General features: G+C 67.8%; 112 protein-coding genes and 2 pseudogenes (2 of these 114 only partly in view). 60 read left to right on the top strand and 54 right to left on the bottom strand.

Annotated elements, in window-relative coordinates:
• The 3 genes in view from MF270_RS13800 to MF270_RS13790 are tightly spaced (at most 28 nt apart) and all read left to right on the top strand, a layout consistent with a single transcriptional unit that may run on beyond the window.
• A protein-coding gene (locus tag MF270_RS13800; RefSeq protein WP_238366481.1) for an SDR family NAD(P)-dependent oxidoreductase crosses the window boundary here: on the top strand, positions 1–189 show its end. Its footprint begins 645 nt before the window's first position; the window shows 189 of its 834 coding nt (coding positions 646–834); its start codon lies off the left edge, out of view; it ends in the stop codon at positions 187–189.
• Between the two features lie 28 nt (positions 190–217).
• Positions 218–925, top strand: a complete 708-nt coding sequence (locus tag MF270_RS13795; RefSeq protein ID WP_238366480.1) for a dienelactone hydrolase family protein — start codon at positions 218–220, stop codon at positions 923–925.
• The gene (locus tag MF270_RS13790; protein WP_238366479.1) at positions 922–1416 is read left to right on the top strand and encodes a MarR family winged helix-turn-helix transcriptional regulator; all 495 of its coding nucleotides are present in this window, start codon (positions 922–924) and stop codon (positions 1414–1416) included. The genes MF270_RS13795 and MF270_RS13790 overlap by 4 nt, the downstream gene beginning before the upstream one ends.
• A gap of 34 nt (positions 1417–1450) precedes the next feature.
• Here MF270_RS13790 and MF270_RS13785 read toward each other — a convergent pair whose 3' ends face one another.
• From MF270_RS13785 to MF270_RS13775, 3 genes are all read right to left on the bottom strand, one after another.
• Entirely contained in the window at positions 1451–2755 is a 1305-nt protein-coding gene (locus tag MF270_RS13785; protein ID WP_238366478.1) for a TRAP transporter large permease, read from the bottom strand.
• Complete coding sequence (locus tag MF270_RS13780) at positions 2748–3311, bottom strand: TRAP transporter small permease (protein WP_238366477.1); 564 nt, start codon at positions 3309–3311, stop codon at positions 2748–2750. The genes MF270_RS13785 and MF270_RS13780 overlap by 8 nt, the downstream gene beginning before the upstream one ends.
• A gap of 78 nt (positions 3312–3389) precedes the next feature.
• Complete coding sequence (locus MF270_RS13775) at positions 3390–4424, bottom strand: TRAP transporter substrate-binding protein (RefSeq protein ID WP_238366476.1); 1035 nt, start codon at positions 4422–4424, stop codon at positions 3390–3392.
• Between the two features lie 654 nt (positions 4425–5078).
• Between MF270_RS13775 and MF270_RS13770 the strand changes: the two genes are divergently transcribed.
• The 8 genes from MF270_RS13770 (at position 5079) to MF270_RS13735 (ending at position 13610) form a co-directional block, all read left to right on the top strand.
• Complete coding sequence (locus MF270_RS13770; protein ID WP_238366475.1) at positions 5079–6224, top strand: MHYT domain-containing protein; 1146 nt, start codon at positions 5079–5081, stop codon at positions 6222–6224.
• A gap of 112 nt (positions 6225–6336) precedes the next feature.
• The gene (locus MF270_RS13765) at positions 6337–7191 is read left to right on the top strand and encodes an FAD binding domain-containing protein (RefSeq protein WP_238366474.1); all 855 of its coding nucleotides are present in this window, start codon (positions 6337–6339) and stop codon (positions 7189–7191) included.
• Positions 7192–7206: 15 nt separating this feature from the next.
• Positions 7207–7701: a (2Fe-2S)-binding protein gene (locus tag MF270_RS13760; protein WP_238366473.1), complete on the top strand. Its 495-nt coding sequence runs from the start codon at positions 7207–7209 to the stop codon at positions 7699–7701.
• A complete protein-coding gene (locus MF270_RS13755; RefSeq protein WP_238366472.1) occupies positions 7698–10127 on the top strand; it encodes an aerobic carbon-monoxide dehydrogenase large subunit in 2430 nt (809 codons plus the stop codon). Before MF270_RS13760 ends, MF270_RS13755 begins: the two co-directional genes overlap by 4 nt.
• 122 nt (positions 10128–10249) lie before the next feature.
• Positions 10250–11110 (top strand): AAA family ATPase, encoded by an 861-nt coding sequence (locus MF270_RS13750; protein ID WP_238366506.1) that lies wholly within the window; start codon positions 10250–10252, stop codon positions 11108–11110.
• Positions 11107–12285 carry a vWA domain-containing protein gene (locus MF270_RS13745; RefSeq protein WP_238366471.1) on the top strand — a complete coding sequence of 393 codons (1179 nt, stop codon included), beginning with the start codon at positions 11107–11109 and terminating at the stop codon, positions 12283–12285. Before MF270_RS13750 ends, MF270_RS13745 begins: the two co-directional genes overlap by 4 nt.
• A gap of 2 nt (positions 12286–12287) precedes the next feature.
• Positions 12288–13064, top strand: a complete 777-nt coding sequence (locus MF270_RS13740) for an XdhC family protein (protein WP_238366470.1) — start codon at positions 12288–12290, stop codon at positions 13062–13064.
• A gap of 90 nt (positions 13065–13154) precedes the next feature.
• The gene (locus tag MF270_RS13735; protein WP_238366469.1) at positions 13155–13610 is read left to right on the top strand and encodes a CoxG family protein; all 456 of its coding nucleotides are present in this window, start codon (positions 13155–13157) and stop codon (positions 13608–13610) included.
• A gap of 158 nt (positions 13611–13768) precedes the next feature.
• On the opposite strand, the gene MF270_RS13730 is transcribed toward MF270_RS13735, so the two are convergent.
• Together MF270_RS13730 and MF270_RS13725 are read right to left on the bottom strand one after the other, a co-directional pair.
• The gene (locus MF270_RS13730; protein ID WP_238366468.1) at positions 13769–14170 is read right to left on the bottom strand and encodes a globin domain-containing protein; all 402 of its coding nucleotides are present in this window, start codon (positions 14168–14170) and stop codon (positions 13769–13771) included.
• Positions 14171–14229: 59 nt separating this feature from the next.
• Positions 14230–15843, bottom strand: a complete 1614-nt coding sequence (locus tag MF270_RS13725; RefSeq protein ID WP_238366467.1) for a hypothetical protein — start codon at positions 15841–15843, stop codon at positions 14230–14232.
• A 256-nt stretch (positions 15844–16099) separates the two neighbouring features.
• On the opposite strand from MF270_RS13725, the gene MF270_RS13720 reads away from it, so the two are divergent.
• The 8 genes from MF270_RS13720 to MF270_RS13685 are packed head-to-tail and all read left to right on the top strand — an operon-like array spanning position 16100 to position 23281.
• Positions 16100–16372, top strand: coding sequence for a hypothetical protein (locus MF270_RS13720; protein ID WP_238366466.1), 273 nt, complete (start codon positions 16100–16102; stop codon positions 16370–16372).
• A complete protein-coding gene (locus MF270_RS13715) occupies positions 16369–16734 on the top strand; it encodes a response regulator (protein ID WP_238366465.1) in 366 nt (121 codons plus the stop codon). Before MF270_RS13720 ends, MF270_RS13715 begins: the two co-directional genes overlap by 4 nt.
• The gene (locus MF270_RS13710) at positions 16734–18620 is read left to right on the top strand and encodes a chemotaxis protein CheA (protein ID WP_238366464.1); all 1887 of its coding nucleotides are present in this window, start codon (positions 16734–16736) and stop codon (positions 18618–18620) included. Before MF270_RS13715 ends, MF270_RS13710 begins: the two co-directional genes overlap by 1 nt.
• Positions 18620–19129, top strand: coding sequence for a chemotaxis protein CheW (locus tag MF270_RS13705; protein ID WP_238366463.1), 510 nt, complete (start codon positions 18620–18622; stop codon positions 19127–19129). The genes MF270_RS13710 and MF270_RS13705 overlap by 1 nt, the downstream gene beginning before the upstream one ends.
• A 10-nt stretch (positions 19130–19139) precedes the next feature.
• The gene (locus MF270_RS13700) at positions 19140–20801 is read left to right on the top strand and encodes a methyl-accepting chemotaxis protein (protein ID WP_238366462.1); all 1662 of its coding nucleotides are present in this window, start codon (positions 19140–19142) and stop codon (positions 20799–20801) included.
• Complete coding sequence (locus MF270_RS13695) at positions 20791–21330, top strand: chemotaxis protein CheW (RefSeq protein ID WP_238366461.1); 540 nt, start codon at positions 20791–20793, stop codon at positions 21328–21330. Before MF270_RS13700 ends, MF270_RS13695 begins: the two co-directional genes overlap by 11 nt.
• Positions 21318–22166 carry a CheR family methyltransferase gene (locus MF270_RS13690; RefSeq protein ID WP_238366460.1) on the top strand — a complete coding sequence of 283 codons (849 nt, stop codon included), beginning with the start codon at positions 21318–21320 and terminating at the stop codon, positions 22164–22166. Before MF270_RS13695 ends, MF270_RS13690 begins: the two co-directional genes overlap by 13 nt.
• Positions 22166–23281 (top strand): protein-glutamate methylesterase/protein-glutamine glutaminase, encoded by a 1116-nt coding sequence (locus MF270_RS13685; protein ID WP_238366459.1) that lies wholly within the window; start codon positions 22166–22168, stop codon positions 23279–23281. Before MF270_RS13690 ends, MF270_RS13685 begins: the two co-directional genes overlap by 1 nt.
• Before the next feature lie 151 nt (positions 23282–23432).
• Here MF270_RS13685 and MF270_RS13680 read toward each other — a convergent pair.
• A pseudogene (locus MF270_RS13680) lies at positions 23433–23636 on the bottom strand (IS3 family transposase); the annotation flags it as partial.
• Here MF270_RS13680 and MF270_RS13675 point away from each other — a divergent pair.
• Positions 23635–23884, top strand: a pseudogene (locus tag MF270_RS13675) (IS66 family transposase); the annotation flags it as partial. The pseudogenes MF270_RS13680 and MF270_RS13675 overlap by 2 nt on opposite strands.
• A 126-nt stretch (positions 23885–24010) precedes the next feature.
• Positions 24011–25423 (top strand): FAD-dependent oxidoreductase, encoded by a 1413-nt coding sequence (locus MF270_RS13670; RefSeq protein WP_238366458.1) that lies wholly within the window; start codon positions 24011–24013, stop codon positions 25421–25423.
• Here the strand turns inward: MF270_RS13670 and MF270_RS13665 are convergent.
• Positions 25420–25917, bottom strand: a complete 498-nt coding sequence (locus MF270_RS13665) for a MarR family transcriptional regulator (protein ID WP_238366457.1) — start codon at positions 25915–25917, stop codon at positions 25420–25422. The two genes, MF270_RS13670 and MF270_RS13665, sit on opposite strands and share 4 nt — an antisense overlap.
• Before the next feature lie 251 nt (positions 25918–26168).
• On the opposite strand from MF270_RS13665, the gene MF270_RS13660 reads away from it, so the two are divergent.
• The 6 genes from MF270_RS13660 (at position 26169) to MF270_RS13635 (ending at position 33538) form a co-directional block, all read left to right on the top strand.
• Positions 26169–27443, top strand: a complete 1275-nt coding sequence (locus MF270_RS13660) for an aconitase X (RefSeq protein ID WP_238366456.1) — start codon at positions 26169–26171, stop codon at positions 27441–27443.
• Positions 27440–27874, top strand: coding sequence for an aconitase X swivel domain-containing protein (locus MF270_RS13655; protein ID WP_238366455.1), 435 nt, complete (start codon positions 27440–27442; stop codon positions 27872–27874). The genes MF270_RS13660 and MF270_RS13655 overlap by 4 nt, the downstream gene beginning before the upstream one ends.
• A 95-nt stretch (positions 27875–27969) precedes the next feature.
• The gene (locus tag MF270_RS13650) at positions 27970–29169 is read left to right on the top strand and encodes a TAXI family TRAP transporter solute-binding subunit (protein WP_238366454.1); all 1200 of its coding nucleotides are present in this window, start codon (positions 27970–27972) and stop codon (positions 29167–29169) included.
• 86 nt (positions 29170–29255) lie between these two features.
• Complete coding sequence (locus tag MF270_RS13645; protein ID WP_238366453.1) at positions 29256–31244, top strand: TRAP transporter permease; 1989 nt, start codon at positions 29256–29258, stop codon at positions 31242–31244.
• Positions 31245–31309: 65 nt separating this feature from the next.
• Complete coding sequence (locus MF270_RS13640; RefSeq protein ID WP_238366452.1) at positions 31310–32626, top strand: FAD-dependent oxidoreductase; 1317 nt, start codon at positions 31310–31312, stop codon at positions 32624–32626.
• 24 nt (positions 32627–32650) lie between these two features.
• Entirely contained in the window at positions 32651–33538 is an 888-nt protein-coding gene (locus MF270_RS13635) for a TauD/TfdA dioxygenase family protein (RefSeq protein ID WP_238366451.1), read from the top strand.
• Positions 33539–33553: 15 nt separating this feature from the next.
• On the opposite strand, the gene MF270_RS13630 is transcribed toward MF270_RS13635, so the two are convergent.
• From MF270_RS13630 to MF270_RS13600, 7 genes are all read right to left on the bottom strand, one after another.
• Positions 33554–34465, bottom strand: a complete 912-nt coding sequence (locus MF270_RS13630; protein WP_238366450.1) for a LysR family transcriptional regulator — start codon at positions 34463–34465, stop codon at positions 33554–33556.
• Positions 34466–34468: 3 nt separating this feature from the next.
• A complete protein-coding gene (locus MF270_RS13625; protein WP_238366449.1) occupies positions 34469–35470 on the bottom strand; it encodes a LacI family DNA-binding transcriptional regulator in 1002 nt (333 codons plus the stop codon).
• A gap of 53 nt (positions 35471–35523) precedes the next feature.
• Entirely contained in the window at positions 35524–36597 is a 1074-nt protein-coding gene (locus MF270_RS13620; protein ID WP_238366448.1) for an ABC transporter ATP-binding protein, read from the bottom strand.
• A gap of 4 nt (positions 36598–36601) precedes the next feature.
• The gene (locus tag MF270_RS13615; protein WP_238366447.1) at positions 36602–37480 is read right to left on the bottom strand and encodes a carbohydrate ABC transporter permease; all 879 of its coding nucleotides are present in this window, start codon (positions 37478–37480) and stop codon (positions 36602–36604) included.
• Complete coding sequence (locus tag MF270_RS13610; protein WP_238366446.1) at positions 37480–38511, bottom strand: carbohydrate ABC transporter permease; 1032 nt, start codon at positions 38509–38511, stop codon at positions 37480–37482. Before MF270_RS13610 ends, MF270_RS13615 begins: the two co-directional genes overlap by 1 nt.
• A 65-nt stretch (positions 38512–38576) precedes the next feature.
• On the bottom strand, positions 38577–39812 hold the full coding sequence (locus tag MF270_RS13605) for an ABC transporter substrate-binding protein (protein ID WP_238366445.1): 1236 nt from the start codon (positions 39810–39812) through the stop codon (positions 38577–38579).
• An 83-nt stretch (positions 39813–39895) separates the two neighbouring features.
• Positions 39896–41083 carry a nuclear transport factor 2 family protein gene (locus tag MF270_RS13600; protein ID WP_238366444.1) on the bottom strand — a complete coding sequence of 396 codons (1188 nt, stop codon included), beginning with the start codon at positions 41081–41083 and terminating at the stop codon, positions 39896–39898.
• A gap of 158 nt (positions 41084–41241) precedes the next feature.
• Between MF270_RS13600 and MF270_RS13595 the strand changes: the two genes are divergently transcribed.
• Together MF270_RS13595 and MF270_RS13590 are read left to right on the top strand one after the other, a co-directional pair.
• Positions 41242–41451 (top strand): hypothetical protein, encoded by a 210-nt coding sequence (locus MF270_RS13595; RefSeq protein ID WP_238366443.1) that lies wholly within the window; start codon positions 41242–41244, stop codon positions 41449–41451.
• Positions 41444–42811, top strand: coding sequence for an amidase (locus MF270_RS13590; protein ID WP_238366442.1), 1368 nt, complete (start codon positions 41444–41446; stop codon positions 42809–42811). The genes MF270_RS13595 and MF270_RS13590 overlap by 8 nt, the downstream gene beginning before the upstream one ends.
• On the opposite strand, the gene hisD (MF270_RS13585) is transcribed toward MF270_RS13590, so the two are convergent.
• The 5 genes from hisD (MF270_RS13585) to hisD (MF270_RS13565) are packed head-to-tail and all read right to left on the bottom strand — an operon-like array spanning position 42802 to position 47809.
• A complete protein-coding gene (gene hisD / locus MF270_RS13585; RefSeq protein WP_238366441.1) occupies positions 42802–44091 on the bottom strand; it encodes a histidinol dehydrogenase in 1290 nt (429 codons plus the stop codon). The genes MF270_RS13590 and hisD (MF270_RS13585) overlap by 10 nt on opposite strands.
• Positions 44092–44112: 21 nt before the next feature.
• Complete coding sequence (locus MF270_RS13580; RefSeq protein ID WP_238366440.1) at positions 44113–44805, bottom strand: RraA family protein; 693 nt, start codon at positions 44803–44805, stop codon at positions 44113–44115.
• The gene (locus MF270_RS13575; RefSeq protein WP_238366439.1) at positions 44802–45491 is read right to left on the bottom strand and encodes an alpha/beta fold hydrolase; all 690 of its coding nucleotides are present in this window, start codon (positions 45489–45491) and stop codon (positions 44802–44804) included. The genes MF270_RS13580 and MF270_RS13575 overlap by 4 nt, the downstream gene beginning before the upstream one ends.
• Positions 45492–45494: 3 nt before the next feature.
• The gene (locus MF270_RS13570; RefSeq protein ID WP_238366438.1) at positions 45495–46460 is read right to left on the bottom strand and encodes a cupin domain-containing protein; all 966 of its coding nucleotides are present in this window, start codon (positions 46458–46460) and stop codon (positions 45495–45497) included.
• A 23-nt stretch (positions 46461–46483) separates the two neighbouring features.
• On the bottom strand, positions 46484–47809 hold the full coding sequence (gene hisD, locus MF270_RS13565; protein WP_238366437.1) for a histidinol dehydrogenase: 1326 nt from the start codon (positions 47807–47809) through the stop codon (positions 46484–46486).
• Positions 47810–48047: 238 nt separating this feature from the next.
• On the opposite strand from hisD (MF270_RS13565), the gene MF270_RS13560 reads away from it, so the two are divergent.
• Positions 48048–48443, top strand: a complete 396-nt coding sequence (locus tag MF270_RS13560) for a (R)-mandelonitrile lyase (RefSeq protein ID WP_238366436.1) — start codon at positions 48048–48050, stop codon at positions 48441–48443.
• Between the two features lie 72 nt (positions 48444–48515).
• Here MF270_RS13560 and MF270_RS13555 read toward each other — a convergent pair whose 3' ends face one another.
• From MF270_RS13555 to MF270_RS13545, 3 genes are all read right to left on the bottom strand, one after another.
• Positions 48516–50051, bottom strand: coding sequence for a heme biosynthesis protein HemY (locus MF270_RS13555; protein ID WP_238366435.1), 1536 nt, complete (start codon positions 50049–50051; stop codon positions 48516–48518).
• Between the two features lie 15 nt (positions 50052–50066).
• On the bottom strand, positions 50067–51548 hold the full coding sequence (locus MF270_RS13550) for a COG4223 family protein (protein WP_238366434.1): 1482 nt from the start codon (positions 51546–51548) through the stop codon (positions 50067–50069).
• A gap of 72 nt (positions 51549–51620) precedes the next feature.
• A complete protein-coding gene (locus MF270_RS13545; protein ID WP_238366433.1) occupies positions 51621–52319 on the bottom strand; it encodes a uroporphyrinogen-III synthase in 699 nt (232 codons plus the stop codon).
• Between the two features lie 86 nt (positions 52320–52405).
• Here MF270_RS13545 and tsaD point away from each other — a divergent pair, with 86 nt between their 5' ends.
• From tsaD to MF270_RS13525, 4 genes are all read left to right on the top strand, one after another.
• Positions 52406–53503, top strand: a complete 1098-nt coding sequence (gene tsaD / locus MF270_RS13540; protein WP_238366432.1) for a tRNA (adenosine(37)-N6)-threonylcarbamoyltransferase complex transferase subunit TsaD — start codon at positions 52406–52408, stop codon at positions 53501–53503.
• Complete coding sequence (locus MF270_RS13535) at positions 53500–54471, top strand: NAD(P)H-dependent glycerol-3-phosphate dehydrogenase (RefSeq protein ID WP_238366431.1); 972 nt, start codon at positions 53500–53502, stop codon at positions 54469–54471. The genes tsaD and MF270_RS13535 overlap by 4 nt, the downstream gene beginning before the upstream one ends.
• A 2-nt stretch (positions 54472–54473) precedes the next feature.
• The gene (locus tag MF270_RS13530) at positions 54474–54893 is read left to right on the top strand and encodes an EVE domain-containing protein (RefSeq protein WP_238366430.1); all 420 of its coding nucleotides are present in this window, start codon (positions 54474–54476) and stop codon (positions 54891–54893) included.
• Positions 54894–54969: 76 nt separating this feature from the next.
• Positions 54970–55365: a DUF1761 domain-containing protein gene (locus MF270_RS13525; RefSeq protein ID WP_238366429.1), complete on the top strand. Its 396-nt coding sequence runs from the start codon at positions 54970–54972 to the stop codon at positions 55363–55365.
• Positions 55366–55665: 300 nt separating this feature from the next.
• Here the strand turns inward: MF270_RS13525 and MF270_RS13520 are convergent, their stop codons facing one another.
• Positions 55666–56007 carry a DUF2853 family protein gene (locus MF270_RS13520; protein WP_238366428.1) on the bottom strand — a complete coding sequence of 114 codons (342 nt, stop codon included), beginning with the start codon at positions 56005–56007 and terminating at the stop codon, positions 55666–55668.
• Between the two features lie 148 nt (positions 56008–56155).
• Positions 56156–57544 (bottom strand): adenosylhomocysteinase, encoded by a 1389-nt coding sequence (gene ahcY, locus MF270_RS13515; protein ID WP_238366427.1) that lies wholly within the window; start codon positions 57542–57544, stop codon positions 56156–56158.
• A 145-nt stretch (positions 57545–57689) separates the two neighbouring features.
• Between ahcY and MF270_RS13510 the strand changes: the two genes are divergently transcribed.
• Positions 57690–58463 (top strand): FkbM family methyltransferase, encoded by a 774-nt coding sequence (locus MF270_RS13510; protein WP_238366426.1) that lies wholly within the window; start codon positions 57690–57692, stop codon positions 58461–58463.
• On the opposite strand, the gene MF270_RS13505 is transcribed toward MF270_RS13510, so the two are convergent.
• Complete coding sequence (locus tag MF270_RS13505) at positions 58460–58765, bottom strand: hypothetical protein (RefSeq protein ID WP_238366425.1); 306 nt, start codon at positions 58763–58765, stop codon at positions 58460–58462. The genes MF270_RS13510 and MF270_RS13505 overlap by 4 nt on opposite strands.
• 202 nt (positions 58766–58967) lie before the next feature.
• Between MF270_RS13505 and MF270_RS13500 the strand changes: the two genes are divergently transcribed.
• The 3 genes from MF270_RS13500 (at position 58968) to MF270_RS13490 (ending at position 60635) form a co-directional block, all read left to right on the top strand.
• Positions 58968–59564, top strand: coding sequence for an HD family hydrolase (locus tag MF270_RS13500; protein WP_238366424.1), 597 nt, complete (start codon positions 58968–58970; stop codon positions 59562–59564).
• Positions 59561–60037, top strand: coding sequence for a GNAT family N-acetyltransferase (locus tag MF270_RS13495; RefSeq protein ID WP_238366423.1), 477 nt, complete (start codon positions 59561–59563; stop codon positions 60035–60037). Before MF270_RS13500 ends, MF270_RS13495 begins: the two co-directional genes overlap by 4 nt.
• Positions 60038–60107: 70 nt before the next feature.
• A complete protein-coding gene (locus MF270_RS13490; protein ID WP_238366422.1) occupies positions 60108–60635 on the top strand; it encodes a hypothetical protein in 528 nt (175 codons plus the stop codon).
• 131 nt (positions 60636–60766) lie between these two features.
• Here the strand turns inward: MF270_RS13490 and MF270_RS13485 are convergent, their stop codons facing one another.
• Positions 60767–61345, bottom strand: coding sequence for an ActR/PrrA/RegA family redox response regulator transcription factor (locus tag MF270_RS13485; protein ID WP_238366421.1), 579 nt, complete (start codon positions 61343–61345; stop codon positions 60767–60769).
• An 87-nt stretch (positions 61346–61432) separates the two neighbouring features.
• On the bottom strand, positions 61433–62089 hold the full coding sequence (locus tag MF270_RS13480) for an SCO family protein (protein ID WP_418887885.1): 657 nt from the start codon (positions 62087–62089) through the stop codon (positions 61433–61435).
• A 92-nt stretch (positions 62090–62181) separates the two neighbouring features.
• Between MF270_RS13480 and regB the strand changes: the two genes are divergently transcribed.
• From regB to hslU, 10 genes are all read left to right on the top strand, one after another.
• Complete coding sequence (gene regB, locus MF270_RS13475; protein WP_238366420.1) at positions 62182–63591, top strand: sensor histidine kinase RegB; 1410 nt, start codon at positions 62182–62184, stop codon at positions 63589–63591.
• Between the two features lie 84 nt (positions 63592–63675).
• Positions 63676–65244: a PAS-domain containing protein gene (locus MF270_RS13470; RefSeq protein ID WP_238366419.1), complete on the top strand. Its 1569-nt coding sequence runs from the start codon at positions 63676–63678 to the stop codon at positions 65242–65244.
• 40 nt (positions 65245–65284) lie between these two features.
• Positions 65285–65755 (top strand): tRNA (adenosine(37)-N6)-threonylcarbamoyltransferase complex ATPase subunit type 1 TsaE, encoded by a 471-nt coding sequence (gene tsaE / locus MF270_RS13465; RefSeq protein ID WP_238366418.1) that lies wholly within the window; start codon positions 65285–65287, stop codon positions 65753–65755.
• The gene (locus tag MF270_RS13460) at positions 65748–66731 is read left to right on the top strand and encodes an aminoglycoside phosphotransferase family protein (protein WP_238366417.1); all 984 of its coding nucleotides are present in this window, start codon (positions 65748–65750) and stop codon (positions 66729–66731) included. Before tsaE ends, MF270_RS13460 begins: the two co-directional genes overlap by 8 nt.
• Entirely contained in the window at positions 66731–67417 is a 687-nt protein-coding gene (locus tag MF270_RS13455; protein ID WP_238366416.1) for a nucleotidyltransferase family protein, read from the top strand. The genes MF270_RS13460 and MF270_RS13455 overlap by 1 nt, the downstream gene beginning before the upstream one ends.
• Positions 67404–70346: a double-strand break repair protein AddB gene (gene addB, locus MF270_RS13450; RefSeq protein ID WP_238366415.1), complete on the top strand. Its 2943-nt coding sequence runs from the start codon at positions 67404–67406 to the stop codon at positions 70344–70346. Before MF270_RS13455 ends, addB begins: the two co-directional genes overlap by 14 nt.
• A complete protein-coding gene (addA, locus tag MF270_RS13445) occupies positions 70343–73690 on the top strand; it encodes a double-strand break repair helicase AddA (protein WP_238366414.1) in 3348 nt (1115 codons plus the stop codon). Before addB ends, addA begins: the two co-directional genes overlap by 4 nt.
• A 65-nt stretch (positions 73691–73755) precedes the next feature.
• Positions 73756–74076 (top strand): thioredoxin, encoded by a 321-nt coding sequence (gene trxA, locus MF270_RS13440; protein WP_238366413.1) that lies wholly within the window; start codon positions 73756–73758, stop codon positions 74074–74076.
• Between the two features lie 123 nt (positions 74077–74199).
• Positions 74200–74757 (top strand): ATP-dependent protease subunit HslV, encoded by a 558-nt coding sequence (gene hslV, locus MF270_RS13435; protein WP_238366412.1) that lies wholly within the window; start codon positions 74200–74202, stop codon positions 74755–74757.
• Positions 74758–74819: 62 nt separating this feature from the next.
• Complete coding sequence (gene hslU, locus MF270_RS13430) at positions 74820–76127, top strand: ATP-dependent protease ATPase subunit HslU (protein WP_238366411.1); 1308 nt, start codon at positions 74820–74822, stop codon at positions 76125–76127.
• Positions 76128–76262: 135 nt separating this feature from the next.
• Here the strand turns inward: hslU and MF270_RS13425 are convergent, their stop codons facing one another.
• Positions 76263–77186 (bottom strand): ABC transporter substrate-binding protein, encoded by a 924-nt coding sequence (locus MF270_RS13425; protein ID WP_238366410.1) that lies wholly within the window; start codon positions 77184–77186, stop codon positions 76263–76265.
• 25 nt (positions 77187–77211) lie between these two features.
• Positions 77212–78195 (bottom strand): prolyl aminopeptidase, encoded by a 984-nt coding sequence (gene pip / locus MF270_RS13420; protein ID WP_238366409.1) that lies wholly within the window; start codon positions 78193–78195, stop codon positions 77212–77214.
• A gap of 49 nt (positions 78196–78244) precedes the next feature.
• Here pip and ubiG point away from each other — a divergent pair, with 49 nt between their 5' ends.
• Complete coding sequence (ubiG, locus tag MF270_RS13415; RefSeq protein ID WP_238366408.1) at positions 78245–78991, top strand: bifunctional 2-polyprenyl-6-hydroxyphenol methylase/3-demethylubiquinol 3-O-methyltransferase UbiG; 747 nt, start codon at positions 78245–78247, stop codon at positions 78989–78991.
• Positions 78992–79058: 67 nt separating this feature from the next.
• Here ubiG and MF270_RS13410 read toward each other — a convergent pair whose 3' ends face one another.
• The 4 genes from MF270_RS13410 to MF270_RS13395 are packed head-to-tail and all read right to left on the bottom strand — an operon-like array spanning position 79059 to position 81328.
• Positions 79059–79499, bottom strand: coding sequence for a MarR family winged helix-turn-helix transcriptional regulator (locus tag MF270_RS13410; protein WP_238366407.1), 441 nt, complete (start codon positions 79497–79499; stop codon positions 79059–79061).
• A complete protein-coding gene (locus MF270_RS13405; protein WP_238366406.1) occupies positions 79496–80332 on the bottom strand; it encodes a carbon-nitrogen hydrolase family protein in 837 nt (278 codons plus the stop codon). The genes MF270_RS13410 and MF270_RS13405 overlap by 4 nt, the downstream gene beginning before the upstream one ends.
• On the bottom strand, positions 80329–80589 hold the full coding sequence (gene grxC, locus MF270_RS13400) for a glutaredoxin 3 (RefSeq protein ID WP_238366405.1): 261 nt from the start codon (positions 80587–80589) through the stop codon (positions 80329–80331). The genes MF270_RS13405 and grxC overlap by 4 nt, the downstream gene beginning before the upstream one ends.
• A 28-nt stretch (positions 80590–80617) precedes the next feature.
• Entirely contained in the window at positions 80618–81328 is a 711-nt protein-coding gene (locus MF270_RS13395) for a ComF family protein (RefSeq protein ID WP_336246017.1), read from the bottom strand.
• A gap of 49 nt (positions 81329–81377) precedes the next feature.
• Between MF270_RS13395 and MF270_RS13390 the strand changes: the two genes are divergently transcribed.
• The 4 genes from MF270_RS13390 (at position 81378) to MF270_RS13375 (ending at position 85580) form a co-directional block, all read left to right on the top strand.
• Positions 81378–82190, top strand: a complete 813-nt coding sequence (locus MF270_RS13390) for a methyltransferase domain-containing protein (RefSeq protein ID WP_238366403.1) — start codon at positions 81378–81380, stop codon at positions 82188–82190.
• Between the two features lie 27 nt (positions 82191–82217).
• The gene (gene hemH / locus MF270_RS13385; protein WP_238366402.1) at positions 82218–83261 is read left to right on the top strand and encodes a ferrochelatase; all 1044 of its coding nucleotides are present in this window, start codon (positions 82218–82220) and stop codon (positions 83259–83261) included.
• 241 nt (positions 83262–83502) lie between these two features.
• Positions 83503–84513: an AMP-binding protein gene (locus MF270_RS13380; RefSeq protein ID WP_238366401.1), complete on the top strand. Its 1011-nt coding sequence runs from the start codon at positions 83503–83505 to the stop codon at positions 84511–84513.
• Entirely contained in the window at positions 84510–85580 is a 1071-nt protein-coding gene (locus tag MF270_RS13375; protein ID WP_238366400.1) for a thiolase family protein, read from the top strand. Before MF270_RS13380 ends, MF270_RS13375 begins: the two co-directional genes overlap by 4 nt.
• Positions 85581–85583: 3 nt before the next feature.
• Here MF270_RS13375 and MF270_RS13370 read toward each other — a convergent pair whose 3' ends face one another.
• From MF270_RS13370 to MF270_RS13350, 5 genes are all read right to left on the bottom strand, one after another.
• Positions 85584–86129: a biotin transporter BioY gene (locus MF270_RS13370; RefSeq protein ID WP_238366399.1), complete on the bottom strand. Its 546-nt coding sequence runs from the start codon at positions 86127–86129 to the stop codon at positions 85584–85586.
• 3 nt (positions 86130–86132) lie between these two features.
• Positions 86133–86741 (bottom strand): energy-coupling factor transporter transmembrane component T family protein, encoded by a 609-nt coding sequence (locus MF270_RS13365; protein WP_238366398.1) that lies wholly within the window; start codon positions 86739–86741, stop codon positions 86133–86135.
• Positions 86716–87441: an energy-coupling factor ABC transporter ATP-binding protein gene (locus tag MF270_RS13360; protein ID WP_238366397.1), complete on the bottom strand. Its 726-nt coding sequence runs from the start codon at positions 87439–87441 to the stop codon at positions 86716–86718. Before MF270_RS13360 ends, MF270_RS13365 begins: the two co-directional genes overlap by 26 nt.
• A 121-nt stretch (positions 87442–87562) precedes the next feature.
• Positions 87563–87751: a hypothetical protein gene (locus tag MF270_RS13355; RefSeq protein WP_238366396.1), complete on the bottom strand. Its 189-nt coding sequence runs from the start codon at positions 87749–87751 to the stop codon at positions 87563–87565.
• 150 nt (positions 87752–87901) lie between these two features.
• Positions 87902–88498: a L,D-transpeptidase gene (locus MF270_RS13350; protein ID WP_238366395.1), complete on the bottom strand. Its 597-nt coding sequence runs from the start codon at positions 88496–88498 to the stop codon at positions 87902–87904.
• 172 nt (positions 88499–88670) lie between these two features.
• On the opposite strand from MF270_RS13350, the gene dalA reads away from it, so the two are divergent.
• A complete protein-coding gene (gene dalA, locus MF270_RS13345; protein ID WP_238366394.1) occupies positions 88671–89216 on the top strand; it encodes a divisome-associated lipoprotein DalA in 546 nt (181 codons plus the stop codon).
• Between the two features lie 13 nt (positions 89217–89229).
• Here the strand turns inward: dalA and MF270_RS13340 are convergent, their stop codons facing one another.
• The 7 genes from MF270_RS13340 to hslO form a co-directional block, all read right to left on the bottom strand.
• On the bottom strand, positions 89230–89730 hold the full coding sequence (locus MF270_RS13340) for a L,D-transpeptidase family protein (protein ID WP_238366393.1): 501 nt from the start codon (positions 89728–89730) through the stop codon (positions 89230–89232).
• A 156-nt stretch (positions 89731–89886) separates the two neighbouring features.
• A complete protein-coding gene (locus MF270_RS13335) occupies positions 89887–91107 on the bottom strand; it encodes a class I SAM-dependent RNA methyltransferase (RefSeq protein ID WP_238366392.1) in 1221 nt (406 codons plus the stop codon).
• A complete protein-coding gene (locus MF270_RS13330) occupies positions 91085–91645 on the bottom strand; it encodes a P-loop NTPase family protein (protein ID WP_238366391.1) in 561 nt (186 codons plus the stop codon). The genes MF270_RS13335 and MF270_RS13330 overlap by 23 nt, the downstream gene beginning before the upstream one ends.
• 9 nt (positions 91646–91654) lie before the next feature.
• Positions 91655–93490 (bottom strand): ABC transporter ATP-binding protein, encoded by a 1836-nt coding sequence (locus tag MF270_RS13325; RefSeq protein ID WP_238366390.1) that lies wholly within the window; start codon positions 93488–93490, stop codon positions 91655–91657.
• A gap of 180 nt (positions 93491–93670) precedes the next feature.
• On the bottom strand, positions 93671–94822 hold the full coding sequence (locus MF270_RS13320; RefSeq protein ID WP_238366504.1) for a CCA tRNA nucleotidyltransferase: 1152 nt from the start codon (positions 94820–94822) through the stop codon (positions 93671–93673).
• Complete coding sequence (locus MF270_RS13315) at positions 94822–95421, bottom strand: CoA pyrophosphatase (RefSeq protein WP_238366389.1); 600 nt, start codon at positions 95419–95421, stop codon at positions 94822–94824. Before MF270_RS13315 ends, MF270_RS13320 begins: the two co-directional genes overlap by 1 nt.
• Complete coding sequence (gene hslO / locus MF270_RS13310) at positions 95411–96394, bottom strand: Hsp33 family molecular chaperone HslO (protein WP_238366388.1); 984 nt, start codon at positions 96392–96394, stop codon at positions 95411–95413. Before hslO ends, MF270_RS13315 begins: the two co-directional genes overlap by 11 nt.
• A 69-nt stretch (positions 96395–96463) precedes the next feature.
• Between hslO and MF270_RS13305 the strand changes: the two genes are divergently transcribed.
• Positions 96464–96928, top strand: a complete 465-nt coding sequence (locus tag MF270_RS13305) for an NUDIX hydrolase (RefSeq protein ID WP_238366387.1) — start codon at positions 96464–96466, stop codon at positions 96926–96928.
• On the opposite strand, the gene MF270_RS13300 is transcribed toward MF270_RS13305, so the two are convergent.
• The gene (locus MF270_RS13300) at positions 96915–98180 is read right to left on the bottom strand and encodes a PP2C family protein-serine/threonine phosphatase (protein WP_238366386.1); all 1266 of its coding nucleotides are present in this window, start codon (positions 98178–98180) and stop codon (positions 96915–96917) included. The genes MF270_RS13305 and MF270_RS13300 overlap by 14 nt on opposite strands.
• Positions 98181–98352: 172 nt before the next feature.
• On the opposite strand from MF270_RS13300, the gene MF270_RS13295 reads away from it, so the two are divergent.
• Positions 98353–98682: an Hpt domain-containing protein gene (locus MF270_RS13295; RefSeq protein WP_238366385.1), complete on the top strand. Its 330-nt coding sequence runs from the start codon at positions 98353–98355 to the stop codon at positions 98680–98682.
• Between the two features lie 26 nt (positions 98683–98708).
• Here the strand turns inward: MF270_RS13295 and MF270_RS13290 are convergent, their stop codons facing one another.
• Together MF270_RS13290 and MF270_RS13285 are read right to left on the bottom strand one after the other, a co-directional pair.
• A complete protein-coding gene (locus MF270_RS13290) occupies positions 98709–99524 on the bottom strand; it encodes an SDR family NAD(P)-dependent oxidoreductase (protein WP_238366384.1) in 816 nt (271 codons plus the stop codon).
• A 23-nt stretch (positions 99525–99547) separates the two neighbouring features.
• Positions 99548–100462 (bottom strand): hypothetical protein, encoded by a 915-nt coding sequence (locus MF270_RS13285; protein WP_238366383.1) that lies wholly within the window; start codon positions 100460–100462, stop codon positions 99548–99550.
• 16 nt (positions 100463–100478) lie between these two features.
• Here MF270_RS13285 and MF270_RS13280 point away from each other — a divergent pair, with 16 nt between their 5' ends.
• Together MF270_RS13280 and MF270_RS13275 are read left to right on the top strand one after the other, a co-directional pair.
• Positions 100479–101708, top strand: a complete 1230-nt coding sequence (locus tag MF270_RS13280; RefSeq protein ID WP_238366382.1) for an argininosuccinate synthase — start codon at positions 100479–100481, stop codon at positions 101706–101708.
• Between the two features lies 1 nt (position 101709).
• Positions 101710–102471: a sulfotransferase family 2 domain-containing protein gene (locus MF270_RS13275; protein ID WP_238366381.1), complete on the top strand. Its 762-nt coding sequence runs from the start codon at positions 101710–101712 to the stop codon at positions 102469–102471.
• Positions 102472–102474: 3 nt separating this feature from the next.
• On the opposite strand, the gene MF270_RS13270 is transcribed toward MF270_RS13275, so the two are convergent.
• From MF270_RS13270 to MF270_RS13255, 4 genes are all read right to left on the bottom strand, one after another.
• Positions 102475–102636, bottom strand: a complete 162-nt coding sequence (locus tag MF270_RS13270; RefSeq protein WP_238366380.1) for a hypothetical protein — start codon at positions 102634–102636, stop codon at positions 102475–102477.
• 68 nt (positions 102637–102704) lie between these two features.
• Positions 102705–103421: a sulfotransferase gene (locus MF270_RS13265; RefSeq protein ID WP_238366379.1), complete on the bottom strand. Its 717-nt coding sequence runs from the start codon at positions 103419–103421 to the stop codon at positions 102705–102707.
• Positions 103418–104317 carry a D-amino acid aminotransferase gene (locus tag MF270_RS13260; RefSeq protein ID WP_238366378.1) on the bottom strand — a complete coding sequence of 300 codons (900 nt, stop codon included), beginning with the start codon at positions 104315–104317 and terminating at the stop codon, positions 103418–103420. The genes MF270_RS13265 and MF270_RS13260 overlap by 4 nt, the downstream gene beginning before the upstream one ends.
• 9 nt (positions 104318–104326) lie before the next feature.
• Complete coding sequence (locus MF270_RS13255) at positions 104327–104887, bottom strand: DUF2585 family protein (protein ID WP_238366377.1); 561 nt, start codon at positions 104885–104887, stop codon at positions 104327–104329.
• Between the two features lie 153 nt (positions 104888–105040).
• Here MF270_RS13255 and msrA point away from each other — a divergent pair, with 153 nt between their 5' ends.
• On the top strand, positions 105041–105706 hold the full coding sequence (gene msrA, locus MF270_RS13250) for a peptide-methionine (S)-S-oxide reductase MsrA (protein ID WP_238366376.1): 666 nt from the start codon (positions 105041–105043) through the stop codon (positions 105704–105706).
• A gap of 3 nt (positions 105707–105709) precedes the next feature.
• On the opposite strand, the gene MF270_RS13245 is transcribed toward msrA, so the two are convergent.
• On the bottom strand, positions 105710–106576 hold the full coding sequence (locus MF270_RS13245; RefSeq protein WP_238366375.1) for a ribokinase: 867 nt from the start codon (positions 106574–106576) through the stop codon (positions 105710–105712).
• Between the two features lie 63 nt (positions 106577–106639).
• Entirely contained in the window at positions 106640–108895 is a 2256-nt protein-coding gene (locus MF270_RS13240) for an NADP-dependent malic enzyme (RefSeq protein ID WP_238366374.1), read from the bottom strand.
• Between the two features lie 166 nt (positions 108896–109061).
• On the opposite strand from MF270_RS13240, the gene mutS reads away from it, so the two are divergent.
• A protein-coding gene (mutS, locus tag MF270_RS13235) for a DNA mismatch repair protein MutS (protein ID WP_238366503.1) crosses the window boundary here: on the top strand, positions 109062–111307 show its 5' portion. The gene runs 358 nt beyond the window's last position; only the first 2246 of its 2604 coding nucleotides appear in the window; it begins with the start codon at positions 109062–109064; its stop codon lies beyond the right edge, outside the window.

Genomic DNA, 111307 nt, shown 5'->3' with positions numbered 1-111307 from the left:
GGCGGGCGCCTGCAGGACGACGCATCCCGCGCGCCGTTCGAACGCGCCGCCCCGCTGGGCCGGATCGCCCGGCCGCAGGATCTTTACGGGGCCGCCCTGTTCCTGGCCTCTCCCGCCTCGTCGCACGTGACCGGGGCCGAGATCATCATCGACGGCGGCGCCTGCCTGGGGCCGGATCGACCCGTTTGACACCCCTGGAGACCCTGGAAGGAACGCCATGACCCAGATTGATGTGACGGCCGCGGACGGCCATGTCTTTTCCATGTACCGCGCCGACCCGGACGGCCCGAGGCGGGGCGCGGTGGTCGTCCTGCAGGAGATCTTCGGCGTCAACGGCCATATCCGGTCGGTCTGCGACCGACTGGCGGCCCTGGGCTACGTCGCCGCGGCACCTGCTCTGTTTGACCGCGTGTCGCGGGGCTACGAGACCGGGTATGCGCCCGAGGATGTCCAGAGCGGGCTGGCGCTGATGAAGGACTTCGACCTCGATGCCGCGCTGCGGGACGTGGCCGCGGCCGTGAACGCGCTTCAGGATGAAGGCCCGGTCTCGGTGATGGGCTTCTGTCTCGGCGGCTCTCTGGCCTACCGCATCGCGACGCAGGACGCGCGCGTGGCCTCGGCCGCGTGTTACTATGGCGGTCTGATCGAAAGATTTTCCGACGCGGCCCCGCTTTGTCCGGTCCGGCTGTTCTACGGGGCCGAAGACCCCACGATCAGCGCCGAAAACGTCGCCACGGTCCGCCGCAAGCAGCCCGACCTGCCCGTCCATGTCTTTCCGGCGGGCCATGGGTTCAGCTGCGACAGCCGGCCCGCGTTCGACCCCGACGCCGCAATCATTGCGTGGACCATCAGTATGCGCATGATAGACGAGGTATCGATACAATCCGCGACGGACGTCGCTGCAGCCACGGAGACCGACACGTGACGAGAAAGTCCAGCGCAGCGACGGAAGAAGACGCCCTGGTCCTGCTTATCGACCAGGGCGTCACCTTCCGGATGATCGGCGTCGCCAACAGGCTGAACCGGTCGGCATCAGCGTTCTACCGGACCCGGTTCGGCCTTGGCGTCCAGGAATGGCGGATGATCCTGGCGCTCGCAAGGAACGGCGACCTGACCGTGGGCGACGCGGCGCTGTCTGCGGATCTCGACACGGCCTCCGCCAGCCGGGCGCTCAAGCTGCTCAAGGCAGAGGGTTACGCCACGCTCGAGGTGACGACAAGCCGGGGGCGCGCCACCATCGCGCGGCTGACCGAAAAGGGCTGGGCCATGCACGCACGCCTGGCCGAGGCCGGCGCGATGCGCGCGGCGCGTATCACCGCGGGCCTCTCGCCAAAGGAACTTGTCCAGCTCAACGCCATGCTGGGACGCATTCGTGGCAATGTCGACGCGCTCATCCAGGATCTGACGCAGGAGTGATCCACACCGGGGTCCGTCACCGCCCCCGGGCCCCTCAGGGCAGAAGCGCCAAGGCGATGACCGGGAAGGCGATGACAAGGGCAAGCCGGACAAGATCGGCAAGCAGGAACGGCACGATCCCGCGATAGATCCGGCGCAGCGAGATATCCGGCGCCACCCCGTTCAGGACGAACACGTTCATTCCGATCGGCGGCGTGATCATCCCGATCTCGATCACCATCACCAGCACGATCCCCCACCAGATCGGGTCGAAGCCAAGGCCGGTCACCAGCGGGAAGACAAAGGGCGTGGTCAGGATCATCGCGGCGATGGCGTCGAACACCGCGCCGAGGAAGAGATACATCAGCATCAACAGGAAGATCACCATGTAGGGGCTGAAATTCGCTGCCTCGACCTGGGTTACGATGGCCTGCGGCGCCTGTGTGAGCGTGAGGAAATAGCTGAAGAGCGACGCGCCCACGACCATCAGAAAGATCATCGCGGTGCTCTGCGCGGTTTCGACCGCCACAAGTTCCAGCGCCCGGCGCCAGTCTGACCGCGGGTAGCGCAGCAGGAAGAAGATCAGTGTCAGGCCGACGCCGACCGACGCAGCTTCCACCACGGTGAACAGGCCGACATAGAGGCCGCCGACCACAAGGGCGATGACCACGACGGCCCGCCATGCGTCACGCATGGCACGGACCCTCTGACCCCAGCTCTGGGCCGGGACGGACGGCGCGACGGAAGGCTTGATCCAGGTGGTGATGACGATGGCCAGACAGTACAGCACGATCGCGAGCAGCCCGGGCAGGATCCCGGCAAGGAAGAGGTCGAGCACGAACTGTTCCGTCAGCACGGCGTAGATCACCATCACGATGGACGGCGGGATCAGGATGCCAAGCGTGCCGCCGCTGGCAATGGCGCCCACGGCCAGCTCGGGCGAATAGTTCCGCGCCCGCATCTCGGGCAGCGCCACCCGCCCCATGGTCGCCGCCGTCGCGACGGACGACCCGCACAGCGCCCCGAACCCGCCGCAGCCGACGACGGTGCCCATGGCCAGCCCGCCGCGCAGGTGGCCGATCCACGCGCTTGCCAGGTTGTAGATATCCCCAGATATCCCGGCCCGCGCCGCCAGCGATCCCATTAGGAGAAACAGCGGAATTGTCACGAGATCCCGGCTGACGAAGGCCGCCAGCACCTCTGGCGCGACGGTGCCCAGGGCCGCCGGCAGGCTGACCTGCATCGAGAACATGACGATCCCGGTCAAGGCCATCGAAACGCCGACAGGCACATGCAGGATGATCATGCCGATCATCACCGCAACGCCGAGGAGAAGCATCAGAACCGGTGCATCAAGCATCGGGGTGTCCTTTTCTTGCCAGTCGCCAGCAAGCGACGCACTGCACGAAGGTCGAAACGGCCATGAGAAGGGCCACCATGGCCCATGTCGGCGCGACCGGCCATTTCAGCGTCAGGGTCGAATACCCGGCGGTCCAGTCGGACAGCGCCCGCGCCCCCACTTTCCAGGTGAAAAGCGCCAGCAGAAGCGCCAGAAGCGCTTGTCCGATCAGGTCGAGCACATGCGCCGGGCGCGGTCCGACCACGGTCGCCAGAAAACGGACGACGATCATCGACCCGGTCTGAAGCGCGATCGGGAAACAGCAGGCGATCGCCACGGGATAGGTCAATTCGGCAATGTCCGATACCCAGCTTTGCGGCTGTGACAGCAGCCAGCGCATCAGGACGTCGACAATCGTCAGGACCACGTTGCCCACGAGGATCAGCACGGCGGCCAGCGCCAGGGTTCGGCCCGACGCGGGGCCTTTGACGGGCCCAAGATCCGCAAGGGCGGTCTCACCGCGAGCCTCGCGCGTGATGCGTTCAGAAGTGTCCGACACCGTCGACCTGCCTTTCATCGCCGATCCTCTGCCGGCATCCCGGCCCGAAACGGCCCCGCCACGTCGGCGGGACCGCTCCTGTAGTGCTGTCCGGGATCACTCGGCGCTTTGAACGCCGGCCCGGTAGACCTCGAGAAGCGCCTCGCGGCCATCGGTCTCGGCGACCCAGTCGTCCACCACCTTGGCCAGGGCCGCATCGACCTGCTTGGTCTCGTCTTCCGACAGGCTGACCGCCTTGTGACCCTGCGCGACATACTCCGACCGGTAGGTGTCGACGGCGTCGTCGAACGCTTTGCCGCCGGCCTCGGCATAAACGCGACCGCCGTTCGAGGTCAAAGCGTCCTTCGCGGCCTGGGGAAGCTTGTCAAAGCTTGCCTGGTTGATCGCCAGCATCAGCACCAGACGGCCGAAGTCGATCTCCAGATGGTTTTCGGCAAGCCGGTCGACGCGGAACTCGCGGATCCCGATCCAGTCCATCAGAGTGCCGTCCAGCAGGTTCCGGCTCATGCCCTCGGCGATCTCGGGGCCGGCGATATTGCCAATGACCGACCCGCCGAGTGCTGCGACGGCGGCCGACTGGATGCTGCCCGCGGCCCGGATCTTGAGGCCCGCCATGTCCGACAGCTGCGCCACGGGCGGCTGCGTGTGCAGGACGTTGTTCGCGGTGGTCACGATGCCTAGGACCTTGACGCCTTCGGGCTGCGGCAGAAGGCCCTTGTCGAAGGCTTCCCATGCTCCGACCGATGCGGCGGCCGTGGTCGGCGCCGTGTTCGGCAACTGGGTGACGTTGTAATCCTCGAAGGCGCCGGGCGTGTAGGCGGGCATGACAACTGCCATGTCCGTCGTGCCCGACTGCACCAGGCTCAGTTGTTGCGCCGGGGCGCGGCCAAGCGTGCCGCCGGGGAAGAAATCGAACTTGAGCGTGCCGTTGGACGCGGCCTCGACCTTCTCGAGATACGGCTGCACGACAGCGACGTTCAGAAATCCCTGTGCGGGAATGAAGCTGGCGACGCGCAGCGTGACGGCGTCCTGTGCGGCCGCGGAACCGACCATCAAGGCGGTGCCGACAGTCGTGGCGGCCATCAGGCGGCAGACCGCGCCTGCTCCCAGGAATTCTCTCAAAGAAATCATAGTGTCCTCCCCTCGGGTCCTTGACCCCTGTCATCCTCCCTCATTTATTGACTGATCATTACTTGGTGTGTCAATAAAAAACTTTCACGCATCCTGCGCCGCCCTTCCCGAGCGGCGGACGAGACGTCCGGGAGCATTGGGTTTGTCGATGACCCGGATCGGCCCCCTGCCGGCGAGAGCTGGCGCGAGGTGGCCGAACGACTTTTTCCGGCTTGGCCCAGGCTGACCAATCTCGTGCAGGCCAATGCGCGTTGTCTTGTCCTGCCGGTCATGTTCTCGCCAGCGCCGGACGGGTCTTGTCAGGTCGCAGCCCGCACGATCGCCGGATCGTGACGCGTCATGCCGACGGGATCCGTCGCGCGCGCCCGGGGCCCGGCGGACATGTGACATCCCGGTCCGCGCCACCGTCCGACCGAGAGCAGGAAGCATTGGCCCCGGCGGGCGGTCGACGCCAATGGCGGCGTGCTGGTCGGGAACCAGTTCGGTTCCTGCGCCGCGGTCAAAGCCGAGAACGCTCATGGGAACGACGCAGCGCGCCTGCGATTTGACCGCCCCTGAAGCACGAAAAATCCCGCAAAGGCGGCCTGCCTCGCTCGCGTGATGCGGGTATTTTCGCCGCCTGGTCCGCCCAGACCATTTGCCTTGATCCAGGCCATGCGCCATTGTGCCGCCATGGAGATCCTGCCGATCGATCACAACGCGTTTCTTGTCGCCATGGCCTGCGTCGTGGCGCTGGTGTCCGGATTCACCGCGCTGTCGCTGACCCGCAAGATGGCGGCCAAGACACTGTTCGAAAAGAAACTGTCGATCGCTCTTGCCTCGGTCGCGGCGGGGGGCGGGATCTGGGCGATGCACTTCATCGCCATGCTGGGCATGCAGTTGCCGGTGCTGTTCTACTACGACGCGGCGATCACGCTGATTTCGGCACTTGTGGCGATTCTCATCGTGGGCGTGGCGCTGATCCTGCTGCATTTCGTCGACCGGACCCCGGCGGTGATCACCCTGGCCGGCACGGTCCTGGGCGGTGGCATCCTGGCGATGCATTACATCGGCATGGCCGGGCTCGAGCTGTGCCAGGCGCTGTATACGCCGATGGGGGTGATCGGCGCCTCGGTGACGGCGCTGGGGCTGTGCATCGTGGCGATCTGGGTGGCCTATGGCCAGCGCAATGACCGCACGATCCTGATCGGCACCCTGTGCTTTGCCGGCGCGGTGACGGCCGCGCATTTCCTGGCCATGGCGGGGACGCGCTTTCGCGAGGTGCCGGGGGCGTCCGAATTCGGCCCGGCGATGAGCAACGAGACCCTGGCGCTTGGCGTGATCGCCTTCAGCTTCGTGATCTTCGGCGGCTGTCTCTGGGTCGGCGTGACCTACCTGATGCCGCAGGAGGACCACGCAGACGCGCCGGTGCCCGCGGATTTCGAACCATCCAAGCCACGCGCCACGCCGCTGCAGATCCCCTGCGAACGCGATGGCGGCAAGGTCTTTGTCGCCCCAGGCGACGTGGTCTTTGTCCGGGCCGACGGGCATTACACGCAGGTCTACACCACCTCGCAGCGGCTGTTCTGCGCCTGGCCCGTGACCGAGGCGTCAAAGCGCCTGCTGCCGCTCGGGTTCCTACAGACGCACCGCAGTTACCTGGTCAATCCTGCCCACGTCAGCCGCTTCGAGCGGGAGAAGGACAAGGGCCGTTGCGTGTTCCGGGGCGAGGGTCTGCCGAACGCGCCTGTGAGTCGCTCCAAGCTGCGGCCCATACAGGAGGCGCTGGCAGAGCAGCCCGGCGCATTTCGTGCAACCTGACGCGCATTTCGTGCAAAATAACTGGTTTTCGTTGAATTTCTGAAGCGGCCCGCCGGGCGCTCGTGCCTCATCCCCCCCAGCCAGACATGTGCTTTCGGGGAGGAAACGGCAGATGATTCCAGCGTCATTCGAGTATTACAGGCCAAAGGACATCGCGGGTGTCCTGGCTCTGCTCAGGGACCACGGCGACGATGCGCGGGTCATGGCGGGGGGCCACAGCCTGATCCCCATGATGAAGCTGCGCATGGCCGAGGTGCCGCACCTGATCGACCTTCAGGACGTCGCGGGCCTGGGCGGGATCGAGGTTGGCGAGAGCAGCATTCGCCTCGGCGCCATGGTCACGCAAACCGAGATCATCGGCCATGACGGGCTGGCCCAGGCCGCGCCGATCCTGCGCGAGGCGGCGTTGCAGATCGCCGATCCGCAGGTGCGCAACATGGGCACAGTGGGCGGCAACGTGGCCAATGGCGATCCGGGCAACGACATGCCGGGGTTGATGCAATGCCTGGATGCGGTCTTTACCCTCGTGGGGCAGGACGGCGAGCGGCAGGTTGCGGCGCGGGAGTTCTACGACGCGGCTTACATGACCGCCCGTGAGGATGACGAGGTGCTGACCGCCGTCACGATCCCGCTGCCGAAGGGCGGCCATGCTTATGAAAAACAGAAACGCAAGATCGGCGATTACGCCACCGCCGCAGCGGCGGTGCAGATCACCCGCGAGGGCGGCAGCTGTACGGCGGCCAGCATCGCCATGACCAACCTCAGCGACACGCCGGTCTTTTGCGAAGAGGCGGGCGCGGCGCTGGTCGGCACCTCGGTCGATACGGCGGCGCTGGATGCGGCCGTGGCGGCGATGCAGGCGGCGATCGACCCGAGCGAGGACAATCGCGGGCCGGTCGAGTTCAAGCGCCACGTGGCGGGGGTGATCCTGCGCCGCGCGATAGAACGCGCCTGGTCGCGGGCCTGAGGGGGAGAGGACCACATGGGAAAGAAGATGCACATCCAGATGCAGGTGAACGGCAAGGCCGAGGAATTCCTCGCCGAGCCGCGCGAGCTGCTGATCTACACGCTGCGCGAGCGGCTGAACATCACCGGGCCGCATATCGGCTGCGAGACCTCGCATTGCGGCGCCTGCACGGTGACGCTGAACGGCAAGTCGGTGAAGGCTTGCACGGTTTTCGTGGCCCAGGCCGACGGGGCCGAGATCACCACGATCGAGGGGCTTGGCACTCCGGACGCGCTGCATCCGCTGCAGACGGCGTTCAAGGAGCATCACGGGCTGCAATGCGGCTACTGCACGCCGGGCATGATCACCCGCGCCACCAAGCTGCTGGAAGAGAACCCGAACCCGACCGAGGAAGAGATCCGGTTCGGCATGGCCGGCAACATCTGCCGCTGCACCGGCTACCAGAACATCGTGAAATCCATCAAGGCCGCCGCGGCCGAGATGAATGCAGCCAAGGAGGCCGCGGAATGAAGGACGACGTCGAAAGCCGCGAAGACCGCGTCGGCAAGCTGAAGGGCCTGGGATGCTCGCGCAAGCGGGTCGAGGATGCCCGGTTCACGCAAGGCAAGGGCAATTACGTCGATGACATCAAGCTCGACGGGATGCTGTTCGGCGATTTCGTCCGCTCGCCCTATGCCCATGCGAAGGTGGTGAGCATCAACACCGAAGAGGCGCTGAAGGTGCCGGGCGTGCTGGCCGTGCTGACGGCCAAGGACCTGGAACCGCTGGGCCTGCACTGGATGCCGACGCTGGCGGGTGACAAGCAGATGGTGCTGGCCGATGGCAAGGTGCTGTTCCAGGGCCAGGAGGTCGCCTTTGTCGTCGCCGAGGACCGCTATGCCGCCGCCGATGGCATCGAGGCGGTCGAGGTCGAATACGAGGAGCTTCCGGTCCTGGTGAACCCGTTCGAGGCGCTCAAGTCCGACGTGGTGCTGCGCGAAGACACGGTGGACGAAAACGGCGCGCCCAAGGACGGCGCCCACGGTCCGCGCAAGCATCACAACCACATCTTCACCTGGGAAGCCGGGGATCGGGAGACCACCGAGCAGGTGATCGGAGAGGCGGAGGTCGTCGCGACAAGCGACATGTATTATCACCGCACGCATCCCTGTCCGCTCGAGACCTGCGGCTGCGTCGCCTCGATGGACAAGGTGAACGGCAAGCTGACGCTGTGGGGCACCTTCCAGGCGCCGCATGCGATCCGCACCGTGGTTTCGCTGATCTCGGGGATCGAGGAGCACAACATCCGCGTCATCTCGCCCGATATCGGCGGGGGGTTCGGCAACAAGGTGGGGGCCTATCCGGGTTATGTATGCTCGGTCGTCGCCTCGATCGTCACCGGCAAGCCGGTGAAGTGGATCGAGGACCGGATGGACAACCTGATGACCACCGCCTTTGCCCGCGATTACCACATGACCGGGCGGATCAGCGCCACGAAAGAGGGCAAGATCACCGGGCTGCACTGCCACGTGACGGCGGATCACGGCGGGTTCGACGCCTGCGCCGACCCGACCAAGTTCCCGGCCGGGTTCATGAATATCTGCACCGGCTCCTACGACATCCCGACGGCCTACCTCGAGGTCGAGGGCGTCTATACCAACAAGGCGCCGGGCGGGGTCAGCTACCGCTGTTCCTTCCGCGTGACCGAGGCGGTCTATTTCATCGAGCGGATGATCGAGGTTCTCGCGATCAAGCTGAACATGGACGCGGCCGAGCTGCGGCGCATCAACTTCATCCGCAAGGAGCAGTTCCCCTACAAGGCCGCGCTGGGATGGGAATACGACAGCGGCGATTACCACACCGCCTGGGACAAGGCGCTGAAGACGGTCGACTACGAGGGGCTGAGGGCCGAGCAGGCGCAGCGGGTCGAAGACTTCAAGGCCGGCAAGACGCGCAAGCTGATGGGCATCGGGCTGTCGTTCTTTACCGAGATTGTCGGCGCCGGGCCGGTCAAGAACTGCGACATCCTTGGCCTTGGCATGTTCGACAGCTGCGAGATCCGCATCCACCCCACCGGGTCGGCCATCGCGCGGCTCGGCACGATCAGCCAGGGGCAGGGCCATGCGACCACCTTCGCGCAGATCCTCGCCTCCGAGATCGGGCTGCCGGCGGACAGCATCACCATCGAGGAAGGCGATACGGATACGGCGCCGTATGGACTTGGCACCTACGGGTCGCGTTCGACCCCGGTGGCCGGGGCGGCTACGGCGCTGGCCGGGCGCAAGATCCGCGCAAAGGCGCAGATGATCGCGGCCTACCTGCTCGAGGTGCATGACGACGACGTGGAATTCGACGTCGACCGCTTTGTCGTCAAGGGCGCGCCCGAGCGGTTCAAGACCATGAAGGAGATCGCCTTTGCCGCCTATAACCAGGCCATTCCCGGGATCGAGCCGGGGCTGGAGGCGGTCAGCTACTACGACCCGCCCAACATGACCTATCCCTTCGGCGCCTATGTCTGTGTCATGGATATCGACGTCGACACCGGCGTGCCCGAGATCCGGCGCTTTTACGCGCTTGACGATTGCGGCACCCGGATCAACCCGATGATCATCGAGGGCCAGGTGCATGGCGGGCTGACCGAGGCGCTGGCCGTCGCGCTGGGGCAGGAGATCGCCTATGACGACATGGGCAACGTCAAGACCGGCACGCTGATGGACTTCTTCCTGCCGACCGCCTGGGAGGTGCCGAATTACGAGACGGACCACACGGTCACGCCCTCGCCGCATCACCCGATCGGCGCCAAGGGGGTGGGCGAGAGCCCGCATGTGGGCGGGGTGCCCTGTTTCTCGAACGCGGTGCAGGATGCCTTCCGCGCCTTCGGGAACGTGCATACCAACATGCCGCATGACCATTGGCGGATCTGGAAGACCGCGCATGAGTTGGGGCTGCACGGGTGAAACGGTTTCGGCGCGCCTGGGCGCGCCGACCGGCTGGGGGAGGCTAGCCTCCCCCAGACCTCCACCAAGGTATTTTTGAAACAATGAAGAAAGGGGGGCGTCGCGTGAGTGACTTCCGCTTGATGCAGGCCGCCCTGGCCGGGCAGGGCTATGTCGCCTCGGACGACCTGTCGATGGCGCTGCACCTTTCGGTCGCGCTGGGGCGGCCCCTGCTGCTGGAAGGGGCGGCGGGCGTCGGCAAGACCGAGGTGGCGCGGGCGCTGGCGGCGGCGCGGGAGACGCGGCTGATCCGGCTGCAATGCTACGAGGGGCTGGATGCGGCGCAGGCGATCTACGAATGGAACTACCAGCGGCAATTGCTGTCCATCCGGGCGGCGGCCGAGGATGGCGAGACCGGCCGCAGCGTCGAGGCGCGGATCTTTTCGCGCGACTTCCTGCTTGAACGGCCCTTGCTGGCCGCGATCTCGCAGGAGGTGGCGCCTGTGCTGCTGATCGACGAGATCGACCGCGCGGACGAGGAGTTCGAGGCCTACCTGCTGGAAATCCTGTCCGATTACCAGGTCACCGTGCCCGAGCTTGGTACGCTCGAAGCGGTGACGCGGCCCATCGTGGTGCTGACCTCGAACGGGACACGGGACCTGTCGGACGCGCTGCGGCGGCGCTGCCTTTACAGTTTCGTCGACTATCCCGACCGGGCGACCGAGCTGGCGATCCTGCAGGCGCGCCTGCCGGGGGTCGAGGCGCGGCTGGGCGCGCAGGTCGTCGGCTTCGTCCAGGCGCTGCGGCGCGAAGAGCTCGAGAAGGTGCCGGGCGTGGCCGAGATGCTGGACTTCGCCGCCGCGCTGATGGGGCTGGGGCTGGCGGACCTGACCCAGGACCCCGAGGTGTTGCAGGCGACGCTGGTGACGCTGTTGAAGACGCAGGAAGATCGGGCGCGTGTGACCACCGAGGTGGCGCAGCGGCTGGCGGGGAAGGCTGCATGAGCCGGGTGACCCGCTTTGCCGGGCGCGATCCGGGGCCGGCGGCGCGGATGGCCGGGTTCCTGGCCCATCTGCGCGAGAATGGCCTGCGATTGGGCGTGGCCGAGACGGGGCTCTGCCTTGAAGCGCTCGAGGCCGCCGGGGCCGTGACGCCCGAGGCCTGCCGCGGCGCGCTCAAGGCGGTCTGCACGGGCTGCAAGGACGAAGCGGAGCGGTTTGACGATCTGTTCGACGGGTTCTGGATGGACGCCGGGCGGGTGCGCCAGAAGGTCCTGCCCAAGGCACAGGTGACCGGGTCGGACGCGGTCCATTCCTCGCGCGAGGGGGGCGGAGAGGCCGCCGGGACCGGGACCATGACCGCGCCCGACGAGGGCGAGGGCGAGGCCGCCGGGGATGGCACCGGCAAGCTGATGGCCACGCAGCAGCGGACCCTGTCGCGCAAGGACCTGCGCGAGCTGGTCCAGCCGGGCGATATCGCCGAGGCCGAGGCGGTGGCGCGCAGGCTTGGCGCGGCGCTGCGCGACCGGCGCTCGCGGCGCCGGATCGCGGCGCGGCGGGGCGACCGGCTGGATTTCCGCAAGACCATCCGGCGCAGCCTGTCCTCGGGCGGGGAACCGGTCGTGCTGCTCAAACGCCGCCGCCCCGAGCGGGCGCGCAGGATCGTCGCGCTGTGCGACGTGTCGGGGTCGATGTCTGTCTATTCCCGCGTCTTCCTGGCCTTCCTCGCCGGGCTGATGCGGACCGATGCGGAGGCGGATGCCTACCTGTTCCACACCCGGCTGGTGCGGATCACCGAGGCCCTGCGCGACACCGACACGATGCGGGCGATCGGGCGCATGTCGCTGATGGCCGATGGCTTTGGCGGCGGCTCGCGGATCGGGCCCTGCCTCGACCTCTTTGTGCGCAGCTATGCCAAGCGGCTGGTCGACGGGCGCTCCGTCGTGCTGATCCTGTCGGACGGCTACGACAGCGCCCCGCCCGAGGAGCTGGCCGAAGCGCTGGCGCGGCTGAAGAAACGCGGGTGCCGGATCGTCTGGCTCAACCCGCTCAAGGGGTGGCGCGACTACGCGCCGGTGGCGGGCGGCATGGCGGCGGCGCTGCCGCACCTGGACCTGTTCGCGGCGGCGGGCACGCTGGGCGACCTGGCCGCGCTGGAAGGGGAGCTTGTGGGATTGTGAAGATGACACCAGGCATGACGGCAGACGTGGACAGCGTGGCGCGCGCGCTGCGCGACCGGGGCGAGGCCTTTGCTTTTGCCACGATCCTGCGCACGGTGGGCGCGACGGCGGCGAAACCCGGGGCCAAGGCCGTGCTGGGCGCGGATGGGGCGATCCTGCATGGCTGGCTCGGCGGCGGTTGCACGCGGGGCGCGGTCAAGGCGGCGGTGCTGCGGGCGCTGGAGGAGGGGCGGCCGCAGCTGGTCTCGGTCGCGCCCGAAGAGCTGCTGGCCGACATGGGCGTTGCGCCGGGGCAGGAGGTCGACGGGCGGCGCTATGCCCGCAACGGTTGCCCCTCCAAGGGCAGCATCGAGATCTTTGTCGAGCCCTGCCTGCCGGTGCCCGAGCTGGTGGTGCTGGGCGCCTCGCCCGTGGCGCAGGCGCTGGCCGGGCTGGCGCCGCAGTTTCACTGGCAGGTCAGCGGCGCGGTGCCCGAGGCGGCCAGTGCCCATGGCCAGCGGATTATCGTGATCGCCACTCAGGGGCAGGGCGACATGGACGCGCTGACGGCGGCGCTCGCCGAGCCCTTCGATCACGTCGCCTTTGTCGGCAGCCGCAAGAAGTTCGCGGCGCTGGCCACCCGGCTGAAAGAGGCGGGCGTCGACCCGGCCCGCATCGACGCTGTGCGTGCGCCGGCCGGGCTGGATATCGGGGCCGTGACGCCGGAAGAAATCGCGCTGTCGATCCTGGCCGAGCTGGTGCAGGTGCGCCGCGGACGCGGGCCGTCATGCGCTGGCTGACCCGCCTCTGGCGCCGCGCCGCCCCGACAAAGGACCAGGCCGAACTGCTGGCCTCCATCAAGTTTCCCTGTTGCTGAGAAGGACAAGACCATGGAACTGACCGAAGAAATCACCATCAACGCGCCGAAGGCCAAGGTCTATGCCGCGCTCAACGATCCCGAGGTGCTGCGGCGCTGCATTCCCGGCTGCGAAGAGCTGATCAAGCATTCGGACGAAGACCTCGAGGCCCGGGTCGTACTGAAGGTCGGGCCGGTGAAGGCGAAGTTCGGCGGCACCGTCACGCTTGACACCTCGGGCGCACCGGATGCCTTTTCGCTGACCGGACAAGGCAATGGCGGTGCTGCGGGCCATGCCAGGGGCGGCGCGGATGTGACCCTGACCGAAGTCGATCCCGAGACCACCGTGCTGCGCTACGAGGCCAAGGCCGAGGTTGCAGGCAAGCTGGCCCAGCTGGGCAGCCGACTGATTCAGGGCACGGCCAGGAAACTGTCCACAAAGTTCTTCGACAGCTTCGCGGAGGTGGTGGAAGAACGGATCGACAGTTGAGGCCGGCCCGGGCGGGCAACGCGCGGGCGGCCCGCCACGCCGGCCCCGCGCGCTGCGTTACACGAGGTCAGGATCGGGATGTCCGATGCCCATGCGGAACCAGACTGCGGGCCCCCGCTTCCGGTCAACCGGGCCATGCGACGGGGCCGCAGGTGACCTCAGGCGGATAGCATGATCCGGGCGACGATGGCATAGGCGCGCTGCCAGCCAAGCCGGGCGGTCGGGGTCATGTTCGGCCCGGCGACCCTGGCAATCGTTTCAATCAGGACCTCGCCCACCAGGTGATAATGCTCTGCCGTCGCGCCCAGGTTCGCATGAAACCGACCGAGGTCCCGGATGGTCGGCACGAGTCCGTCCAGGTTGTCCAGCCCGTCGACCACGATGGCCAGCGTCTCCATCAGCTTGCGGCCCTGGATCTTGGGCGAACTGGAGAACATGGGCCGCACCTGTGGCGCGCGCTTGAACAGCTCTTCGTAGAACAGCTCTCCGGTGCGGTCACGTTCGCCCGCGACGGCAAGCCAGGTGGACCGAATTGCAAAGATCTCGTCTTTCGTGAGCATGGGCTGCGCGTCCTTTCCATGTGTCGTTTGTACGGCGTCGGGCCGCGTTCGGTGACGGATCATGACATGTGACCCGCATGGCCGCCGGTGCAGATGCGATCATGAATGTCCCGCTCCTCGGGCACCGAGTAGAGCGTGCGCATCACGGCGGCGGCGGCCATGGCGTCGGGATCCGCCACGGCCTGCGGGCGTCGCGCCCGACGCTGCGGGTCCGACAGGTCGGACCCGGCGGCGATGATGGCATCGACCGTGGCGCGCTGGTTGGACAGACGCTGGCCGATCTGACGCAGCTCGGCGACCGTGGCCGCCCCGGCCACCATCAACCCGGCAAGGCTGGCGTCGAAGTCGCGCCACAGGGCAAGCGGCCGGGCCAGCCCGCCCAGCTGGTCGCTGATGTCGTCGAGGTCATGGGTCATTTGACGGGCGTCGCGCATGCCGGCCGTCTCGATCATGTCGCGGATGCCTTCGATCCCGCGCACGATTTCGACCCGCGAAGCCAGGCAGGCATCGACCAGCTCGCCGGTCTGGCGGGCCACCGTCGACAGCACGGCCGAGTTGCCGGCAAAGTTGCGCCCTCGGAGCGAGACATTGTAGCTGCCCATCTTCATGTCCTGGTCGATCCCGGCCTGGTCGGCGAGGATGGAATCCATCTTGATGACCGTTGTCCGCATCTCGGCCAGCCGCCGCTCGAGCGCGCGGCGCTCGGTCCGCAAGGCGTAGAGCTTGGCCAGCACGCCGCCGGCCTGCCCTTCGAGAGTGGCGAGCAGGCGCGACAGTTCCGAGCCCTCGCGCAGGCTGCTCACCCGGCCGAGAAGGTGGCCCATGTCGGCGGAAATCGTGTCGATGTCGCCGCCCAGCTGCGACAGGTCCCTGTCAAGCGCCCGCGCGGCCCCGACCAGCTGCGCCGCGCCGATGTCGCGGATCAAGTCCGCCGTCAGCGGCGCGGGCGCGGAGCCGAGCCGGCGCAGCGCCTCGGCCACGTGCTCGAGTCGCTGGCGAAAACTGTCGCCGACCTGAAGTGACGAGATGCAGGAACTCGTCCCCGAATGCAGGCGCTGGGTCACCTGGTTCAGCCCGCGCGAATCCTCGAGGGCCGCCTGCAGGGCGGGCGCGATCCGGGACGCCATCGTTTCCAGCATGCTGCAAGATTTCGCCAAGGGTTTCAGCCCCTTGCTCCGCAGGTTCTTCTGCTGGTCCAGGATGGCCCTGATGGTTTTCAAGAGCGACATCGCGCACCCGTCGAGCACCTCGTAGCCCTGCAGGCTTTGCTTGGTCAGCATGCCCAGCTCGTGCGAAAAGGCCTGCTTGTCGGCAAGGCCCAGCTCGGCTTCGACCACGCGGGCCGTGCTTGAATAGGATTCCAGCATGCGCACCTGGCTCGAGAGGCTGCCCAGCGGGCCGTCAAGTTCGACAACGCCCATCATGATGCGGGTCGAGTCGGAGAACTCGCGGTCGACCGAAGCGGTCGTTTCTTCCAGCCCGCCTGCCAGGCCGTCAAGACCGCGCTGAATCGTCTGCGCAGAGAGCCCCTCCAGCCCCGCCTCGTAGGCACGCAGGCACTCCGTCAGCTCCATCAGCTTGTCGCGCCCGGCCAGCAGGGCATCGGCGGCCAGGATGAAGGCACCGTCGATCGCGCCGGCCTCGGCATCGAGCAGCGCAACGACGCGTGGCAAATCGGCCCGGTCCGCGTCCGGGCTGGCGTGCTGATTCCTGTCGTGCCGCGACGCAAACATCCGCGCCCAATCCCCCTGCTGCCGGTGACCCGGCCCTGCCGGACCCGGGCAGCCATGCGCCGTTTCGGGGCGACCCTAGCCCGCCAATCTTCACACCGGGTAAATGTCGGCGACGTCATGGTCTTAGGGATCTGGAAATATCTGTTCCGTAAGAAAACCCGTGCAGCAGACCGCTTGGAACACGGGAGTACACGCCATGGACCTCAGGATCGGCGGGATCGAGGAAGGGAAAACCGCCCTTCTGGCGATCCTCGAAAAGGATCAACCAGCGGTCGCGCTGTCCGATACGGACGGGCTGGACGTCGCCGGAGCCCAGGTTCTGGCCGCCGCGGTGCTGACCGCACGGGCCGCCGGCCGTCCCCTGTCGGTGTCCATGCCGGAAGGCGGCGAGGCGCGGGCGCTGTGGCACGCGCTGGCGCTAGACGCGATCTGCAACCCCGACGCCTCTGCGCCGGAGGCAGCCGCATGAGCCGGCGGGTGCTTGTCGTGGACGATTCGGCCTCGGTCCGCCGGTTGATCGTCGGCACACTGCGCATGGCCGGCTTCGATCCCGTCGAGGCCGGGGATGGCGAAGAGGCGCTGGCCAAGGCGCGCGAAACCATGCCCTCTGCGGTGATCACCGACCAGAACATGCCGCGCCTCACGGGGATCGAGTTCATCCGCGCCTTCCGCCAGATGCCCGGAAGCGCCGGTGTGCCGGTCATCTTCCTGTCGACCGAGAACGCGGATGCGGTCAAGCAGCAGGCGCGGGCCGCCGGGGCCATCGGCTGGATGACCAAGCCCTTCGACGATCAGAAGCTGCTGGGCGTGGTCAAGAAGGTGCTGGGCTGATGACAAACGACGCCGACGCATTGTTCCTGGTCGAGGCCCGGCAACTGGTCGAAAGCCTCGAACAGGGGCTGCTTGACCTGAAATCCCGCCCGGACGACCGCGCCTTGATCGACGGCGTGTTCCGCGATCTGCACACGCTCAAGGGCACCGGCGCGATGTTCGGCCAGGTCGAGCTTGCGCAGTTCCTGCACGATTTCGAATCCGCTTTCGAGGCCGTGCGCGAGGGGCGGATTCCCGCGACACCGGCCTTGATCAACCTCGGCCTCAAGGCGCGCGACCACGTGACGACCCTGCTGGACGGGGGGCCTTCCGGTCCGGGGGCGGACCTGCTGGCGGACCTGCAGGATCTCGTCACCGGCGCGGGCGACGCCGCCGGCGTCGAGGCGCCAGACTGGTCGCTGACCTTCCACCTCGCGCCCGATTGCCTGGTGCTGGGCGCGCGCCCGCAGGGCCTGCTCGACGACCTGCGCTCGGTCGGCGCCAGCGGGATCGAACCGGTCCTCGGCCGCCTGCCCGACCTGCGGGCGATGCAGGCGGACCGGCTCTATATCGGCTGGCGCATGACCTTGCCGAGCACCCTGGACGAAGCCGCGATCCGCGACGTGTTCCTGTTCAACGAAGAGGGGCTCGAGTTCGACCTGCACCGGGACGGCAGCGCAGAGCCGCAGCCGGAAGAAGACCCACCCGCCGCGATGGCGGCACAGCCCAAGGGCCGCGAGAGGGCGATGATGCGCGTCCCGGCCGAACGGCTGGACGAGATGATGGACCGCGTGGGCGAGCTGGTGATAGCCGAGGCCCGGCTGGCCGAGATCGCCGCCCGGCTGGGCGATCCGAACCTGGTCGCCGTCGCCGAAGAGATCAAGCGCCTCGCCACCGGCATGCGCGAGACGACGATGAGCATCCGCATGACTCCGATCGGGTCGATCACCGGGCGCTTCCGGCGCCTGGTCCACGACCTGAACGACACGCTCGGCAAGGAGATCGCGCTCGAGATCGCGGGCGAGGAGACCGAGCTAGACAAGACCGTGATCGAGATGCTGGCCGATCCGCTGATGCATCTGATCCGCAACGCCGCCGACCACGGGCTCGAGCCGGCCGCCGACCGCCGTGCGCTTGGCAAGCCCGAGGCCGGGACGATCCGGCTTTCGGCGCGCTATTCCGGTGCCGAGGTGGTGATCACCCTGGCCGACGACGGTCGCGGGCTCGACACCGCGCGCATCCGTGCCCGGGCCGAAGCGCGCGGGCTGGTCGCGGCGGATGCCGAGCTGGACGAGGCGGCGATCCGCGCGCTGATCCTGGCGCCCGGCTTCTCGACCGCCGAGGCGGTGACCGAGCTGTCGGGGCGCGGCGTCGGCATGGACGTGGTCAAGCGCACGGTCGAGCAGTTGCGCGGCAGCATCGACATCGACAGCGAGCCGGGGCATGGCACGCAGATCCACATGCGGCTGCCGCTGACCCTGGCGATCATCGACGGGTTGCTGGTCGAGATCGCGGGCGAACGCTACACCATCCCGCTCGCGGCCGTGGAGCATATCATCGAGTTGCCCGACGAACATGCCACCGCCGGGAACCGGACCCGGTTCCTCGACATTCGCGACCAACTGGTGCCCTTCCTGCGGATGCGCGACCTGCTGGACAGTCCCGGCGATCCCGGTCCCTACCAGAAGGTCGTGGTCGTCACCGCCGGTGAGCTGCGGGTCGGCCTGACCGTCGACCGGATCATCGGCTCCAGCCAGACCGTCATCAAGCAGCTCTCGCCGCTGCATGCGTCGCTCAAGACCTTCTCAGGCGCGACGGTGCTGGGCGACGGATCGGTCGCGTTGATCCTCGACGTGCCGCAGCTGGTCGCCTTCGGACAAGGTCGCGACAGCATGGAGGCCGCGTGATGAGCCCCGTTACCGACCTGGCCGCGCGCCCAGGCGCCCGCGCAGACCGCACCATGGTCACCTTCAGCCTTGGCGGAGAGTTGGTCGCGATCCCGACCGCGGTGCTGCGCGAGGTGATCGAGCCGGGCACCATAACCCGCGTGCCCAACGCGCCCGGCTTTGCCGCCGCGCTGATCAACGTGCGCGGCATGGTGGTGCCGCTGACCGACCTGCGCATCCCGCTGCGGATGCCGGTCCGCCCGCCGGATGTGGACACGCGCATCCTGGTGCTCGACCTCGTGCTCGACGACATGCCCTGTGTCGTCGGCATGCTGGCCGAACTGGTCCACGAGGTGACCGAGGTGACCGGGACAAGCCTGGACGACGTGCCCGACGTGGGCGCGCGCTGGCCACGTCACTTCGTCCAGGCCATCGGCCGCAAGAACGGCCGCTTTTTCATCATTCCCGATCTCGATGCGATCTTTGCCTACCAGCTGGATGGCGCTGATCGCAAGACCACCTCCAGCTGAGGGCCCGCCGATGCGCTTTACCTTGAAACTGAAACTCTCGCTCACCCTGGCGGTGCTGGTGCTGGCCTCATTCGGGGCCTCGATGCTGGCGCTGAACAAGCTGGCAGGCATGCAGGACCGGATGATCGAAGTGGTCGATGTCACCGCCGAGCGGGTCCGTCTCGGCGAAGAACTCGGGTGCGAGCAATTGCGCGTGCAACGCGACGTGCGCGAGTACATCCTGGCTGAAACGGCGGCGAACAAACGGGACGTGATCGCGTCGATGGATGCGGCCCGCAGCCGGCACGACGACTACCTGCGCGCGATGCGGACCATCGCGTCGGAAGAAGGCCAGGCACGCCTCGACACCTACGAGGAAATCCTCGGGCGCATCCGGGACATCAACGGCCGCGCGATGGAACGGTCCGAGAGCGGCGACAACCTGGGCGCCTTCCGGCTGGTCAACGGCGAAGGGAAAGCCGCCTGGCGCGAGATGGAGGCCGAGATCGACAGCATCCTGACCACCAACCGCCAGGGAATGGTGGATGCGGGCACGGCGGCGGCGGCGAATTACGCGGGCGCGCGTAACCTCACGATCGGCATCATGGTGGCGATCGGTGTGCTTTCGGTCGCGGCGGGCCTGTGGATCGTGATGACCATCTCGGCCGGTCTGACCCGGGCGATCAACCTCAGCCGCAAGGTCGCCTCGGGGGATCTGACCCAAACGGTGCAGGTCCGGTCGAACGACGAGATCGCGGACCTGCTGTCTTCGATGAACGAGATGACCGAGAACCTGCGCCGCGTCGTCGGCGAGGTCACCAGCGGCGCGGGCCAGGTCGCCTCCGGTTCAGCCGAAATGGCCTCGACCGCCGAGCAGCTGAGCCAGGGCGCGACCGAACAGGCTTCGTCGACCGAGGAGGCGTCGAGCTCGGTCGAGCAGATGACCGCCAGCATCAAGCAGACCGCCGACAATGCCGGCCAGACCGAGGCGATGGCCCGCAAGTCTGCCTCCGACGCGCGCGATTCGGGCCGCGCCGTGGCCGAGGCGGTCGAGGCGATGAAGACCATCGCCGAGCGGATCATGGTGGTGCAGGAGATCGCCCGCCAGACCGACCTGCTGGCACTGAATGCCGCGGTCGAGGCCGCTCGCGCGGGCGAGCATGGCCGCGGCTTTGCCGTCGTCGCCTCCGAGGTGCGCAAGCTGGCCGAACGCAGCCAGACTGCCGCGGGCGAGATCTCGTCGCTGTCCGGCAACACGGTGCGTGCCGCGGAAGAGGCCGGCAAGATGCTCGAGGGGCTGGTGCCCGACATCGAGCGGACCTCGGAACTGGTGAGCCAGATCAGCTCTGCCAGCCAGGAACTCGCCGCGGGCGCGACGCAGGTCAACCTGGCCATCCAGCAGCTCGACAAGGTCACGCAGGAAAACACCTCCGCCTCCGAGGAAATGTCGGCCACGGCCGAAGAGCTGTCGGCGCAATCCGAGACGCTGCGGGCCTCGATCGCCTATTTCCGCACCGACGATCGCGGCACCGTGGCAGCCCCGGCGCCGGCAAGAACGGGGCGCATGTCCAAGCCCAGGCGCAAGTCGCGGGCCATGTCGGGCGGCGGGTTCGATTTCGACATGTCCGGCGGAGAGGACGATCTGGATGCCGAATTCACCCGTTTAGCGCCCGGAAAGTCCGATGCAGCCTGACGTGGCGACGGCAGATGCGCGCGGCCGGACACGGGCCGACACGGTGGTCACCTTCTCGGTCTCGGGCTCGCTCTTTGCCGTCGAGGTGGGCATCGTGCAGGAGATCCTGTCGCCGCAGGAACCGACCCGCCTGCCCAATGCCCCGGCCTACCTGCTGGGCCTGATCGACGTGCGTGGCGCCTCGGTCCCGCTGGTCGACCTGCGCTGCCTGCTGGGCGAGCCGATGCGCGACGAGGACGAGAACACGCGCATCCTGCTGCTGGCGCTCACCGTGGGCGGGCGTCAGCACCGTGTGGCCATGCGTGTCGACCAGGTGATCGAGGTCGCCGCCCTGGACGACGACGGTCGGATCGACCCGGTGCACGAGGCCGAGATGCTGTCGTGGGATCCGCGTGCCATCTGGGGGATCGGCCGCCGCGACGGAGTCATCACCACATTGCTCAATGCCGACACGATCTTCGATCCCGCGGTCATCGTGGCCGCCCGTTCGCGCAGCGCCGACAAGCCCGCCGGATCATGTCCGAGCTGATGCAAGCCGACCTCAGGGCCCGGTTTCGCGAAACGATCTATCGCGAGACAGGGATCCGGATGCCGGACAGCAAGGATCACCTGATCGTCTCGCGGCTGCGCAAGCGACTGCTCGAAACCGGCTACGGGACGCTCGACGATTACCTGCGCTACCTCTTCGAACAGGGCGGGATGGCGGACGAATGGGAAAACATCGTCGACCTCGTCACCACGAACAAGACGGATTTCTTTCGTGAGTCCAGGCATTTTGACATCCTGGTGTCGCGAGTCATCCCCGAGGCGCTGGAACGGGTCCGGCCCGGTGCGGTGGCCCGATTCCGGCTCTGGAGCGCGGCCGCCTCGACCGGGGCCGAGGCCTATACCGCCGCGATGCTGCTGGCGGATGCGGCCTTCGCCGACCGGCGCCTCGACTGGGCGGTGCTGGGGACCGACATCTCGACCGGGGTGCTCGAGCAGGCGGCGCGGGCGATCTACCCGGCGTCCCAGCTGGCCGACGTGCCGGCGGAGATGCGGGCGCGCTACCTGATGCGTGGCAAGGGTCCAAAGGGCGCAACGCGGATGCGGTTCGCGCCCGAGATCCGGTCGCGGGTGCGCTTTGCCTGGCTGAACCTGATCGATCCGCCCTTTGACGTGGCCCGGCAGCTTGACGCGATCTTCCTGCGCAACGTGCTGATCTACTTCGACGCCGCGGAACAGGCGCGGGTCGTACACAATGTCGCGGGCCATCTCAGGCCGGGCGGCTGGTTCTTCGTCGGCCACGCCGAATCGATGATCGTGCAGGAAGTGGGCCTCGAGCAGGTCGCACCGGGGGCGTTTCGCAGAAGGGTGACAGGCTGATGTGTCCGAACTCCGTTCCGATCGAGGTCATGATCGTCGACGACAGCGCCGCGGCGCGCGCGGGGCTGGCCAAGCTGCTGTCCGCCGACAGCGGGATCCGCGTGGTCTCCATGGCCCGCGATGCCTTTGAGGCGGCCGACATGATGCGCCGGGACCTGCCCGATGTCATGCTGCTCGACCTGGCGTTGCCACGCATGGACGGGCTCAGTTTCCTGCGACGGATCATGGCGCAGCATCCCTTGCCGGTCGTGGTCTGTTCCAGCTTTACCGCCGAAGGGTCCGAGAACGCGATGCGCGCGCTCGAATGCGGCGCGGCCGAGGTGGTGGCCAAGCCGCGCCTGCGCAGCGCGGCCGACTGGGCCGAGGCCGAGGTGGTGCTGTGCGACGCGGTCCACGCGGCGGCCTCCACCCATCCCCGCCGCAAGGCCAGGCCCGGCCCCAAAGTGCTGAGCCCGGGGCCCAAGCTGACCGCCGATGTCATCCTGCCGCCGCTGCCGGCGCGTCCCAACGCGGGGCCGCCGAACGGCCATGTCATCGCGATCGGGGCCTCGACCGGCGGCACCGAGGCGCTGGTCACCGTGCTTGCCGCGCTGCCCGCCGACCTGCCGCCGATCGTCATCGTTCAGCACATGCCCGAGCATTTCACAGAGACCTTCGCGCGGCGCCTCGACGGGCTGTGCCGCCTGTCCGTCGCCGAGGCGCGCGGCGGAGAGCGCCCCGAGCCGGGCCAGGCGCTGATCGCGCAGGGCAACCGCCACATGATGCTGCGGCGCAGCGGAGCCGGATACCTGATCGAGCTGGCCGATGGTCCGGCCGTTTCGCGCCATCGTCCGTCCGTCGATGTCCTGTTTCGTTCGGTCGCGCAGTCGGCCGGCGACAAGGCCCTGGGGGTCGTGTTGACCGGCATGGGTGACGACGGGGCACGCGGTCTGCTCGAGATGCGGCAATCCGGTGCCGAGACCTTTGTCCAGGACGAGGCGAGCTGCGTGGTCTTCGGAATGCCCAAGGAGGCGCTGGCCATGGGCGGCGCGACCGTTCAGAAGCCGCTGACCAAGATCGCCTCGGAGATCGCCGGCTGGGTGCACAAGACCAAGCCCGCCCACAGGTCGGGCTAGGGCGGTCCCCTTGCCGCAACGCCACGCAGGACACCGCCCCAAGCCCCGGTGGTCGCGCAGTCTTCGTGGCCGCGCGTCATCACCGCCATCGACGTGAGCTCGGTCCCGCAGCACGTCGGGAACAGGCGTTGCCGTTATGGAGTGGCCGCGCGCGCAGGTCCGAGGGCGAGGTGTCCGCCACCAAGGCCGGGCATTCCCGACTGTCGTCGTCAACCCCGGCCAGAACTCGGAACCTCCTGCCATCCGTGAGCGCGCCGCTCACGAAGTCGGGGCTCCGGCGCTGGTTGGGGGCACCTGACGCCAGCATCGGCCTGCACGACCCTAGCGCCCGTTTCTGGCCGCCCCGGCGGAGCACTCCGCACCGAGCCGGTGTCGCAAGAAAGCCGTCCCCGGGCGAAGTGCTTGCCAACAGGGCAAAATACCGGGACGGCCTCGGCCTGTTCCTGACCGATGGCCGGATCGCGCTTGGCAACAGCACCGTCGAACAGACCATCCGCCCCATCGCGTTGAACCGAAAAACCCCTCTTTGCCGGTCACAAGCCGGGGGCCGATAACCGGGCCGTCGTCGCCGCGTTGATCGAGATCTGCAGACCGGACGCCGTCAGAAGCGTCGCACGCGATCATGGCCGCATGGACCCGGCGATCGCGGCACAGCCCGTTGCCCCGGATTGACAGGATGTAGTTGCCAAAATAATTGTCTTGATAAGTTTATTGGGGAGGAGGCCCGACATGATCGCTCTCGAGCAAGGCACGATCCACCAGCCCGCGCGGGACCTGCCGCTTGCCTACACGGCCGACGTGGTGGTGGTCGGCGCCGGACCCTCGGGCTTTGCCGCCGCGCTCAAGGCCGCGCGGATGGGGGCCAGCGTCGTCGTGGTGGACAAGCTGGACATGCCGGGCGGAGTGCATACCTCGGGCCTGCAGGGCCATGCCGGCGAGGGGATCGGCGGCATCCATTCCGAGCTGATGGAGCGCTTTGCCGCCCATGGCTACATCTACCGCGCCGATGCGCGCAGCCATGCGAACTGGGCCGGCAACCCGTTGTCGCATTACGAGCGGCGCAAGCGGCCCGGTGACGATTTCATCCGCCTGTCCTTCAACCCCGAGGGGTCGGGCAGCGTGATGGCGCAGATGCTGCACGAGGCCGGGGCCCATGCGCTATATGATACGCGCTTCGTCGATTGCATCACCGCGGAAGGCCGGATCGAGGCCATCGTGGTCGAGAACAACAGCGGGCGCTTTGCGATCTCGGGCAAGATCTTTGTCGACGGGTCGGGCACCGGACTGCTGGCGGCCGCGGCGGGCGTGCCCTATGTCTCGGGCGGCGGCGGCCAGCCAGACGGGTCGGACTGGGACGGCATCCACCGGCCGGTCCCCGGCGGCTTGCTCTGGACGCTGCATGGCGTCGACCTGCCCGCCCTCACCCGCCACCAGGACCAGGCCCGCGACCCCTTGCTGCAAAAGGTCATCGCCGAGGCGCGGGCCGCGGGCGACATCCCCGAAGGCCTCTACCGCCCCGAGATGGCGGGCGAGAACGTCTATGCCAGCATGTATATCGGCCACCCGACGCTGGACATGAGCCCGATGGCGGCGCCCGGCACCTACTGCCTGTGGCAGAACGTGCCCTACGAGCTGGGCCTGCACATGGACGAAAGCGGCGAGGACAATTCGCTGGCCATGCGCTTCTTGCGCGGCTTCATCGATGCCGAGGCGCGGTTCCTGAAAAAGTACGTGCCTGGGTTCGACAAATCGACCATCGGCAGCGTCGGGCGCTACGTGGGCGTGCGCGACGGGCGCCACCCGGTCGGCGAACATGTTTTCACGCTGGACGACGCGCGCGAGGGCCGGGTCTTTGCCGATGCGGTGACCGAGCCGATGACCAAGCCGTTCTACTGGGACCGCTACACGCCCTATACCTTCACCGTGCCCTACCGCTGTTTCCTGCCGAAAAAGGTCGACAACCTGCTGCTGGCCGGGGCCTCGCTGTCCTTCACCTACGAGACGCTGTTCATGGTGATGCGCAACTTTCCCTGGACCACGCTGACGGGCGAGATCGCCGGTTTTGCCGCCGCGCGCTGCATCGAGAGGAAGATCGGCCCGAAAGAGCTGGACTGGACCGCGCCCTACGGACCCGGCGGCTAGGGCGCCGGGCGGGTCAGGTGGGGATGGCGCTGCGGCACGGCGGCCAAGGTTTCCAGCAGGTCGCCGACCTGGGCGAGGGCCGCCGCCTCGGGCGTGGCCTGGAACTCGGCCGTGCGCGCCTCGATCAACTGGCCGACGCGGATCACGATGTCCCGCCCCGGCGGCGTCAACGACACCTGCGCCCGGCGCTGATCGGTGCCCGAGGCCGTGCGTTCGACGAACCCCAGCTTGACTAGCTCGTTCAGCACCCGGCTGACATTGGGCGGCTGCATGAAGGCCCGCGCGGCCAGTTCGGACGGCTCGAGGAACGGCGCGTCGTAAAGGTTCCGCAGCACCCGCCATTGCCGTTCGGTGATCCCCGATTCCTTGAACAGCGGGCGGTAAAGCTGCATGATCGCCTCCCGCGCGCGAAGCAGTCGCACAGGCAGGGACTCGGCCAGGCTGCGGGCCGGGGCCCAGGTGTCCCCGTCCGGGGTCTTTGCGATATCGGTCATGCTTTGGTGCGGAGCTGGGCCTTGGGATGTCGGGTCATACTGGGGTCTTATGTTGGGTACATGAAGCGCCGGACCATGGCAACTTGCGCTCGTATTCCCCGCGGCAATCAAACCGAAAGGTGTATCCGCCCTGCCTGCCCGGACGGCTTAACCTTTCTCAAAACAAGAAAACTGATAGTCAATATTAGCTGTTATCAAGAAAGATAAGCGGGGTTAACCTGATTTCATGCCGGCATTCTTTGGGAGGGGACATGCAGCTTACCGATACCGAGAAAGCCATGCGTGACGGGGCCAGCGGCCCCGCGGTCGCGCGCGCCATGGACCTGCTGATCCGCTACGGCAAGGCGCTGGGGGCCGAGCGGCTGGTCGAGACGCGCAATGTCGCGGGCGCCTTCAACGCCTCGACCCCCTCGGTTCGCGATCTGGCCAGGCAGGGCATGGACAAGGTCTTCTCGGAACTGAACCTCGACAGCGACGAGGAGGTCGAGGTGCCGCGCATGGCGGTCCCGACCTGCCAGCTGATCACCGGCATCGACATGGACAACCACGCGCTTCAGGGCGCCGACCCAGAACTGGTCGAGATGCAGCGCCAGAACGAAAAATACCTGGGCAAGCGCGGCGTCAACATGATGTGCACCTGCACCCCCTACCAGGTCGGCAACGTGCCGGTGAAAGGCGAACATTGCGCCTGGATGGAAAGCTCGGCGGTGATCTACTGCAACTCGGTCCTCGGGGCGCGCACCAATGTCGAGGGCAAGGAAAGCACCGGCGCGGCCGGGCTGACCGGGCGCATCCCCTATTGGGGCCTGCACGATCCCGCCAACCGTCGCGCCAACCGCCTGATCCGCGTCGAGACCGAGGTGGACGACATGGCCGACTGGGGCGTGCTGGGCTATTTCACCGGCTTCGAAGTCGAAGAGAACAGGCCCGCATTCGACGGGTTGACCCACCTGCCCGACCTGGTGAAGCTCAAGCATTTCGGCGCCGCCGCGGCGTCTTCGGGCGGGGTCGAGATGTACCACATGCCGGGCATTACGCCCGAGGCGCCCAGCATGGACGCGGCCTTTGGCGGCACCGAGCGCCCCGAGGCCATTGTCTTTGACGAGGCCGCCAAGCGCCGCACCTGGGCGCGGCTGCAGAACGCGACCGACCGCAAGCTCGACTTTGTCATGCTGGGCTGCCCGCACAATTCCATCGAACAGATGTCGCTGGTGGCCGAACTGCTCGAGGGCCGCAAGATCCACCCCGACACGGCGCTGTGGGTCCATACGCCCCGCGCCATCCGCCAGATCGCGGACCGGTCGGGCTATACCGACGTGATCCGCGCCGCGGGCGGAGAGGTCATGTCGGACACCTGCCCGTCGATCTCGCGCCGCCTGCCCAAGGGCGTCCGCGTCATCGCCACCGACAGCGCCAAGCAGGCGCATTACCTGCCCGCCATTGCCAAGGTGCAGGGCTGGTTCGGATCGGTCCGGCAATGTGTCGACAGCGCCGTGGCAGGCGAATGGCTGGGGGTGGTGCAATGACCGAGACCAAGGCCCGCACCATCACGCTCCATGGCCGCACGGTCGTCGGCGGCAAGGCCAGTGCCACGGCGCTGGTGACCACGCAGACGATCTCGGGCTGGGGCGGCATCAACGAACGCGACGGGTCGGTGATCGAACTGCACCACGAGCTGAACGGGCAAAGCTTTGCCGGCAAGGTGCTGGTCTTTCCCGGCGCCAAGGGCAGCTCGGGCTGGTCGGCCTATTTCCACATGTGCCGCCTGAACGGCACGGCGCCGGCGGCGATGATCTTTACCCGCATGACCACCAAGATCGCCCTTGGCGCGGTGGTGACGCGGGTGCCGACGGTCACCGACCTCGACGGCGATCCGTTCGAATTGATCGAAACGGGCGATCTGGTGGAGGTCGATGCCGACACCGGAAAGGTGACGATCACCAAGTCCCGAGACTGACAGGATTCCCGGCCCGGCGTGCGGAGGAGGACCCGCGCCGGAGCACCGGACCGAAAGGGGCAGAGGCCCCGCACAACAAGGAGGAGGAAATTCCAATGCTGAAACGCGCAACCCACCTGCTGGCAGGCGCCGCCCTGGCCCTTGGCCTCGGGGCGACGACCGCCGCGGCGCAGGATTACGACTGGCCCGACTATTTCTCGGTCGTCACGCCCATCGTCGGCACTGCGAACCACTCGCTGGCCGTGGCCTGGACGGCGGAATTCTCGGCCCAGACCGCCAGCCGCGCCCGCGTGCTGCCCGCGCCCAACGGCTATGCCCGGGCCGAGTGGCTGAACACCGGCGAGGGCCTGATCGCGATGATCCAAGCCAGCGACTATTTCGACATCATGGACGCGAACGAAGGCTACGCCACCCCGCAAAGCGGCCCCTCGGACAGCCGCGTGGCCGTGATGAACATGATCACCCCCTGGGGCTACATGGTGCGCGGCGACAGCGACATCCAAAGCTTTGACGACATCGGCCCGGGCACGCGGATCGCGTTCTCGCCCTCGTCGTCCTTCCTTGTTGCGGGGGTCGATGCGCTGCTGGCCTATCGCGGCCTCACCCGCGACGACGTGGAGCTGGTCGAGGTTGGCAATTACGGCGCCAACACCCGGATCACGGTCGAAGGCCGCGCCGACGTGACCTTTACCTCGCCGCTCTCCGGCACCAGCTACGAGGCCGAGGCGAACCCGCAGGGCATCCGCTGGCTGCCCCTGCCCGCGCGCGATGCCGACCCCGAGGCCTATGACCGCTACCGCGCGATCCATCCCGGCTACGTGCCGGCGTCGATCACCTCGGGCGTGACCAGTTCGCAGGGGTTGAACATGGACCACGCCTACCAGGCCAACCACGTTCTGGCCGGCGATCATGACGACTTCGTCTACAACCTCGCCAAGTGGCTCGACGAGCATCACGGCGATTTCGCGGATGACTTCACCCATGCCAAGATGATGTCGATGGGCAGCCTGCAAAGCTTCCTCGACGTGGGCGCGCTGCAACCGATCCACGACGGCGCGATCCGCTATCTCAAGGAAAAGGGCGTCTGGACCGAGGCGCACCAGGCCCGGCAGGACAAGCTGGTCGAGCTGGCCGAGGCGCGCGTTGCCCTGTGGCAGGAAACCCTGGCCGAGGCCAAGGACAAGGGCATCGACGTCGCCCCCGACAGCGAAGCCTTCGCCGAACTCTGGCACGCCAAGCGTGACGCGGCCAGCGGCGGCAAGACCTATGGAGAGCTGGTCCTCTCGATCGAGTGACCCCGCCTTCGGGCCGCCCCTTTCCCGGGCGGCCCTCCCCTTCCCCCTGATCCAGTGACCGGCCCCCCGTGGCCGAAGGATACGACATGAGCACCGATCCCAGATCCGAAACCCGCGCCCTCACCGACGAGGAGACGGCCGCCGCAGCTGCCGCCGCCGTGCCCGAAAGCTTCCGCGACCAGGCCGAAGAGCGTTGGCAATCCATGCCCGAATGGGTGCGCGCACTGGTGCTGCTCATGTCCGCCGCCGGGGTCGCCCTGTCGGTCGTCTACATCTTTGCCATCGTGCCGATGCTGGACCTGACCTATTACTTCCTGCTGATGGCGGCCTTCCTGCCCGTGGTCTTCCTGCTGCTGCCCGCCTGGAAGGGCGAGGGCCGGGTCACCTGGGCCAGCTACGCCCCCGCCATCGCGATCTGCGGGTTGACGCTGTTCATGGCCTGGCAGGCGCGGGGCCTTGTCTTCGGCACCTGGGTGCCGGTCAAGGAGACCTGGCAGCTTGTCGTCGCCGCCTCGATCTTCGTGCTGGTGCTGGATGCCGCGCGCCGGTCGGGCGGGTACATCTTCCTGGTGATCGTGGTCGCGCTGGCGCTTTACCCGGTCTACGCCTTCTACATGCCCGGCATCCTTTGGGGGCCGCCGACGACGCTGGCACGCACCATCGCCTTCAACGTCTTTTCCGGCGATGCCATGCTGGGGGTCGTGACGCGGGTGGTGGGCGAGCTGATCATCGGCTTCCTGATCCTCGCCGCCCTCATGGTCGCGACCGGTGCCGCCGATTTCTTCCTGCAACTGGCCATGGCGCTCATGGGCACCTCGCGCGGCGGGGCGGCCAAGGTGTCGGTGCTGGCCTCGGGCTTCTTCGGCTCGCTCTCGGGGTCGATCTTCGGCAACGTGGTCTCGACCGGGTCGGTCACCATCCCGTCGATGAAAAAGGCGGGCTTTCCCGGCCATTACGCCGGCGCTTTGGAAGCCTGCGCCTCGACCGGCGGGATGCTCATGCCGCCGGTGATGGGGGCCGTCGCCTTCATCATGGCCGATTTCACCAACACCGAATACCGCGTGATCGTGCTGGCCGCGCTGATCCCCTCGCTGCTCTATTACTTCGGCCTTTACTGCCACGTCGACGGGTTCGCCGCGCGCCACGGGCTCAAGGGCCTCAAGCGCGCCGACCTGCCCCGCGCCCGCGAAGTGCTGAAAGACGGCTGGCCCTTCCTCGTCGTGCTCGCCTTCCTCGTCTGGGGCCTCGTCTTCATGCGGTGGGAGCGTCTGACGCCCTTCTACGCCTCGGCCCTGCTGCTGGTGCTGACCACGCTGCATCCGCGCCTGCGCATCCGCCTGTCGCGCATCCCGGAACTCTTCTACCAGGTCACCAAGCTGCTCAGCCAGACCATGGGCCTGCTGCTTCCCACCAGTTTCATCCTGGGCGGGCTGATGGCCACGGGCGTCGCCCCGGTGATCGCCGCCAGCCTGGTGCGCATGGGCGGCGACGGGCTGATCCCTGTCCTCGCCATCGGCATCGGCGTCTGCCTGATCTTCGGGATGCTGGGCATGATCGTGGCCGCCTACCTGATGTTGGCGCTGACGCTGGCCCCCGCGCTGGAACAGATCGCCGGGCTCAACACGCTCGCCATCCACATGTTCATCGCCTATTACGCCTCGCTCGCGGCGATCACGCCGCCGGTCGCGTTGGCCGCCTTCCTCGCCTCGCGCATCTCGGACAGCGACCCGATCAAGACCTCGGTGCACGCGGCGCGGCTGGGGATCGTGCTGTACTTCGTACCGATCTTCTTCCTGTTCGAGCCGGCGCTGATCCTGCAGGGCCCGTTCCACCTGACCGTGATCTGGACGGTGATGAACATCCTGGCCGTCATGACCATCGCCGCCGCCTCCGAGGGCTACGTGCCCTGGCGCGGCAAGCTGTCGGGCTGGGCGCGCATCCCGCTGTTCGCCTGCGGGTTGATCATCGGCTTTCCCGAATGGACCAGCACCGCCATCGGCCTTGTGATCGCCGCCGCGCTGGTCCTGATGGCCAGCCAGCCCGCGGCGCGCGAGGCCCCGGCCAACGCCGCCTGACATCCTGCGGGGCGCCCGCGCCCCCACCGCCACATCCTGACCTGACCCGAAACGGAGAGACACCCATGTCCTACGGCCGCCCGATCAATCCCGCGACCCGCGTTGTCCGCCACGACGGATCGGTCCTGCACCGAGAGCTCGAGGTCGACCTCTGCGTCATCGGCGCCGGCATCTCGGGCACGACCACCGCGCTCGAGGCCGCCAAGCTGGGCAAGACCGTCGCCATCGTCGATGGCCTGCCGGCGCTGGGCGGGCAGGCGGTGAACTCGATCATCGGCACCTTCTGCGGGCTCTATCGCAACGGCACACACGGGCACCGGTTCACCTTCGGTATCGCGGACGAGATGCTGGCCTACCTCGAGGCGAACGATGCCTGCTACTACCGCCACGGCCCCATGACCACGGTGGTGCATTACAACGAGGTCGCCCTGTCGCGCTGGGTCGAGACCTCGCTGGACGCGGCCGGCGTGATCCCGATCACCGGCGCCATCCTGCGCGAGGTGGACCGCGACGGCCGCCGCATCACCGCTGCCAAGCTGGTGACGCGCTACGGCGACGTGACCATCCGGGCCGAGGGCTTTGCCGATTGTTCGGGCGATGCCGCGCTGGCCTACCTTGCCGGCCTCGAATGCCGCGAGCCCGAGGAGAAGGTCTTTGGCACCCAGCAATGCGTGGTAGAGGGGCTGAACATCGAGGTCGACCCGCCCGAGCGCGACGAGCTGTCGGAGCGTATCGCACAAAAGGCCAAGGAGTACGGGCTGGTGCGCCACGGCGGCATCGCCTTCTACTTTCCGGGCAAGGACGTGGCGGTTCTGAACATGACCCACCTCGAAACCCCGCTCGACCCGATCGCGGCGTCGAAGATGGGCCAGATCGGCAAGGACCAGGTGGATCGCGGCATCCAGTTGCTGAAGGACGAATACCCCGATTTCTTCGGCAACATCCGCGTGCGCAGCTACGGCTTTCCCGGCATCCGCCAGACCCGCTGGATCAAGGGCGCGCATCACCTCGTCGTGGACGAGGTGGTCGGCCAGAAGAAGTTCGACGACGCCATCGGCCGCACCGCCTGGCCGATCGAGCTGCACAATGCGCCCGAAGGCTTCGTGTGGGAGACCTTTGACGAGAACCACACCCACTACATCCCCTTCGGGTCGATGATCTGCCCCGAGGCGGACAATCTTGTCGCCGTGGGCCGCTGCATCGACGGCGACCCGGCGGCGCTGAGTTCGGTCCGCGTCATGGGCCCCTGCATGGCGCAGGGGATGGCGGCGGCGCAGGCGCTCGACATGGCGGGCTCGGGCTCGGTCCACCAGCTCGACATGCCGGCGTTGCAGGCGCGGCTTTCGGACAACCTGACCCGCACCGACGGTGTGGCCCCGTAACCCCAGAGAGAGGAGGAGAAGACGATGGAGACGAGACAGATAGAGAACGGCTTCGGCGTGGAGATCATCGGCGGGCTTGACGTGCTGAAGCCCCTGACCCCCGCCGAGGTGGCCGAGATCGACGCGCTGATGGACGAACATTCCATCGTCGTGATCCGCAACCAGCCGATGACGACCGACCAGCAGCTGGACTTCACCCGCCAGTTCGGCCCGCTGGACCAGGGCTTCAAGAAGGTCACGGCCAAGTGGAACACCAACACGCAGGTGACCCATGCCGAGGTCGGCGACATCTCGAACATCGGCCGCGACGGCAAGCCGGTGCCGCGCACCGACAAGCGGGTGCTGAACAACATCGCCAACCAGATGTGGCATTCCGACAGCTCGTTCCAGAAGCCGGCGGCCAAGTATTCCATGCTGCATTCGGTGCGGAACCCCAGCTGGGGCGGCGATACCGAGTTCACCGACCTCAAGGCCGCCTACGACGCGCTGGACGACCGGATGAAGGATTTCCTCGACGGTAAGGAGGCCGAGCATTACGCGCTGCATTCGCGCTTCCTGCTGGGCGACGACAGCTACACCGAGGAACAGAAGGCGGCGATCGAGCCCGCCTGGTGGCCCATCGTGCGGGTGAACCCGGCGACCGGGCGCAAGCACCTGTTCATCGGCGTCCATGCCCGGCAGATCGACGGCATGACCGTGCCAGAGGGGCGGATGATGCTGGCCGACCTGCTGGAACACGCCACGCAGCAGCAGTTCATCTATCGCCACAAGTGGCAGGTCGGCGACACGGTGATCTGGGACAACCGCGCGACGCTGCACCGGGGCCGCCACTTTGACCTCGACGAGCCGCGCGAGCTGCGCCGCACCACCACGCTGGACGACCAGGCACCCGAGCTGTCGCTGGCCTCGTGACCCCAAGCCGCCCCGTCACAGGGGCGGCACGGGCTCGTTCTCCCAGGGCGCTTCGGCGAAGTCCTTTTTCAGGAAATCCAGCAGCGCCGCCACCTCGGGGCGGTGCAGCTTGTTGTTCGGGATCATCGCCTTGAACCACAGCTGCGCGACCGGGAAATCGGGCAGCACCTCGACCAGCCGGCCCTCGGCCAGGTCCTCCTGCACCAGGAAGCCCGGTGCGATGCAGATGCCAAGGTGGTGCCGGGCGGCAAAGTGCAGAAGACGCGAGTCGTTGACCGTGAAGACCGGGTTCACCGTGACCGAGATCGGCCCGCCCTCGGATTCGAAGAACCAGGTCATGCCGGCGGCCACGTAGATGATGCAGCGATACGCGACCAGGTCGCCCGGGGACCTGGGCGTGCCATGCTTGGCCAGGAATTCGGGCGTTGAGACCAGCACGCGCGGGTAATAGCACAGCGGCACCTCGTGCACGCTGGCAAAGCTTTGCGGCAGACCACCAAGAGCAAGGTCGAACCCTTCCTCGAGCGGGTTGACCGCGCGGTCGATCAGCATCAGCTCGGTCGTGATCGACGGGTTCTGCGCCATGAACCGTGCGATGGACCGGCCCGCGAACAGCGTGCCCAGCGTCGTCGGCGCCTTGATCCGCAGGTGGCCGGCGAGGCCGGTGTCGGGCGGGGCGGCGCCGTCCAGCGCCTCTTCCAGCTGGCTGACCAGCAGTTGCAGGCGCGGGCGCAGGCGGTCCGCCTCTGCCGTCATGACCAGCGCGCGGGTGGACCGGACGAAGAGGCGGCTACCGATGTGATCCTCAAGCCGCCCGACCCGTTTCGTCACGACCGAGGGCGCGACCCCGATCTCGCGTGCGGCGGCGGAAAAGCTGCCCGTCCGCGCCGTGGCGAGAAAGGCCTTGATATCCACCAGCAGCGTCATGGCCTAACGCGTCGTGCCGCGTACGACCGGAACCGGGGGAAGGCGGATCTTGCGCACCTCGGTGTTGCCGTCCTCGATCGCGCCCAGCAATTCGCCCACCGCGGCCGAGACCATCTGGTTGATCGGCTGCCGGATGGTCGTGAGGTTGAAGGACGGCCAGCTGGCCTGCGGGATGTCGTCGAACCCGACCACGGCCACGTCCTCGGGGATGCGCAGGTTCAGCTCGTGCCGGATCACGTCCATCGCGGCCAGCGCCATGTGGTCGTCGCTGACGAACAGCGCATCGGGCGGCTCGGGCACGTCGAACAGGAGGCGCGTCGCATCAGCCGCGTCGGAATAGTGGAAGTTGCCGTCCTCGCGCGCATGCAGGTCGCGCCCCGCCTCGCGCAGCGCGTCGGTGAACCCAGCTTCGCGGTCGATCTGGGTCGAGGCGCCGCCGAAGCCCGCAAGATGCGCGATCCGCTTGGGGTTGCTGCGCAGCAACAGCTCGGCCGCCATCCGCCCCCCGGCGTAATTGTCCGACGTCACCGCCCGCAGCACGTCGTCGCGCTGGTCGCGGTTGAACAACAGCACCGGGATGCCCAGGCCATTGCACCGCTCGGCCAGGGTCGAGGAGATCGAGACCGAGACCATCACGATCCCGTCCACCCGGTAGCCCATGATCTCCTGGATCACGGGTTCCACGTCGCCGATGGTGTTCGACGCCATGAACAGCAGCACGTGGTAGCCGTTTTCCTGCAGCGCGATCGACAGCTTTTCGACCGCCTCGGGGTAGAACTGGTTCTCGAGGTAATAGACCACCAGCCCGATGATCCGGCTTTTCCCGGTGATCATCGCGCGGGCCAGCACGTTGGGGCGATACCCCAGCTCATCCGCGGCGACGCGGATCTTGTCGGCCATCTTTTTCGAGACCGAGGCGCCGGGCGTGAAGAACCGCGAGACAGCGGACTGGCTGACGCCGGCCTTTCGGGCCACGTCCACGGATGTTACCGGTTTACCGCTCACGTCTTTCTCCTGCACCCCGACGGTTAACCATGTACCCGGCAGGGGCGAACCTGTCACCCCTGCCCCGTCGCCGCGCGGACGGTGAGGTTCTGGCCGGTGGTCACGTCGAACAGGTGGCAGGTCTCGGGCGGGATCTGCGCGCGGATCGTGCTGCCGATCTCGGCCCGGAAATCCTTGGCCGCCTTGAGGTTGACCAGCACGCCGCCGACGCGGACGGCCACCATCGACGCCTCGCCCAGCAGTTCCAGCGCAAAGGCGGGGGCCACGAGGTCTCCGCCATCCGGCACCAGCGTCACGTCCTCGGCCCGGAAGCCCAGCGTCACCGGGCCGGACTGGCCCGTGGGCAGCCCTTCGAGCCGCAGGTTCTCTGCCTCGAACACGCCGTTCGCGATCGTCCCGTCGACCAGGTTCATGGCCGGAGAGCCGATGAAGCTGGCGACGAAGGTGTTGGCGGGGTTGTCGTAAATCTCGGTCGGGGTGGCGACCTGCTGCACGACGCCCTTGTTCATGACGACCACGCGGTCGGCCAGCGTCATCGCCTCGATCTGGTCGTGGGTCACGTAGATCGTCGTGGTCTTGAGCCGGTGCTGCAGGTTCTTGATCTCGGCCCGCGTCGACACCCGCAACTTGGCGTCGAGGTTCGACAAGGGCTCGTCCATCAGGAACACGGTGGGTTCGCGCACGATGGCGCGGCCCAGCGCGACCCGCTGGCGCTGCCCGCCCGACAGCTCGGCCGGGCGCCGGTCCAGGAGTTCAGTCAGGTCCACCATCTCGGCCGCCTTCATCACGCGGTCATGATGTTCCGACTTCGGGACCTTGCGGACCTTCAGCGGAAAGCGGATGTTCTCGTAGACCGTGAGGTTCGGATAAAGCCCGTAGCTTTGGAACACCATCGAGATGTCGCGGTCCTTGGGTTCGAGATCGTTGACGACGCGGCCGCCGATGATGATCTCGCCGTCGGTGATGTCCTCGAGCCCCGCGATCATGCGCATGGTCGTGGACTTGCCGCAGCCCGAGGGGCCCAGCAGCACCAGGAACTCGCGATCCGCGATATGCAGGTCGAACTTGTCGACGCCGACCACGTTGCCCCAGCGCTTGGAGATATTCTTGAGGTGGATGTCGGCCATGGTCTTATCCCTTGACGGCGCCGGCGGTCAGGCCGCTGACGATCTGGCGTTGGAAGAACATCACGAGGATGAACAAAGGCACGGTGGCCGAGACCACGGCCGCCACGGCGTACATGATCGTGCCCTCGGTCTGCACCGTGCCGAGGAACGAATTGATCTTGGGCACCATGGTCTGGTTGTCCTGGTTCAGCAGCATCGCGGTCACGGCAAAGTCGTTATAGGCGAGGAGGAAGCTGAACAGCCCCGTGGTGATGACGCCCGGCCACATCACCGGCATGATCGCCAGCCGGAAGGCCTGGAACCGCGTGCAGCCGTCGACCATGGCGGACTCATCAAGGTCCTTGGGGATCGACTGGAAAAAGCTGTGCAGCATCCAGATCGTGAAGGGCTGGTTGATCGCCACCAGCACGATGATCGCCGTGGGCAAGTAGCCCCAGATGTTCATCTCGAAGAACGGCAGCAGGTAGCCCGAGACCAGCGTGATATGCGGCATGGCGCGGAAGACGAGCGCGGCGATCAGAATCCAGAAGGTGTATTGCCGGCTCGACCGCGACAGGGCGTAGCCGCCCAGCGTGCCGAAGACGAGGCTGATCGAGGTGACGCAGACCGTCACGATCGCGGTGTTGATGACCGAGTGGTAGAACTCGCGTTCCACCCAGGCACCGCGGTAGCCGTCGAGCGTGAAGGTGCCGCCGGTCTGCCGCTCGGTCGCGGGGCCGGTGATGGCGTTCCAGAAGGACTCGCGGCTGAAGAAGTCGGCCTGCACCTTGAACGATCCCCAGACCGTCCAGAAGAACGGGAAGGCGGCGAGGATCAGCCAGACCAGCAGCACGAGTCCGGTGGTGATCGCCAGCGGGCGGGAGTATCCGATCTTGCGGTCCATCAGCGGGCCTTCCGGTTGAAGTCGCGCCATGTGCGGATCAGCACCGGCGTCAGCAGGACGATCACGCCGATCATGGTCAGCACCGAGGTCGCGGCGGCCGAACCGAAGAGCTGGTCCACCTGGCCGTTCAGGTCATTGTAGATCGACCAACTCAGGGACGTCGCGTTGGCTTCGGACGAGAAGCCGATGATCGGCTCGAACACCCGGAAATTGTCCATCAGCAGCACGAGGCCCACGAAAGTGGCGAGCGGCACGAGGTGGGGGATGACGACATAGCGGATGCGTTCCCACCGGTTCGCGCCGTCGATCATCGCGGATTCCAGCGTGTCCTGCGGCAGGGTCTGAAGCCCGGCGTAGAAGACGACGAAGGCAAAGGGCGTCATGTGCCAGGTGCCGTAGACGATCAGCGTGACCCAGGTGAGGAAGGGCGAGGCCTTGAGGCTCAGCGTCGGGTCCGCAAAGACCCATTGCAGCGTCGCGCCGATCACCCCGTCGGAATTGATCATCCAGAACAGGATCAGCGAGCCCAGCAGTGGCGTCACGATATAGGGCAGCAGCGACAGGAAGATCACCGGGCCTTTCACCGCCTTGGGGATCGTGTTGACCCCCAGCGCCACCATGAAGCCGAAGATCATCGACAGCGGCGTGACAAGGAAGGTGTAGACCAGCGTGAAGGCGAGCGCCTTGTAGAACGGCAGGTTGTAGATGCGGCGGGCCACATCCCCGAACCCGTCATTGTCCGAGAGGATCTCGCCCACCTCCTGCGTCGCGAGATGCGCGCGGTTGAGATAGGTGCCGAGCCCGTTGAACTGGCCCAGCGGCTCTTCGGCCTTGAGCGCGGCGGTGGCGTCGGGGTCGACGCGGGTTTCCTGCTGGCAGCCGAAGGGGCCGCAGTTCTCGACCGTCACCAGCACCTTGTCGTGTTCGACATAGAGCGACTGGACAAAGACCGACACGATGGGCACGGCGATGAACAGCAGCATCGCCAACGCCGAGGGAAAGATGAACTTGACGAAATCGCGATGCCGCATGGGGCCGTGTCCTTGGCTTGGCTCCCGGCCACTGAGGCCGGGAGCGCCGTTCTAGAGGCGGTGCCTCAGTTCAGGAAGCCCGCTTCCTGCGCGGCGGTGCGATAGGCGGCCTCGACATCGGCCAGCGCCTGTTCGGCGCTTTCCGTGCCCTGCATGAAATCGGCCAGCTCCGCGCCTAGCGCGGTGTGCAGCAGGCCCATGTAGGGCGACATCGGGTAGGCGCGCGCGCCGCCCGAGGCGTTGCCCAGCACGCCCTTGGCCGTTTCAGGGGCGGCAAAGTCCTTCATCAGCCAGGTCGCGGCCGAGGGGTTGGCCGTCGCGACCTCGGGGCGGATGCCATGGACCATGGCGGCAAAGGACGCCTCGGCATCCTCGTCGCTGATGTTCTTGGCGATGGTGAAGCCGTCCCACCACAGCGCGGCGGCCGGGATGGAATTGCCGCCAACGGTCGGCGCGGGCGCCAGCATCGTGGCCTCGCCGATCTCGGGCGCCGGGCCATTCGGGTCGATATGGCCGTTCACCATGGACCCCCACTGGTTCATGATCGCCACTTCGCCGGCAAGGTACATCGCCTTCATCTCGTCCGAGGTGAAGGTCATGTACTCGGGCTCCATGTACGCGGTCATGGCCTTCATCATTTCCAGCGTCTTGATGCCGGTCTCACCGCTGATCGCGGGCTCGGCGCTGCCGGGCTCGAAGAACTCGCCGCCGTAACCGAGGTAGGTGTTCACGAACTCGTTGCCGAGGTACCAGCCCGCCTGGTCGGCTGCGGCCAGCGGGTATTCCATGATCCCCTTCTCGCGGATCACCTTGGCCGCCTCGAGGATCCCTTCCATCGTGGTTGGCTGCTCAAGGCCGGCTTCTTCCAGGATGTCCTCGCGGATGAACAGGTGCTGGCCGTTGCCCATGAAGGCGATCGCCATGACCTGCCCGTCGATGCGGATCAGCTGGCTCGGCGACAGGCTGTCGCCGTACTTGGCGACCAGGTCGTCCAGCGGGCGGATCAGGTCCTCGTTCAGCAGCGGCACGATCGAGTTGTTGGCGACCACGGCAACCGTGTACTGCGCCGGGCTGACCGTCAGCGCGGGCACCTGCAGCGCCTTGTGCTCGGTCGTCATGTTCACCTCGACGCTGACGCCGTCACCGGCGCAGGTCGCGGCCTCATTGATGACGATGCCCAGCGCATCGAAATCGTTGGCCAGGATGCGGACGCTGCCGCTGTCGACACCGCAGCCGGCATGGGCTGCACCGGCCGCCCAGACGAGGGCAAGGGCCGTGGTGGTGCGCGTGATATGGGTCATGTTGCTCTCCGTTGGTTGGACGCCCGCTGTTTTTGTTGTCATGCGGGCTTTGTGGGTCGGGCCGGGCTGCGCCGGCCCGGATGTCAGGCGCCGGTCGCCTCGGTGGCCGAGGGCGCGTCGGCCAGTTGCGCCAGCTTGATCTGCACCAGCAGCGCCAGCTCGTCATAGACCGTCCATTCGTCGACGATCTTGCCGTCCTTGTAATGGTAATGCGACATGCCCATCACCTGCACCCGCTTGCCGGTCGGATCGCCGAGGCTTTCCAGCCCGCCATAGCCCAGGTGATGGCCTTCCATCACCCAGCGCACGGCGACCTTGGTGCCACCCTCGATACAGGGGGTCGAGCAGATGTGCTGCGGCTGGTAGACCGCATCCGGGAAGGCGCCGATCAGACCCAGCGCCTGGTGGGTGACCGAGGCGGTGCCGTAAAGCTCCTTCATCAGCGGCCCGTGGTACATGATTGTGGGGGCGTAGACATCGCGGATCCGGCCGAACATCTTGCGATTGAAGGTGTCGTGCAGCCAGGTCAGCGTCTCGCGTTCGAGGTCGGTGCCCGCGATCGACAGGTCGGCCTCTTCGGCGGGCGGGTACTGGCCCATCATCAGGCCGGTTTCGCCGATGTCGAGCACGCTGAGCCCCTTGTCGAACTTGGCCTGCGCCAGCTTCAGCGCATAGGCCTGCGGATCCAGACCCAGCTGCTGCACGATGGCCATCTGGTCCGACACGACCCATTCGCGGTAGATCTTGTTGCGGTGGATCATGCAATCCGCGACCGTGCGCGAGGTGAATGTGCGCCCCGTCGCCGGACCATACGGACCCGGCTGGCTATGCCGCCCCGAGCCGGTCACGAGGTGAGAGGTATAGAACCCGTCCTTGTCATTGCCGTTCCAGACAACATGGGTCGCCATCCCGCGCCGTTCGGGCAGGGCAACGAGCCGCTGGATGGTGTCGCGCACCACGTCCTCGCGGTTGTAGATCGTGCCCGTCGGCAGGTAGAGAACGATGTTGTGCGTGTAATGGGTGTAGATCAGGCCGACGTCGCGTTCGTCCCAGATCTTGTGGGTGCAGCGCACGATGTAGTCGACGATGTCGGAATAGCAGGGATCGAAGCCCTCCATCCCCTGCACCGGCGCGCGGCCCTCGGGCACCAGGTCGGTGAAATCGGCGCGCTCGACCTGCATCACCTGGCCATTGTGGGGGGCGTCATCGGCCGTCTTCGGTGCGGCCTTGGCGCCCTTGGTGAGTTGTGCGGTGTCGTCCTGCGTGCCCATGGTGGCCCTTCCGGTGGTGTTCGTTCGGCGGGCCGGGCCCGCGCTTTGCATACCTATTCAAATGCGACCGTGCCGCATTTCCTTTCACCGGTCAACTGGAAATGCATACTTATGCAAAATCCTGGTTCGGCGGCCTTGCGCGTGAGGGTCGACGCATCATGACGCTTGATCGCACGCGCGTGAATACCTATGCAAAAAGAAGCACTCACCGCCAGCACGGGGCCGCCCAGATGACCGCCGAAGATTTCGCCACTCTGCTCGCCCGGCAGGGTCTCACCCTTCCCGATAGCGACCTCAAAGCCGCCCTGCCCGCCGCCCAGCGTCTGCGCGAGGCGGCGAATCGGCTGAAGGAGGCGCAGGATGACTGACCCCATCGACCTGCCGCTGGCCGCACAGGCCGCGCTGCTGGCGCGGCGCGAGGTCTCCGCGCGCGAGCTGATGCAGGCCACGCTCGACCGCATCGCCCGGCGCGATCCGCAGTTGGGCGCGGTGGTGCACCTGTCCGATACCGCGCTGGCAGAAGCCGCCCGCTGGGACGACACCCCGCCCGAGGATCGCCTCCCGCTCGCCGGGCTGCCGCTGGGGGTCAAGGACATCCTCGACGTGGCCGGGCAGCCGACCCGCTGCGGCTCTCACGCCCACCCGGTCGAAACCGCGGGCGATGCCGCCGCCGTCGCTTTGCTGCGGCGGGCCGGGATGATCCCGTTCGCCAAGCTCGCCACCTATGAATACGCTCTGACCGGCCCCGCCTGGGACCAGCCCAACCCGCCCGCGCGCAACCCGTGGAACGGGGCGCATATCACCGGCGGCTCGTCGTCAGGCTCGGCCGCCGCCGTTGCGGGCGGGCTGATGCGCGTGGCGCTGGGCACCGACACCGGCGGCAGCATCCGCGCGCCCGCCGCCTATTGCGGGATCACCGGGCTGAAGCCCACGCACCATGCGGTGCCGGAGGGTGGATGTTTTCCCCTGTCGCCCAGCCTCGACGTGATCGGCCCGCTGGCCGCCTGCGTTGCCGATGCCGCGCTGGTGATGGAGCATCTCTCCCCCGCAACCCGCGCCACCGCCGGGCTGGGGCAGGACATCGCCGGGCTGCGCATCGGCTATGCCCGCGACTGGTTCGCGAACGACCCGCAGGCCGACCCTGCGCTGATCCGCGCCATGGACGACATGGCCGCCACCCTGTCGATGCTCGGCGCGCGGATCGAGCTGATCGACCTGCCCGATTATCAGCCCTTGGAAGAGGCCGGCACGATCCTGCTGCAGGCCGAAGCTTGGGCCGTCCACAAGGACGCGCTCGCCACCCGTTGGGACCTCTACGGAGTCGATGCCCGGCGCAATCTTATCACCGGCGCCGTCCTGACCGACGACGACGTGACCCGCGCACGTCGTGTCGCCGCCCGGTTCGGGGCAACGCTGGACGAACGCCTCGCGCAGGTCTCGGCCCTGCTGGCGCCGACCACGCTGGGCCCCGCGCCGAAGTTTTCCGATTTCGAGGATGGCCCGGTCTGGACCGCCATGCGCACGCTACCGGTCAACATGTCCGGGCATCCGGCCCTGTCTGTGCCCTGCGGATTTGCCGCCAATGGCCTGCCCTTGGGCGCGCAATTCATCGGGCCGAAGGGGAACGAGGCGCTGATCTGCCGTCTCGGGGATGCCTACGAGCATGCCAGCGCCCACATGGCCCGGCCCGCGATCGGGGCCGAGCCGGTGTCGTTGGATCAGGCCTGAACCTGCATCCGGTCCAGCCGCAGCTGGGCCGCGCGGCGGTGCCCTTCCAGCGTCTCGGACGCCGCCTGCCGCGCCGCGGGCGGGGCGACCTGGCGGACGCCTTCCTCAGTCAGCCACTGGTGGGTCACGGTCTTGATGTAGGTCCCGACCCAAAGCCCGCCGGTGTAACGCCCCGCGCCCATCGTCGGCAGCGTATGGTTTGTGCCCGAGCACTTGTCGGAATAGACCACGCTGGAATTGGTCCCGATGAAGAGCGACCCGTAATGGCGCAACTTCTTCGCCAGCCCGTGCGCGTCCTCTGTATGGACCTGCAGGTGCTCGGCCGCGACGATGTCGGAATAGGCGATCATGGTTGCCTCGTCCGGGCAGACGACGATCTCGCCATAATCCTGCCAGGCCCGGCCGGCCGTTTCCGCGGTGCTGAGCGTTTCCAGCTGGCGGTCGACCTCGGCCAGCACCGCCTCGGCCAGGGCAGCGTCGGTGGTGATCAGGCCGACACGGGTGCGCACGTCATGTTCGGCCTGGGCCAGCAGGTCGGTCGCCAGCATCTCGGCATCGCCGGTGTGATCGGCCAGCACGAAGATCTCGGACGGGCCGGCCAGCTGGTCGATGCCCACGGGACCAAAGACCTGACGCTTGGCCTCGTTGACGAAGGCATTGCCGGGCCCCACGATCTTGTCGACCGGCGGCACGCTTTCGGTGCCCAGCGCCATGGCCGCGATGGCCTGCGCCCCACCAATGCGGAAGACGCGGTCGGCGCCCGACAGGTGGCAGCCGGCGATCATCGCCTCGTGCGCGTTCGGCGGCAGGCAGGCGATGACCTCCTCGACGCCCGCGACCTTGGCCGGAACGATGGTCATGATCGGCGCCGACAGCAGCGGATAGCGCCCGCCGGGCACGTAGCAGCCGACCCGCTCCAGCGGGATGTTGCGGTGGCCAAGATGCACGCCCGGCCGGATCTCGACCTCGAGCTCGCTGAGGGTGCCCAGCTGCGCCTCGGCAAAGGCGCGGACGTTGGCGATGGCAAACTCCGTATCCGCGCGGGTCTGCGGGTCCAGCCGCGCGACAGCGGCCTCGCGGTCGGCCATGCTCACCTCGAAGACCTCGAGCTCGGCCTTGTCGAACCTGGCGGAGTACTCGCGCACGGCGGCATCGCCCTCGGCGCGGACGCGGGCCAGCACCTCGGCCACCAGCGCCTCGACCGGGGCATTGTCGGCCACGGCGTCGCGGCCGGGGGATTTGACGAAACGGAGCGTGTCGGGAATGGGCAGTCGGGTCATGAGCCTCGTCCTTTGAGGGTGTCAGGTGCGCGCCGCTTCGAAGGCCGTCCAGGCGGCCTCGAACCGGGCAAAGTCGAAATCGGGGGCGCGGGCGGCATCGAGCACGATGGCCTCGGTCGCCTGCATCTTCGCGATGGCGGCGGGCAGCTCGGCCAGGTAGGCGGGCGGGATGACCAGCGCGCCGTGGCGGTCGGCATGGACCCAGTCGTCCGGGGCGATGGTGAGGCCAAAGACGGTCACAGGCCCGGCCACTTCGGTCACGTGGACGAAGCCGTGGCTGGGGCCGACCTGCCCCGCGATCACGGCAAAGCCGGGGGCGAGGTCGCCAAGGTCGCGCATGAGGCCATTGGTCAACGCGCCCGTGAGGCCAAAGCCCTTGTGGACCGTCGTGTTCAGCTCGCCCCAGTAGGCGCCGACGGCATCCGGTCCATCCATGTCCTCGACCACCGCGATGCGGGGGCCGGTGCCTTCGGCCATGTGGCGGTAGTAATCCATGCGCCGGGCGCGGATCTCCTCGGGCGGCTCGATCGGCGCGAAGCGGGCGCGGATGCGCGCGGTGCGGGCCTGGCCGACGATCACGGCCGACGGATCGCTGGCCAGCGGCGTGCCGCGGGTGAAGGCGTCAAAGCCGCGCCGCCCCTCGATCACCTCGATCGCGTTGCAGACAGTGGGCGTGTCGACCGAGCGCAGCAGCGCCAGTGTTTCCGGGGTCATGTCAACCATGTGCTGAGGGCCTTCGTGGTTGCCTCGGGCGCTTCCAGCGTGGGCAGGTGCCCCGCGCCCTCGAGGATGGTGTAGGTGGCATGGGGCATCAGCCCGTGCAGGAGGTCATGGCGCGCGACCGGGCAAAGCCGGTCCTCGCGACCGCAAAGGATCAGCGTCGGGCGCTTGGGCGCGTCGCGCAGGATGTCGCATTGGTCCGGACGGTCTCGCAGGGCGCGGGACTGGCGGGCAAAGACATCCGCGCCCAGCGCATCGGCCATGTCGCGGCAGGTCGCCTCGATCCCGGCGTCGGGGGCGGCGAGGTAGCGCGGGATGAAGGAGTCCTGCATCATCGCGCCCAGCTCGCCAGCCATGGCGCGGTCGATCTGGGCCGCACGGCCGGCCTGCACCTCGGGCAATTCCGCAAGGGGGTTGGTGTCAAGAAGGGCCAACCGCGCCACCCGGTCCCCGGCCTGGCGCAGCACCTCCATCGCGACGATCCCGCCCATCGACAGCCCGGCCAGTGCAAAGCGCGGCGGCGCGTCACGCAGGACCCCGGCCGCCAGCTCGTGGACCGTTTCTGCGCCCGAGAGGTCGGCGCAGATGACCGTCCGCCCGGCCGAGAGCGCCGCGATCTGCGGGGCAAACAGCCGGGCGTCGCACATCATCCCGGGCAGGAAGACCAGCGGCAGCCCCATGGCTCAGCCCCGCCAGGTCGCGCCGGCGGACTCGTCCGTGTCGCGCACGCGGTAAAGGCTCGCCTCGCCCGACATCGACGGCACCAGCCGGTAGGCCAGCCCCGGCGGCACGGCGCAGGTGTCACCGGGGGCAAGGATCTCTTCGCCCCCCTCCCACGACAGACGCCAATGCCCGCGCATCGCCATCAGCACGTCGTTGCGGGTCGAGTGCACCTCGACGTCCGTCGCAGAATTGTGGTTGAGGAAATCGACCTCGAACCCGGGCTTGTCCTTCAGGACACCGTTGGGCCCGATCACCTGCACCGGGGCACGATCGGCCAGCGCCATCAGGTCCCAGTAGCGGGCGACGTGGCCGGGGATGACCTCGGCCGTGGTCGGTTCGGGGAAGGCTTTCAGTTCGTCCTCGGTCAGCAGGGGCATGGGGGCGATCCCTTCGGGCAACGACTGGCCCTTCTTGCTGTCGTAGAGCTTGCCGTTCTCACCCAGCACAAGCCCGTGCTCTCGCGCGTCCTCGATCACCTGCGGCGCCCAGATCACGCCGCCACCGGCATCGTCACCGCCGAGGATCGCCATGATCATCCCGTAGTCGGTGCCGATGTTCTCGAAGCCGCGGAAGATGCCCGTGGGGATGTTGATGATATCGCCTTCCTCGAGCACCACCTCGCCCGCGGTGCCCCAACGGCCCCAGAAAAAGCGCCAGCGGCCCGAGAGGACATAGAACACCTCGGCCGTGCGGTGTGAATGCAGCGAGTTGCGGCAATGCGGCGGCTGCCCGGCCGCGCCAATGTTGAAGCCGGGCGTGTCCTTGATGTGGACGTACTGGTCGGGGCTTTCCGACACGCCATCGCCGATGATGGTGAAGTTTTCCTTGCGGTCGCTGCCCGGCGTATGGGCGTCGATGAAGGCGGTCTTGCAGGGCACCAGCTCTCCGTATCGGACGATCCGGGCGCGCATGTCTTGCGGTGTCATGGGGGTTTCCTTGGTCTGAAGCGTCACGCGTCGGAGAACGGTTCGGCCGCCGCGCCATAGGGCACGTTGACCCCGCCGTAGCGCCGGACGCGGATGTTGCATTGTTCGGCATGACCGACGAAGCCTTCCAACATGCACAGGCGCGAGCCATAGGCGCCGATGCTGGCCGCGGCCTCGTCCGTCAGGATGCGCTGGTAGCTGTGGGTCTTCAGGAACTTGCCGACCCAGAGCCCGCCGGTGTAGCGCCCGGCCTTCTTGGTCGGCAGCGTATGGTTGGTGCCGATCACCTTGTCACCATTCGCCACGTTGGTCCGCGCGCCGAGGAACAGCGCGCCGTAGCAGGTCATGTGCTCGAGGAACCAGTCGTCCCGGTCGGTCATGACCTGCACATGCTCGCTGGCGATGTCGTCGGCAAGGGCCAGCATCTCGTCGTAGGTGTCGCACAGGATCACCTCGCCGTAATCCTGCCAGCTGGTGCGGGCGGTGTCGGCGGTGGGCAGGATCTCGAGCAGGCGGTCGATCTCGCGCAGCGTGCCTTCGGCCAGCTTGCGGGAATTGGTGACCAGAACGGCGGGCGAGTTGTAACCGTGCTCGGCCTGGCCCAGCAGGTCGGTGGCACAGAGTTCCGCGTCGACCGTGTCGTCCGCGATCACCATCGTCTCGGTCGGCCCGGCGAAGAGGTCGATGCCGACGCGGCCGAAGAGCTGCCGCTTGGCCTCGGCGACAAAGGCATTGCCCGGCCCGACCAGCAGGTGGACGGGGGCGATGGTTTCCGTGCCCAGTGCCATGGCGCCGACGGCCTGGATGCCGCCCAGCACGTAGATCTCGTCGGCGCCGCCCAGGTGCATGGCGGCGATGACCGCGGGGTTCGGTTCGCCCTTGAACGGCGGGGTGCAGGCGATGATGCGCGGCACGCCGGCGACCTTGGCCGTGGCGACGGACATATGCGCGCTGGCGACCATGGGGAACTTGCCGCCGGGCACGTAGCAGCCGACCGATTGCACGGGGATGTTCTTGTGGCCCAGGATCACGCCCGGCAGCGTCTCGACCTCGATATCCGTCATGGACGCGCGCTGCGCCCTGGCAAAGTTCACCACCTGCGCCTGGGCGAACTTCAGATCTTCGAGGTCGCGCGGCGGCACCTTGGCGATCAGCGCGTCGATCTCGTCCTGGCTCAGCCGGTAGGTTTCCCGGTCGTAGCCGTCGAACTTGTTGGCCAGCTCGCGCACGGCCGCATCGCCGCGCGCCTCGATGTCCTTGAGCGTGGCCGCGACTGCCTCGGCCGTCTTCGCGTCATCCTCGGCCCGGTCGGCCGCGGGTTTTCCGTGCTTGAGATGCGTGACGGCCATGGCGCGCTCCTTCCCTGTCGATCGCGTTTGCATACGATTGCAATACGCCGCCGCCGCGTATCGCGCAAGGGTTTTTGCATACCTATGCGGCGAGGCCCGACCCAGGCGACCGGATTCGTGATGCCCCCCATGGGCAGATGCGGACCCGAGGGGTAATGTGTCGGTGACGGCAAGGCCGACGCGGACCTGCCACGTCGCGACATCGACCAAGCCACCGCTTTGCGAAAGGACCCGCCTTATGAAGATCATCCGTTCCGGCACGGCCCCCTCGATGGCCGGCCCCGGCGACTGGTTCACCGGCACCGTGCGCATGGACCCGCTGTTCCAGGCCGAAGCGCCCGGACGGGCCGTCGGCACGCATGTCACCTTTGAACCCGGCGCCCGCACCGCCTGGCACACACACCCGGCCGGCCAGACGCTGATCGTGACCTTCGGTCGTGGCCGCGTGCAGCGCGAAGGCGGTCCGGTCGAGGAGATCCGCCAGGGCGACGTTGTCTGGTTCCCGGCCGGTGAAAAGCACTGGCACGGCGCCTCGGCCGAAACCGCGATGAGCCATATCGCGATCCAGGAAGCGGTCGACGGATCGACCGTCACCTGGATGGAAAAGGTCGAGGACGCCGATTACAACGGCTGAACCGACCTGCGGGAATGCGAAAGGGCCGGGGATCTCTCCCCGGCCCTTTTCGTGTGCCCTGTGGCCTTGCGGTCAGGTCTTGGCCGACTCGCCGGCCGGCTCATCCGATGTCGCCACCGTGACCGGCGCATCGTCGGTCTCGACGATCTCGGCATCCATAACCTCGGGCTCGGACGGCGGCGTCGTCGGCCGCGGCGCGACCGGCGCCGGGGCGGCGGCGCCCTTGTCCTCGAGCGCGCCGACGATCAGCGGCAGCATGGCGACACCCGTGGCATTGGCCATGTCCGCATGGGGCGGGGTCTTCCAGCTGAGCGTGTCGAAGCTTTGGCAGTTCGTGCAGACCGGCGTCCATTCGCCCTGGATGTTGTGGCAATTGTCGCAGACCCAGGCAGGCCCGCGCGGCGCGGTCAGCGCGCGTGCCAGCCAGCCCTTGACCACGGTGTCCGAGGCGCCCTCGCCCCGCTCGATGGCCGCCATCAGGGTCAACGCCCGGGCATCGGGCGCCTTGTCCGGCAGGTCGCCCAGCGCACGGCGGGCGCCCGGGAAATCCTCGGCCGCGATGTGCAGCTCGGCCTTGACCAGCCGCGTCTCGGCGCTTTCGGGATAATGCTTGGTCAGCGCGACAAAGCGCTTCAGCCGGGCCTCGGGGGTCTCGTCCGGTTCGATCTCGGCGAAGGCGGCAGCGAGGTCGGGATGCGGGTGCACCTGCCAGGCCTTGGTCAGGATGCGCGTCGCGTGGCGCTTGTTGCCCTTGGCGATATAGCTGCGCGCGGCCATGCAGGCGGCGGGAATCAGGTCGGGCGAGGCCTTGTTAGCCGCGATTGCCGCCTCCTGCGCCTCGATGCTCTTGCCCTCGTCCAGCACGCCCTTGGCCTCGCTCAGCGCCAGAACGGCGTCGCGGCGCTTGTGCACGTCGCGCGGCAGGGTGCCGGTCTTGAGCTTGGTCGCCAGCGTCTTGCGTGCGCCGGCCCAGTCATTGGCCTGGGCCTGCAGCCGCAGCAGCGTGTCCTGCGTTTCCTCGTGCCGGGGGCGCAGCGCGATGGCCTTTTCGGCCAACTGGCGCGCGGTCTCGGTGTCGCCCTCGGAAAGCCGCTGCTTCATGATCCCGCGCACGCCGACGAACCGCGTCTTGTCGTCCTGCACCAGCCGCTTGTAGACCTCTTCGGCCTTCTTGCGGTCGCCCACCATCTCGGCCGCCTGCGCGGTCATCAGGTCGGTGAGGTCGGACCGGTTCAGGAACCGTTCCGCCTTGGCCGCCTTGGTCATGGCCAGCTGCCCCTCGCCCGAGGCAAGCGCCATCATCCCCTCGCTCAGGGCTTTGTAGCCCTTGCGCTCGCGGTTGCGGTCGAAGTAGCGCGAAATCGCGGTCTCGTCGCCGTTGATGAAGCGGATCGTCGCGACCAGGAACCCGGCCAGCTTGAGCAGGAGCCAGACGCCGACCACGATCACCACGGCCGCGATCACCGACTGAAGCGGCCCCAGCGTGTATTCCGTCCCGGCGACGGTGACCTGGATGCCGCCTTCGGTCTGCATCAGCCAGCCCGCGCCATAGGTAAGCGCGGCAACCAGCGCGATGAAGATCATGACCTTGATGAGTGACCACAGCATATCGGCGTCTACCTCTTATTCGTTCAGGCCCTGGGCGAGGCCTTCGGCCGCGTCCAGTGCATCGCGCCGCAGCGTCGCGGCAGCCACCCAGTCGCCCAGGGCGGCCTGGGCCGGTTCGGGCAGCGTCTCGATCTCGGCCAGGGCATCGGCCAGGCGGCCCTGCTGCACGGCGGCCTCGACCCGGCTCAGAACGGCATCGGGGTCATCCCCGTCACGCGGCGCGACTGACCGGGCGCCCAGCTGGCGTTTCAAGAAATTGCCGATACTGCCGCCATCGCCGGTCTCTTCCCGCGCGGCCGACAACGCGTCGCGCGCGGCGTCGGGAAAGGTATCCTCGAGCACGGATTGCGGCGGCACGCCCTCGGTGGCGGCGCGGTCCAGCACCTCCGGCACTTGCGTTCCGGTCTCGGCCAGGTCGGCCAGCGCGGGACCGAAGGGCGTCCCGCTGTCCAGCGCCGACTGGATGCGCGTCACGGCCGAGCGGGCCATGGTCTCGCGCGCGGTCTCGGTGGCATTCGCCTCCATCTGCGCGGCCTCGCTGGCCATCGTCTCCATCTCGGCGCGCTGGGCGGCGACCGACTCCTGCAGGCGGCGCAGCTCTTCCTCGTAGGCAGCGATGGCCGCGTCCGAGACGTTGTTCTCGATCGGCGCGCGCTCGAGCTCGGTGATGCGCGCGGCCAACGCGTCGATCTCGCCCGTCAGCCCGTCCAGCGCATCCAGACGCCCCGTCAGCTCGTCGCGCAGCGCGGAAACGGCGCTGTCCAGCTGGTCTCCGGTCAGCCCGGCTTCGCTGGCGGCGGCCAGTTCGTCGATGCGGGTCGACTGGGCCGAAAGGCTCGCGTCCAGGGCATCCCGCGTCACGTATTCTGGCGGATCGTAATCGGGCGTGGAAAAGGGCCAGCCGCCGTTGCTGTACTGCGCCGCACCAAAGCCCAGCGCCGCGGCGATCACGCCGCCCAGCACCATGGCCCCGGCGCCGCCCTTGCGCTCGACCACGCGGACGGTCTCGGGCGCGGGTGCGGGCTGCGCTGCGGCGCCTGCGGCCCCGGCTGCGGCCATCGTGCCGATCCCTGCGCTGTCCGGCGTGGCGTCCACCTGGCTCGGGCCGGTGTCTTCCAACGCGTCCGGTTCGTCCGTCGGCTCCTCAAGAAGGGTCTCTTCCTCGGCGGGCGCGTCAACGTGTTCATTCTCGGAATAGGTTTCGGCCGGTTCTTCCCCGGGCCCGGCCGCGAAGCCCTCGGGGCCCTCGACCTCCGGGTCGATGATCGTGCCCTCGAACTCGGCGGGCTCTTCCTCGACCGCGGCATCCGTCCCCTCGGCAGGCTCGTCGGCCGGCAGGTCATCCCAATCGGCCTCATCGGCGGCTACCGTGTCGGCGCCCTCATCCGTCGCGGCAGAGGTCTCCTCCGCCTCCGTGCCCTCTTCGGCGGCTGCCTCGAGGCTGTCCTCGGTCTGGTCCTTCGCCGCTTCGGCGTCTTTCCTGTCAGACTCGGCCACTTGCACGTCCTTCCGATTCCCTGCGTTCGCTGCAACGCAACACCACGACACTAGCGGCCCCCCACGGGACCCTCAAGGCGGCGTGACTGCGTCCAACCGTCCCGACAGCGCCGCCTTGAGCGCAGCCAGGTCGGGCCGCTCGGCCACCGTCACCGCGTCCGGCCGCACCACCTGCGCAGCATCGGCCACGGCCGGGCTGAGTGCAACCACGTCGAGAAACGCGCGAAACGGCGCCTCGTTCCCAAGTAACGCGGCCGAGCGCGGGGAAAAGAGCGGAAGGATCACACGGCCCGTCCCGGACAGCATCTCGCGGGCCTCCGTGCCGAGTTTCCGGGCATGTTGATGATAGACGACGCGGTCGGCGGTCTCGATGCCGGCCGCGCTCAGCCGCGCCGCAAGATCGCCGCGCACCACCGCGCCGCGCAGGTGCAGCAAGGGGCCATCGGGCGGCTGGGCCACAAGCGCCGCCAGCAGCGTCTCGGCATCCGGTGCGACCCGGGCGACATCCCACCCGGCCTCCCGCGCGACCTGCGCGGTCCGCTCCCCCACGACAAAGGCCTGGCGGCCCCGGCCGGGACCGATGAGCGGGACCGCATGGCGCGAAGTCAGGATCACGCCCCGGGCCCCGCCAAGATCCGGCACCCTGCCCACCGGCGCGATTTCCATGAGCGGAGAGATCACGACCCGCGCCCGCCCGCCGATCCAGGTTGCCAGCGCCCGGGAATCGGGTTCGGGCCGGGTCAGCAAGACGTTGGGCAGGGGCTGGATCATCGGGGGCCGGGATTGTTTGCACCGCGTCAAGGTGGTACCTGCGCCAAGGGCCCGATGCAACGGGCCGGCAAGGGGCATGCGCGGCCATGGGCGACACGCTGACACTTCTGGGGTTGGAAAGCAGCTGCGACGACACTGCTGCCGCCGTTGTGCGCCATGTGCCGGGACACGCGCCGCAGATCCTGTCGTCCATCGTGCACGGCCAGGCCGAGCTGCACGCCGATTTCGGCGGCGTCGTCCCCGAGATCGCCGCCCGCGCCCATGCCGAGAAAATCGACCTCTGCGTCGAGCAGGCGCTTGCGGACGCCGGGCTGACCCTGGCTCAGATCGACGCCATCGCCGTCACCGCCGGGCCGGGGCTGATCGGCGGTGTGCTGTCTGGCGTGATGTGCGCCAAGGGGCTGTCGGCCGGGTCGGGCAAGCCGCTGGTGGGGGTCAACCACCTGGCCGGCCACGCGCTGACCCCGCGGCTGACGGACATGGCCGCCTTTCCCTACCTCATGCTGCTGGTTTCGGGCGGGCATTGCCAGCTGCTGCAAGTCAACGGCCCCGAGGACTTCACCCGCCTCGGCGGCACCATCGACGACGCCCCGGGCGAGGCCTTCGACAAGACCGCGCGCCTGCTCGGCCTGCCGCAACCCGGCGGCCCGTCGGTCGAGGCCGAGGCGCGCGCGGGCGATCCCAAACGGTTCCGTTTCCCCCGCCCGCTGCTCGACCGGCCGGGCTGTGACATGAGCTTTTCCGGCCTCAAGACCGCGCTCTTGCGCACCCGCGACCAGGTGGCGGCCGACAAGGGCGGGCTGACGCGGCAGGACCGCGCCGACCTTTGCGCCGGCTTCCAGGCCGCGGTGCGCGACGTTCTGGTGGAAAAGACCCGCCGGGCCCTCGCGACCTACATGGAGGCATCGCCCGAAGCGCCCATGATCGCGGTCGCCGGCGGCGTGGCCGCGAACCAGTCGATCCGCGCGGGGCTGGAAGAGGTCGCGGCCGCGGCCGGTGCCACCTTCACCGCGCCGCCCCTGCGCCTGTGCACCGACAACGCGGCGATGATCGCCTGGGCCGGGCTGGAACGCTTCCGCGCCGGCCAGACGGACGACATGACCCTTGTCGCCCGCCCCCGCTGGCCGCTGGACACGGCCCGCGCCGGGATGCTGGGCGGCGGCAAGAAGGGGGCCAAGGCATGAGCGTCGGCGTCCTTGGCGCCGGCGCCTTCGGCACGGCGCTCGCCATCTCTCTGGCGCGCGGCGGAGCCGAGACCGTGCTTTGGGCGCGCGACGCAGACCTCGTGCAGACCATGGCCGAGACGCGCGCAAATCCGCGCCTGCCCGGCGCGCCCCTGCCCGAGACGCTGCGCGTCACAGCCGACATCCGCACGGCCACCGCCTGCGACATCCTGCTGGTCGTCGTGCCGACCCAGAAGGTCCGCGACCTTGCCGTGCAATACCGCGACATGCTCGACGGCAAGACCCTTGTCGCCTGCTGCAAGGGGATCGAGCTGACCTCGCACCTCGGCCCCGTCGCGCTGCTGGACAGCCTGCTGCCGCATGCCCGCACGGCCATCCTGACCGGGCCGAGCTTTGCCCATGACATCGCGATCGGCCTGCCCACCGCGCTGACCCTGGCCTGCGCGGACGAGGTGCTGGGTGAGGCGTTGCAGACCGCGCTGACCACGCCGAACCTGCGGCTCTACCGCACCACGGACACGGTGGGCGCGGAACTGGGCGGCGCGCTCAAGAACGTCATGGCCATCGCCGCCGGTGCCTGCATGGGCGCGGGGCTGGGCGACAGCGCCCGGGCCGCGCTGATGACCCGCGGGTACGCGGAAATGACCCGCATGGCGGCCGCCCTCGGTGCGCAGCCGGAAACGCTGGCGGGGCTGTCGGGCTTTGGCGACCTCGTGCTGACCTGCACCTCCGAAGGCTCGCGCAACTACCGCTTCGGCCTGTCGCTGGGGCGCGGCGAAGACTTTGACCCGAGCGTCACGGTCGAAGGCGCGGCGACCGCCCGCGCGGCGCTCGCCTGGGCGCAGGACCACGACATCGACATGCCCATCACCCGCGCGATCACCGCGCTGCTTGACGGCGAACTGGACGTGACCGAAGCGGTGCAGGCGCTGCTCTCGCGCCCGCTGCGCCCGGAACAGGAGGACTGAGAATGCGTTATTGGCTCTTCAAATCCGAACCCGCCACCTGGAGCTGGGACGACCAGGTCGCCAAGGGCGACGCGGGCGAGGAATGGAACGGCGTGCGCAACTACCAGGCCCGCAACTTCATGCGCGAAATGGCGCTGGGGGACCGCGGCTTTTTCTACCACAGCCAGACGGAAAAAGCGGTCGTCGGCGTGGTCGAAGTCTGCGCTACCTCGCATCCCGACAGCACGACCGACCAGGCGCGCTGGGACTGCGTGGACGTCAAGGCGGTGATGCCGGTGAAAACTCCTGTCACGCTGGACCAGATCAAGGCCCATCCGCGGCTTGCGGACATGGTGCTGGTCAAGAACTCGCGCTTGTCGGTCCAGCCGGTGACCGAGGACGAATGGCGCATCGTCTGCAGCCTCGCCGGCATTCCGGCCTGAGATCCGGAAAATTCTAGGCGTTCCACGGAATTCGCGGCACAGTCATGCCGGGAAACGATGTGGAGAGGGCCCACACATGGAACTCATCAACGTATTGGTCGCCGCGCTGGCGGCCTGGCTGTTTGGCGCCGCCTGGTACATGACACTGGCCAAGCCATGGATGGAAGCAGCCGGGGTCGAGGTCGGCCCGGACGGCAAGCCCCAGGGCGGACAGGGCGCACTCCCGTTCATCCTGTCGGCGCTGGCCATGGTGCTGGTCGCGGGCATGATGCGGCACATGCTGTCGATGGCCGGAATCACCGGCATCGGAAAATCGGCGCTGACCGGGCTGGGCATCGGGCTGTTCTTCATCAGCCCCTGGATCATGATCAACAACGCCTACCCCGGCCGGCCGTTCAAGCTGACGCTGATCGACGGCGGTTACGCGGTGTTCGGCTGCATGATCATCGGGATCGTGCTGGCGCTGTTCTGACGGCGCCGGGGCGGCGGCCGACCGGTCCTTGAGAGGACGAACCGGAAGGCGGGACAGAGACCGGACAGCGACAAAAAAGGAGGGTCCGGCACAGGCCGAACCCTCCTCTCACCCCGCGTGCTCCCCTACGCACCACACGCGAAACCATGATCAAAAGGGCCGGCCTTACTGGCTCGAAACTTCCCTTTTCTTACCGGCATTCGGGTCCGCCCGCAAAGGCCGAGTGCGTAAAACACGCCTAAAACGCGAACGACCCGCCGGCCGTGCCGACGGGTCGCCTTGGACAGTTCTGCGCCCGGCTCAGCCGTAGACGGCTTCCTTCCGGAAATGCTTGGTCAGCATATAATAGACCACGGCGCGGTACTTGTTGCGCTCGGACTTGCCGTAGGTCTCGACGACCGAGTTGATCGCATCCATCAGCTCGGGCCCGTCGGCAAGGCCCAGCTTTTTCATCAGGAAGTTCGTCTTGACGGTCTCAAGCTCGGCCGGCTGGCTTGACGCGACGGTCGAGGCGTCGTCGTTGTAGATCGCCGGGCCGCAGCCGATGGTGACCTTGGTCAGCAGGTCCATGTCCGGCTCCATGCCGCACTTGGTCTTGAGATCGTCCGCGTACTTGGCGATCAGCTCGTCACGTTTGCCCATTTCTGTCTCCCGGTCCCTGACATTGGGGTCTTTGCAGGCGGTTTGCCCACTGTTCAGGAGGTTAACCACTTTTCCGTGAAACGACCAAGGGTGAATGCGCCACACGCATTCACCCCCGGCAATGTGTGTCGATCCTGACTCGTCGGGATCAGTAGCGGTAATGCTCGGACTTGAACGGCCCCTCGGGCGTCACGCCGATATAGGCGGCCTGGTCGGCGCTGAGCTTGCTCAGCTTGACGCCGATCCGGTCCAGATGCAGGCGCGCGACCTTTTCGTCGAGATGCTTGGGCAGGATGTAAACGCCGGGCTGGTACTCTTCGCCCTTGGTCCACAGCTCGATCTGCGCCAGCACCTGGTTGGTGAAGCTGGCCGACATGACAAAGGACGGGTGCCCGGTCGCGTTGCCGAGGTTCAGCAGGCGCCCTTCGGACAGCAGGATGATGCGCGAGCCCGAAGGCATCTCGATCATATCCACCTGGTCCTTGATGTTGGTCCACTTGTGGTTCTTGAGGTTGGCGACCTGGATCTCGTTGTCGAAATGGCCGATGTTGCCGACGATGGCCATGTCCTTCATCTCGCGCATGTGCTCGATGCGGATCACGTCCTTGTTGCCGGTGGTGGTGATGAAGATGTCGGCGCTGTCCACGACATCTTCCAGCAGCACCACCTCGAACCCGTCCATGGCGGCCTGCAGGGCGCAGATCGGGTCCACCTCGGTCACCTTGACGCGCGCGCCGGCGCCGGCCAGCGACGCGGCCGAGCCCTTGCCCACATCGCCGTAGCCGCAGACCACGGCGACCTTGCCGGCCATCATCACGTCGGTGGCGCGGCGGATGCCGTCGACCAGCGATTCCTTGCAGCCGTACTTGTTGTCGAACTTCGACTTGGTGACGCTGTCGTTCACGTTGATCGCGGGGAAGGGCAGCAAGCCCTTCTTGTGCAGGTCATAAAGACGGTGCACGCCGGTCGTCGTCTCTTCGGAGACGCCCTTGATCGCGTCGCGGGTCTTGGTGAACCAGCCCGGGCTCTCCTTTATCCGCTTCTGGATCTGCGCCTTGATGACCGCTTCCTCGTCCGATTGCGGCACGGGGATGATGTCTTCGCCCGCCTCGGCCCGTGCCCCCAACAGGACATACAGCGTCGCGTCACCGCCATCGTCGAGGATCATGTTCGCGCCCTCGGGGAACTGGAAGGACTTGTCGAGGTAATCCCAATGCTCTTCCAGCGTCTGGCCCTTGACGGCAAAGACCGGCGTCCCGCCAGCGGCGATGGCGGCGGCGGCATGGTCCTGGGTCGAGAAGATGTTGCACGAGGCCCAGCGCACGTCGGCGCCCAGCGCCACAAGCGTCTCGATCAGCACGGCGGTCTGGATGGTCATGTGCAGCGACCCGACGATCCGCGCGCCGCTCAGCGGTTTCGACGCCCCGAACTCATCGCGGCAGGCCATCAGGCCCGGCATTTCGGTTTCGGCGATATCAAGCTCCTTCCGGCCGTACTCGGCGAGGGCGATATCCTTGACGATGTAATCCGCGGTCATGCTGGTCTCCGTTCTGGCTGATGCATGGGCTGCATCCGCCTAACATTCCTTGATTCGGCTGGCAATGTCGGGGATAAGCGTAATTGGATACCGCGACGTGAACGGCTCAGATCGACGGCGCGAAAACGGCTGGAGCAGGCCCCGGATGAGCGTGAAGACGGACCTTTCGACCCCCGTGGCCAGCCGAAGCATGCCGCGCCGCACGATTCCCGGGCTCGATTTCGACCACATGATGGTGGCCAACCGCCACGGCATCTACTGCCTGCCGACCGAATTCGCCGAGCGCGAGATCGGCATGATCCTGACCCGCGGCAAGGTCTACGAACCCGACATGCTGCATTTCCTCTGCACCCGGCTGGGGGATGGCGACATCGTCACCGGCGGCGCCTTCATCGGGGATTTCCTGCCTGCGCTCTCGGCCGCCATGGCCCCCGGTGCGCTGATCCACACGTTCGAGCCGCACCCGGTGTCCTTTGTCGCGGCCGAGACAACGCTGCGGCTGAACCGGATCGGCAACGTGCACATCTCGCCCGTCGCGGTGGGCGAAGCGCCGACGAAACTGCCGCTCAAGATCACCCGCGCGGGGTCCGGCGCCGCCATCGCCGCCGGCTCGCGCATCGTCGAGACCGCCGATGCCGGCACGATCGAGGTCGAGGTGGTGCGTCTGGACGACTTGGTCGATGCCTCGCGCCGCGTCGGGGTGCTGCATCTCGACATCGAAGGCCACGAGGCGCCGGCGCTCGTCGGGGCCGCGCGGATCCTGTCCGACAACCACCCGCTGGTGGTGCTCGAGGCGGGCAAGCCCGCCCAGCGCGCCGCCTTCCTGGACCAGCTCGAGACGCTGGTGCCCGCCGCCGCCTACCGCATCGGCGGCGTGATCGAGAACAACACGATCTTCGTGCCCACCGCCAAGCTTTAAAGCCGTGCGCCGCTGGCCCTGGTCGCCAGAGCCCCGGGCGCGCCGCCCAGGAAATCCGTGCCGGTCGCCACGACGCAGGACCGCCCGTCCGCGCCGGTGACGAGCACGGTGAACGACCCCGTCGCCTGGGACGTCCAGATCTCCATTACCTGGGTTTCATCCTGAAGGCCCGTCGCGGTCAGGCGCTCGCCGAATTCCGCCTCGAGCCGGTCCGCGATCACCGCCCTTGGCCCGCAGCTGTCGCTGGCCGCCAAAACGGACGGTGCCAGCACGACACAGGTCGTGCACAGGTATTTGAACATGGGGATACCCCCTGCTGATCTGCCTCGTTTTCGGGCGCCTTGTGGCGCCTCGTAGGCCGGCGGCATTGCCCACCGTCCGGCCCGTCATTAACCGACCAGGCAAGTTTGCGACCCATTTGTGTCAAAAGCAAGGCAATCCGCTCCGCCCTTGATGCGCGCGCGCGGCTCGGGCCATATGGCGGAAAAAACCGACAGGTGACCCATGCCCGCCCAACCCCGCGCCTGGCAACGCATGCTTTCGGGCCGCCGGCTCGACCTTCTCGACCCCACGCCGGTGGATATCGAGGTCGAGGATATTGCCCATGGCCTGGCCTTCGTCGCCCGCTGGAACGGCCAGACCCGTGGAGAGTTCGCCTATTCCGTCGCCGAACATTCCCTGCTGGTCGAAGAGATCTTTGCGCGCATCGACCCCGCCGCGCCGCCGAAATGGCGCCTGGCGGCGCTGCTGCACGACGCGCCGGAATACGTGATCGGCGACATGATCTCCCCGGTCAAGGCCGCGGTCGGGGCGGGCTACGGGCAGCTCGACGACCGGCTGACGGCGGCGATCCATATCCGCTTCGGCCTGCCCGCGCAGGTCCCCGTCAAGATCAAGAAACTCATCAAGAAGGCCGACCGCGTCTCGGCTTGGATGGAGGCGACACAGATCGCCGGCTTTTCCGAGGCCGAAAGCACCCGGTTCTTCGGCCGCCCCGATCCCGCGCTGATGGCGGGCCTCGCGATCACCCTGCGCCCCCCGGTCGAGGTGCGCGCCGATTTCACCGCCCGCCACGCGGCGCTGCTGGAGCAGATGCGATGATCATCCGCCGTGCCGGGGCCATGGACGCCCGCCCCATGACCGAGCTTCTGAACGAGATCATCGCAATCGGCGGCACCACGGCCTATATCAACCCGCGCAGGCCCGCCGAGCTGCAAGCGCAGATGGCCGAGCCCGGCGCGATCTGGCACCTGGCCGAGGCCGAGGACGGCACCCTGCTCGGCTTCCAATGGATCGCCCCGCATCCCGCCTACGGGCCGGACGTCGCCAATATCGCCACCTTCGCCCGGGCCGGCCGCACCGGCCTCGGCATCGGCTCGGCCCTGTTCGAGGCGACGAAAGAGGCCGCCCGCACCGCCGGCTTCGCCTGGATCAACGCGGAAATCCGCGCCGACAACGCAGGCGGGCTGATCTACTACCAGTCCCGCGGCTTCGAGGACCACGGCCGCATCACCGGTTACGTGATGGAAGACGGCACGTCGGTCGACAAGATCCTCAAGCGATACGACCTGTGACCCCGGCGGCTTGACCCGGCCGGGCCTGCCACCCAGACTGTGACAGGTCCGACCCTCAAAGAGGCCGCCCATGAGACATGCCCGCCTTCCGGCCTGCGCGCTGGCGCTCATCGCCTCCGCGCCTCTTGCCGACACGGCGACCTGCCGGGGCATGCGCGACGCCCTGCCGGACCGGCTCGGCCCCCTGTCCCTCGTCACCCATGCCGATGACGAAGCCACCCATCCCGGCCTAGGCTATGCCGCCCAGTTCCGCGATGCCAACAGCGGGCAGACCGCCAGCTTCTTTTTGTTCGACATGGGGCACGACGCACCGGACGCTTCCGCCACCCTCGACGCCTTCAAGTCAAGCGCCGTGGACATGAAGACCGGCAGCCTGTTCGCCCCGGTCTCGGACCTGCGGGCCTTCGAGATGGCAGAGCCTTTCCACGGATTCACCCGCGTGGCCGACGGTCGCAACGCGCGCGGCGGAGGAGAGATCCTGCTGATGGGCCTGCGTCCCGGCTGCATGATCAAGCTGCGCCTGAGCGACCCGCGTGGCCTCGACACTGCGCAAACCTCGCTCGCCCCCATCCTCGAGCCCTTTGCGACGGCCAGGTAATCCGCCCAGCCCTTCATCGTTTTGAAAATACCTCGGGGGACGGTGCCAACGGCACCGGGGGGCAGCGCCCCCCACCGGCGCGCCCATGGCGCGCTGACCCTGCGGGCCTCCGGCACACAATCGGATCAAGACTACTTCGGAGACCGCTTTGCCAGGATCCGTTGCAGCGTGCGCCGGTGCATGTTCAGCCGCCGCGCCGTCTCGCTCACGTTGCGGTCGCACAGCTCGTAGACCCGCTGGATATGCTCCCAGCGCACGCGATCGGCGCTCATCGGGTTCTCGGGCGGTGGCGGCAGCTCGTCGCCGCGCGCCAGCAGGGCATTGGTGATGTCGGTGGCATCGGCCGGTTTCGACAGGTAATCCGTCGCCCCGATCTTGACGGCCGCCACCGCCGTGGCAATCGCACCATAGCCGGTCAACACGACCACCCGGCTGTCGGGCCGCTTCTTGCGCAGCACCTCGACCACGTCGAGCCCGTTGCCATCCTCGAGCCGCAGGTCGACCACTGCAAAGGCCGGCGGCCGCGCGGTGGCGATGGCCTGGCCGGCCGCGACAGAGCCGGCGGTCTCGACCTCGAACCCGCGCTTTTCCATCGCCTTGGCGAGACGTTTCAGAAAGGGCTCGTCATCGTCGACAAGCAACAAGGACTTCTCCGGCCCGATGTCCAGATCCTGCTCAGCCACGCGTTTCCTCCGCCCCGACGCCTGCATATTCAGAAACTATTATCCAACGGGGGCTTGAGGGTCAAACCCCCCGCGATCACAAGCTGTGATCACGCGCCCCGATGCCCACCCCGGTCACGACGCCGCGTCGATGAAACACGCCGTCCGCTCGGCCATCTGCTCGGGCGTGATCTCGCGCTTGAAGAAATCGACGAACCCCGTCCCCGGCAACACCAGGTAGGTAAAGGTCGAATGGTCGACGAGGTAGAACTCCTCCTCGCCGTTCTCGCCCTTGTGGCTCTTGTAATAGGTCCGGTAGGCCTTGCTGGCCGCCGCGACCTGGCTTGCCGAGCCGGTGAGGCCGATCATCCGGTCCATCTCGAACGCCGCATTGAGGTTCTCGGCGAACTCGCCCACTTCGCGCGGGCCGTCCCGGTCGGGATCGACCGAGATGAAGACCGGCTGCACGTCATAGCCCTGCTCGGCCAGCAGCGCGGTGGCCTCGGCGTTGCGGGTCGTGTCCATCGGGCAGACATCCGGGCAGAAGGTATAGCCGAAATAAAGCAGCGTCGGCTTTGTGATCACGTCGGCATCGCTCACCGTCTCGCCGGCGGCATTCACCAGTTCGAACGGCCCGCCGATATCGGCGCCGGTCTGCCCGCCGCCGCATTGCGCGACGCCGTCGCCGCCGAACCCCAGCGCCGTGCGCACGGCGGGCGAGGTCGCGGCAAACAGCAAGACCAGCAGCGTGACCAGCAACGCGCCGGCGATGATGACGAGTGTACGTGCCACGTAAGCCTCCTTGACCGTGCCCGGCCCTTGCAAAAGTCTTCCCTGACCTAGCAACTGTACCCCGAACCTCAAGCGAGACAAAGGCGCGCACCATGGCGGATGTCCGGACGGATCCCGAGTTTGACCTGATGATGGGCCGCAACCGCGGCAACTGGATCCGCCTGCGCACCATGATCCTGCTGCGCTGGGCCGCCATCGTCGGCCAGCTGGCCGCGATCTTCGTGGCCTCCCGCTTCTACAACCTGCAGATCGAGGTCGGCCCCTGCCTGCTGGTGGTCGGCATCGCCGTGGTCGGCAACCTCGTGGCGATGTTCATCTTTCCCGAGACCAAGCGCCTGTCCGAGATCGAGAACTTCGCCACCGTCCTCTTCGACCTGCTGCAATTGTCGCTGCTGCTGTTCCTGACCGGCGGGTTGCACAACCCCTTTGCCATCCTGCTGGTCGGTCCGGTCACGGTGGCGGCGACGGCGATGTCCACCAGGTCGATCCTGCTGATGAACGCCGTCGCCATCACCATCGTGACGCTGCTGGTGATCTACCACCTGCCGCTGCGCACCGAACTGGGCTACGAGATCCGCATGCCGTCGATCTTCGTCTTCGGCAACTGGGCGGCGATCATCATCGCGCTGGTCTTCCTGTCGGTCTATTCCAACCGCGTGACCTCGGAAATGCATGCCATGGCCGACGCCCTGACCGCGACGCAGATGGCGCTGGCGCGCGAGCAGAAGCTGACCGACCTCGGCGGTGTCGTCGCGGCCTATGCCCATGAACTCGGCACGCCGCTGGCGACGATCAAGCTGACCTCGGCCGAGCTGATGGAAGAGCTCGACGACCGCCCCGAGCTGGCCGAGGACGCGGCGCTGATCCGCGCCCAGGCCGACCGCTGCCGCGACATCCTGCGGTCGATGGGCCGCGCCGGAAAGGACGACCTGCACATCCGCCAGGCCCCGCTGATGGAGGTGATCCGCCTCGCCGCCGAGCCGCATATCGACCGCGGCAAGCTGATCCGGTTCGAGGAAAATCCCGACCCCGCGCTGGCCGACGCCCAGCCCTCGGTGCTGCGCCGGCCCGAGATCATCCATGGCATCCGCAACCTGGTCCAGAACGCGGTCGATTTCTCGAAATCCCAGGTCTGGGTCGAGGCCGCCTGGACCGCCGACCGCATCACCCTGCGCATCATCGACGACGGGCCGGGCTACCCGCAACACGTCATGGGGCGCATCGGCGATCCGTTCATGGCGCGGCGCCGCTCGGGCACGCGCGGCAAGGCCCGGCCGGGCTACGAGGGGATGGGCCTTGGCCTCTTCATCGCCAAGACGCTGCTGGAACGCACCGGGGCCGAGCTGAGCTTTGCCAACGGCTCGGACCCCTTTCTCGACCCCGCCGAACGGGCCGAACGCTCGGGCGCCATCGTCGAGGTGACCTGGCCCCGCGACCGCATCGACGCCCGCCAGGGCCCGAATGCGGTGCCCCTGGGCGAGAACCAGCTGATCCTTCCCTGACCGGCACGGTTTTCCACCGGTCTTTAAATTTTGTTAACCAGCGCGGGTCTAGGCTCGGCGGAAGCCCACCTAATTGCGGATTCCATGTCTGGCCTCTCAACGCTGCTTCTTGTCCTTGGCTCCAGCGCCGTCACGGCGGCCCTCGCCCTGACCCTCATGCGTCGCTTTGTCGGGGCAGAGGCCGGACCGGCCGGGGCGGAGGCAAGCCGCGGCCTGCTCACATTCGTGCTGTCCGGGCGCAAGGTGCTGGATTGTTCGCCGGCGGCCTACGACCTGATCGCCACGTCAGACCTGCTGCCCGACATCCCTGCGCGCGCCGACATTGCGACCTGGGACTCCGTGCGCGCCGTCCTGCTGCCTCGCTTTGCCGGCATCGCCGACATCGACCCGGACATGCCGCCGCTGGACCGGGTCGTGCTGCGCGCCGCCGATCCGCTGGACAGCGGGCTGCTGATCGTGGACCCCGGCCGCAAGTGGATGCGCCTCACCGTCGAGGAGCCCGATGCCATGGTTGCCGACCGGCACCGGCTGGTGCTCACGGAGACCCAGCTGAAATCGCGCGACAAGATGCTGCAGATGGCCCCCTACCCGATCTGGCAAAGCGATGCCGAAGGGCGGATCCTGCAGGCCAACCCGGCCTATATCACCCTGACCCAGATCGCCGGCACCGGGATGGAAGGCGGGCGCCCCGCGCGCATCTTCGACCTGGCGCTGGGCACCGCGCCCGACAAGCAGCAGAACCGCGTCCGCATGGCCGATGCGGAGGGCGGGCTGCACTGGTTCGACATCTGCTCGACCCCGATGGGCGACACCTGGATGCACCATGCGGTCGACATCAACGCCGTGGTCAAGGCCGAGCTGCAGCAGCGCAACTTCGTGCAGACCCTGACCAAGACCTTCGCGCATCTGTCGACAGGCCTCGCCATCTTCGACCGCAACCGGCAGCTGGTGCTGTTCAACCCCGCGCTGGTCGACCTGACCGCGCTGCCCATCGACTTTCTCTCGGCCCGGCCCGACCTCAGCAGCTTTTTCGACCGCATGCGCGACAAGCAGATGATGCCCGAGCCCAAGAATTACGCCGAATGGCGCACCAAGCTGACCCGGATGATCGCGGATGCCGCCGCCGGCCAGCACCTCGAGACATGGACGCTGCCCTCGGGCCAGACCTACCGCGTCACCGGCCGGCCGCATCCCGACGGTGCCATCGCCTTTTTGTTCGAGGATATCTCGGCCGACATGTCGCTGACCCGCCGTTTCCGGTCCGAGATCGACCTGGGCCATGCCGTGCTCGACACGCTGGAAGAGGCGATCTGCGTCTTTTCCCGCCACGGCGTGCTGGTCTACTGGAACAAGGCCTACACGATGCTGTGGCAGACCGACACGCATGACACCCTGGCCGAGGTCGACATCCTCAGCAGCTCGCGACACTGGCAGAAGCTGAGCGCGCCGTCGCCGGTCTGGGGCGAGCTGCGCGATTTCGCCCGGAACACGGGCGTCCGCGCCGGCTGGACGGCCGAGGTCACGCTGGCGACCGGCGAGCGTCTTGACTGCCGCGTCGTGCCCCTGGCGGGCGGCAAGACGCTGATCGGCTTCCGTCCCGAAAGCGCCGCCCTGGCCGCGCAGCTGACCGAACGGCCGACCCTGCGCGCCTGACCCCACTTGCAGCGCGGGGCTGGGCGGGTAATGTCCCCCCATGTCGCAGACCAGCCGCACGATCCACCTCGCCTCGCCCGATGCGACCTGCCGCCTGGCCGAACGGCTGGGCGCGACCCTGGCTGCGGGCGACGTGCTGCTGCTCTCCGGCCCCGTCGGCGCCGGAAAAAGCCATTTCGCCCGTTGCCTGATCCGGTCCCTGCTGCGGACGCCCGAGGATATCCCCTCGCCCACCTTCACTCTCGTGCAGACCTACGAAACTTCGGCTGGGGAACTTTGGCATGCCGATCTCTACCGTTTGTCGGACGGAGGCGAGATCGAGGAGCTGGGCCTGGCCGAAGCATTCGACACCGCCATCGCGCTGGTCGAATGGCCCGACCGCCTGCCCGAACCGCCCGCGCAGGCGCTGTCGATTGCCTTCGCGCCGCTGGACGACCCCGAGGCGCGGAACGCGACGCTGACCTGGACCGACCCGCGGTGGGACCCGCGGCTGGAGGGCCTCGATGCCTGATCGCAGCGCGCTAATGGACGGGTTTCTCGCGGCCGCCGGCTGGGCCGAGGCTCGTCGCGAAGCGCTGGCCGGCGACGCCTCGGCCCGGCGCTACATCCGTCTCTATCACGGAGAAATGCGCGCGATCCTGATGGATGCCGACCCCGCGACGGGCGAAGATACCCGTCCCTTCCTCCGCATCGCGCGGCACCTCGCGGGCCTCGGCCTGTCGTCGCCCGCGATCCTCGCCGAGGAGCCCGAGACCGGCTTCCTGCTGCTCGAAGACCTGGGCGACGGCCTTTTTGCGCGCCTCTGCGAAGGCGATCCCTCGTCCGAGCCCATGCTCTACGAAGCGGCCGCCGAGATGCTGCACCAGCTGCACCAGGCACAGCCGCCCGATCTCGTGCAGGCCACCCCCGCCCTGCTGGCGCAGATGCTGGACCCGTTCTTCGACGCCTACCTGCCCGCCATCGGCGCCAGCGTCGACCGAATGGCCGTGCACCAGGCCATGCTGACCGCGCTCATGGCCCATGCGGACGACACCTCTGTCCTGGTCCTGCGCGATTTTCACGCCGAGAACCTGATCTGGCTGCCGACCCGTGACGGGACCCGCCGCTGCGGCCTGCTGGATTTCCAGGACGCGCTGGCCGGCCACCCGGGTTATGACCTGATCTCCCTGCTGCAAGATGCCCGCCGCGACGTATCGCCTGCCGCGAACGAGGCCGCGCTGACCCGTTACATCACCCTTTCGGGCCGGGACAGAGACACATTCCTCGCCAGCCTCGCCACGCTCGGCGCCCAGCGCAACCTGCGCATCCTCGGCATCTTCGCCCGCCTCGCACAGGCGCGCGGCAAGCCCGGCTACATCGACTTGGTCCCCCGCGTCTGGTCCCACCTGCAAGCCGACCTCTCGCACCCGGCGCTCGCCGCCCTGCGCGGCGCGCTCGCCGGACTGCCCGCGCCGACCTCGGACATCCTTGCCCGGATGAGGCCCTGATGCCCGATACCGTCATGCTTTTCGCCGCCGGGTTCGGCACCCGCATGGGCGCGCTGACCGCGGACCGGCCGAAACCGCTGATCCCGGTCGCGGGCCAGCCGCTGCTTGACCACGCGCTGCGGCTGACCGACCAACCCTTCATCACCCGCCGCGTGGTCAATGCGCATTACCACGCGGACCAGATCGAACGGCACCTCGCCGGGCGCGACGTGGCGGTCAGCACCGAGCGGCCCGAGATCCTCGACACCGGCGGGGGCCTGCGCGCCGCGCTGCCGCTGACCGGGCCGGGGCCGCTCTTTACCATGAACACGGACACGGTGTTTGACGGGCCTAACCCGCTGGGCTGGCTGCGTGACGCCTGGCAGCCGGACCGCATGGACGCCCTGCTGATCCTCATCGACCCGGCCAGGGCACTGGGTCGCAAGGGCGCGGGGGATTTCGACCTGGACGGCCAGCGCCTGAAACGCGGCACGCAGTGGATCTACGGTGGCATCCAGATCCTCAAGACGGACGGGCTGGCCGCGATCCCCGACCGCGCCTTTTCGCTGAACCGCCTCTGGGACCAGATGGCGTCGCGCGGCCGCCTCTGCGGGCTGCCCTATCCCGGCCGCTGGTGCGACGTCGGCCACCCCGAGGGCATCGCCCTGGCCGAGAGCCTGCTGCGAGGCGCCGATGTTCAAGACTGACGGCCCCCGCGTCTTTGGCCTGCCGCCCGGCGTCGATTTCCCCGCCGCGCTGGTAGCCGGCCTGCGCGCCCGGCTTGCCGGGCAGCCGCCGCTGGCCATGGCGCGCGTCCGGCTGGTGGTCAACACGACCCGCATGGCCCGGCGCCTGCGCGAACTTTTCGACGACGGCCCCGCCGCGCTGCTGCCGCGCATCCACCTGGTCACCGACCTGTCGACCCTCGCGCAGTTTCCCGATCTGCCCGCGCCGGTCTCGCCCCTCCACCGGCGGCTTGAGCTGGTGGACCTGCTGTCCAAGCTGCTCGACCAGGCGCCCGACCTCGCCCCCCGCGCCGCGCTGTACGACCTGGCCGACAGCCTCGCGCGGTTGATGGACGAGATGCAGGGCGAAGGCGTCCCGCCCGAGGCGATCGCCGCCCTCGACGTGACCGACGAGTCGGGCCATTGGCGGCGGGCGCAGCAGTTCCTGTCCATCGTCCAGCACTACTTCGAAGACACGCATCCCGCCCCCGATGCCCAGGCCCGCAGCCGTGCGCTGGTTTCCCGGCTGGCCGCGCTCTGGCAGGACGCGCCGCCGCCGGACCCGGTGATCGTCGCCGGCTCCACCGGGTCGCGCGGCACGACGCTGGCGCTGATGAAGGCGGTGGCCGCCCTGCCCCAGGGCGCGCTGGTTTTGCCGGGGTACGATTTCGACATGCCGCTGGCCGGGTGGGACGACCTGCAAGGCGCGCTGACCGGCGAGGACCACCCGCAATACCGCTTTCGCCGCATCGTGGACGAGCTTGGCATCGGCCCCGCCGACGTCCAGCCCTGGAGCGATGCGACGCCCCCTGCCCCCGCCCGCAACAAGGCCCTGTCGCTGGCCCTGCGCCCCGCGCCCGTCACCTCGTGCTGGCTGGCCGAGGGGCCGCATTTGCCCGCGTTGGAGCCTGCCTTCGCCGACGTCACCCTCGTCGAGGCCCCGAACCGCCGGGCCGAGGCGTTGGCCATCGCGCTCCGCCTGCGCGCCGCGACCGAGGCGGGCGTGACCGCCGCGCTCATCACCCCCGACCGGCTGCTGGGGCGTGAGGTGACGGCCGCGCTCGACCGCTGGGCGATCCTGCCCGACGATTCCGGCGGCACGCCGCTGCACCTGACCGCGCCCGGCCGCTTCCTGCGCCATGTTGCGGCGCTGATGACCGGCGAGACGCAGGCCTCGGCCCTGCTGGAGCTGCTCAAGCACCCGCTGACCCACACCGGGCAGGATCGCGGCCCGCACCTGCTGCTGACCCGCGACCTCGAACTGCATATTCGCCGCAAGGGCATGCCCTACCCGACCCGCGAGACGCTGCACGGCTGGGCGCTGAAGCACCGCGAGAAACACGAGGATGACCGCGTGGTCGGCTGGGCCGCCTGGGTGGCCGAGACAATGACGGCGCTGGTTTCTGCCCCCGCCCCGATGGAGGCGCTGATCGACCGCCACATCGCCCTGGCCGAGCGCATCGCGGCCGGGCCGGACACCCTGGACACGGGCGAGCTTTGGCTGAAAAAGGCCGGAACAGAGACGCATCGGCTGATCCAGCACCTGCGGGACAGCGCCGGGCTGGTGGCCGGGATGACCCCGCGCGACTACGCCGATTTCCTTGGCAAGCTGCTGCAATCCGAACAGCTGCGCGACCGCGACGCGCCCCGGCCGGACGTGCTGATCTGGGGCACCCTCGAGGCACGGGTCATGGGCGCGGACCTCTTGATCCTCGCCGGGCTGAACGAAGGCACCTGGCCCGAGATGCCCAGCCCCGATCCCTGGCTGAACCGGCGCCTACGGCACCAGGCGGGGCTGCTGCTGCCCGAACGGCAGATTGGCCTCTCGGCGCATGACTTCCAGATCGCCGCCTGTGCGCGCGAGGTCTGGCTGACCCGGTCGCTGAAATCCGACGACGCGGAAACCGTGCCCTCGCGCTGGCTGAACCGGCTGTCGAACCTGCTGAATGGGCTGCCCGACCTCGGTGGCCCCGAGGTCATGACCGCGATGAAGACGCGCGGCGAACACTGGCTGGCCCAGGCCCGCGCGCTCGAGACGCCTCTCAGGACCGCTCCGGCCCGGCGCCCCTCGCCCCGACCGCCTGTCGAAGCGCGGCCGAAGGACCTGTACGTCACGCAGATCCGCGACCTCGTGCGCGACCCTTACAAGATCTACGCCCGCAAGGTGCTGCAGCTCTATCCGCTCGACCCGCTGGACCAGGCGCCCGACGCGCTCTTGCGCGGGATCGTCATGCATGACGTGCTCGAGGCCTTCATCCGCCAGGCGATGGCGGATCGCGACCACCTCTCGGTCGCGCGGCTGCTGGACCTCCTGGCGACCAAGCTGGACGACGACATTCCCTGGCACACGACCCGCGCGCTGTGGCAGGCGCGGCTGGCGCGGGTGGCCGAGCGTTTCGTGACCGAGGAACAGGGCCGGCTGATGCGCGGCACGCCCGCGCTGTTCGAGGCGACGGGCGGGGCAGAGCTGGCGGGGATGGAGTTCACCCTCAAGGGCCGCGCCGACCGGGTGGACGTGACGCCGGGCGGGCAGCTCAGGATCTACGATTACAAGACCGGCACGCCGCCCACGGTCAAGCAGCAGAAGACGCTGGACAAGCAGCTGCTGCTGCTCAGCGCCATCGCCGAACGCAGCGGCTTCAGGGACCAGCCGCCCGCCCCCGTGGCCGAGGCGCTCTTCGTCACGCTCAGCGCGTCCGCCAGCAACGTCGAGGCGCCGCTGGACGAGATGCCGACCGGTGTGGTGTGGGAGGAGCTGACGCGCCTCATTCGTCACTATTCCAGCCCGGAACAGGGCTATACCGCCCGCCGCGCCATGGTGAACGACAGCGACACGGGCGATTACGACCACCTCGCGCGCTTTGGCGAATGGGACGTGACCGACCCCGCCGATCCGGAGGATTTCGCATGAGGGATGCCGCCAGCGAACGCCAGGTCCGGGCGGCCCGGCCGGACGTGTCCACCTGGCTGTCCGCCAACGCGGGGTCCGGCAAGACGCGGGTGCTGACGGACCGCGTGGCGCGGCTGCTGCTGAACGGCGTCTCGCCCGACAACATCCTGTGCCTGACCTACACCAAGGCCGCCGCCTCCGAGATGCAGAACCGGCTGTTCAAGCGGCTGGGCGAATGGGCGATGAAGCCCGATGCCGCCCTGCGCGAGGAGCTGGCCAAGCTCGACGCCGCGCCGAAAGATGCCGATGGGCTGGCCGAGGCGCGCACGCTGTTCGCCCGCGCGATCGAGACGCCGGGCGGGTTGAAGATCCAGACGATCCACTCGTTCTGCGCGGCGCTGCTGCGGCGCTTCCCGCTCGAGGCGCAGGTCTCGCCGCAGTTCACCGAGGTGGAAGACCGCGCCGCCGCCCTGCTGCGTGCAGAGATCGCCGAGGACATGGCCGCCGGCCCCGAGGCCGCGCTGATCCGCGACATGGCGCGGTACCTGACGGACGAGGATTTCGACCGCATCACCGCCGGGATCGCCGGCCGGTCGGATGCCTTTCGCAAGCCCGTCGACCCCGAGGCGCTGAACGACCTGTTCGGGCTCAGCTCGAACATGACCGAGGAAGGGCTGGCCGAAGACGTCTTTCGCGGCGATGAACGCGAGCTGATCGACCGGTTGATCCTGGCGATGCGCGGAAGCGGTCCCCAAGACCAGAAGGCGGCCGCGAAACTGGCAACGCTGGGCGCGCTCGACCTCTCGGCCCTGCCCGTTCTCGAAGGTACCTTCCTCACGGGGGCCAGCGCGAAATCGCCGTTTTCCGCCAAGATAGGGTCTTTTCCGACCAAGGCGCTGCAAAACGGCCCACTGTCGGACGTCATGCCCGACGTGGACGATTTCATGCAGCGGGTCGAGGAGGCGCGCGTGCAGCGCATGGCCCTGCAAGCCAAGCGCCAGACCCTTGCGCTGCACCGCTTTGGCCATGCCTTCGTCACCCGCTACGAATCCGCCAAGCAGGCGCGCGGATGGCTCGATTTCGACGACCTGATCCAGAAGGCGCGCGACCTCTTGCGTGACCCGGCCGTGGCGCAATGGGTGCTCTGGCGGATCGACGGCGGCATCGACCACATCCTCGTGGACGAGGCGCAGGATACCTCTCCGATCCAGTGGGAAGTGATCCAGCTGCTGGCGCAGGAATTCACCTCGGGTCAGGGCGCGCGGGACGACGTGGAGCGCACGATCTTTGTCGTCGGCGACAAGAAGCAGTCGATCTATTCCTTCCAGGGCGCCGATCCGCGCGAGTTCGACCGCATGCGGGCCCATTTCCAGGAGCGGATCACCGCCCTTGGCCAGCCGTTCGAGGCGACGGAGCTGGAATATTCCTTCCGCTCGGCCGAGGCGATCCTGCAGGTGGTGGACGAGACCTTCCGCGGCAAGGCCGAAGCCGGGTTCGGCGGGTCGCTCCACCGCGCCTTCAAGTCCGAGATGCCGGGCCGCGTGGACCTTTGGCCGCCGGTCGAAAAGGCGGGCACCGAGGAAGACGGCGACTGGACCGACCCGGTCGACCGGCTGGGCGTGCAGAACGAAAAGGTGGTGCTGGCCGACAGCATCGCCGCGCGGATCGAGGCGATGATCGGGCGCGAGGCGATCCCGGTCGAGATCGGCCATTCCGGCCAGTACGAGATGCGGCCGGTGCGCGCCGGCGACATCCTGATCCTGGTCCAGCGGCGCAGCGACATCTTCAAGGAGCTGATCCGCGCCTGCAAGGCCCGCCAGCTGCCCATCGCCGGGGCCGACCGGCTCAAGGTCGGGGCGGAACTGGCGGTGCGCGACCTGGGTGCGCTGCTGTCGTTCCTGGCCACACCCGAGGACGATTATTCGCTGGCCGTGGTGCTGCGCTCGCCGCTCTTCGGCTGGACCGACCGGCAGCTGTTCGAGCTGGCCCATGGCCGCAAGGGCTATCTCTGGGAAGCGCTGCGGGCGCGCGATTGCCCCGAGTCAGAGACGATTCGCGACCTGTTGGGCCAGACCGACTTCCTGCGCCCCTTCGACCTGATCGAACGGATCCTGACCCGGCACGAGGGTCGGCAGAAACTGCTGGGCCGGCTGGGGCCCGAGGCAGAGGACGGCATCGACGCGCTGCTGACGCAGGCGCTGGCCTTCGAGCGGGGGAATATCCCCAGCCTCACCGGGTTCCTTGGCTGGATGCAGACCGACGATTTCGAGATCAAGCGCCAGATGGAAAGCGCCGGCGACCGCATCCGCGTGATGACGGTGCACGGGTCCAAAGGGCTCGAGGCGCCGATCGTGATCCTGCCCGACACCGGCCAGCGCAAGCGCGATTACAAGGGCTCGATCCTGCCCGGCGATCCGGCCCTGTGGAAGGTGCGCGCCGCCGACCAGCCCGCCGCGATGCAGGCGCAGATCGCGGCCTTGCTCGAGGCGCAGGATGCCGAAAGCGAGCGGCTGCTTTACGTCGCCATGACGCGGGCCGAGAAATGGCTGATCGTGGCGGCGGCGGGCGAACTGGGCAAGGACGGCCGCGCCTGGCACGACCGCATCCGCGAGGGGATGGAGGCGCGCAATGCCCTGCCCTTCGAGACCCCGACCGGCCCCGGCATCCGCTACGAGACCGGCGATTGGTCGCTGCCGAAATCCGCCGAAAAGCCTGTAACAGAGACTGTTTCGGCCCCGCTCGACCCAGTCTTTACCCGCCCAGCGCCTGCGGCAATTGAAAAGCCCAAAACCCTCAGCCCCTCAGACCTGGGCGGCGCCAAGGCGCTGCCCTCGGAACAGGGGCTGGACGAGGACGCCGCGAAGCGCCGCGGCGCGCTCCTCCACCGTCTGCTCGAACATCTGCCGGGCCAGCCGCGCGACACCTGGGAGGCCTTTGGCGAGACCATCCTGCAGACAGGCGAAGACCCCGCGACCGAAGCCGAGATCCCCGCCCTTCTGGCCGAGGCGATCCGCAACCTCGACGCGCCCGAACTGGCGCCGATCTTCGGCCCGGACACGCTGGCCGAGGTGCCGATCACCGCCAGCCTCGGCGGCCGACGTATCCACGGCATCATCGACCGACTCATCGTCACCGACGACCATGTGCTGGTGGTCGATTTCAAGACCAACGCCGCCGTCCCCGAGACGCCCGAGGCGACCCCCGACGGGCTCCTGCGACAAATGGGGGCATATCGCGAAGCGCTGGCGCAGATCTGGCCAAGTACCGAGATTCGCACGGCGATCCTCTGGACGGCCAGTGCCACGCTCATGCCGCTGCCACACGATCTGGTGACGCAGGCCCTGGCCGACACCAAGATACCTTGACCCTGTCTAGGCCAGTGCCTACCTTCCGGCTCCAAGCTGACCCATATCCTTCCAGGAGAACCGCCATGTCCACCGTCGCCGTGACCGACGCCACCTTCGACGAAGAAGTGAAAAACTCCGACGTGCCCGTCGTCGTCGATTTCTGGGCCGAATGGTGCGGTCCCTGCCGCCAGATCGGCCCGGCCCTGGAAGAGCTGGCCAAGGAATACGGCGGCAAGATCAAGGTCGCCAAGGTCGATGTCGAAGAGAACCCGATGACCGCCGCCGCCCTGGGCGTGCGCGGCATCCCCGCGCTCTTCATCTTCAAGGACGGCCAGGTCGTGTCGAACAAGACCGGCGCCGCGCCGAAAGCCGCGCTGCAAAGCTGGATCGACTCGGCCGTCTGAGCCGCGACCCATCGCGTTTCGAAAGGGCGTCCCGACCGCGGGGCGCCCTTTGCGTTTCCGCCCCCGCCCTTGTTCCCCGGCGCCGGCACGGCCATATAGCCCCCTGAACGAACGGAGAGCGACATGGCAGAGAGCGATTTTCCCGGCTGGCACGGCACGACCATCATCGGCGTCAAGAAGGGCGGCGAGGTGGTGATTGCCGGCGACGGACAGGTCAGCTTGGGCAACACCGTGATCAAGGGCACCGCCCGCAAGGTGCGCCGGCTCAAGCCCGGCGGCTATGACGTGGTGGCAGGCTTCGCCGGCTCGACCGCCGATGCCTTTACCCTGCTGGAACGGCTCGAGACCAAGCTCGAGGCGACGCCGGGCCAGCTGACCCGTGCCGCCGTGGAGCTTGCCAAGGACTGGCGCACCGACAAGTACCTGCAAAAGCTCGAGGCGATGCTGATCGTCACCGATGGCGAGACGCTGCTGGTCATCACCGGCGCCGGCGACGTGCTCGAGCCTGAACATGACGTGACCGCGATCGGGTCGGGCGGGAACTATGCGCTCGCCGCCGGTCGCGCGATGATGGACACGGACAAGGACGCCGAGACCGTCGCGCGCGAGGCCATGGCCATCGCCGCCGACATCTGCGTTTTCACCAACGGCAGGCTCACGGTCGAGAAGATCGGCAAGTAACGCCGCGCGCACTGCATGATACCCGCCGCAGGCCTGGTCCCGCGGCCGCACGAGGACATCCCATGACCGACCTGACCCCCCGCGAAATCGTCTCGGAACTCGACCGGTTCATCATCGGCCAGAAGGACGCCAAGCGCGCCGTGGCCGTGGCCCTGCGCAACCGCTGGCGCCGCAAGCAGCTGAGCGATGACCTGCGCGACGAGGTCTATCCCAAGAACATCCTGATGATCGGCCCCACCGGCGTCGGCAAGACCGAGATCTCGCGCCGGCTGGCGAAACTGGCCAAGGCGCCCTTCATCAAGGTCGAGGCGACCAAGTTCACCGAGGTCGGCTATGTCGGCCGCGATGTCGAGCAGATCATCCGTGACCTGGCCGACGCCGCCATCGTCCAGACCCGCGAGTACATGCGCGAGGAGGTGAAGGCCGGCGCCCAGAAGGCGGCCGAGGATCGGGTGATCACCGCCCTCGCCGGCACCGATGCCCGCGAAGGCACGCGCGAGATGTTCCGCAAGAAACTCCGCTCGGGCGAGCTGGACGATACGGTGATCGAGCTCGAGGTGACCGAGCAGGCCAATCCGTTTCCGACCATGGACATTCCCGGCCAGCCGGGCAGCCAGATGGGGATGATGAACCTTGGCGACATCTTCGGAAAGGCCTTCGGCCAGCGCACCACGCGCAAGTCGATGACGGTCGCCGAAAGCTACGACGTGCTGGTCAGCGAAGAGGCCGACAAGCTGCTGGACGACGAGACGGTGAAGACCGCCGCGCTGACCTCGGTCGAGCAGAACGGCATCGTCTTTCTCGACGAGATCGACAAGGTCTGCGCCCGGGCCGAGGCGCGCGGCGGCGACGTCAGCCGCGAGGGCGTGCAGCGCGACCTGCTGCCGCTGATCGAGGGCACGACGGTGTCGACCAAGCACGGGCCGGTCAAGACCGACCACATCCTCTTTATCGCATCGGGCGCCTTCCACATCGCCAAGCCGTCGGACCTACTGCCCGAGTTGCAGGGCCGCCTGCCGATCCGGGTCGAGCTGCGCGCCCTGACCGAGGGCGATTTCGTCCGCATCCTGACCGAAACCGACAACGCCCTGACCCGCCAGTACACCGCGCTGATGGGGACCGAAGAGGTCACGGTCGATTTCACCGAAGACGGCATCGCCGCGCTCGCCCGCATCGCGGCCGAGGTCAACGGCAGCGTCGAGAACATCGGCGCCCGGCGGCTTTACACGGTGATGGAGCGGGTGTTCGAAGAGCTGTCCTTCACCGCGCCCGACAAGGCCGGGGAAAGCGTCACGGTCGATGCGGCTTTCGTCGAGAAGAACCTCGGGGAGCTGACGCGGAACCAGGATCTCAGCCGCTACGTGCTGTGATGCGGTGTGCCGTGGGAGGCCAGCCCCCCACACCCCCCGGAGTTTACAGGCACAATGAAGGACGGATCCCCTGCTTCATTGTGCCACTAAACGCCCGCCGGAGGCATCCCGACCTTCTGGCTGGGCGCCGAAGGGTCAGGCCATCCACCAGCGTTCGGCCAGGCGCGCATTGTCGAGCGGCCAGAGGTTGCCCATGACCCGCGGCAGGGCGAGCCGCTCATGGGCCGAGACAACGTAATCGGCGAAGGGCGGCAGCGAGACCTGCTCGGGCACGCCCGGGTAGGGTTGGCCGGTTACGATGCGCGACGAGACGGCGCGCGCCTCGGCCTCGCCGTCGATCACGTCGACCTGGCGGTTGGCCAGCGCCTGTTGCGCGGCATGTCCGTCCAGGGCCCGGATCTCGATCTCGTCGAACCAGCCGGCCGTCTCGCCACGGTCATGATCGCGCACACGGCGCGCCTCGAGCCGGCCTTCGGCGAGCCGTTCGGTCCGGTAGAGCCCCGTGCCGATGCCCTGCGCCATGGCGCCCGTGATGTCGTCGCCGGGGTAGATGACCAGGTGGTAGTCGGACAGCAGGTAAGGGAAATCGGCATCCGGCGCGTGCAGCGTGACGTCGAGCGCGTGGCGTCCGCGCGGCTGCATGGACGCGACGCGGCGCATCACTGCCCAGCCAGCCGTCCCCGGCCCGTGCAGCGCGAGCGAGGCGATCACGTCCGTCGCCTCGAGCGGTTTGCCGTTGTGGAACATGGCATCGCGGCGCAGCTCGAGCGCCCAGCGCGTGGCGCCGTCGAGGGCCTCCCAGCGGGTGGCGAGTTCGCCGCGCAGGCTGCCATCGGGCGCGACCTCGGTCAGCGTGTCGAAGACCGCGCCGGCACCGCAGACCGCCATGGCAAGGCCCCAGGGCCGGCGCGCATCCCAATCGGTCGCAGTTCCGCCCGACACGCCCGCCCGCAAGAGCCCGCCGCGCTTGGGCCGCGCGCCGACCGGCATGCCAGCCCCGGCAAAGGCCGCGGCGAAGGCGCCTGTCGTCAGCAGTTTGCGTCGGTCGATCCGGGTCATGCCACCATCCTGATTCGGCCCCGAACTATACCGTCTGCCGCTCGGCCGCGATACGGTCCATGGCACGCACCAGCTCGTCCGAGATGCCCGGCTCGCTCAGCGCGTGACCGGCGTGTCGGACCATCTTCAACTCGGCCTCGGGCCAGCGCTGCGCCAGCTGCCAGGCCTTGCGCGGCGGGCAGATCATGTCGTAGCGGCCCTGCACGATCACGCCGGGGATATGGGCGATCCGGTCCATCTCGGCCAGGATCTGCCCGTCATACTCAAGGAAGGCCTTGTTGGTGAAGTAGTGGTTCTCGAGCCGGGCAAAGGCGCGCTCATAGTGCCCCGGCCCCTCTCCGCCCTTGCCATCCGACTGGATCGAGGCCAGCGCGTTTTCCCAGGCCGACCAGGCGCGGCCATGCTCGGTCTCGACCATCAGGTCGCCCGAGAACAGGCGCTTGTGGTAGGCCGCGATCATGTCGCCGCGTTCGTCCTCGGGGATGAGCCGTTCGAACCGTGCCCAGGTCTCGGGAAAGAACTGCCCCGCGCCGCCGCCATAGAACCAGTCAAGCTCGTCCTGCGTCGCCAGGAACACGCCGCGCAGCACCAGGTTCGTCACCCGGTCCGGATGTGCCTGTGCGTAGATCAGCGCCAGCGTGGCGCCCCAGGAGCCGCCGAAGACCACCCACTCCTCGATCCCCAGCTCCTGCCGGATCCGCTCGATATCCTCGACCAGGTGCCAGGTCGTGTTGTCCTTGACGCTGGCATTGGGCGTCGAGCGCCCGCAGCCGCGCTGGTCGAACAGGATCACCCGGTAGTGATCAGGGTCGAAATACCGCCGCATCGCCGGGCTGCATCCGCCGCCCGGTCCGCCATGCAGCACCACCACGGGCAGGCCGTCGCGCCGCCCGGATTGTTCGAAATAGACGCGGTGCCCCTGCCCGACATCCAGCATCCGCTGATCGAAGGGATCGCGGGGCGGGTAGAGGTTCTGACCTGCGCGCTTTTGGCCCGAGAATTTGTCCATGCACGATCTATATTGTGCCTCAGAGGCAAAAGACCATAGGCCAGATCCCATGCACCCCGAGACAAATACCGTCGACCCCGCGGAAATCGCCAAATTCGAGGCAATGGCAGCCGAATGGTGGGATCCGCATGGCAAGTTCAAGCCGCTGCACATGATGAACCCGGTGCGGCTGGACTACATCTGCCGGCAGATCGCCGAAGAGTTCGACCGCGATCTCATCCAGCCACAGCCCTTCACCGGGCTGCGCCTGCTGGACATCGGCTGCGGTGGCGGGCTCTTGTGCGAGCCGATGGCGCGGCTGGGCGCCACGGTCATCGGCGTCGACGCCGCCGCGCGCAACATCCCCGTGGCCGAAACCCATGCCGCGCAATCGGGGCTCGACATCGACTACCGCCACGACACGGCCGAAGCCATGGCTGCGGCGGGCGAGCAGTTCGACGTGGTGCTGAACATGGAGGTGGTCGAGCACGTCGCCGACCCGCTCGCCTATCTCACCGCCTGCAAGTCGCTGCTGAGGCCGGGCGGTCTGATGGTCTGCTCGACCATCAACCGCAACCCCAAGAGTTTCGCCATGGCCATCGTCGGCGCCGAATGGGTGATGCGCTGGCTGCCGAAGGGCACGCATGAATGGTCGAAATTCATCACCCCGGACGAGCTGTTCGACCTGCTGTCCCGCGCGGGCCTCACGCCGGTCGACCGCAAGGGCTTTGTCTTCAACCCGGTCTCCTGGCAATGGAGCATCTCGCCCCGCGACCTCTCGGTCAATTACGTGACCGCCTCCACGCGCCCGGCCTGATCCCCTTCATCTTGCCAGGTAAACTCCGGGGGTGAGGCGCCCTGGCGCCGAGGGGGCTGGCCCCCTCCTACCCCGTTTCGAGCTTGGCGCGCACTTCGCGCAGAATCGGCAGGGCAGCGCGGACCTTGTCGGCGCCAAGCTCCTCCATCAGCTCGGACACCATCGGCTCGATGCTTTGCAGCGCGGCGTCGCGGGCGGCGCGGCCGGCGGGGCTGATCGCCACCAGTTTCTTGCGCGCATCGTCCCAGTCGGGGCGGATGTGTACGAACCCGGCCGCCTCGAGCCGGCCGAGCGTGTTGGTCATCGCCCCGCGCGTGACGTGAAAGCTGCGCGCCAGCTGGGCCGGGCTGCGTTCGGTGCCCGCCCGCGCCAGGTGATTCAGGACCGAGAAATGAGAGATCTCCATCCCCTTGGGCAGGGCCTTGGACAGACGCGTCCTGAGCAGTTGCTCGGCCGTCAGGATCTCGCTGAAGAGCGTCGCGGCCAGGACCTGTGTCTCGGCGCTCATGCGCCCGGGCCCGTGTAGGGCCGGTCGTGGCCGAGAGAGCCGATCTTTGCGCGGGCGGAGGCGACCTCGGCCCGGTCTATGTCCACATAGCTCACACCCACGCCGGTGCCGGCGTCCAGCAGCACCTCGCCCCAGGGCGAGACCACCATGGAGTGGCCGTAGGTGGCGCGGGGGCGGCCGCGCGAGACGTCATGCTGGCCGGTCTGGGCCGGGGCGAGAACGTAGGCGCCGGTCTCGATGGCGCGGGCGCGCAGCAGCGGCTCCCAATGGGCCGCGCCGGTGACGGGCGAGAAGGCGGCGGGCACGGTCAGCACCTCGGCCCCGGCCTGGGCCAGTGCGCGGTGCAGGTGCGGGAAGCGGATGTCGTAGCAGATCGTCATGCCGATCCGGGCGAAATCCGTCTCGGCCAGCACGGCACGGTCCCCGGGGCGGTAGTTCTTTGATTCGCGGTAGGTCTCGGTTTCCGATACCTGCACGTCGAACATGTGGATCTTGTCATAACGCGCGACGATCTCGCCCTTGGGCGACAGCAGGATCGAGCGGTTGGCAAAGCGCCCGTCCGCGTCATCGGTCTTGACGCCGATGGAGCCGATCAGCAGCCAGAGCCCCAGCTCGGACGCCGTTTCGCGCAGGCCCGCGAGGGTCGGATCATCCGCCTCGGCCACCAGTACGGCATCCTGGTGGGTGCGGCTGCCCGAGACGCAGTTCGTGACCTCGGGCGTCAGGGCAAAGCCCGCGCCCCGGTCCGCCGCCGCGCGCAGCATCTCGCGCACGGTGGCGAGGTTGCGCGCCGGATCGTCCGAGGACGAGAGCTGAAGCAGCGCGGTCTTCATGCCCCGGCGAGCATCGGATCGAGCTTGCCGGCCCGCTCCAACGCCATCAGCTCATCGCAACCGCCGACATGGTCCTTGCCGATGAAGATCTGCGGCACCGTCCGCCCGCCATTCGCGCGCTGCACCATCTCGGGGCGGCGATCGGGGTTGGCGGCGACGTCGATTTCGGTGAACTCGACCCCTTTCGACGTCAGCAGGCGCTTGGCGGCGAAGCAGAAGCCGCAGAACGGAGTCGTATAGATTTCAACCGGTTGCATGATACCCAGCCTTCGCGTGATGGCATTGTTACTGGGTCATGTAGGCGTGCTTTGCAACCCGTGCCAGTGCCACCACGTCGATCCGCGCCGGATTTTCCGGCAAAAGCGCCTGTGTGGCGGCCGCAAATGTGGCGCCGCTGGTCATCACGTCATCGACGAGAACCACCCGCCGCCCCGTCGCCAGCCCCTGCCGTTTCGGCGTCACCTGGATCGCTTGTGACAGGATCTCGAACCGCTCTGCCCTTGTCTTGCCATCCAGCGAGGGCGTCGCGATCCGCCGTTGCAGCAGGTCGAGCGCGGGCACAGCACCGGTCTCGCGCGCCAGCGCCTGCACCAGCAGGGCCGACTGGTTGTATTTGCGCTTGAGGATACGCTTCCAGTGCAGCGGGATCGGCACGATCAGCGTCTCGGCATCCACCAGCGGGCCCAGCGCCTGCGCCAGCCAGCGCCCGGCGGGGCGCGCGACCTCTTCCCGGTCGCCATGCTTGAAGCCGAGGATCAGCTTGCGCGCCATCTCTTCGTACATCAGCGCCGCGCGGCCATGGGACCAGGGACGCGGATGGGCATGGCACTCCTCGCAGAGCGCGCCCTCCGCCTCCTCCTCGCCCAGCAGCGGCACACCGCAGGCGTCGCAGACCGTGCCGCCGATGAAGGGCATCTGCCCCCAGCAGGCGCCGCAAAGGCCGAAGTCGCGCTCCACCCGCCCGCCGCAGCCCAGGCAGGCCGGCGGGTAGATCACCGCCAATGCCGTTTGAATTGCCGACGCGAACATCCTATGAGACCGTTCCATGACCGAGGCTCCGAAGCTCACCGATCGCCCTGCCCTGACCCGCGCCCGCCGCCGCCTGGCGGAGGACGCGCTGTTCCTGCATGACGAGGCCATCGCCTCGCTCCAGGATCGCCTGAGCCTGGTTAACAGGACGTTTACGGACATCGCCATCGTGACCGGGGCGCCCGGCCCCTGGGCCGCCGCCTTTCCCGGCGCCACAATCGTACCCGATGACGAGGTGCTGGCGCTCGAGCCCGGCGCGCATGACCTGGTGCTGCACGGGCTGGCGCTGCACTGGGCCAATGACCCGGTCGGGCAGCTGATCCAGTCGCGCCGGGCGCTACGCGGCGACGGGCTGTTCCTCGGCGTGATGTTCGGCGGGCAAAGCCTCAACGAACTCCGCACCGCGCTGGCCGAGGCCGAGAGCCGGTTGACCGGCGGGCTCAGCCCCCGGGTGCTGCCGATGGCCGATATCCGCGACCTGGGCGCGCTGCTGCAACGGGCCGGGTTGGCGCTGCCGGTGGCGGATGCGGACCGCTTCACCGTCGAGTACGGCGACATCCTGCGGCTGATGCGCGACCTGCGCGGGATGGGAGAGGTCAACGTACTGGCCTCGCGCCTGCGCAAAACGCCGCAGCGTGATCTTTTCCCGCTGGCCGGGCGTATCTATGCCGAGACGTTCGGTACGGCCGAGGGCCGCCTGCCCGCGACGGTCGAGTTGATCACGCTGAGCGGCTGGGCCCCGGACCCGTCGCAACCAAAGCCGCTGCGCCCCGGCAGTGCCGCCCAACGGCTGGCCGATGCCCTGGGGACCGAGGAAAAGAAACTCTAGGGCCCGCCGGCCAAGGAACCGCCAGAGATGACCGACGCCACCCGCCCCGCGCATGCCCCCGCCGACCACCCCGCCCTGCCAAAGGGCAAAGTGGGCATCCTTCTGGCCAACCTCGGCACGCCCGATGCGACCGACTACTGGTCGATGCGGCGGTACCTGAGCGAGTTCCTGTCGGACAAGCGGGTGATCGATTACCCGGCCTGGAAATGGCAGCCGATCCTGCAAGGCATCGTGCTGTCGATCCGGCCGTTCAAGTCGGGCGCGGCCTACCGGACGATCTGGAACACGGAAAAGGACGAAAGCCCGCTGATGACCATCACGCGGGACCAGACCGAAGCGATTGCCGCGCAGATGGCCGAGCGCTACGGCGACCGCGTCATGGTCGATTTCGCGATGCGTTACGGCAATCCGTCCACCGAATCCAAGGTGCGCAAGATGGTCGAGGCAGGGTGCCACCGCATCCTCTTTGTCCCGCTTTATCCGCAATATGCGGGCGCCACCTCGGCCACGGCGAACGACCAGTTCTACCGCGCGCTGATGAAGGAGACGTGGCAGCCCACGGCCCGCATCATCGACCCCTATTTCGACCATCCGAAGTATATCGAGGCGCTGGCGCAATCGGTCGAGCGGGTGGTGGGCGATGACCGTCCCGACGTGCTGGTCTGTTCCTATCACGGGCTGCCGGAACGCTACCTGCACCAGGGCGACCCCTACCATTGCCACTGCGCCAAGACGACCCGCCTGCTGCGCGAACGGCTGGGCTGGGGGCAGGACGAGGTCATCACCACCTTCCAGTCCAAGTTCGGCCCCGAGGAATGGCTGAAGCCCTACACGGTCGAAGAGGTCGCGCGTCTGGCGCAGGCGGGGAAAAAGAAGATCGCCGTGGTGGCGCCCGCGTTTTCCGCGGACTGCATCGAGACGCTCGAGGAGATCAACGAGGAGATCCGCGAGAGTTTCGAACATGCGGGCGGCGAGAGCTTTACCTACATCCCCTGCCTCAACGACGACCCGGCCCATATCGACGCGCTTTGCGCGGTGATGGAGACGCATCTTGGCGGCTGGCTCTCCTGACCGGTTCCGCTGGCACCCGGCGTCGCGGGTGACCGGGCCGGACGGGGGGGGCGTCGCGCCTGATGGCGCGCCACTTGATCATGAGCCTGATGGCGCGCCGCGCGGTCATGCGCCTGATGGCGCGCCGAGTGACGGCGAGCTGTGCGCGATTGTCGACCGACCGATTGGCGCGGCCCTGGCGCAGGTTATGGCCTGCGCCGCTGTTGCTCGTCCATTCTGCGTCCACGCCGATGGAGTCACCGTGCAGGGTGAAGAGGCCCCGGGCCACTTCCAGTGCACCACTTCGGGCAGCACCGGCGCGCCGCGTCGCATCCGGCGGAGCATGGCCTCGTGGCGTGCAAATTTCGAGACGAACACAGGGCTTTTCGGCCTGTCCTCGTCAGATCGCTACGCCACGCTCGGCGGGCTGTCGCATTCGCTCACGCTCTACGCCGCCTGCGAGGCGCTGCATGTGGGCGCCGACCTGCGGTTGCTGGACGGGATGCGCCCGGACCGGCAGGCACAGGCGCTGCGCGAGGACGGGACCACGGTGCTGTACGCCACGCCGGTGCAGTTGCGGCAGCTGGGCGAGGCGCCCTGCCCCAAGCTTAGGCTGGTGCTGGTCGGCGGCGGCGCGCTGGACAGCGCGACAGCCGGGCAGGTTCGGGCGATGGCGCCGAATGCTGCCCTGCACGTCTTTTACGGCGCGTCCGAGACGAGTTTCATCTCGATCAGCGACGCGACAACGCCCGAAGGCTCGGTCGGTCGCGCCTATCCCGGGGTGCAGGTGATGATCCGCGATGCGCAAGGCGCAGCGCTGCCCGTGGGCGCGGAGGGCGAGATCTGGATCGAGACCCCCACCGCCTTTGCCGGGTACGCAGGGGGCGACACGGGCAGCACGCGGCGCGACGGGGCCGCGCTGACGGTCGGAGAGCATGGGTACCTGGACAGGGACGGCCATCTCTGGCTGACCGGGCGCGGCGACCGGGTGTTCCAGGTGGCCGACCAGAAGGTGCATCCGGAAGAGATCGAAGCGGTGCTGCTGGCCCTTCCCGGCGTGACCCATGCCGCCGTCCTCCCGCGCCGCGACACGGCGCGCGGCCAGGTGCCGATTGCGCTGGTTTCCGGTGAAATAGAGACTGAATCCGCGTTGATCGCTGCCCGCACGGCACTGGGTCCGACCAAGGCGCCACGCGCCATGATACGGGTGGCGGACTGGCCACTTCTGCCTTCGGGCAAGACCGACCTGCGCGCGCTCGAGGCGCTGTTGTGAGGGCGGTCTACCTCCATGCCGCGCGGCGCAGCATCGTGGCCCCGCGCGGCGGCGCGTTGGCCGGGTTGTCCCTGCATGAGCTGGGCGCGCCGGTGGTGCGGGCGGTCATGGAGGACGCCGGGATCGGAACCGCGGACGAGCTGATCTGCGCCAATGCGCTGGGCGCGGGCGGCAACCCGGCGCGGCTGGTCGCGCTGGCGGCAGGGCTGCCCGAACAGGTCGCGGGGCTGAGTATCGACCGGCAATGCGCAGGCGGGCTGGATTCGCTGCTGCTGGGGCAAGCGCTGATCGCCTCGGGCATGGCCGAGACGGTGATCGCCGGCGGGGTCGAGAGCTATTCGCTGCGGCCTTATCGCGCGAGGGTGCAACCCGATGGCAGCCTCGTCCCCTACGACCGGCCGCCCTTCTCTCCCTGGCCGGGCCGCGACCCGGAGATGGACGCGGCGGCCGCCACTCTGGCGGAGATGCAGGGCATCAGCCGCGACCGTCAAGACGAATGGGCCGTCATCAGCCATGCCCGTGCGCTGGCCGCGCGGGAGGTGCTGACCCCCGAGATCGTGTCGATTCCGCCCGTGTCAGAGACGCATGACCCCTTTGCGCGGCGCCTGACGCCGAAGGTCTGCGCACGGGCCAAAGTCCTCGTGGGCAACATCACCGCGGCCAATACCGCCGTGGCGGCGGACGGGGCGGCCTTTGTCGTGATGTCGGCCAGGCCCGGCCCGGTGCGCATGGTCCGCGCCGCAACCCGGGGCGCGGCGCCCGAGATGCCGGGGCTCGCGCCACTGGCGGCGATCCGGGCGCTCGAGGTGAACCCGGACACCCTTACCCATGCCGAGATCATGGAGGCCTATGCCGTGCAGGCCATCGCCTGCGTCGACGGCGCAGGGATCAGCCCCAAGATCGTCAATGGGCGCGGCGGCGCGCTGGCGCGGGGGCATCCGATCGGCGCCTCGGGCGCGGTGCTGGCGGTGCGGCTGTTCCACGACCTCTGCCGCGATGGCGGCCGGGGGCTCGCCGCGATTGCCGCGGCGGGCGGGATCGGCACCGCCGCGCTGTTCCAGGCCTGAGGATCAGCCGCGCGAGAGCAGCGACTCGGGCCGCGCCTGGGCCAGCATCACCGTCAGCGCAGAAGCGATGACCGCCTTGGCGATGTCCCCTGGGATGAAGGCCGCGACCAGCAGCACCGCCTCGGGCACCGACTTGCCCAGCACGAAGGCCAGCCCCAGCACGCCCGGCACGTAAAGCGCCAGCACACCGCCGACGAGGGCCGAGAGCAGCGCGGCAGGGAAGACCGCGACGCTGCGCAACCGCTCCATCACCAGGCCGGTGACGAAGGCGGCGATGGGGAAGCCGACGACGAAGCCAACGGTAGGCGAGGCAAAGACGCCAAGGCCACCCCGGCCGCCGGCCAGAAGCGGCAGGCCCAGCGCTACCAGCGCGATGAACAGCAGCGCCGCCAGGCCGCCGCGACGCGCGCCCAGGACGCAGCCGGCCAGCATGACCCCCATGCTTTGCGCCGTGATCGGCACGCCAAAGCCCAGCGTGACCGGCGGAATCAGCCCCAGCGCCGCGATCAGCGCGGCAAAAAGCGCCACCATCACCAAGGAACGTTCCATGTCTCACTCCCCTTCCGGGATCCCGCCCCGGGCGCGCAGCGCCTCGGCGACATGATCCGCATCATCCACCGCCGCCAGAAGCAGCGGCCCCAAAAGTCTCCAGCCCGGCCGCCGGGCGGAGCGCGCGCGCCACGCCTGTCGCAGCGCCTCGGCCTTGTCCGTCAGCACGGGTGTAAAGCGGATCACGAGCGCCACGGCAAGCCCCACGGCACCCGACTTGAGTCCAAGCGGACGCAGCGGGCGGGTCAGCCGCGTGACAAGGCCGATGACATCGTCGAGCCGGGTTGTCATGGTGACCAGCGTTGCCAGCGCGACAAGGGTCACCATGCGCAGGATGATCAGCGCGCCACTCGCCCAGGCGCCGGTGATCGCGTGCCAACCGGCAAGGAGCACGACGAGCCACATCAGCGGCCGCAGGTTGCGCCAGCCCTCGGCCAAGAAGGTCCGGCCGCCCACCGCGTAGAGCGCCATGACCCCGGCCAGTGCGAGGGCCTGCACCCAAAGCTGCGGCGCAAGGAAGAGGCCAAGCGTGGCCAGCGCCAGCGCGGCGAATTTCAGCGGTGTGGGGATGCGGTGATAGGGCGTTTCAACCGGTGAGGTCAGCGAAAGCATCGGCGCCTCCGTCGGTCATGGCGGCAAGGTAGTCGCGCAGCACCGCAGGCGCCGGGCCGTCCTGCTGCACCCGGCCGCCGTCGAGCCAGAGGACACGGTCGTAACCGTCGAGCAGCGCGGGGTCGTGGGTGATGTGGATCACCTGCGGGTCGAGCCCGCGCAGAAGCGCCTGCAACTGCCGCACCGTGGGGATGTCGAGCCCGGTGAAGGGTTCGTCCAGCAGCAGCACGGAGGGTTTCATCGCCAGCACGGAAATCAGGCAGACAAGGTGCCGCTGACCCTGGCTGAGCGTGGCGACAGGCCGCTCGGCCCAGTCTTCGCGGCCGAAAATGGCCAGCTCATCGCGCGCGACGGCGCGCGCCTCGCGGCGGCTGCGGCCTTGTTGACGCAGGCCAAAGGCGATCTCTTCGACCACGGTGGGAAAGATGATCTGGTGATCGGGGTTCTGGAAGATCATGCCGACCGCGCCCAGCGCGCCCTTGCGGTCCCGCACCACGTCGACGCCGCGAATCGTCACCGCGCCGGCCTGCGGCTCGATCAGCCCGCAGATCGCCCGCGCCAGTGTCGTCTTGCCCGACCCGTTGCGGCCCACCAGACCGATGCGCGATTCGGTCAGCATCAGGTCGATGCCGTCCAGCAGACGCCGCCCGGCCTTTTCGACCGTCAGCCCGGTGATGGATATGCCCGCGTCCCGCTCCATTCCTGCCATGTCGCGGAATTCCGGCGCAAAGCAAAGCCCCGAAATGCAAGAACGGCCGCCCCGATCCGGGACGGCCGTTCTTTTTTGCTGTGCCGCCGGGACAAGTCCCGGGACATCCGACTTAGTCGGCTGCGACTGCAGCGGCGACCAGCGCCAGAACCAGCAGCGGAACGATGATGCCGGCGCCCGAGGACGATGCGGCAGTTTCTTCCACGATGACCGGAGCTTCGATGATCGGCTCGGCCATGTTGCCGGCAAATGCGGTCGAAGCGGCGGCGGTCAGAGCAGCAGCGAGAACGAGTTTCTTCATAGTATCCTCCAGATATTCGCCTGGCGACGGCGCATAGAACGCAAGCCAGCAGGCACCCAAGACTTACCTCGTACCTAACGTCTAACCAGCAAAATCGAGCGAAGGCAAACGCTTCTTAGGATCCGGAGGCAGCGACGCGGGCCGATGTCGTCAAATTAGCAACACCTGTGTGCCCACTTTCGTGGCCGCGAAAAGCTGGGCGATATGTTCGTTGTAAAGCCCGATGCACCCGTTCGACGACCGGCGCCCGATCTTGCGCGTGTCATGGGTGCCGTGGATCCGGTAATAGGTCCAGCTGAGGTACAGCGCATGGGTCCCGAGCGGGTTATCCGGGCCGGGGCCGACAAAGTCCGGCCATTCGGGGTTGCGCAGCTTCATCGACGGGGTCGGGCGCCAGGACGGGCCCTCGACCTTTTGGACGACCGAGGTACGCCCGCGGCGGGTCAGGTCTTCGGACAGGGGCACGGACGAGGGGTAGAGCTTGTAGGTCACCCCGTCCTCGGCCCAGAAATGCAGCGCGCGCGACGAGATGTCGACCAGGACCGCGCCATTGTGCAGATCGCTGAAGTAGTTGCGCCAATCGAGCGTCCGGAAGCTCGAGATGTTGTGGCGCACGGCCTGGCTGATGTCGCTTTCGATCTCGGTGGTTTCGGCTCCGGTCTGGGCCAGCGCGGGCGCGGCAAGGGCCGCCGCCGTGCCGGCAAGGAATCCGCGGCGTCCGAGGGTGCGTGTCTTGGGATGGGTCATATAAGCCTCCGCTTCCTGGCAGAAAATGCGGGAATACCCTTAGATTTATTGCGAGAATGCCTCAGTGGCAAATCAAACAAGCGACATTTGGCCAAGTCACGTGCTTGTGGGTTTGAAACGCAACGCGGCAGCGGATAAGCCGGTCGGGCACGAAAAGGGGTGGACTTGCCAAATGCTTCGCGGATTCTTGATCCTTGCCGTCTCTCTGACGCTGGCGGCCTGTGCGGCCCCGCCGACGCAGACCATGGGTCCCGATGGCAAACCCTTGCCCAAGCTCTACCGCATCAGCAATGCGCAGACGGCGCAGATCCAGTACCGGATGCTCGATTCGGTGAATTCGCTGCGTGCGGCCGCCGGCCGGTCGCCGGTGCAGCTGAACGCGCAGCTCAATGCCGCCGCCGCCACCCATGCCCGCGACATGTCGGTGCAGAACCGGCCCTGGCACTTCGGCTCGGACGGCTCCTCGCCCATCGACCGGGTGCGCCGCGTCGGCTACCCGGGCCGCCTGACCGGCGAGACGATTTCCGAGACCTACGAGACCGAGCTGGAAACGCTTGCCGCCTGGATGGAGCAGGAGGACACCCGCCGGGTGATTCTCGCGCCCGACGCGTCGGACATGGGCTTTGCCTGGTACCAGGAGAACAACGGCAAGATCTGGTGGACCATGGTGCTGGGCGCGATGTCCAGCCCGGCCCCCATGATCGCTCAGGTTCAGTAAGCTTTTCCGGATCTTACGGGTAGATATCGATCGGCGTGCCGTCGCGCACCATCGCGTAGATCCGCTCGATTTCCTTGTTCGTCACGGCAATGCAGCCGGCCGTCCAGTCGGCCGCCAGCTTGGCCCGTGCGCGCCCGTTCGGCGCGCCGTGGATGAAGATGTCACCGCCGGGCCGCTTGCCCAGCTCCAGCGCCTCACGGATGTCGTTTTCGTTCGGGTAAGAGATCCCGACCGAAAGGTGGAACTGGCTGTTCGGGTTGCGGCGGTCGATGAAATAGCGCCCCTCGGGCGTCTTGCCGTCCCCCTCGACCTGCTTGTCGCCGACGGGGGCGAAGCCAAGGTCGAAATCGTAGCTGTTCAGCACCTTGTCGTGATGCAGCAGGTGCATCCGGCGTTCGCCTTTCATGACGACGACGCGGGTGACTTCGGGGCCGTTGTAGGTCTTGAACTTGCTTGCGCAGCCGGAGATCCCGGTGGCGAGGGCTAGGAGGAGGGCAATCGTGACAGGGCGCATTCTGGGGCGTCTTCTGTTGGGGGCTCGATACGTCGCCTTTTACACGAATCGGGGGGTCCGGTGAAGCGATTCCGGGGACAGCGGCGCCGGCTGGCTGGTTTGTGATGTGATGTGCCGGCTGGTGCGTAGCCGCGCATCGTCGGGCCGCGCCCGGACCTACCGCGCGAGGCTGAACCGCGCCGCCAGCTCGATATGCACCGACCAGCGGAACTGGTCCACGACCTGCACCCAGTCCATCGCGTAGCCGGCCTGGGTCAGGATCGCGGCATCGCGCGCAAAGGTCACCGGGTTGCACGAGACAAAGGCGATGACGGGCACGCGGGCCTCGGCCAGCTCGGTCACCTGCGCTTGCGCACCCGCGCGGGGCGGGTCAATGACAGCGGCGTCGAATCGCTTCAGCTCGTCCGGCAGCAGCGGGCGGCGGAAGAGGTCGCGCGTCTCGTGCGTCACCTTCTTGAGCCCCTTGGCATTGCGCCAACCCAGGTCGAGCGCTTGCATCATCGCGGCCTCGCCCTCGACCGCATGCACCTCGGCCCGTTCGGCCAGCGGCAGGGCGAAGGTGCCGCAGCCGGCAAAGAGGTCGACGACCTGCTTCGCATCGCCCACAGCCTCGGTCACCGCGTAAAGCAGGGCCGATTCGCCCTGCCTGGTCGCCTGCAGGAAGGCGCCGGGCGGCGGGGCGACATGGGCCGCACCGAAGACCTGCCGGGGCGGGGTCCTGAGGGCGATGACCTCTCCGTCCCACGCCAGCCGCGAAACTCCGCGCTGGCCGGCCAGTTGCGCCAGCGACGATTCGAGCGGCCCGTCCAGCGGCTTGCCCCCCGTCACCGACAGGTCGAGCCCGTCCAGCGACAGGGTCACCAGCGCCGTGATCTCCCCTTTCCGGCTACCGCCCATCATGGCGAACTCGGCCACCACGTCGCGGGCGGCCAGCAGGTCGGGATGCAGCAGGTGGCAAGTCTCGATCGGAACGATCACACCCGAGGCACGACCGTGAAAGCCGACCTGCACGCCCTTCTTGGTGCGCCGGGCCGAAAACGCGGCACGGCGGCGCGAGAATGGCGGCGAGGTCAGGATCGGGCGAAAGTCAGCCTCGAGCCCCTGCGCCTGCAATGCCTGCCGCACCACGTCGACCTTCCAGCCGGCGACGAAATCGTCGCTTGCGTGCTGCAACTGGCAGCCACCGCAGCTGCGGAAATGCGGGCAGGGCGGTTTCACCCGGTCGTCCGAGGGCGTCACGATCTTGACGTCGTGCAGACGGGAACCGTCGGCCTCGCCCGTCACCTCCTCACCCGGCAGGGTCAGGGGGGCAAAGATCGGTCCGTCGGCTATGCCGTCGCCATGATGGCCAAGCCTATGTATTCGGTACTGCGTCACGCTTCCTTATCCGCTGCCGCACCGGTTTCGGTGCCTGCAGGCCGTCGAGGTAGCGCGCCACCTCGCCCTTACTGCGCAACACGACCACGTCGACCTCGTGGTCCGCCTTCTTGATCCAGGTCCCGAGCGTGGCGCGGTGCAGCTTGCGCGTCCGCCACATCCATTTCAGGAACTGGAAGTTGAAGCTCTCGGGGCAATCCGGCGCCATGTCGGGCCGGGTCCGGCCGTAGCGGACCACCGTCCGCCAAAGCACCCGCGCGAATCGCTTGGCGAAGGGCAGGTCGAGAAGGATCAGCGTGTCGCAGCGGTCGATCCGGTGCGCATAGGTGCGCGACAGCCCGCCCTCGAAGATCCAGGCATCGCCATTCTCGATCTCGGTCGCCATGCGGATCTTTTCCGACATCGGCCGTTCGATCCAGCCGGGCATGTAGTGGATCTGGTCCATGTGGTGAACGGGGAGTCCGGTGATCTGCCCCAGCCGGCGCGCAAGCCAGCTTTTGCCCGATCCCGGTTGACCGACGATCATGACCCTGCGCATGGAATTTCCCTATTCCGCCGCGTCCCTGAGTCCCAGAAAACCACCGGATTGCCGCTGCCAGTACCGGGCGTACAGGCCGTCCGCCGCCAACAGGTCCTCGTGCGTCCCTGTCTCGACGATCTGTCCCCCGTCCAGCACCACGATCCGGTCCATGTCGGCTATCGTCGAAAGTCTGTGCGCGACGGCCAACACGGTCTTGCCTTCCATGACCCTGTTCAAGGCCGATTGTATCGCGGCTTCGACCTCGGAGTCGAGGGCGCTTGTGGCCTCGTCCAGGACGAGAATCGGCGCATCCTTGAGAATCGCCCGCGCCAGCGCGATCCGCTGCCGCTGCCCGCCCGACAGTTTCACCCCCCGTTCGCCAAGGTAGGCGTCGTAGCCTTCCCGCCCCTTGTGATCCTTGAGCGTACGGATGAACTCATCCGCCTCGGCCTTCTCGGCGGCGGCGATCAGCTCGGCCTCGGTGGCGTCGGGGCGGCCGTACATGATGTTGTCGCGGGCCGAGCGGTTGAACATCGCCGTATCCTGCGTGACCATGGCGATCTTGCGCCGCAGGCTGTCCTGGGTCACGCCGGTGATGTCCTGCCCGTCGATCAGGATTCGACCCTGTTCCGGGTCATAAAGCCGCAAAAGCAGCGCCACGAGCGTCGATTTCCCGGCCCCCGAGGCGCCGACGATCCCGACCTTTTCGCCGGGCTGGATGGTCAGCGTCAACTCGGACACGCCGCCCACCTGCCGGCCATACGCAAAGCCCACACCGTCGAAGGTGATCGTCCCGTCGGGCACGGTCAGCTCTTGCGCGCCGGCGCTGTCCTCGAGCCGGTTGCGCGGGGTGAGGGTGCGGATGCCGTCCTCGACCTCGCCCACGCTGGCGTAGATGTTCATCAGGGTGAAGCTGACCCAGCCGGTCATCTGGGCGATGCGGATCGCCAGCGTCCCGGCTGCGACAATATCGCCCGTCGTGGCCGTGCCCTGCGACCAGAAGATCAGCGTGCCGCCCACCAGGATCACCGGCAGCGACCCCGCCAGCGTCATCAGGAAGAATCGGAAACTGGCCGCCAGCCGCCCGAAATGCAGCGCCGAGTCGCGGAAGGTGCCCAGCGCGCCCAGCGCGGCCTGATCCTCGAACTCGGAATGGGCGAACAGGCGCACGGTCTTGATGTTGGTGATCGTATCGACGATCTGGCCCGAGACCATGGCCCGCGTGCCCGCCCGGTCCTTGGACCGTTCGCGGATGCGCGGCAGGTAAAAGCGGATCAACGCGAAATAGGCCGCCAGCCACACAAGGAAGACCAGCGCGATGCGCCAGTCGATCCCGCCCAGCAGCAGCAGCGTCCCGGCCAGCGAGGCGAGCGCAAAGGCGACGACGTTGATCATCTCGACCGTCACATCGGTCACGGCGCGGGCGGTCTGCATCTGCTTTTGCGCGATCCGCCCCGCGAAATCGTCGTCGAAGAAGGTGACCGACTGGCCCAGCGTCCAGCGGTTCAGCCGCGCCAGCACCAGTGGCATCACGTTGGGCTGCACGACGATCGAGTTCGCAGCCGCGCTGAGCCCCATCAGCACGGGCCGCGCGATCAGGAAGAAGACGACCGCCAGCACGATCACCGCGACATTGCCGGCGGAAAAGAACGCCCCGGGGCCCGATTCGGTGGCGCGGTCGACCACGAGGCCAAGGAAATAGGCCGTCAGCGTCTCGGCCCCGCCGGTCAGCGCGGACAGGACGGCGGCCACGATCAGCACGGGGAAGGATCCGCGCAGCGCCCAGCCTATAAAGGCGCGCAGGGTCTGCGGCGGCGGGCCCTCGGCGGGCTGGTACACGTCGATCAGGTCGGATGCTTTCATCGTCTCGTCTTGCTTGGCTGTCGTCCGGGCACGCCCCGGTCCCGCCATGACCTAGGGCCGGCGGGGGGAAATTCACCTGTCACCTTGCCCCAGCCCCGCGCGCTTGACCATGGCCGTGACGGCACGGCTTGCTGTGCGGGGCCGCACGGCCAGGCATTGCCTGTCGTCGATGCGAACGGGTCAATCGTTCAGCAGGTCGTCCCGCGTGGCCCGAAAGCCCGAGGCGATCCAGGCGGATTCCAGCGCGGCCAGCTTGCGGCCCAGCGCCGGGCCCGCGTGGTCCGGCATCAGGTCGGCGGGTTTCACTGGGAATTGCGCGGCGGCGCCCGTCGCGATCTCGGCCTCGAGCTGCGGAGGCAGCAGCTGGCCCATGAGCGCGGCACGCAGCAGGGCCGCGTCACGGGCGGTCTCGGCACCATGGCGATATGCCGTCTCGGCGGGGCCCATGCCCTCGGTCGCAAGGTCACGCAACACGCCCGTTCGGGTGCTTTGTGCCTTGCTCAGGCGCAGGCGCGTTTTCAGGCCTTCGCCGCCCAGCAGGGCCAGCCGGCGCAGCGCGTCCGGTGCGATGCCGACCTGCTGTTCCAGGTGGACCAGCACCGCCAGCGCGGTGTCGTCGCAGCCCGGCAGCAGCCGCATCAGCACGCCCAGCTGGCGCATGGTGGCGACGGCGGGCGCCGGGTCGGGCGCGGCCAGCAGCTTGAGCAGCTCGGCCCCGACCCGTTCCCGCGACAACCCGTCGAGCCCGTCGAGATGGGCCGCGATGGCCTCCAGCGCCTCGGGGTCGAACCCCTGTGCGGGGTCGCCGTACCAGGCGTTGAAGCGGAAGAAGCGCAGCGCGCGCAGGTAATCCTCGCGCAGCCGTTCGGCGGCGTCCTCGATGAACCGCACGCGGCGCTCCAGCAGGTCGGGCAGGCCGCCCAGGGGGTCGACCACGGTGCCATCGGCCCGGGCGTAAAGCGCGTTCATCGTGAAATCGCGCCGCCGCGCGTCGTCGGCGATCTCGGTCGAAAAGGCCACGACGGCGCGCCGCCCGTCCGTTTCGACATCGCGGCGAAAGGTGGTGATCTCGTGCGGGACATGGTCCGCGACCACGGTCACCGTGCCATGCTCGATCCCCGTCGGGACAACCTTGAACCCCGCGCTTTCCCCCAGTTCAGAGACTGTTTCCGGCCGCGCATCGGTCGCGATGTCGATGTCGTGGACCGGCGCGCCCAGCAGGGCGTTGCGCACGCAGCCCCCGACCACCAGCGCCTGGAAACCGGCATCCACGAGGCAGGCCATCACGGCCTGTGTGCGCGGATCGGTCAGCCAGTCGCCGCTGACGCGCATCACGGCGCCCAGCTGTCGGCGAAGGCACGCAGCACGCGGGCCGTGGCGCCCCAGATGTAATAGGGGCCGAAGGGCACGGTGTAGTAATACCGCCGCTCGCCGCGCCAGCGCCGGTACTGGATCGCGTAACGCGCGGGGTCCACGAGATGCGCCAGCGGGACCGAAAAGACCTCGGCCACCTCGCCCGGTTCGGGCCGCCAGTCGAAGGGTTCGCGGATCAAACCCACCACGGGGACCATGTCGAACCCGGTGATCGTCTCGTGGCCGGGCAGTTGGCCCAGCACCTCGACATTGTCCGGGGGCAGGCCGATTTCCTCATGCGCCTCGCGCAGCGCGGCACCCACGGGCCCATCGTCGCCCGGATCGACCTTGCCGCCGGGAAAGGCAACCTGCCCCGGGTGATGCTTGAGCGCCGAGGACCGCTGCGTCAGGATCATCCGGGGCTCTCCGCCGCTGGTGTCGATGGCCATCAACACCCCGGCCGGGCGCAGCTTGCGCCCCTCGGGCAGCACGACCTCGGGGTTCAGGTCGAAATCGGACGAGGCAACCTTGCGCCGGGCAATCGCCCGGGCAAGCTGGTCCCTCAGGTCACTCGCCATCCGCCTCGAACCCCACGCTGGCGGGGTCCAGGTCGTAATGGGCGCCGCAGAACTGGCAATCGGCCGTCACCCGGCCGTCGTCGGTGGTCATCTTCTCGATGTCGCGGGCCGAGTAGATCGACAGGCTTTGCCGCACGCGCTCCTCGGAGCAGGTGCAGCCGAACCGGATCGGCTGGCTGTCAAAGACGCGCGGCCCTTCCTCGTGGAAGAGGCGCACCAGCAGGTCGGTCGACGGCAGGTGCGGGCCGATCAGCTCAAGCTCGTCCACCGTGTCGACGTGGAAGTTGACGCGGTTCCAGTTCTCTTCGTCGTCACCCGACACGATGTCCGACGGACGCAGCAGCCCCGCTTCGCCGGTGCCGCCGTCCTGCGCGAAAGGCGAGGCCTTGGGCATGTGCTGCAGCATGATGCCGCCGCCGCGCCAGGTCTCGCGGCTGTCGCCGGGGGTCTGCGAGGTGCCGAACATCAGGTTGAACCGGGTCGGCAGCTGCTCGGACTGGGCAAAGTAGCTTTCGGCGCAGGCCGCAAGCGACCCGCCGGCCAGCGGGGTGATGCCCTGGTAGGGCGCCGTGCCCTGGCCCTGGTCGATCAGGATCGCGAAATAGCCCTCGCCCACCTGCTCGAACGCGGGGGCGTCGGTCAGCTTGTCTTCGTCAAAGCTGGCATAGGCGCGGATGCGGGCCGGCTCGCCCTCTTTCGTGGGGGCGTAGTAATCGGTGGCGATCATCCGCAGGGCGCCCTTGGCCTGCACCTGCAGCGACAATTTCCAGCGCAGCTTGATCGAGCCGCCGATCAGGGCGGTCAGCAGGGCCATCTCGGCCACCAGCGCCTCGACCTGGGGCGGGTAGTCGTGCTGGCTCAGGATCTCTTCGAGCGTGCCGTCGAGCCGCGCGAGGCGGCCCCGGACGTCGGCGAGATCAAGCTGAAAGGGCAGGACGGTGTCGTCCCAGGCGATACGGCTGCCAATGCTCATGGGGTTTCCTCGGGCTGAGAGCGGTGCCATACCGCGAAGCAGGTTCTGAGGCAAGACGGGGCGCGGCGCATGCATTCCTCCTCCATCCGGCGGTTCGGGGACACGCCCATCGCCGGAAAACGCTACGTGCACCGGCCGGGCGCCTATGCGCTGCTGCCGCGGGGCGATCAACTCCTCGTGACATTGCAGACCGCGCCGGGGCCGGAACTGCAATTGCCCGGCGGCGGGATCGACCCGGGCGAATCCCCCGTGCAGGCGATCCACCGCGAGGTGATGGAGGAGACGGGCTGGCGCGTCACCGGGCTGCGGCGGCTGGGCGTGTTCCGGCGGTTCACCTGGATGGAGGATTACGACATCTGGGCCGAAAAGCTGTGCCACATCTACCTGGCCACCCCCGTGCGCCAGGTGGCCGAGCCGGCCGAGCCTGCACACGTCACCCTCTGGGTCCATCCGGCCGAGGCGGCCGAGAACCTGGGCAGCCCCGGGGACCGGGCCTTTGCGGCCTGGCTGGCGCGGGGCTTCAGGCGCCCTTGAACTCGAACAGCACGGCCGAGATGTCGTCGTCCATCCCGGCATCCGCCGCGCATTGGCTGAGCTGCCAGTAGAGGTCATCAAGGAACTCGACCCCGCGGCTGTCTTCGGGCACGCGGCCGACCAGCTCGACCAGGCCCTCGGGTTCCAGCATCTCGCCATCGCTCAGCCGCGCCTCGGTGATGCCGTCGGAATAGAGCAGCAGCCGGTCGCCCGGGTTCAGCTGCAAGGTGACCGAGGCATAGCTGGCCCCGGGGATCAGGCCGATGGGCACGCCGCCCTCGCCCACGAACTCGGTCGTGCCATCGGCGCGGATCAGCAGCGGGTGGGGATGGCCGGCCTGCACCATCTCGACATGTCCGGTGTGCAGGTCGACCAGGGCGAAGGCCATGGTGAAATACTCGACCACGCCGACATCGGCCGACAGCCGTTCGTTCAGCCGCAGCGCCACCTCGGCCGCGTCGCGCACGCTGTAGCTGCCGTCGGGCAGCTGGCGCATGGCGACGTTCTGTTCGGGGAAATCGGCGCTGAGGTAACCGCTGACCCGCGCGGTCATCAGCGCCGAGGTGATGCCATGGCCCGACACGTCGATCGAATAGAACCCCAGCTTGCCCGGCTCGGGCGAGAAGCGCCCGACCAGGTCGCCGCCGACGTGCCCGCAGGGTTTCAGCTGCAGGCTGACGCGCGAGCCGTCGTAGACCTTGCTCACGTCCGGGATCAGCGCCTGCTGGATCTTCTTGGCCTGGATCAGGTCCTTGTCGATGGCATCATACAGTGTCTGCAGCTCGGCCATTTTGTCGGCGATCAGCCGGTTCTTGTCGCGCAGCTCCTTCTGCATGTGCAGGATGCGTTCGCCTGCCGTGATCCGCGCGCGCAGTTCATCCGCGCTGACCGGCTTGGTCAGGAAGTCGTCGGCCCCGGCATCGAGCCCGCGCGCGATCTCGTCCTTCTCGCTCTTGGAGGTCAGCAGGATGAAATAGCTGTAGGACTCCCCGGCGCCGCGCACCGCCTGGCAGAACTCGAGCCCGTCCATTTCCGGCATCATCCAGTCGCTGATCACCAGCTCGGGCCGCAGCGCGAGATATTTTTCGAACCCATCGACGCCGGTCTCTGCCTCGATCACGTCGTAGCCCCAACGCGCCACCATGCTGGCCAGGATCCGCCGTTGCAGGCGGCTGTCGTCGACCAGCAGCACCGTGCGGATGCTGCCGGTCCCCGGTTCAGGCAGGGAGTCTGTGGGTTTGTGTTGTTCCAAGTCCGGTTCCTTGCCGGCGGGATGTCCGCGCTGCCTCGTCCGCACCTACCTAAGGCGCTGCGCGTTAACGCGGGGTGAAAGCACGCCGGACCGGCTGCCGCGGATGCTGGCGGAAAGGTTTCCTTAAACATTGGCTGACATTGTTCCTGCCAACATCCAGGGGAGCGACAAGATGATCGACTGGGCCCGTGTATCCGAATTGAGGGAAGAGATCGGCGCAGAGGATTTCGACGACGTGGTCGACATCTTTCTTGAAGAGGTCGAGGACACGATCGCCCAGCTCAAGACTTCGGCGCCCGACGACTACGAATCCCTGCTGCATTTCCTGAAGGGCAGCGCGCTGAACCTCGGCTTCGTCGAGTTTTCGAACCTGTGCCAGCGGGGCGAATTCCTGTCGGCCGGCGGCAAGGGCCCCGAGGTCGACGTGGGCGAGGTGATCGCGTCCTTCAACGCCTCGAAGGATCAGTTCATGACCCAGCTCAAGAAGCGTTTCGCGGCCTGACGCGGCCGGTCGTCCCCCCTTGGGCCTCAAACCAGCTTGTGCATCTTGCCCGGGTGCAGCGTGCCCACCTGGTCCAGCGCCGTGCGCCGCAGCTTGCGCATCCCGCGCAGCCAGCGTTCGGGGTCCGCCGCCTTGGCCTGCCAATACTCGGCCACGACTGGGTGGGGCAGGATCAGGAATCGTTCCGCCTCGATCCCCGCAACGAGGGCCTGCGCGACGTCCTCGGGCGCGATCAGGCCGGGATGGGCGGGCGCGTCCTCGAAACTCTCGAAGCCCAGCATGGGCGTCGCCACGTATTGCGGACAGATGACCGAGACCTTGATGCCATCGTCGCCATGGGCAATCGCCAGCGACTCGGCAAAGCTGACGGCGGCGTGCTTGGTCGCGGAATAGGCAGCGTCGCCCACCTGCGCCAGCAGCCCCGCGGCCGAGGCGGTATTCACCAGGTACCCGTTGCCCCGCGCGATCATCCCCGGCAGCAGCGCACGGGCCGCATGGACATGGGCCATGACGTTGACCTGCCAGCAGGTCTCCCACGTCTCAACGGGGGCAGAGGCGGCGTGGTCCGGCTCTCCGAAGCCCACGCCGGCGTTGGACACCCAGATGTCGACAGGGCCAAGATCGCGCTCGATTCCCTTGATCAGAGACTGAACGGCCGCCGCATCCGTCACGTCGCAGGCCAATCCCGGCACGCCCAGCGCCTCGGCCGCCGCCGCGATCCGGCCCGCGTCCAGGTCGCAGATCGCGACCCTGGCACCCGCCTTGGCCAATGCCCGCGCCATGGCCAGCCCGATGCCGCCCGCGGCGCCGGTGACCACGGCCACCTTGCCTGAAATCTCCATGCGTTTCCTCCCCCCGGGGCAGCTCAGCCGATGCCGCGTTTCTCGATGTAGACGCCGTAAAGCGTCGTCAGCAGGCTCACCTGCACCAGCCCGACGAACACGGTCGCGGCGAGCGACACCAGCAGGCCCAGCACCGGCACCACCTCGCTCAGCACGTAGACCGCCATCTGCACGGCGAGGTTCATCAGGAAGAACCCGAACTGCATGACGAAGATGGTGCCGAAACTGCCGCGCGTCGCGACCCAGGCCTGGCCCAGGGTCAGCGGCGCCCCGACCGCGCCGGCGGGCAGGATGATCGCCAGGCGGTAATAGCTGACCAGGATGAAGACGTAGAACGGCACCGCCAGCAGCAGGAGCAGCATGACGCCGCCTTCGCCCATCGCCGCCACGAAGCCCGAGGCGACAACAATCACAGGGATCATCAGGACGAAGCCCAGCAGGAGAAGCAAAAGGAGCCGCCCGAAATAGCCCAGCACCAGGTCGCCGCGGAACGGCGGCACCCAGCCGCGCGGGTATTCCTCGAGCAGGACGAAGCGGTGCCAGGACACGACAACCCAGAGAAAGGTCGCCAGGCCGAAGATCACCGTCAACAGCGCCAGCAGCGCCGCCACGCCCGCCCCGGCAGGCGTGGCGGCGCCGCCCATGCCGCCCATGTCGCCACCCATGCCGCCCGGCCCCATGGTCACGTTGGCAAAGGACAGCCCCATGCCGACCGCCACCATCAGCCAGACAAAGAACAGCCCGATCGGCACCAGACCGATCTTGAGCGCATCGCGCCAATTGCGCACCACCAGCGTCACCGAATGGGTGAACAAGCTCCAACCTTGCATGAAAATCCCTCGTGCCACCTTTTCGCGAACGCTATGGGCCAGCCCGCCCGCCGTCAACGCGTTCACCTTGCCCCGCACGGCAAAACCCGCTATCGCGCGGACGCTCATGCCGAAAGGAGTTTCCATGTCCGCGCCCAAGAAAGTCGTCCTGGCCTATTCCGGGGGCCTCGACACCTCGATCATCCTCAAGTGGCTCCAGACGGAGTACGGCTGCGAGGTGGTGACCTTCACCGCCGACCTCGGCCAGGGCGAGGAGCTGGACCCGGCACGCAAGAAGGCCGAGATGCTGGGCATCAAGCCCGAGAACATCTTTATCGAGGATGTGCGCGAGGAATTCGTGCGCGACTTCGTCTTCCCGATGTTCCGCGCCAACGCCGTGTACGAGGGGCTCTACCTGCTGGGCACCTCGATTGCGCGGCCGCTGATTTCCAAGCGGCTGGTCGAGATCGCGGCCGAGACCGGCGCCGATGCCGTGGCCCATGGTGCGACCGGCAAGGGCAACGACCAGGTGCGGTTCGAGCTCAGCGCTTACGCGCTGAACCCCGACATCAAGGTGATCGCGCCCTGGCGGGAATGGGATCTGTCCTCGCGGACCAAGCTGCTGGAGTTTGCCGAGGCGAACCAGATCCCGATCGCCAAGGACAAGCGTGGCGAGGCGCCGTTCAGCGTCGACGCGAACCTGCTGCACACCTCGTCCGAGGGCAAGGTGCTGGAGAACCCGGGCGAGATGGCGCCCGATTACGTCTACCAGCGCACCGACGATCCGGTGACCCAGGCGCCCGACACGCCGGAATACATCGAGATCGGGTTCGAGTCGGGCGACGCCGTGTCGATCAACGGCGAGGCGCTGTCGCCCGCGACGATCCTCACCAAGCTGAACGAATACGGCAAAAAGCACGGCATCGGCCGGCTGGACTTCGTGGAAAACCGTTTCGTGGGCATGAAGTCGCGCGGCATCTACGAGACCCCGGGCGGTGACATCCTGCTCGAGGCGCATCGCGGGATCGAACAGATCACGCTGGACAGCGGCGCGGGTCACCTCAAGGATTCGATCATGCCCCGCTATGCCGAGCTGATCTACAACGGCTTCTGGTTCTCCCCCGAGCGCGAGATGCTGCAGGCCCTGATCGACAAGAGCCAGGAGCACGTGACCGGCACCGTCAAGCTGATGCTCTACAAGGGCTCGGCGCGGACCGTGGCCCGTTGGTCGGATCATTCGCTTTATTCCGAACAGCACGTGACCTTCGAAGAGGACGCCGGCGCCTACGACCAGAAGGACGCGCAGGGCTTCATCCAGCTGAACGCGCTGCGGCTCAAGCTGCTGGCCGCGCGGAATCGTCGCCTGAAAGGCTGACGTGACCCAGGCGCAATACGATCTGCCCTGGCTGAACGGGGTCAATCGCGCGCTGATCGGGGCGGCCAATGGCCTCAGCCCGTATTACAAAGCCCATCCCTACCGGGGTGGGCTTTGGCTGTCCGAGGTCGACATGCGCGTCGCGATCAGCCACGCGCATCGGTTCCTCTACAACCGTCTGCCCAAGAACGCCAATTCCACGGTGACCGCGCTGCTGCATGTCGGGATCGGCGGCAGCGGCACGGTGGATGCGTCGAAACACGGGTTCGCCCGGCCGTGGAAGCTGAGCCGCGCCGAGGTCGCCGCGCTGGAGGGCTATTACACCTTCTGCATCGTGCGCGATCCGTATTCGCGCACGCTTTCTGCGTATCTCGACAAGATCGTGCGGAAACGACGACAAGCCAAGCGGCCCCTGCGCTGGCTCAAGGCCCGGTTCGGGACGGATGCGCCGACTTTCGAACAGTTCTGCATCTACCTCGACGAGGTCGGGCTGATGGATGACAACCACTGGGCGCCCCAGCTGGACGGGCTGGTGCTGCGCCCGGAGGAATTCGACCACATCGGCCGGTTCGAGCGGTTGGGAGACGAGATAGCCACGATCACCACCCGCATTTTCGGCGCGCCGGTGACAACCGTGAAACGTCGCGGCCCGCCCAGCACAGGCGCCGCCGAGGCGCGGGAGGCGCATTACACCGAGACCGCGACAGGCATCGTGAAACGTCTCTATGCAAGGGATTTCGAGGCGTTCGGCTACGAGCCCTAAGGCTCAGAACCCCGCAAACGTCTTGAGGTACGGCAGCGCCCCTGCCGCGACCATGCCCACCCCGGCGCCGATCCCCATGCGCAGGCCGGTCGACTTGATGCGCGGCGAATAGACGGTGAGTGCGGCGCAAACAGCCAGGTAGTAGACGATGGCAATCGGGTCCATGGGCGGCCTCCTTGCCCGTGATCCTCGCGCCTTGCGGGTCGCCGATCAAGCCTCTTCGCGCGGAAGGCTCAGTGCAGCGCGACGGCTTTCATCTTCTCGTAGGCGGGCAGGGCGGCTTCGGCCATCGCGGCAGCATTGCCGGTCAGCCTGGGCAGCGGCCCCTCCGGCCCTGCGAACCCGGTCGAGCCATGCAGCGATCCGTACCAGACCGGCGCCCAGACCCCGTCATAGGGTTTCGGCCCCGCCGGCCAGGACAGCATCGCCGGATCCCAGCTGAGGCCGACCGCGTCGCAGAGCCTGCGCAGCATCCCCTCGGGGTCGTCGCGGATATCGGCACTGTCCACCACTACCGGCGACTGGCCCAGCGCGCGGACATGGTCATAGAGCTCAACCTGTTGCAGGAACCCGATATCGGCCAGCGTCAGCGCCTCGTATCCCTTGGCGAAACTCGCCACGACCCGCGCGGGATGGCGGATCAGGAAGACATTTACCACCTCGGCCATCCAGCCACGCGGCACGGCCTCGATCATGTGCTGCGTCATGTGCTTCTGGTACCAATGCGCAGCGCCATCCGGGTTCGGCCCGGCCAGCTGCGCCGCCACGTCCCCCGCGTCCTGCGGCTGCGAGGCCATCACCTCCGCCCGCATCGGATGCGCGAGACCCGTCTGCGCCAGGTAGGCGGCATAGAACGGCTCATCGCTGACGGTGAAATCCGCGCGCTGGGCAAAGCTGTACATCATCGCCGTCGACAGGTTCCGCGGCCCGGACCACATCGCCAGCTTCATGGGCTGACCAGCGCCTTGTAGAGATCGCGCAGCCGCTGCGTGACCGGCCCCATCTGCCCGTCGCCGATCTGCCGCCCGTCGATCACACCCACCGGGGTTTGCGCGCCGAAGGTGCCGGTCAGAAAGGCCTCGTCCGCACCATAGGTATCGACCAGCGAGTAATTCCGTTCGAACACCGGGATGTCATTGGCGCGGCAGAGGTCGATCACCTTGGCCCGCGTGATCCCGTTCATGCAGTAATCCCCGGTCGAGGTCCAAACCTCGCCCTTCCGCACGATGAAGAAGTTGCAGGCGTTCGTCGTGTTCACGAAACCATGCACGTCCAGCATCAGCGCCTCGTCCGCGCCGGCCTTTTCGGCGGCGATACAGGCGAGAATGCAGTTCAGCTTGGAATGCGAGTTCAGCTTGGGGTCCTGCGTCATCGGCTGACCCCGGAGATGCGGCACGGTCGCCAGCCGGATCGGGCGCGGGATCGAGGGCTTCGAATGCTCCATCAGGATCACGATGGTCGGGCCCTGCCGCGACAGGCCGGGATGCTGGAAGGGTCGGGTCTTGACCCCCCGCGTGACCATCAGACGGCAATGGGCGTCGGTCTGCATCTCATTGGCTGCTTGCGTCTCTGACAGGGCGGAAATCAGCTCTTGCCGCGTCATCCCGATGTCGAGGTCGATGGCCTTGGCCGCCTCGTAAAGCCGGTCCATGTGTTCGTCGATGAACGACCAGCGGCCATCATACAACCGCAGCCCCTCCCACACGCCGTCGCCCAGCATGAAGCCGCTGTCATAGACGCTGACCAGGGCCTCGGCCTTGGGTTTCAGCACCCCGTTCACCCAGATCAGGATGTCTTCGTTGCGCGCATCTTCCTGCGCCTGGTGGGTCGTCACATGCTCTGTCATGACCGCACGCTAGGGGGCGCCGGCCTGCCAGTCCAGCACCGCCTGGCTTGGCGCGACCAGCATCAGGACATTCAGCGCCAGCCCGTCGCGGATCAGCAGCATCGTCAGCGCCTCGAACCCGATCACCACCGCCACGGTCGCCCAGACCGGCAGTTTGCGCGCCAGCCAGAACCCCAGCCACATGGCGACGATGTCCACCATCGAGTTCAGCACCGAATCACCGTTGTAATCGGCCGAGACGGTGACTTCGCGGTAGCGGTCGATCACCATGTTGGTGTTCTCGGTCACCTCCCATGCGGCCTCGACCAGCGTGGCGATCACCAGCCGCCAGCCCAGCGGCATCCGTCGCGCCACCAGCAAGAGCGCGCCAAAGAACAGGATGCCGTGGATGATATGGCTGGGCGTATACCAGTCCGTCAGGTGCATGTTGCCCTGGTCCGTGCCCAGCGGCCCGTACCACGGCAGGACATAGCCGCAGGGGCACCAGGGCGCCCGGCCCATCCCCAGCAGGATGATGGCGGAGCCAAGCGTGACCAGCGCGGTCACGACAAAGGGAAGCGATCTGTTCATATGCGCACGGAATCACGCCGCGCTGCGCCTGTCCAGCTGCCTGATGTAGGGGAGGGTGCGATTGTTTCCATCCGTCAACACCCCGTGACCTCACGCCCGGTTGTGTTGAGTGAAACCGTCCCGGCGCCCATGCTGCCCGAAAGGAGTATTGCCATGTCGACCCGCTTGAGCACCGTGAAACCGATCCTTCTGGCCATTGCGATCGCGCTGGGCCTCTTTGCCCGTGCGCACCCGGTCGAGGCCGCCGCCTCGGAAACCCTGGTCGTCGCGGGCGGCTGCTTCTGGTGCGTCGAGGCGGATTTCGAAAAGGTAAAGGGCGTGCGCGAGGTCGTGTCGGGCTATACCGGCGGCTCGGTCCAGAACCCGACCTACAAGCAGGTGACGCGCGGTGGCACCGGGCATTACGAGGCGGCCGAGATCCGGTTCGACCCCTCGGTGGTCAGCCGCGCGCAGCTCTTGAACCTCTTCTTCCGCTCGGTCGATCCGACGGATGCGGGCGGGCAGTTCTGTGATCGGGGCGACAGCTACCGGACGGCGGTTTTCGTCTCTACACAGGCGCAAAAGACCCTGGCCGAGCAGGCCAAGGCCGAGGCACAGCGCGCCCTGGGCCAGAAGATCGTGACGCCGGTCCTGACGCTGGGCCGGTTCTACGAGGCCGAGGACTACCACCAGGATTACTACAAGGGCAGCAACCGCGTGCTGACGCGCTTTGGCCCGATCCAGCAGTCGGATGCCTACAAGCGCTATCGCGACGCCTGCGGGCGCGACCAGCGGGTGCGCCAGCTTTGGGGCGACGCGGCGCCCTTCGCGGGAAGCTAGGGCTCAGGCGCGAAAGGCCCGCACCTCCTTGAGGTCGGGGATCACGTCGGCGGTGCCATGGCGCGTGACCATCAGCGCGGCGGCGCGGGTGGCCTGCCCGATGGCATCGGCCATCTCCATCCCCCGGTCGAGCCCGGCCAGCACGTAGCCGGTAAAGGTATCGCCTGCCCCGGTCGTGTCGACGGCCGTGACCTTGGGGGCGCCGAACTCCTCCACCCCCTCGGGCCCGTACCACCGGCAGCCACGCGCGCCCAGCGTGACGATCACGTCGGCGACGCCCAGCTCCTCGGGCCACTTGCCGGTCGCTTCCTTCAGCTGCGCCGCCTCCACCTCGTTCATGAACAGCAGGTCGACGAAGGGCAGCAGCTGCGTCACCGCGGCGGCGTCGAAGGGCGCGGCGGCATAGGCCACCCGCAGCCCCAGTTTCGACCCCAACTCGGCGGCATAGGCCTGGTGAGAGGTCTCGTTCTGCATCACCAGCAGATCGCCCGCATCCGCCTCGGACAGCGGTGCGCCGATCATCTCGTCACTCAGCGCGCGGTTGGCCCCGGCAAAGATCACGATGGAGTTCTCACCGTCGGCATCCAGCAGGATCAGCGCATGGCCGGTGGCCGCGCCGACGCGGGCGATGTGCCGCGTGTCGACGCCGTATTCCAGCAGCCGCTCCATCGCCCAGGCGCCATCCGGCCCCACGGCGCCGATGTGGCACACCCGCGCCCCGGCCCGCGCGGCGGCGACGGACATGTTGGCCCCCTTGCCGCCCAGCCCCTTGGTCAGCCGGTCACAGGCGATCGTCTCGCCCGGGCGGGGCAGACGCGGCAGGTCGTAGAACAGGTCGGCATTGATCGACCCGAGATTCCAGATGGTCATGCGCCGCCCCTCCCTTTCATTATTCCCGAAATACTCCCGCCGGAGGCACCGCGCCCCGCGCGGTCAGCCCACCTCGCAGGCCGCGAGCATCGCCATGTTCAGGATATCCGTCGCCGTCGCGTTCGTCGAACAGATCTGGATCGGCTTGCCGACGCCCGCCAGGATCGGCCCGATCACCGTGGCGCCCGCCATCTCCTGCATCAACTTGACGCTGATCGAGGCCGAATGCCGCGCCGGCACCACCAGGATGTTCGCCGGGCCCGACAGGCGCTGGAACGGGTAGGCGGCCGCCGCATGGGTGTTCAGCGCCACGTCCACGGTCATCTCGCCGTCGTATTCGAAATCCACGCCGATCTTGTCCAGGACGCCGGGGGCCAGGTGCATCTTTTCCGCCCGCTCCGACACCGGGTAGCCATAGGTCGAAAAGCTGACGAAGGCGACGCGCGGCTCGAGGCCCAGGTCCTTGACGACCGAGGCCGCCTGGATCGCGATGGTCGCCAGGTCATGTTCGTCCGGCCATTCATGCACCAGCGTGTCGGCGATGAACACGATGCGCCCCTTGTGCAGGATCGCCGTGATGCCGACCGCGCCATGCTGGGCATCCGCATCGAAGACGTGGTTGATCAGGTCCAGCGCATGGGCCGATTTCCGCGTCGCGCCGGTGATCATCCCGTCGCCATGCCCATGTGCCAGCATCAGCGCGGCGAACACGTGCCGGTCGCGCGCCGCCAGCCGGTGCACGTCGGTCATGTCGTAGCCCTTGCGCTGGAGCCGCTTGTACAGGAACTCCTTGTAGGTCCCCAGGTGCGAGGTGTTGGCGGCGTTGACGATCTCGAGCTCGCGGAAGGCGTCGGCCAGACCCGCCGCTTCCAGCTTGGCCTTCACATCCGCGTCGCGGCCGACGACCAGCGCCTTGCCGAAGCCGGTGCGCTGGTACATCACCGCCGCGCGCAGCACGCGCGGATCATCGCCTTCGGCAAAGATCATCGTTGCCTGCGCCTTGCGGGCCCGCGCGTTGATCGACTGCAGGATCGAAGCCGTGGGATCCATCCGCGCCTTGAGCGTCAGCTCGTAGGCGTCCATGTCCACGATGGGCCGCCGCGCGGCGCCCGTGTCCATGCCCGCCCGCGCCACGGCCGAGGGGATGCGCCAGATCAGCCGCGGATCGAAGGGCGTGGGGATGATGTAATCCCGGCCGAAGGCCAGCTTGCGGCCATAGGCCATCGCGACCTCGTCCGGCACATCCTCGCGCGCCAGTTCGGCCAGCGCCTGGGCGCAGGCGATCTTCATTTCGTCGTTGATCGCCCGGGCATGGATGTCGAGCGCGCCGCGGAAGAGGTAGGGGAACCCAAGCACGTTGTTGACCTGGTTCGGGTAATCGCTGCGCCCGGTCGCCACGATGGCATCGGCCCGCACGTCATGCGCCTCTTCGGGCGTGATCTCGGGGTCGGGGTTTGCCATGGCGAAAATGACCGGGTTGTCCGCCATCGCCTTGACCATGTCCTGCGTTACGGCACCCTTGACCGAGACACCCAGGAAGACGTCTGCGCCCTGCATCGCCTCTTCCAGCGTGCGCAGTTCGGTCTTGATCGCATGGGCCGATTTCCACTGGTTCATACCCTCGGTCCGGCCCTGGTAGATGACGCCCTTGGTGTCGCAGACGATGCAGTTCTCGTGCTTGGCGCCCATCGACTTCAGCAGCTCGATACAGGCGATCCCGGCCGCGCCGGCGCCGTTGAGGACGATCTTCACGTCCTCGATCTTCTTGTCGTGCAGGTAAAGCGCGTTGATCAGCCCCGCCGCGCAGATCACCGCCGTGCCGTGCTGGTCGTCGTGAAAGACGGGGATATCCATCTCTTCCTTGAGACGCTGCTCGATGATGAAACACTCGGGCGCCTTGATGTCCTCGAGGTTGATGCCGCCAAAGGTCGGCCCCATCAGACGCACGGCCTTGCAGAATTCATCCGGGTCCTCGGTATCCAGCTCGATATCGATCGAGTTCACGTCGGCGAAGCGCTTGAACAGAACCGACTTGCCCTCCATCACCGGCTTGGACCCCAGTGCGCCGAGGTTGCCGAGGCCCAGCACCGCAGTCCCGTTCGAGATCACGGCGACCAGGTTGCCCTTGTTGGTGTAGTCATAGGCCAGCTCGGGATTTGCCGCGATATCCTCACAGGGTACGGCCACGCCTGGGCTATAGGCCAGGCTCAGGTCGCGCTGCGTGGTCATGGGGACCGTGGCCTGGACCTCCCACTTGCCCGGCGTCGGTTCCAGGTGAAAGGCAAGCGCTTCTTCGCGCGTGATGCGTGTCTTGGCCAAGGTCGTCCCTCCCGCTTCGGTCCGGCGATCCTTACGGGGAAACGCGGCCCCGCTCAACCGGGCGATTTCGCCTTTCACCGTCGGGGTCGGAACGATAAGTTCCGCCGAAATAACCGGCACGGGCAGGGGACAGGTCGTGAGCAAGCAGGCCGCTGGCGTCACGCCGATGATGGCGCAATATCTCGAGATCAAGGAGCAGCACCCCGACGCGCTGCTGTTCTATCGCATGGGCGATTTCTACGAGCTGTTCTTTGACGACGCCGTGGCCGCCAGCGAAGCTCTGGACATCGCCCTGACCAAGCGCGGCAAGCACCTGGGCGAAGATATCTCCATGTGCGGCGTGCCGGTGCATGCGGCCGAAGGCTACCTGCTGACGCTGATCCGCAAGGGCTTTCGCGTGGCCGTGGGCGAGCAGCTGGAAAGCCCGGAAGAAGCGAAAAAACGCGGGTCGAAGTCGGTGGTCAACCGCGGCGTGGTGCGGCTGGTCACGCCCGGCACGCTGACCGAGGAATCGCTGCTCGAGGCGCGGCGCCACAACTTCCTCGCCGCCTTCGCGCAGGTGCGGGACGACGCGGCGCTGGCCTGGGTCGATATTTCCACGGGCGCGTTTCACGTGATGCCGCTGGCCCCCGTCCGGCTGGGGCCGGAACTGGCGCGGCTGCGTCCCTCCGAGCTCCTGATCTCCGAGGCGTCAGAGGCGGATTGGCACGAATTAGTGACTGAATCGGGTACGGCGCTGACCCCGCTGTCCCGCGCGTCCTTCGACAGCACCTCGGCCGAAAAGCGCATCCTGGCGCTCTACAAGATCGGCGCGCTGGACGCCTTCGGGTCGTTCGGCCGCGCCGAGGTGTCGGCCATGGGCGCGATCGTCGATTACCTCGACATCACGCAAAAGGGCAAACTGCCGCTGCTGCGCCCGCCGGTGCGCGAGGCGACGGGCGGGACCATGCAGATCGACGCCGCCACACGGCGCAACCTCGAGATTACCGCCTCCATGTCCGGGGGCCGGGCCGGGTCTTTGCTGGCTGCCATCGATCGGACGGTGACCGCCGCCGGGGCGCGTCTGCTGGAACGGCGGCTGTCCTCGCCATCGCTCGACGTGAATGTGATCACAAATCGTCTGGACGCGGTATCGGCCATGGGCGCCGATGCCCGGCTGGCGGCCGACCTGCGCGACGCCCTGCGCAAGGTCCCCGATCTCGACCGCGCGCTCAGCCGCCTTGCGCTGGATCGTGGCGGCCCGCGTGATCTGGCCGCGGTGCGCAACGGGCTGGAACAGGCCGTGCAGCTGGCCGACCGATGCACGGGCGAAGACCTGCCGGAACTGCTGACCCAGGCCACCCATGCGCTGACCGGCCATGATGACCTTCTGACCCTCCTGGGCGATGCGCTGGTGGCGGAACCGCCGCTGCTGACGCGCGACGGCGGCTATATCGCGCCCGGCTACGACAGCGACCTCGACGAGGCGCGCGAGCTGCGCGACGAGGGGCGCGGCGTGATCGCACGGATGCAGCAGGACTACGCGACCCGGACCGGCATCCAGAGCCTGAAGATCAAGCACAACAACGTTCTTGGCTATTTCATCGAAACGACGGCGACCCACGCGCAAAAGATGCTCTCGGCGCCGCTGAGCGAGACCTTCATCCACCGCCAGACCACCGCCAACCAGGTGCGCTTCACGACGGTCGAGTTGAGCGAGATGGAGACGCGGATCCTCAACGCCGGCAACCGGGCGCTGGAGATCGAAAAGCGTCTCTATGACAGCCTGAAAGGCGCAATCCTGGACTCCGCCGCGCAGATAGGAGACGCCGCCCGGGCACTGGCCGAGTTTGACCTGGCCGTGGCGCTGGCCGAGCTTGCGCGCGCCGAGGATTGGGCGCGGCCACGGGTGGACGACAGCCGCGCCTTCGAGATCCAGGGCGGGCGTCATCCGGTCGTGGAACAAGCGCTGCGCGGGCAGGGCGGCGCGCCCTTCATCGCCAATGATTGCGATCTTTCCGACAGCGCGATCTGGCTGCTGACCGGCCCGAACATGGCAGGTAAATCGACCTTCCTGCGCCAGAACGCGCTGATCGCACTGCTGGCGCAGATGGGGTCATTCGTTCCGGCTGAATCGGCGCATATCGGCCTTGTCAGTCAATTGTTCAGCCGGGTCGGCGCCAGCGACGACCTGGCGCGCGGCCGCTCAACCTTCATGGTCGAGATGGTCGAGACGGCGGCGATCCTGAACCAGGCCGACGACCGTGCGCTTGTGATCCTCGACGAGATCGGGCGCGGGACGGCGACCTATGACGGGCTGTCCATCGCCTGGGCGACGCTGGAGAACCTGCACGAGGTGAACCGTTGCCGCGCCCTCTTCGCGACCCATTACCACGAGATGACCGCGCTGTCGGGCAAGCTGGACCGCGTCGA

This window comes from Mesobacterium pallidum (genome assembly GCF_019966535.1).
Classification (GTDB): Bacteria; Pseudomonadota; Alphaproteobacteria; order Rhodobacterales; family Rhodobacteraceae; genus Mesobacterium; species Mesobacterium pallidum.
This window is presented reverse-complemented; position numbering and strand designations above follow the sequence as displayed.

Coding starts and splice junctions, on each gene's coding strand:
- MF270_RS13795 (WP_238366480.1), top strand. CDS start 218: ATGACCCAGATTGATGTGACGGCCGCGGACGGCCATGTCTTTTCCATG.
- MF270_RS13785 (WP_238366478.1), bottom strand. CDS start 2,755: ATGCTTGATGCACCGGTTCTGATGCTTCTCCTCGGCGTTGCGGTGATG.
- MF270_RS13780 (WP_238366477.1), bottom strand. CDS start 3,311: ATGAAAGGCAGGTCGACGGTGTCGGACACTTCTGAACGCATCACGCGC.
- MF270_RS13775 (WP_238366476.1), bottom strand. CDS start 4,424: ATGATTTCTTTGAGAGAATTCCTGGGAGCAGGCGCGGTCTGCCGCCTG.
- MF270_RS13770 (WP_238366475.1), top strand. CDS start 5,079: ATGCGCCATTGTGCCGCCATGGAGATCCTGCCGATCGATCACAACGCG.
- MF270_RS13765 (WP_238366474.1), top strand. CDS start 6,337: ATGATTCCAGCGTCATTCGAGTATTACAGGCCAAAGGACATCGCGGGT.
- MF270_RS13760 (WP_238366473.1), top strand. CDS start 7,207: ATGGGAAAGAAGATGCACATCCAGATGCAGGTGAACGGCAAGGCCGAG.
- MF270_RS13755 (WP_238366472.1), top strand. CDS start 7,698: ATGAAGGACGACGTCGAAAGCCGCGAAGACCGCGTCGGCAAGCTGAAG.
- MF270_RS13750 (WP_238366506.1), top strand. CDS start 10,250: ATGCAGGCCGCCCTGGCCGGGCAGGGCTATGTCGCCTCGGACGACCTG.
- MF270_RS13745 (WP_238366471.1), top strand. CDS start 11,107: ATGAGCCGGGTGACCCGCTTTGCCGGGCGCGATCCGGGGCCGGCGGCG.
- MF270_RS13740 (WP_238366470.1), top strand. CDS start 12,288: ATGACACCAGGCATGACGGCAGACGTGGACAGCGTGGCGCGCGCGCTG.
- MF270_RS13735 (WP_238366469.1), top strand. CDS start 13,155: ATGGAACTGACCGAAGAAATCACCATCAACGCGCCGAAGGCCAAGGTC.
- MF270_RS13730 (WP_238366468.1), bottom strand. CDS start 14,170: ATGCTCACGAAAGACGAGATCTTTGCAATTCGGTCCACCTGGCTTGCC.
- MF270_RS13720 (WP_238366466.1), top strand. CDS start 16,100: ATGGACCTCAGGATCGGCGGGATCGAGGAAGGGAAAACCGCCCTTCTG.
- MF270_RS13715 (WP_238366465.1), top strand. CDS start 16,369: ATGAGCCGGCGGGTGCTTGTCGTGGACGATTCGGCCTCGGTCCGCCGG.
- MF270_RS13710 (WP_238366464.1), top strand. CDS start 16,734: ATGACAAACGACGCCGACGCATTGTTCCTGGTCGAGGCCCGGCAACTG.
- MF270_RS13705 (WP_238366463.1), top strand. CDS start 18,620: ATGAGCCCCGTTACCGACCTGGCCGCGCGCCCAGGCGCCCGCGCAGAC.
- MF270_RS13700 (WP_238366462.1), top strand. CDS start 19,140: ATGCGCTTTACCTTGAAACTGAAACTCTCGCTCACCCTGGCGGTGCTG.
- MF270_RS13695 (WP_238366461.1), top strand. CDS start 20,791: ATGCAGCCTGACGTGGCGACGGCAGATGCGCGCGGCCGGACACGGGCC.
- MF270_RS13690 (WP_238366460.1), top strand. CDS start 21,318: ATGTCCGAGCTGATGCAAGCCGACCTCAGGGCCCGGTTTCGCGAAACG.
- MF270_RS13685 (WP_238366459.1), top strand. CDS start 22,166: ATGTGTCCGAACTCCGTTCCGATCGAGGTCATGATCGTCGACGACAGC.
- MF270_RS13670 (WP_238366458.1), top strand. CDS start 24,011: ATGATCGCTCTCGAGCAAGGCACGATCCACCAGCCCGCGCGGGACCTG.
- MF270_RS13665 (WP_238366457.1), bottom strand. CDS start 25,917: ATGACCGATATCGCAAAGACCCCGGACGGGGACACCTGGGCCCCGGCC.
- MF270_RS13660 (WP_238366456.1), top strand. CDS start 26,169: ATGCAGCTTACCGATACCGAGAAAGCCATGCGTGACGGGGCCAGCGGC.
- MF270_RS13655 (WP_238366455.1), top strand. CDS start 27,440: ATGACCGAGACCAAGGCCCGCACCATCACGCTCCATGGCCGCACGGTC.
- MF270_RS13650 (WP_238366454.1), top strand. CDS start 27,970: ATGCTGAAACGCGCAACCCACCTGCTGGCAGGCGCCGCCCTGGCCCTT.
- MF270_RS13645 (WP_238366453.1), top strand. CDS start 29,256: ATGAGCACCGATCCCAGATCCGAAACCCGCGCCCTCACCGACGAGGAG.
- MF270_RS13640 (WP_238366452.1), top strand. CDS start 31,310: ATGTCCTACGGCCGCCCGATCAATCCCGCGACCCGCGTTGTCCGCCAC.
- MF270_RS13635 (WP_238366451.1), top strand. CDS start 32,651: ATGGAGACGAGACAGATAGAGAACGGCTTCGGCGTGGAGATCATCGGC.
- MF270_RS13630 (WP_238366450.1), bottom strand. CDS start 34,465: ATGACGCTGCTGGTGGATATCAAGGCCTTTCTCGCCACGGCGCGGACG.
- MF270_RS13620 (WP_238366448.1), bottom strand. CDS start 36,597: ATGGCCGACATCCACCTCAAGAATATCTCCAAGCGCTGGGGCAACGTG.
- MF270_RS13615 (WP_238366447.1), bottom strand. CDS start 37,480: ATGGACCGCAAGATCGGATACTCCCGCCCGCTGGCGATCACCACCGGA.
- MF270_RS13610 (WP_238366446.1), bottom strand. CDS start 38,511: ATGCGGCATCGCGATTTCGTCAAGTTCATCTTTCCCTCGGCGTTGGCG.
- MF270_RS13605 (WP_238366445.1), bottom strand. CDS start 39,812: ATGACCCATATCACGCGCACCACCACGGCCCTTGCCCTCGTCTGGGCG.
- MF270_RS13600 (WP_238366444.1), bottom strand. CDS start 41,083: ATGGGCACGCAGGACGACACCGCACAACTCACCAAGGGCGCCAAGGCC.
- MF270_RS13595 (WP_238366443.1), top strand. CDS start 41,242: ATGACGCTTGATCGCACGCGCGTGAATACCTATGCAAAAAGAAGCACT.
- MF270_RS13590 (WP_238366442.1), top strand. CDS start 41,444: ATGACTGACCCCATCGACCTGCCGCTGGCCGCACAGGCCGCGCTGCTG.
- hisD (WP_238366441.1), bottom strand. CDS start 44,091: ATGACCCGACTGCCCATTCCCGACACGCTCCGTTTCGTCAAATCCCCC.
- MF270_RS13580 (WP_238366440.1), bottom strand. CDS start 44,805: ATGACCCCGGAAACACTGGCGCTGCTGCGCTCGGTCGACACGCCCACT.
- MF270_RS13575 (WP_238366439.1), bottom strand. CDS start 45,491: ATGGGGCTGCCGCTGGTCTTCCTGCCCGGGATGATGTGCGACGCCCGG.
- MF270_RS13570 (WP_238366438.1), bottom strand. CDS start 46,460: ATGACACCGCAAGACATGCGCGCCCGGATCGTCCGATACGGAGAGCTG.
- hisD (WP_238366437.1), bottom strand. CDS start 47,809: ATGGCCGTCACGCATCTCAAGCACGGAAAACCCGCGGCCGACCGGGCC.
- MF270_RS13560 (WP_238366436.1), top strand. CDS start 48,048: ATGAAGATCATCCGTTCCGGCACGGCCCCCTCGATGGCCGGCCCCGGC.
- MF270_RS13555 (WP_238366435.1), bottom strand. CDS start 50,051: ATGCTGTGGTCACTCATCAAGGTCATGATCTTCATCGCGCTGGTTGCC.
- MF270_RS13545 (WP_238366433.1), bottom strand. CDS start 52,319: ATGATCCAGCCCCTGCCCAACGTCTTGCTGACCCGGCCCGAACCCGAT.
- tsaD (WP_238366432.1), top strand. CDS start 52,406: ATGGGCGACACGCTGACACTTCTGGGGTTGGAAAGCAGCTGCGACGAC.
- MF270_RS13535 (WP_238366431.1), top strand. CDS start 53,500: ATGAGCGTCGGCGTCCTTGGCGCCGGCGCCTTCGGCACGGCGCTCGCC.
- MF270_RS13530 (WP_238366430.1), top strand. CDS start 54,474: ATGCGTTATTGGCTCTTCAAATCCGAACCCGCCACCTGGAGCTGGGAC.
- MF270_RS13525 (WP_238366429.1), top strand. CDS start 54,970: ATGGAACTCATCAACGTATTGGTCGCCGCGCTGGCGGCCTGGCTGTTT.
- MF270_RS13520 (WP_238366428.1), bottom strand. CDS start 56,007: ATGGGCAAACGTGACGAGCTGATCGCCAAGTACGCGGACGATCTCAAG.
- ahcY (WP_238366427.1), bottom strand. CDS start 57,544: ATGACCGCGGATTACATCGTCAAGGATATCGCCCTCGCCGAGTACGGC.
- MF270_RS13510 (WP_238366426.1), top strand. CDS start 57,690: ATGAGCGTGAAGACGGACCTTTCGACCCCCGTGGCCAGCCGAAGCATG.
- MF270_RS13505 (WP_238366425.1), bottom strand. CDS start 58,765: ATGTTCAAATACCTGTGCACGACCTGTGTCGTGCTGGCACCGTCCGTT.
- MF270_RS13500 (WP_238366424.1), top strand. CDS start 58,968: ATGCCCGCCCAACCCCGCGCCTGGCAACGCATGCTTTCGGGCCGCCGG.
- MF270_RS13495 (WP_238366423.1), top strand. CDS start 59,561: ATGATCATCCGCCGTGCCGGGGCCATGGACGCCCGCCCCATGACCGAG.
- MF270_RS13490 (WP_238366422.1), top strand. CDS start 60,108: ATGAGACATGCCCGCCTTCCGGCCTGCGCGCTGGCGCTCATCGCCTCC.
- MF270_RS13485 (WP_238366421.1), bottom strand. CDS start 61,345: ATGCAGGCGTCGGGGCGGAGGAAACGCGTGGCTGAGCAGGATCTGGAC.
- regB (WP_238366420.1), top strand. CDS start 62,182: ATGGCGGATGTCCGGACGGATCCCGAGTTTGACCTGATGATGGGCCGC.
- MF270_RS13470 (WP_238366419.1), top strand. CDS start 63,676: ATGTCTGGCCTCTCAACGCTGCTTCTTGTCCTTGGCTCCAGCGCCGTC.
- tsaE (WP_238366418.1), top strand. CDS start 65,285: ATGTCGCAGACCAGCCGCACGATCCACCTCGCCTCGCCCGATGCGACC.
- MF270_RS13460 (WP_238366417.1), top strand. CDS start 65,748: ATGCCTGATCGCAGCGCGCTAATGGACGGGTTTCTCGCGGCCGCCGGC.
- MF270_RS13455 (WP_238366416.1), top strand. CDS start 66,731: ATGCCCGATACCGTCATGCTTTTCGCCGCCGGGTTCGGCACCCGCATG.
- addB (WP_238366415.1), top strand. CDS start 67,404: ATGTTCAAGACTGACGGCCCCCGCGTCTTTGGCCTGCCGCCCGGCGTC.
- addA (WP_238366414.1), top strand. CDS start 70,343: ATGAGGGATGCCGCCAGCGAACGCCAGGTCCGGGCGGCCCGGCCGGAC.
- trxA (WP_238366413.1), top strand. CDS start 73,756: ATGTCCACCGTCGCCGTGACCGACGCCACCTTCGACGAAGAAGTGAAA.
- hslV (WP_238366412.1), top strand. CDS start 74,200: ATGGCAGAGAGCGATTTTCCCGGCTGGCACGGCACGACCATCATCGGC.
- hslU (WP_238366411.1), top strand. CDS start 74,820: ATGACCGACCTGACCCCCCGCGAAATCGTCTCGGAACTCGACCGGTTC.
- MF270_RS13425 (WP_238366410.1), bottom strand. CDS start 77,186: ATGACCCGGATCGACCGACGCAAACTGCTGACGACAGGCGCCTTCGCC.
- pip (WP_238366409.1), bottom strand. CDS start 78,195: ATGGACAAATTCTCGGGCCAAAAGCGCGCAGGTCAGAACCTCTACCCG.
- ubiG (WP_238366408.1), top strand. CDS start 78,245: ATGCACCCCGAGACAAATACCGTCGACCCCGCGGAAATCGCCAAATTC.
- MF270_RS13410 (WP_238366407.1), bottom strand. CDS start 79,499: ATGAGCGCCGAGACACAGGTCCTGGCCGCGACGCTCTTCAGCGAGATC.
- MF270_RS13405 (WP_238366406.1), bottom strand. CDS start 80,332: ATGAAGACCGCGCTGCTTCAGCTCTCGTCCTCGGACGATCCGGCGCGC.
- grxC (WP_238366405.1), bottom strand. CDS start 80,589: ATGCAACCGGTTGAAATCTATACGACTCCGTTCTGCGGCTTCTGCTTC.
- MF270_RS13390 (WP_238366403.1), top strand. CDS start 81,378: ATGACCGAGGCTCCGAAGCTCACCGATCGCCCTGCCCTGACCCGCGCC.
- hemH (WP_238366402.1), top strand. CDS start 82,218: ATGACCGACGCCACCCGCCCCGCGCATGCCCCCGCCGACCACCCCGCC.
- MF270_RS13370 (WP_238366399.1), bottom strand. CDS start 86,129: ATGGAACGTTCCTTGGTGATGGTGGCGCTTTTTGCCGCGCTGATCGCG.
- MF270_RS13365 (WP_238366398.1), bottom strand. CDS start 86,741: ATGCTTTCGCTGACCTCACCGGTTGAAACGCCCTATCACCGCATCCCC.
- MF270_RS13360 (WP_238366397.1), bottom strand. CDS start 87,441: ATGGAGCGGGACGCGGGCATATCCATCACCGGGCTGACGGTCGAAAAG.
- MF270_RS13355 (WP_238366396.1), bottom strand. CDS start 87,751: ATGAAGAAACTCGTTCTCGCTGCTGCTCTGACCGCCGCCGCTTCGACC.
- MF270_RS13350 (WP_238366395.1), bottom strand. CDS start 88,498: ATGACCCATCCCAAGACACGCACCCTCGGACGCCGCGGATTCCTTGCC.
- dalA (WP_238366394.1), top strand. CDS start 88,671: ATGCTTCGCGGATTCTTGATCCTTGCCGTCTCTCTGACGCTGGCGGCC.
- MF270_RS13340 (WP_238366393.1), bottom strand. CDS start 89,730: ATGCGCCCTGTCACGATTGCCCTCCTCCTAGCCCTCGCCACCGGGATC.
- MF270_RS13330 (WP_238366391.1), bottom strand. CDS start 91,645: ATGCGCAGGGTCATGATCGTCGGTCAACCGGGATCGGGCAAAAGCTGG.
- MF270_RS13325 (WP_238366390.1), bottom strand. CDS start 93,490: ATGAAAGCATCCGACCTGATCGACGTGTACCAGCCCGCCGAGGGCCCG.
- MF270_RS13320 (WP_238366504.1), bottom strand. CDS start 94,822: ATGCGCGTCAGCGGCGACTGGCTGACCGATCCGCGCACACAGGCCGTG.
- MF270_RS13315 (WP_238366389.1), bottom strand. CDS start 95,421: ATGGCGAGTGACCTGAGGGACCAGCTTGCCCGGGCGATTGCCCGGCGC.
- hslO (WP_238366388.1), bottom strand. CDS start 96,394: ATGAGCATTGGCAGCCGTATCGCCTGGGACGACACCGTCCTGCCCTTT.
- MF270_RS13305 (WP_238366387.1), top strand. CDS start 96,464: ATGCATTCCTCCTCCATCCGGCGGTTCGGGGACACGCCCATCGCCGGA.
- MF270_RS13295 (WP_238366385.1), top strand. CDS start 98,353: ATGATCGACTGGGCCCGTGTATCCGAATTGAGGGAAGAGATCGGCGCA.
- MF270_RS13290 (WP_238366384.1), bottom strand. CDS start 99,524: ATGGAGATTTCAGGCAAGGTGGCCGTGGTCACCGGCGCCGCGGGCGGC.
- MF270_RS13285 (WP_238366383.1), bottom strand. CDS start 100,462: ATGAGCGTCCGCGCGATAGCGGGTTTTGCCGTGCGGGGCAAGGTGAAC.
- MF270_RS13280 (WP_238366382.1), top strand. CDS start 100,479: ATGTCCGCGCCCAAGAAAGTCGTCCTGGCCTATTCCGGGGGCCTCGAC.
- MF270_RS13270 (WP_238366380.1), bottom strand. CDS start 102,636: ATGGACCCGATTGCCATCGTCTACTACCTGGCTGTTTGCGCCGCACTC.
- MF270_RS13265 (WP_238366379.1), bottom strand. CDS start 103,421: ATGAAGCTGGCGATGTGGTCCGGGCCGCGGAACCTGTCGACGGCGATG.
- MF270_RS13260 (WP_238366378.1), bottom strand. CDS start 104,317: ATGACAGAGCATGTGACGACCCACCAGGCGCAGGAAGATGCGCGCAAC.
- MF270_RS13255 (WP_238366377.1), bottom strand. CDS start 104,887: ATGAACAGATCGCTTCCCTTTGTCGTGACCGCGCTGGTCACGCTTGGC.
- msrA (WP_238366376.1), top strand. CDS start 105,041: ATGTCGACCCGCTTGAGCACCGTGAAACCGATCCTTCTGGCCATTGCG.
- MF270_RS13245 (WP_238366375.1), bottom strand. CDS start 106,576: ATGACCATCTGGAATCTCGGGTCGATCAATGCCGACCTGTTCTACGAC.